This window comes from Bradyrhizobium sp. ORS 86 (assembly GCF_045571475.1).
GTDB lineage: Bacteria > Pseudomonadota > Alphaproteobacteria > Rhizobiales > Xanthobacteraceae > Bradyrhizobium.
Window position 1 is genome coordinate 7,330,477 of record NZ_CP120699.1, and the last position, 114,285, is coordinate 7,444,761.

The following is a 114,285-nucleotide window of genomic DNA, read 5'->3' on the forward strand; positions in this document are numbered from 1 at the left end:
GCTTGTTCTTGGAGGCGACCGGCGTCGTGCCGGTGTTGAGCAGCGCGAAGCAGCCGGTGCCGTAGGTCGATTTCATCATGCCCGGCTCGAAGCAGGCCTGGCCGATGGTCGCGGCCTGCTGGTCGCCGGCGATGCCGGAGATCGCGATCGGGCCGCCGAACAAATCCGGGATGCTCTCGCCGAAACGGGCAGAGGAATCCTTGACCTCCGGGAGCATCGAGCGCGGCACCCGCAACAGCTTGATGAGATCATCGTCCCATTCGCCGGTGTGGATGTTGAACAGCAGCGTGCGCGATGCGTTGGTGGCGTCGGTGGCGTGCACTTTGCCGCCGGTGAGCCGCCACAGCAGATAGCTGTCGACCGTGCCGAACAGCAATTCGCCGCGCTCGGCGCGCTCGCGCGCGCCCGGCACGTGATCGAGCATCCAGGCGACCTTGGTGCCGGAGAAATAGGGATCGATGATTAGCCCGGTCTTGGCGGAGATCGTGGGCTCATGGCCCTCAGCCTTCAGCGCGGCGCAGATGTCGGCGGTGCGTCGGTCCTGCCAGACGATGGCGCGATGCACAGCCTGCCCGGTGGCGCTGTCCCACACCACGGTGGTCTCGCGCTGGTTGGTGATGCCGATCGCGGCGATGTCCTTCGCCTTCAGGCCGGCCTTCTCCAGCGCCTCGCGGCACACCATGACGGTCGAGGCCCAGATGTCCTCCGGCTCGTGCTCGACCCAGCCCGAGGCAGGGAAATGCTGCGGGAATTCCTGCTGCGCGACCGCCGCGATGGAGATGTCGCCGCGGAACACCATGGCGCGCGACGAGGTGGTGCCCTGATCGATGGCCAGCACGAAAGACATGAGCGTTTCCTTTAAGGCATCCCGAAGGTGATTTATCGGGGCCAAAGGAGCGGATTACCGCGGCAACGTCAAGGTTGGGTGATCCTTTCCAATCATCGTGGCCGGGCTTGACCCGGCCATGCACGTCTTCCGTGCGTGGAGACCAAGACGTGGATGCCCGGCTCAAGGCCGGCATGACGAGCAAGTGGAAAGATCACATCGGCCGATACGCCCGCACGTCGGAGGGGACGTTGACGCCGAGCTTGATCTGGCCGACCGAGTGGATGATGTCGTCGCCGAGCAACTGCGCGAAGCAGGCGTAACCCCAGTCGTTCATGTGCAGGCCGTCGGAGATGACGAAGTCATTGATCGGGATCGCCTGCTGCTCGTGCCAATCGCGCATCACTTCGAAGCGCGGAAAGATGCCGACGTGGCGCAGCGCCGCGATGCGGCTGAGCAGTTTCACCATGCCGCGCGCGCTTTCGGGACGCTCGGTGACCCGCGGCGAATATTGCGGATCGACCAGCACCACATCGGCGCCCGCGGCCTGGATCCGCGCCACGCCATCCTCGACCTGCTTGCCAGTCTCCTTCGGATCGAGGTTGCGCAGTACCGCATTGGTGCCGACCTGCCAGATCACGAGATCGGGGTGCACGTCGATCACCTCGGTCTGCAACCGCTTCATCATCTCCGGCGCGTCCTCGCCGCCGATGCCGCGATTGAGCACGGTGATGTCGGCGGACGGATAGTGCCGGCGCAACTGCGCGGCGAGACGGTTGGGATAGGTGAATTCCGGCGCCGACGAGCCGTAGCCCTGGGTCGAAGACGATCCGAACGCGATGATGACGACGGGGCGGCCGTCGGCGAGCTTGGCTGCGACGTGCGGCAGCGAGCCGGTGGTGTTCGGCACGCCCTTGGGCTGCAGGCAGGGCACGCGGCGGAAGATGTCGCTGGCGGATTTCGCAGCCTGCTTGACCTTGTCGAGTGCCGAGGCGGCGGCGCTGCGCTGGTCGGTGGAGCTTGCCGGAGCGGCCGACGTCGCCGCAGTCTGCGCCGCATCAGGCTTCGCGTTGTCGGTCTTTGCGCCCGGCGACAGCGCGGCATGCTGGTCGGCCGGCGCGGTCTGCGCATGAAGCGGAGCGACCACAGCAGGCGCCAGCAGCAGGGGCGCGGCAACGGCGCACAAGCTCCGCCATGTCATCGGGCGAAAAGGGACGGTAAAACGCATTAACTCCAGATCCTTTAATTCTGCTGCGTCGAGCCCAGATGGGCGGCATCGATCACGAATTTCGACAGCGCGCGGCCGAGACAGAGGTGCACGCGCTTGGCCAGATCGACGCCGTGCGCGGTGCTGAACAGGTCAAAATACCCGGCATCGCTCCACTGCTTCATGATCGCGAACCGGTCGAACAGCGGGACATCGTGCTGCTGGGCCACCACGCGCATATTGTCCAGATATGGCGGCGCAGAGATCATCGTCTCCGTACGTGGGCTGTATTGCAGATTAACCAAAACCACGTCGACCCCGGCATTCCGCAACGCAACAACTCCGTCGTCGACCGCGCCGCGGAAATCATCGGGATCGACCGCTCGCATAGCATCCACGGTCCCGGTCTGCCAGATAACCAAAGTCGGCTTTTTTGCCTCAACAAGCTTAACGAGGGTTCCCCCGGTCTCCTCGGCGGTGTGTTTTGCCTGTAATTCTACGGAGAGGTTGATCGTCGCTGTCGGCAGTGCCTCCTTCAGCGCCGCCTGCAACTGGGCCGGGTAGGCGCTCGCCTCGTTGGCGGGGATGGTGGAGGAGCGGCTGCCGACGACCAGCACCTCCAAGGGACGGCCGTCCTTGATCGCGTCGGTGACCTTCGGCAGCGAACTCTCGCTCGCCAGCAGATAGGCCGGGACGTCACAAGGCGGTTGCGGCGGTTCGGCCGCGGCGGTGTCGCCGGCCCGCGCCGGCGACACCGCGAGGCACGCGGCAAGCAGCGTCAGACCCAGCATCGTCCGCGCGGACTTCATGCTCCCCCTCCCGCCAGATCGGCGTTGCCGCCGGCGCCCTTCGTTCGCGAGGCGCCTTTGTCGGCGGAGTGCTTGTACCACGAAATGATCCACGCCATGCCCCACATGATGAGAATGCCGCAGACGCTGATCAAGGCGTGCAGTGCGGCACCGCCCGACACCTCGGCGAGCACGAAATGACCGGCAAAGGCGAGGAAGACACCGAGGCAGAATATCTCAAGCGAATGCTGACCGCACAGGATCAAAGGTCGCAGCCAGGGCGATTTCAGCCCCGGCCAATCCTTGGGCAGGAAGCGCATAGTCAACGCGGCAAGTGCCAGGAAGTGCGCGAAACGCAGCACGTCCAGGTCGGTCTTGTTGATCGGATACATCCACTGCTCGATGATCTTCGGCATGACGTGACCGAGCTGCGGCACGTGCCAGGTCAGCGTCACGAAGAACGCCGCGACCAGATAGGCGATGCAGATCCACATCGTGATCGGCGACGCCAGGATGCGCGACATCCGTCGCGCGCCGCCGAGCGCGCACCAGGCGCCGAACACGAACAGCAATTGCCAAGCGAACGGGTTGAACGCCCAGACGCCGTTCGGATAGGCCGACAGGTAAAGGTCGAACTGCCAGGTCAGTGCATAGAGCAGCACCGACAGGCCGAGCGTGACATCGGGCTTCCACTTCATCAGCCACAGGATCAGCGGCAGGAACAGCATCAGCACGATGTAGAGCGGCAGCACGTCCATGTTGACGGGGCGGAAGCGCAGCAGCAGCGCCTGGACGATGGTGACATCGGGCTGCTTGAGGAAATCCATGATCCCCATCTCTTCGGTGTAGAGCGGGTTCTCGAACGAGGTCGCGACGTAGGAGATTTCAGCGAGAAAGATCGTGAACAGGAAGACGTGCGCGACATAGATCTGCCAGACCCGGCGCAGCACCCGCGCGGTCGCGATCGTGAAACCCGCCTCCTGCATCGCGCGTCCGTAGACGAACGCTGCGGTGTAGCCGGAGATGAAGATGAAAATCTCGGTGGCGTCGGAGAATCCGTAGTTGCGGATCGTGAGCCAGGTCAGAAGATTGGTCGGCAGATGATCGATGAAGATCAGCCAGAGCGCGAGCCCGCGGAACAAATCGAGCCGCAGCTCACGCTCGCCCGCCGCCGGCAGCGTGATCGCCGGCGCGACCGCCTTGGTCTTGGCCGCCGTGGCTTCCGCCGCGGGCGAACTCGCTATGGGATCGGCAATCGAGCTCATCAAGCACCATGTCGGCTGCGGGATACTCGCACGCCATGCTGAGAAGACAATATCGGTGCGCGACCTGCGGACAAAGCGCTGGCAGCGGCGGCATGCCGCCGCGCTCTAGGACGGAACTATGTTGAAACCGCGATGAACCGGTCCGGAATGGACCGGCCTTTCGCCGCCCCGGCACCGATTGGTTCCGGCGGCTCAATTCGGTATGATGGCGCTGTCTCAGCGATCCGGAACGCCGCGACCGACTTTCCGGACCACGCTCCAGCACCATCGGAATTTGCTGCATGTACCGCGCCGTAACCCGCCAGATCGAAGTCACCGTCGAGCCGAACTTCATGCCGGATCGCTCGTCGGTCGAACGGCGTGAATATTTCTGGTCCTACACGATCGTGATCATCAATTCCGGCCCGGAGACCGTCCAGTTGCGCACGCGGCACTGGATCATCACCGATGCCACCGGCCGCCGCCAGGAGGTGCGTGGCGAAGGTGTGGTCGGCGAGCAGCCGGTGCTCGCCCCCGGCGAACGCTTCGAATACACCTCGGGCGTACCGCTGCCGACTGCCTCCGGCTTCATGACCGGCAGCTACCTGATGGTCAGCGAGAGCGGCGAGCGCTTCGAGATCGACGTGCCGACCTTCTCGCTCGACAGCCCGAGCCCGGACGGCAAGCGCGTACTGAATTAGCCTAAGATGTCATGCCCCGCGCATGCGGGGCATCCAGTACGCCGCGGCCTTTTCATCGTTCACAAACGTCTCTGGAATACTGGGTCACCCGCTTTCGCGGGTGACGACGCGCTCGTTGTGGCGACGACCGTGCCCTACTCCACGCCCGCTTCGTCTGGCGTGAATTCGTAGACCGACGAGCAGAATTCGCAGGTCACGACCACCTTGCCGTCCTTGACCATGTCGGCGCGATCCTTCGGCGTGAAGCTCTTGAGCATCGCGGACACCGCGTCGCGCGAGCAGGAGCACTGCGCGCGCAGCGGTTGCGGAGTGAAGACGCGGACGCCCCGTTCGTGGAACAGGCGGTAGAGCAGCCGCTCGCCGGAGAGATCGGGATCGATCAGCTCGACATCCTCGACGGTCGAGATCAGCGACTGTCCTTCGACCCAGGCGTCATCCTCGGGCACGCTATGCGCGATCGTGCCCTCCGGCGCGTCGCCGGGATGCAGATCGGCCTGCTTGGCGCGTTCCGGCGCCTTCGGCAGGAATTGCAGCATGATGCCGCCGGCGCGCCAGTGCAGCTTGCCACCTTCGCCGCCGCGCATCTCCTCGCCGACCGCAAGACGGACCCGCGTCGGGATCTGCTCGGAGCGCAGGAAATACTCGTGGGCCGCATCTTCCAGGCTGCCGCCCTCCAGCGCGACCAGCCCCTGATAGCGACTCGTCTTCGAGCCCTGGTCGATGGTCATCGCCAGATGCCCCTTGCCGAGCAACTCACCGGAGCTGAGGCCCGGCGTGAGGCGGGCGGCGTCGTAGCGCGCATAAGCACGCAACTGGTCGGGCGCCCGGAAATCGACGATCAGGAGCGAGACCGGGCCGTCGGTGCGGGTCTGCAGGATGAAGCGGCCCTCGAACTTCACCGACGAGCCGAGCAGCGTGGTCAGCACGATCGCCTCGCCCAGCAGCTTGCCGACCGGCGGCGGATAATCGTGCTTGTGCAAGATCTCGTCGAGCGCCGGGCCGAGCCGGGTCAGCCGGCCGCGCAGGTCGAGCGCGTCGACCTCGAAGGCCAGCACTGCGTCGTCAACCGGAATGGCCGATGGCGCGCGGGTTGGCGCCTCGGCAGCGATTTTGGTGTCGGGGGATTGTGGAACCATGGCGCTCTATCTGGGGTCTCGGACCACAAAACGAAAGGGGTTCAGCATACCGAGGATCGACGTCGTCCCTGCGAAAGCAAGGGACCAACCACAGGATTTTCTCGCGGCACAAGGCGTCTCCCCTCGTGCCTCTTTCAGGGGTCGCGGCGTAAGAGTCCCGGCTCGCGCGGAGCCTGTCATCGGGCGCGCATTCGCGCGACCCGTTGGCTTGGCCGGGACGACAGTCTTGTGGTGGCCTTACGCGACCGCGTCAAAACACCAGGCCAGAATGCCCTTCTGCGCATGCAGGCGGTTTTCCGCCTCGTCGAACACGACGGACTGCGGACCGTCGATCACCTCGTCGGTGACCTCTTCGCCGCGATGCGCCGGCAGGCAGTGCATGAACAGCGCGTCGGGCTTGGCGAGCGACATCAGCTTGGCATTGACCTGATAGGGCCTGAGCACGTTGTGGCGGTGCTCGCCCTCCTTGTCGCCCATCGACACCCAGGTGTCGGTGACGACGCAGTCGGCGCCACGGACCGCGGCCTCCGGATCGCTGCCAAGCACGATCGGCGCGCCGGTCGCCTTGATCCAGTCGCGCATCGCCTTCTTCGGTGCGAGCTCCGGCGGCGTCGCCACGTTGAGATTGAACTTGAAGCGCTCGGCGGCGTGCGCCCAGGAGGCGAGCACGTTGTTGTCATCACCGGTCCAGGCCACCGTCTTGCCCTCGATCGAGCCGCGATTTTCCTCGAAGGTCATCAGGTCGGCCATCACCTGGCAGGGATGCGAGCGTCGCGTCAGCCCGTTGATCACGGGAACGGTGGCGTGCGCTGCGAGCTCCAGCAGCGCATCGTGGTTGAGGATGCGGATCATGATCGCATCGACATAGCGCGACAGCACGCGCGCGGTGTCGGCGATGGTCTCGCCGCGGCCGAGCTGCATCTCGGCGCCGGTCAGCATGATCGATTCACCGCCGAGCTGGCGCATGCCGACGTCGAACGAGACCCGCGTACGGGTCGATGGACGCTCGAAGATCATCGCCAGCGTCTTGCCTTCGAGCGGCTTCTTGCCCTTCTCATGGGCCTTCAGCTTCGCCTTCATGGCGGCACCGGCCGAGAGCATGTTGCGCAACTCGCCGAGCGGCAATTCGTTGATGTCGAGGAAGTGGCGGACCGGCTTGCTCATCATCCGGCCGCCTTCTTCGGCTGCGCCGCCGACAGCGCGGAGCAGGCGCGCTCGAGACTTCCGATGGCCTGGTCGATTTCGGCCTCGGTCACGATCAGGGGCGCGAGGAATCGCACGACATTGTCGCCGGCGCCGACGGTGAGCAGCTTCTGCTCGCGCAGCGCGGTGACGAGGTCGCCCGAGGGCACCACGGCCTTAACACCGATCAACAGGCCTTCGCCGCGCACGTCCGAAATCACGCCGGGATAGCGATCGACGACCGAAGCAAGCTTCTGCTTGAGCAGCAGCGACATCCTCTGCACGTGATCGAAAAAGCCGGGTTTGAGCATCACGTCGAGCACGGCATTGGCCGCCGCCACCGCCAGCGGATTGCCGCCGAAGGTCGAACCGTGCGAGCCCGGTGCCATGCCGGCCGCAGCCTTTGCGCTCGCCAACACCGCGCCGATCGGGAACCCGCCGCCGAGCGCCTTCGCGAGCGACATCACGTCGGGCGTCACGCCGACGCGCTTGTAGGCGAACAATTCGCCGGTGCGGCCCATGCCGGTCTGCACCTCGTCGAATGCAAGCAGCAGGCCGTGCTCGTCGCAGAGCTGGCGCAGCGCCTTGAAGAAGGCTTGCGGGGCCGAGCGCACGCCGCCCTCGCCCTGCACCGGCTCGATCAGGATGCCGGCGGTGTGCGGTCCGATCGCCTTCTTCACGGCCTCGATGTCGCCGTGCGGAACCTGGTCGAAGCCGTCCATCGGCGGACCGAAGCCCTCCAGATATTTGGCGGAACCGGTGGCGGCGAGCGTTCCGAGCGTGCGACCGTGGAACGCGCCTTCGAAGGTGACGATGCGGTAGCGCTCGGGATGTCCCTTGGAGAAGTGATAATGGCGAACCAGCTTGATCACGCCTTCCGTCGCTTCCGCGCCGGAATTGCAGAAGAATACGTAGTCGGCAAAGCTCTGCTCGCAGAGCCGCGCGGCGAGCGCCTCGCCGTCCGGGCTCTTGAACAGGTTCGACATGTGCCAGAGCTTGGTCGCCTGTTCCTGGAGCGCCCTGACCAGATGCGGATGCGCATGCCCGAGCGCGTTCACCGCGACGCCCGAGGTGAAATCGAGATAGCGGTCGCCGTTGGTTGCGATGAGCCAAGCGCCCTCACCGCGCTCGAAGCCGAGATCGACCCTGGCGAAGACGGGAAGCAGATGCGACGTGGCGCTGTTGGTCATGGCAATCACTGACGGGTTTGAGGCCGACAATTGCCGCGTGCCTTGACGCCAGCGCAGCAACGGCCAGCTTCGGAAAACAAAACGTGCCGCCTTTTCGGGCGGCACGTGGCGGGCATTGTATGCTGCGGGCAGTCTCTGTCAATCGCTACGAAGTGGCCTTCCTGCAGTGCGAAACGCGCGCAATCCGGAGCATTCCGGTGAGGTGGAAAAGCCTCATTGCAATGCATAAGTGTCGGAACATGTGGACGCGCTGCCGCGGACTCTTGCGCCAGAGTCACGCCATATTGTAGCGTTTGGACTGTCGGATACGACATCTCGTGCGGCAGTACTGGACCCTCTAAGTAGCTTTCGTTCTGCGTACACGTTCGGGCGCAAAACCGCGTCCGGCGAGGGCTAAGGGATTCTGACCGCAGGGATATTTGTCAGATTTGGCTCGCAGCGCCGCTCCGATGACTGGCCGGCGCAAGGCGAAGGGAAGAATGCGATGACGGTATTGACCTGGTCCGATGATCGCGTCGAGCAGCTCAAGAAGCTCTGGGAGGCGGGCCTGTCGGCCAGCCAGATTGCGGCGGAACTCGGCAATGTGACGCGAAACGCCGTGATCGGCAAAGTGCATCGGCTTGGCCTGTCCGGCCGTGCCAAGGCCCCTTCCACCGCTGCCCCGCGACAGCGCAAGGCCCGTCCCGCCCAACACATGATGCGGGTGGCGCGTCCGGTCTCGCGCGGCAACACCGCGCTCGCCCACGCCTTCGAGGTCGAGCTGGAGCCGGATCCGGTCGCCTACGACAATGTGGTGCCGATGAGCCAACGGCTGTCGCTGCTCGAGCTGAACGAGGCGACCTGCCACTGGCCAGTCGGCGACCCCTCGAGCCCCGAATTCTTCTTCTGCGGCGGCAAGGCGCTCACCGGCCTGCCCTATTGCGCGCACCACTCGCGCATCGCCTACCAGCCGGCTGCCGACCGGCGCAGGCCCGCCAACAAGCCGCCGACCCGGTGAGTAGCATAGGCCGTGGAAACAAAATCCCCGCGCAAGCGGGGATTTTTTTGTGAAGGGACCACCTCTACGTCACCAGCGTCGTCCTGCCGCAGGCCGGGCCCCATACGCTGCGGCTTGTGTTGTGAACGGGACTCGTCGTTCCAACTTCGCGCAACAATTTGCATTCGGGGTTATGGGTCGCGGCTTTTGCCGGGACGACGCTGTGGTTATTTGCTGCCGCGCCTTACGGCTGCGGCTCCGCCTTGGCGAAGCGGTCGTCGAGCGCATAGCCGGCACCGCGCACGGTGCGGATCGGATCCTGCTCGCGGCCGGGATTGAGCAGCTTGCGCAAGCGGCCGATGTGCACGTCGACAGTCCGCTCGTCGATATAGATGTCGCGGCCCCAGACGCTGTCGAGGAGTTGCTCGCGGCTGAACACGCGGCCGGGATGCTCGAGGAAGAACTCGAGCAGGCGATACTCGGTAGGCCCGAGATCGATCGGCCGGCCGGAGCGCGCGACGCGACGCTTCTCGCGGTCGAGCTCGATATCGCCGTAAGTCAGCACGGTCGCGAGCCGCTCAGGGCTCGCGCGGCGCAACAGGCCCCTCACGCGCGCCAGCAGCTCCGGCACCGAGAACGGCTTGACGATGTAATCGTCGGCGCCGGTGGCGAGGCCTCGCACCCGCTCGCTCTCCTCGCCGCGCGCCGTCAGCATGATGATCGGAAGCTGCTTGGTCTCGGGTCGCGCCCGCAGGCGGCGGCACAGCTCGATGCCGGAGAGGCCGGGCAGCATCCAGTCAAGCACCACGAGATCGGGAACACGCTCCTTCAGCCTTGTGTCGGCATCGTCGCCGCGCCCGACCGTCTCGACGTCGTAGCCTTCCGCGTCGAGGTTGTAGCGCAACAACGTCGTCAGCGCTTCCTCGTCTTCGACTACCAGAATGCGTGCGCTCATCGGTCTATGGTCTTTCTCTGTGTTGATCCGTTGCCCGAACGCGAACCAGCACCTTCAGCTAGCCGTTGCCCGGCACTGTGGTGGCAAAGGTGGTCATGTCACCCTTCGGGCGCTTGTCGGTGATCTGCTGGCCTTCGATCATGTAGAACACGGTTTCGGCGATGTTGGTGGCATGGTCGCCGATCCGCTCGATGTTCTTGGCACAGAACATCAGATGGATGCAGAACGAGATGTTGCGCGGATCCTCCATCATGTAGGTGAGCAACTCGCGGAACAGCGAGGTGCAGATCGCGTCGACCTCCTCGTCGCCCTTCCAGACCGCCATCGCGGCCGGCAAATCGTGTGCGGCGTAGGCGTCGAGCACCGACTTGACTTGCGACAGCACCAAGTCGGTCATGTGCTCCAGGCCGCGGATCAGCTTCAGCGGCTGGAAATCGCTCTCCAGCGCCGCGACCCGCTTGCCCATGTTCTTGGCAAGGTCGCCGATCCGTTCGAGGTCGGTCGCCACCCGCATTGCGCTGACGATCTCGCGCAGGTCGATCGCCATCGGCTGGCGGCGCGCAATCGTCAGCACCGCGCGCTCCTCGATGATGCGCTGCAGGCTGTCGATCTCGACGTCGGCGGCGACGACGCGCTTGCCGAGCGCGACGTCGCGGCGGATCAGCGCATCGACGGACTCGGTGATCATGCGCTCGACGAGGCCGCCCATCTCGGCGACCAGGCGGGTGAGTTCCTGCAGGTCGCTGTCGAATGCCTTGGCGGTATGTTCAGAAACCATCGCTTGTCTCCTCAGCCGAACCGGCCGGTGATGTAGTCCTGGGTGCGTCGATCACTCGGCGAGGTGAAGATCTTGTTGGTGTCGTCGAACTCGATCAGTTCGCCAAGATACATGAAGGCGGTCTTGTCGGAGACGCGCGCCGCCTGCTGCATGTTGTGGGTAACGATCGCGATCGTGTAGTCCTCGGACAGTTCCTGGATCAGCTCCTCGACCTTGGCGGTCGAGATCGGATCGAGCGCCGAGCACGGCTCGTCGAACAGGATCACCTCGGGTCGCACCGCGACGGTGCGCGCGATGCACAGGCGCTGCTGCTGGCCGCCGGACAGCGAGAGGCCCGAGGCGTTCAGCTTGTCCTTGACCTCGTTCCACAGCGCGCCGCCGCGCAGCGCCTTTTCGACCCGGTCGTCCATCTCGGACTTCGAGATCTTCTCATAGAGGCGGATGCCGAAGGCGATGTTCTCATAGATCGTCATCGGGAACGGCGTCGGTTTCTGGAACACCATGCCGACCCGCGCGCGCAACAGGTTGAGGTCGAGCTTGGGGTCGAGGATGTTGGTCTGGTCCAGCATCAACTGGCCGACGGCGCGCTGACCCGGATAGAGATCATACATCCGGTTGAAGATGCGCAGCAGGGTCGACTTGCCGCAGCCCGACGGGCCGATGAACGCCGTGACGCGGTTGGTACCGAGCGTCAGGTTGATGTTCTTCAGCGCGTGGTGCTCGCCGTAATAGAAGTTGAGGTTGCGCACCGTCACTTTCGGCGGCGCCTCTGGAAGCGGCACCTGGGGGACGTGGCTCGCGGCAGTCATCGAAACGGAAAGCTCGGTCATTTTGCGGCCCTTTCGGCACCTAGGATGCGCGCGCCGATATTGAGCGCGAGCACGGTGAAGGTGATGAGCAGTGCACCGCTCCAGGCCAACTCCTTCCAGTAGGCATAGGGGCTCTGCACGAAGTTGTTGATGGTCACCGGGAGATTGGCCATCGTGCTGGTCAGGTTCAGGCTGAAGAACTGGTTCGAGAGCGCGGTGAACAGCAGCGGCGCGGTTTCACCCGCGACGCGGGCGGTGGCCAGCAACACACCGGTGATCAGACCCGATCGGGCGGCACGATAGGCGATCCGCTTGATGACCAGCGAACGCGGCAGGCCGAGCGCGCTTGCCGCCTCGCGCAGCGGATTAGGCACCAGCAGCAGCATGTCCTCGGTGGTGCGCAGCACGACCGGGATCACGATCACCGCGAGGGCCAGGGAGCCGGCGATCGCCGAGAAGCCGCGCATCGGCACCACCACGGCGCCATAGATGAACAGGCCGATGATAATCGACGGCGCGCTGAGCAGGATATCGTTGATGAAGCGGATCACCGAGGTGAGTTTGTCATGTCTACCGTACTCGGCAAGATAGGTGCCGGCGAACAGGCCAAGCGGCGCGCCGATACCGACCCCGATCACGGTCATGATGATCGAACCGACGATGGCGTTGAGCAGACCGCCTTCGGTCGAGCCAGGCGGCGGGGTGTTCTGGGTGAAGAGCTGCACGCTCAGCCCTGCGACGCCGTTGTAGAGCAGCGTGAGCAGGATCAGCGCCAGCCAGGTGACGCCGAATAGCGCGGCGCTGACGCAGAGAGCGCGGACGACGATGTCGCTGCGGCGGCGGGATTTGTAGATCGGGTTCATGGCGTCACTTCCCCGCCTTCTTTTCCAGACGCAGCAGCATCAAGCGCGCCGCCGCGAGCACGAAAAAGGTCAGCACGAACAAGAGCAGGCCGAGCAGGATCAGGCCGGACTGGTGCAGGCCGTCGCTTTCGGCGAATTCGGAGGCGATCGCCGCCGAGATCGTGGTGCCCGGCGCGAAGATCGACGAGGAGATGCGAAACGAGTTGCCGATGATGAAGGTCACCGCCATGGTCTCGCCGAGCGCACGACCGAGCGCCAGCATGATGCCGCCGATCACGCCGACCCGGGTGTAGGGGATCACGACGCTGCGGACGACCTCCCAGGTGGTGCAGCCCATGCCGTAGGCGGCTTCCTTCAGCACCGACGGCACGGTCTTGAACACATCGACCGAGATCGCGGTGATGAACGGCAGCACCATGATCGCGAGGATCAGCGAGGCGTTGAACAGGCTGAGATAGGACGGCGGACCGGCGAAGATGCTGCCGAGCACCGGCACGCCCTCGAAGATCCGGATCATGAACGGCTGGAACGTGTTGGCGAGGAACGGGCCGAGCACGAAGAAGCCCCACATGCCGTAGATGATCGAGGGGATGCCGGCGAGCAACTCGACCGCGATGCCGATCGGCCGGCGCAGCCATTGCGGGCAGAGTTCGGTCAGGAACACGGCAATGCCGATGCCCACGGGAATGGCGATCAGCATGGCGATGGCCGACGTGATCAGGGTGCCGTAGACCGGACCAAGCGCGCCCAGCACCGGCGGATCGGCCGAGGGAGCCCAGCGCTGGGTCCACAGGAAGGCGAACCCGTATTCCTTCATCGCCGGCCAAGCACCAACGATCAACGACAGGATGATGCCGCCGAGGATCAACAGAACCGAAATCGCCGAAATCCGGGTGATCCAGTAAAAGGTGGCATCACCGAGCTTGAACGCGCTGAGGGCCTTGGCGCGATCGTAAGTTCCGGCAGCTTCCATCACATCGCTCTGAACAGCCATGTCTGCCACGCCAATCCCCTCTCTACTATGTAAAGGCTACGCAATCCGCTACGCCCCGAAGCGATCGTCGCCGACGTTCTTTGACCGACGCCGTTCCCGTTGCGCCTTCCGGAGCGCCGCTCCCGGACTCCAGGCTTGTCGCGATAATGACGGAGTCCGGATCCGGTTGCAGAAGCTGTGCCGCCCCGCGGGCGGCACAGCTTTGGTTCGAAACGTCGGAGTTAGCTCTTGATCTCGGAGGTCCAGGTCTTCTCGATCTGCTGGACGACATTGCCTGGCATCGGGATGTAGTCGAGCTCCTCGGCCATCTTGTCGCCGTTCTTGAACGCCCAGCGGAAGAACTTGAGCGCTTCCTGGGACGCCGCCTTATCGGTCGCTTCCTTGTGCATCAGGATGAAGGTCGCCGCCGTGATCGGCCAGGACTTGTCGCCGGGCTGGTCGGTCAGGATCACGTAGTAGCCCGGCGTATGCGACCAGTCGGCGTTGGAAGCGGCGGCCTGGAAGGCGTCGACCGTCGGCTGCACCGTCTTGCCGCCCTTGTTGACCAACCCAGTGTAGGTCAGCTTGTTCTGCTTGGCGTAGGCATACTCGACGTAACCGATCGAGTTCTTGGTCTGGCTGATGTTGCCGGACACGCCCTCGTTGCCCTTGGCGCCAACGCCGGTCGGCCATTCGACCGCGGTGCCCTCGCCGACCTTGCTCTTCCAGTCAGCGCTGACCTTCGAGAGATAGTTGGTGAAGTTGAAGGTGGTGCCCGAACCGTCCGAGCGGCGGACTACGGTGATCGCGGCCGAGGGCAAGTTGACCTTCGGATTGAGCTTCTTGATCGCCGGATCGTCCCACTTGGTGATCTTGCCGAGATAGATGTTGGCAAGCGTCTCGCCGTCGAACACCATCTCGCCGGGCTTGACGCCGTCGAGGTTCACGACCGGAACGATCGCACCCATGACCATCGGCCACTGGACGAGACCGTCCTTCTCAAGCTGCTCGACCTTGAGCGGCATGTCGCTGGCGCCGAAGGTGACGGTCTTCGCCTGGATCTGCTTGATGCCGCCGCCCGAGCCGATCGACTGATAGTTCAGACCGTTGCCGGTCTCCTTCTTATAAGCGTCGGCCCATTTCGAATAGATTGGGAACGGAAATGTCGCGCCCGCGCCGGTAATATCGGCAGCGAAGGCCGACGTCGACGCGGCGACCAAGCCGGCAGCGACGATTGTCTTGATGAAATTCATGCTGATCTCCCTTGCTGAGCGAAGCGCCGAATGCGCCCGATCGCGCTCACGCCGGTCCATCTAGGAGCGGTCGGTGCTGCTTTTACGAAGGTTGGATGACAGTTGGATGACAGTATTAAGCGCCTGAAAACGCTCAGCTTTGTACCGGTACCGGGGTCTTCGGACGCGGAAAACAGGCGGTAAAGGTCGCGCCGCTTTTCGGCACGCTTTCGATCAAAAGACGCCCGCGATGACGGTTAAGAATATGTTTCACCAGCGATAATCCGAGGCCGGTTCCGCCCTGGTTGCGGCTGTCGCCGACGTCTACCCGGTAGAATCGCTCGGTCAGCCGCGGCAGGTGCTCCGGCGCGATGCCCGGGCCGAAATCCCGCACCATGACGCGGATTTCGGGGTTCGCCTCTCCCGGCGCCGGCTGGCTCAGCGACACGATCACGCGGCCGCCGGAGGCACCGTATTTGAGCGCGTTCTCGATCAGGTTCTCGAACAGCCGCAGCAACTCCTCGCGATCGCCGGCAATCATGACCGGGGCCTCCGGCAGGTCGAGCTCGATCTCGACCTGGCGCTCCCGCGCCAGCGCCTCGAGCCCGTCGACCACCTGGCGGATGATCGGCATGATGTCGATCAGGGCTTCCGGCTGGACATGCGCCGAGAGCTCGACCCGCGACAGCGACAAGAGATCGTCGATCAGCCGCGCCATGCGGGTGGCCTGGATGTGCATGATGCCGAGAAAGCGCTCGCGGGCCCGGGCGTCGTCCCGCGCCGGCCCCTGCAACGTGTCGATGAAGCCGGACAGCGCGGCGAGCGGCGTGCGCAGCTCGTGGCTCGCATTGGCGACGAAGTCGGCGCGCATCTCCTCGACCCGGCGCAGCGGCGTCTGATCGTGGAAGGTCATCAGCATGCACTTGTCGGTGCCGCCGAACAGCGTCGGCACCGGAACCGGCGTGATGACCAATTCCATCCAGCGATCGACCGGCACGTGGTCGGTGTAGGTGGCGCGGCGCGGTTCGGTGGTGGCGATCGCCTCGCGCAGCGCGGTGATGATCTCGGGCGAGCGCAGGGCAAATTGCGCCAGCTCGTTCTTGCGCAGCGCCGGCGCGAGCTGGGCGGCGGCCGCGTTGAGGTGGATGACGCGGCCGGCGCGATCCAGCAGCACGGCCGGGTCCGGCATGCCGGCGACAACGGCACTGACGGCAGCGGTCTCGACCGGATTGACGCTGCGGGCATCCTCGCGCGACGTCGCCGCATCGTGCAGCCGCCACGGCACCAGGGCCGCGGCCGCGATGCAGATGAACACCGCGGCGGCGCGCACCGGCGACAGCTCGCCGAGCGCCACGACCACGCTCAGCGCAAGGGCGGCCGCCAGCAGGATGATCGCAGCATGACGCAACCGGTCCGGCCACGGCGAGAACATGGAGGAGGATGTATCATCGATTGCCATCGCGGCGGCTTTCTTCCCTTCGGTTCAGATCTCGCCCGGACGAGGTCAACCGACGTCGCGCGAGGAGCGATCTGGCCGCTTCAATCAGACGCCGGAGTCGCCGCGCTTACGGACGAAAACCGCCTCGTGGTGCGGCTCGACGCGCGGCCCCGAATCAGCCTGCGGAAGCTGTTTGAGTCGGGCGCCGACAATAACCTCGCGAAACGTCAGCAAGATTACAGATATGACGAACGGGACAATATAATAGAGAAGCCGGAACAGCAGCATCCCGCCTAGCAGGTCCTCGCGGTCCATCTGCCAGAGGCCGACCAGCATTGCGGCGTCGAAGACCCCGAGGCCGCCGGGGGAATGGCTGGCGAAACCGAGCAAGGTCGCCGACACGAAGATGACGGCGACCACGACGAATCCCAGGTTCGGCTCGTCCGGCACCAGCACGTACATGGCGAGCGCGCAGAAGCCGAGGTCAAGGATGCCGATCGCGACCTGCAGCAGCGTCAGCGGTCCGCCCGGCAAGGTCACCGTCCATGGCCCGCGGCCGACCACCCGCGGCTGAGTCCAGACCCAGACTACATAGGCGACGAGCGCGATGATGATCGCGAATGCGAGGGTGCGATTGAGCCAGGGCGGCAACTGATCGATGTTGGCGGCGGCCTCTGGATGATAGGCAATCCCGAGGCCGAGCACCGCGGCGTTGCCGAGCCAGAAGGTGAGGCCGGCGAGGAAGCAGATCTTGGCGACGTCGATCGCGTTCAAGCCCCAGGCCGAGTAGATGCGATAGCGCACCGCGCCGCCGGTGAAGACGCTGGCGCCGACATTGTGGCCGATCGAATAGGAGGTGAACGCCGCGAGCGCGTTGATGCGATACGGGACATGGGAGTGGCCGATCGCGCGCACCGCGAACAGGTCGTAGAAGGTCAACGTGAAGTAGCCTGCTGCGACGAACAGCGCCGCCAGCACGATCTGGCGCTGTTCGGTGCTCTTGATGGCCTCGACCACCTCGTGGGTGTCGATGCCGCGCAGCATATGATAGAGAACGTAGCAGGCGATGCCGATAACGGCGATGCTGATGACAACACCCAGCTTATGCAGGATCTGCTTCTGGCGCAGAAACGCCATCGCCCTGCGTATTGCTTCCAGCATCTAGACCTCGAATTGCGATCCCGCGACGGCGGCTCCCGGGCGAACCCCGCCGACGCTCCGCTGTTCCCCGAACCCTGTAGCGCGTTTTGAGCGCGAGTGGAATTCGTCAAACGACAATAAAACGCGTTTCTTCAAGATATTAGGGACGCCTCATGACGGCGCATCGACAAATTTGAGCGTTTCCCCCCGCACCGACAAGGCCTTGACGCACGGGTGCGTCAGATAGCCCGCCAAGTCGCCCGCGCGGCATCCCGGAAAACTACGGACAGCGGGCGCGACGCAGCGACGCGCCGTCTCAGGATTGCGGCCCGTCGTCGGACAGATAGCCCGCGGCAAGCGCTTTGGCCGGATTCTCGAAAATCGCCATCGCCGTCGTCATGCGACGAAAGCCGAAGGCCGCATAGAACGGCTCTCTGCCCGGAACGGAATAGAGAATAATCTTGCGGTGCCCCGCCGAAAGGTGGACCAGCCGTTGCACGATCTCCTTGCCGAGCCCGCGGCCCTGATGGGTTGGATGCACCGCGATGTCGCAGAGATAGGCGCAATCGCGGCCGTCGGCGAGCACGCGGCCGGCGCCGACCAGCCGGCCGTCATCGAAGGCGAAGGCGCGAAACATGCTGTTGCCGAACACGAGCCCCAGGTCGGCGGCGCTCTTGTCGCCGAGCGGCGCCACCCGGTAGAGCGCCGACAGCTCGTCCCAATCGACCGCGGACAGATCGTCGCTCCATGAGGGCAGAGAAGAAGCAGGTCCGCTCATCGTCATGCCCGCGCCGCCGCCACGGCGGTGACGATCTCCGCAGCATCTGGGAAATGCCCCTTGACGCGCTTGGCGACCACCTTGCCGTCAAGCTTGACCTCGAAGATGCCGCCCTTGCCGGGCACCAGCTCCGCATCGAGCCCAAGGCGCTCATGCAGCAGCGCCGCGGCCTCCCTGGCGCGCTTCTCGTAACCGCAGGGACGGCAATAGGTGATCGAGATGTCGGTCATGGCGTGCTCTCCCATCATTTCATGCTGCGGGGCGTTGTGCGTTGGCGGCTTCGATCCCGGCGATCCAGCCGGCGACCGAGCGGCCGATCGCTTCCGGATGATCTTCCTGCAGATAGTGGGCGCCGGCACCGAGTTGAATGACCGCGCAATGCTTGAGGGTTGCGGCGAAATCCGCAGCGAAGGCCGGTGACACCAGCGCGCCGGGAGATCCCGCGAACAGCAGTTTCGGATAGGTCGAGGCCGCAAGCGCGGCATGTGCTGCGGTGAGCGCCTGGTCGACATCGGCCGGCTCGCCTGCAATCGGCAGTTCGCGCGGCAGCATCAAGGTCGGCTTGCGGCTCTCGCGAGTCACAAACGGCGCGCGGTAGGCGGCCATCTCCTCCTCGCTGAGCTTGCGCAGGATCGAGCCCGGCAGCACGCGCTCGACGAAAACATTATGGTCGAGGATCAGCGCCTCACCCTCGCCCGGCGTGCGGAATTTGCGGAACAAGTCGCGGGCGGCGTCATGCTGGTGGAAGTCCGGCCAGCCGCGCATCGGGCGGATGAACTCCATAAAGGCGAGCCCGCGCACGAAATCGGGACGACGCGCCGCGAGGTGAAACGCCAGCGCGGTGCCCCAGTCCTGGGCAACGAGATAGGCCGAGCCGATGCCGAGATCGTCGATCAGCGCATCGAGATAGTCCGCGTGATCGAAGAAGCGGTAGGCGATGTCGGGCTTGCCGGACTGGCCGTAGCCGATCAGGTCGGGCGCGATGCAATGCCCGACCGGCGCGACCAGTGGCATGATGTTGCGCCAGATGTAGGACGACGTCGGATTGCCGTGCAGGAACAGCACGTGCGGCGCGTCGCCGCGTCCGGTTTCGCGATAGGCCATCGTGGATCCGCGGATGGGCCGGTGATGCAGGCTGGTATCGGTAGCGAAGGTCATGGCAGCTCCTTGAACACGGTTTGGAATGCGATCGTCTTGAAACGGGTGAGTGCGGCCGCGCTGCGTTCGACCTTCATGCGCAGCATCGCGCCCTGCCAGGATGCCAGCAGGAATTCGGCCAGCTCGTCGGGTTCGAAGTCGGACGCGATCTCGCCCTTGGCCTGCGCCTCCGCGATGCAGGCGGCGAACGGCTCACGCCATTCGCGGAAGATCGCGTCGAGCTGCTCGCGCAGCATCTCACTGGAGCCGGATGCCTCCAGGCTGAAATCGCCGATCAGGCAGCCGCGGGTGAAGCCGTCATGCGCAAGCTTGCCGGTGATGAGATCGAGATAGCGCCTGAGCCGTTCGCGCGCGGCCAGCGAGGTGTCCCCCAGCGCGTCCGCCACGAGGCCGCGCACATAGAGGAAGTAGCGGTCGAGCACTTCGGAGGCGAACAGCTCTTTGGAGCGGAAATGGTTGGTGAACGAGCCCTGCGGCGCGCCGGCGGCGGCGGTGACGTCGCGCACGCTGGTGCCGTGATAGCCGGTGCGGAACATGGCCTTCAGGCCGGCGTCGAGGATGGCATCGCGGAGAGAGGGTTTTGGCATGGCCCAACTAATACGTACGTACGTATTGATTGTCAAGCGACAAAATGACCGCGGCCCGCACGCCCTTGGCGGCGCCGCTCAGGCATGATGGATCAAGGGGTTGAGGTCAGCTTACGGGCTTGCTGCGCGAAACCACCCAGTCGCGCAGCCACGAGCCGACGGCGCAGCCGCAAAGATAGAGCGCGAACATGACCAGGAAGAGATCGAGCCAATAGCCGAAGCGGCCGGGCACGACGTGTGAGAAGGACGCGGCGACCAGCACGACGGCAAGCACGGACAGCCAGCCGATCCAGGCCTTCGAGACGCCCCGCGCTCGATGCACCACGGCGATCCAGCCCATGCCGAAGCCGAGCAGCAGTGCCGCCAGCAGCCAACCCCAGAAGAATGTTGCGACCGCTATCATCGCTACTTCACCACGAAATCGATGCGCCGGTTCTGCGCCTTGCCGTCTTCGGTGTCATTGCCCGCCACGGGCTGCGTGCTGCCGAAGCCGACTGCCGTGAAGCGGTTGGCCGGCAATCCGGCACGGACAAGATAATCCACCACTGCCTGCGCGCGCTTTTCCGACAGCGCCTGGTTGGCAGCTTCATCGCCGTCGCTGTCGGTATGCCCGGCGATCTCGATATTGGTCGTCGGGCAACGCATCGCAGTTTCGATCAGACGATCGAGCAGGCCTACGGAATCCGGCACGATATCGGCCTTGCCCGACTCGAAGCGGATCCGCCCCTTCACCAGGATGTCGGCGAACAATTGCTGGCACACCGAGGCATCGACCGGCGCCGATGGCGGCTTGACCGTGACCTCGGCCTTGTACTGCCAGCCTTGCGGAAACTCCTTGCCCAAGCCGCTGCGGATCTGGCCGGCGGCGGCGTCATAGAGCGCATCGCCCGACAGCTTCACCTCGCGATCGGACACCACCAGCGTTCCCGTCGACAGCCGCGACAACGCGCCGAGCGCAGGCACCACGGCCGCGGCAAAGCCGGACGGCGCGCCCATGCTGGCCTTCAGGTTGTCGACGACTTTCTCGCTGAAGAATTTGCGGCCGGCGGCGGCGACCAGCGCCGCATGCGTGGTGTTATCAGGGACGTAGCCGGTCAGCGTCAATGTCAGCGCGACCGGATCCTTGTAGGCCTGGAACACGTAAGGCGGAGCCTGGACGTCGTTGGTGGCGATCGAATAGCCCTCCGGAAGGTTCTTCAGCGCCGCCGCGATGGCCTCGCGCCCGCCCAATTCGCGCGCCATGCCTGCAAGACTGACCTTGGTGTCGGTCAGCGTGATCTTGCCGTCCTTTAGCTTGCCGATCTGGTCGAGCAGCAGCAGCGCTGCGGCGTCGAACCGCGACGGCGCGCCGCGCGCGAGCGCCATCTGATCCGCCACCTCGACGCCGCCGAGATGGGCTTTCGCGGCCTCCACCAGCTTGCCCTTGCTCGACGGCAGCGGCGCATTGCCGCCGAGCGTCACCCGGCCGACGTCGCGCTCGGCGGACCAGACATACGGCTTGGCTTCGGCAACAAGGCGGGTGTCGTCGTTCACCAGCCGCACACCCGGCACGGCTTCGACCGACGCCACCGCGCTGAGGCGGCCATCTTCGGAGAACGCATTGGCGGCAAAGGTCACGTCGCGGCCATCGACGCTGATGCGGCGCTTGTCGAGGACGGTATCCTTGAGTGCGGCATTAGCGCGCGCGGCAAGATCGGCTTCGACCGTCGCCGTGCTGGTCCACCCTGCAATACCCCAAAAGACGACCAGCGGAATCACCCCCGGCCACCATTTGCTACTCCACTTGAAAAGTCCGTGCATTCAGGGTCCTGCGGCTCGGGAATCAGAGAGAAAACAAACCCTTGGCTGACTGTCAAACCCCAAATCGCATCCCCGGCAGAGCCGCCTTGTTCCGATCAGGCTAACAGTTTCTTCAGTGGTCTTTCGCTAAGTTTGCGGCGGAATGCAAATCGGCCCGCCCGTGCCCTCATGAAGCAGCTTCGTAATACCGTGATCCGCGCCGGGCTGGAGGCACTGTGTTTTTCGGGCGCGCACGTCCTGCTGCGGCCGGTCTTCGCCGGCGTCGGCGCCATCTTCATGCTGCACCACGTCCGTCCGGGGCGCGATGACGCGTTCCAGCCGAATCGCCATCTCGAGGTTGAGCCGGACTTCCTGCGCGCAACGCTTGCGCACCTGCGCGCGCTCGACATCGACATCATCAGCCTCGACGAGGCTCATCGTCGACTGATCGAGCGGAATTTCACCCGGCGCTTCGCCTGCTTCACCTTCGACGATGGCTATCGCGACAACCGCGATTTCGCCTTGCCTGTGATGCGCGAGTTCGAGGCGCCGCTGACCGTCTACGTCACCAGCGATTTCGCCGACGGCTCCGGCCGGCTGTGGTGGATTGCGCTGGAGCGGGTGATATCGGCGGCATCAGCCATTGAGGTGCCAATCGGCGGCAGCACGACGCGGCTCGACACCTCCACGGTGCAAGCCAAGCGCGCCGCGTTCGATCGCATCCACGACTGGCTGCGCGCGCTGCCAGGCGAATGCGACGTGCAGCGCGAGATCTCCGCGCTCTGCATCCGTCACGGCATCGACGACACCGCCATCGCACGCGAGCTCTGCCTGTCCTGGGATGAGTTACGCCAATTTGCCGACGACCCGCTGGTCACGATCGGCGTGCACACCGTCAGCCATTGCAATCTCGCCAAGCAAAGCGAGACGATCGCATCGTTCGAGCTCACAACCAGCCGTGCGCGGATCGAGGACGCCTTGCAGCGGCCGGCGCTGCATCTCGCCTATCCCTACGGCGACAGGACGGCCGCCGGACAACGCGAATTCGCGCTCGCCAAGACGATCGGCTTCAGGACAGCGGTAACGACACGGCCCGGCATGCTGTTCGCCGAAAGCGCCGATCATCTGACCGCCTTGCAACGGGTCTCGCTGAACGGCAACTACCAGGAGGCGCGCCTGCTGCCGGTCCTGACCTCCGGCGCCGCCACCGCGATGTGGAACGGCTTCCGCCGCATCGACGCAGCATGATGCATGCATCGGATACCGCCTCGGATTTTCAGTTTTCTCCTTCCCCCTGAGAGGGGCAGGGCAATCGCATTTGGGAGAAAGCGCCCTGTGGCCATCCTTCGAGACGCCCGCCTTCGGCGGGCTCCTCAGGATGAGGTCTTGTTTTGCGGCACAATAGTAGACCCTCATGGTGAGGAGCGCCGCTTGCGGCGCGTCTCGAACCACGAGGCCGGGTTCGTGCGCAGCCGCCCAAGGCGGCATATGCGATCGCCCTACTGAAAGGGGGAAGGTCGGGATGGGGGTCGGTCACAGACGACGGTGTCTGGGGAGAGAGCAGATCCCCACCCGCTTTGCTCTGCGCGCAAAGCGGCCTCCCCTTTTGAGGAGCTGGCAAGCCATGCTCCCAGTCGCGTTTCCTCTTCCTTGACTCGATCGCCGGCTGCGCCCAGAACCTCCAATAATTCAACGGAGGAACGCATGTTCAAAGATCTGTTCTCACTGAAAGGCCGCGTCGCATTAGTGACCGGCGGATCGCGCGGCATCGGCAAGATGATCGCAGCCGGCTTCCTCGCGCAGGGCGCGGCCAGAGTCTACATCACCGCGCGCAAGGCCGGGCCCTGCGAAGCCACCGCCAAGGAGCTGTCGGCCGCCTATGACGGCGAATGCATCGCGCTGCCGATCGATATCTCGACGGTCGAGGGTTGCGAGAAGCTCGCCGGCGAGATCATCAAGCTGGAGCCGAGGCTCGACATCCTCGTCAACAATGCCGGCGCCGCGTGGGGCGCGGATTTCGACGAATTTCCCGAGAGCGGCTGGGACAAGGTGATGAACCTCAACGTCAAGTCGCTGTTCTTTCTGACCAAGGCACTGGCGAAGCCGTTGCGCGCCGCGGCCAGCGCAGCGCAGCCCGCCAAGGTGATCAACATCGCCTCGATCGACGGCATCTTCGTCAATCCGATGGAGACCTATTCATATGCAGCGAGCAAGGCAGCGGTCATCCACCTGACGCGGCGCATGGCGACCAGGCTGATCAAGGACCATGTCAACGTCACCGCGATCGCACCGGGCGCGTTCAAGTCGGACATGAACCGGGCCGCGCGCGACCACGCGGACGATGTCGCCAAGCGCGTGCCGGCGCAGCGGGTCGGCACCGACGAGGATATGGCGGGGGTTGCGATCTATCTCGCCTCGCGGGCCGGCGACTATGTCGTCGGAGCCACCATCGCGGTCGACGGCGGCGTGGTCTACGCCAATGCCGGCGCCGAGATCGCAGGGTAGCGCCCAGCGACCGGCCGCAATCTCACTGTCGTGCCCCGGCTTGACCGGGGCATCCAGTACGCCGCGGCCTTTCGATTCCTGCCGCACTCTCTCCGGAATACTGGATCACCCGCATTCGCGGGTGATGACAGGCCGCGACGATCACGCTCAAGGCTGGCCCGCGCTTTGCATCGCGAGGTCGCGCTTTTCATGCCGGCGAGCACGTCGTTGCGGCCGTCAGCGCACTGCGCTCGACAAAGAAAAGGGGCGAGCCAGGGACCTCTCGGCTCACCCCTCTCCTGCTCTCTCCGGGAGGAGAAAGACCGCTTGAGCGATCAGCTCTCGATCCTCACATATTCGAAATCGCCGGGCTTGTTGTCGATGCCGACCTTCGGCGGCGAGATCCATGAGGCGAACTGGCCGGGTTCGGTCACGGGCTTCATCAGCGAAGCGATGAACTCACCGTCCTCGTTCGACGGCAGCCACTCGCCCTTGCGCTTGGCCCAAGTCGCATCGTCGATCAAGAGGCCGTCGGGCGTTGCATGAACGTCCTTGAACTCGCCGATCTGGCGGTGGAAGGCGGTGTTCGGCACCGTGAGCTTGTAGTCATAGCCCGCGGTCGAGATCACCTTATTCCAGCGCAGCATGCCCTTGACGCAATCCTGCGTGTAGTCGTCGCGCAGGCGCATGTTGAGCGCGGTGAGCGCCGGCTCGTCGACCATCTTGATCTGGCCGTCGACCAGCTTCATGACCGGATAGGTCGAGGTCTTGAGCTGATGATCGTCGTCGATCGTGGTTTCCTTGTAGCGGCCCTTGATGCCGGCATTGAAGGCGTTGGCGGCGTTGGTCGACACCTCCGAACCGAACAGGTCGAGCGACAGCGAATAGTGCAGGTTCAGCTTCTTCTGGATCGTCGGCAGGTCGATCACGCCGAGCGCGCGGACCCTGGCGATGTCGGTCGGATCGGTGATGCCGGCTTCCCGCATCGCATCGCAGGTACGCTGCACGACGCGGGTGATGCCGGTCTCGCCGACGAACATGTGGTGGGCTTCCTCGGTCAGCATGAAGCGGCAGGTGCGCGACAGCGGATCGAAGCCCGACTGCGCCAGCGAGTGAAGCTGCATCTTGCCATCGCGGTCGGTGAAGTAGGTAAACATGAAGAACGACAGCCAGTCCGGCGTCGCCTCGTTGAACGCGCCGAGCATGCGCGGTGAATCCGCGTCACCGGAGCGGCGGCGCAACAAATCATCTGCTTCCTCGCGGCCATCTCTGCCGAAATACTTCTGCAGCAGGTAGACCATCGCCCAGAGATGGCGGCCTTCCTCGACATTGACCTGGAACAGATTGCGCATGTCGTAGAGCGACGGCGCGGTCTTGCCGAGGTGGCGCTGCTGCTCGACCGACGCCGGCTCGGTGTCGCCCTGGATCACGATCAGGCGGCGGAGCAGCGCGCGGTGCTCGCCGGGCACCTCCTGCCAGGCCGGCTTGCCGTAGTTCTCGCCGAACGGAATGACGCGATTTTCCTCCTGCGGAGCAAGCAGAATGCCCCAGCGATATTCCGGCATCCGCACGTAATCGAACTTGGCCCAGCCGCGCGGATCGACCGAATAGGCGGTGCGCAGATAGACCAGCGATTCCTGGAAGCCGTCCGGGCCCATGTCGCTCCACCAGTCCATGTAGCCGGGGTGCCAGCCCTCCAGCGCCTTGAGCACCTGGCGGTCCTCGGCGAGATTCACGTTGTTCGGAATCTTGGTCGAGTAATCGACGTTCATGATGTTCACGTTCATGGCCGTGCTCCTGGATATCGTTTCGACGTGTATCGCGTCTTGCTCAACCGTCATCCTGAGGAGCGGTGTCTTCGCCGCGTCTCGAAGGATGCTGGCTTGGTCATATTCATCCTTCGAGGCTCGCTAACGCTCGCACCTCAGGATGACGGCGAAAATTCCTAAACCCTCGTCATGTCGAACTGCGCCTTCTGGCCGGTGCCGTAGCGGCGCAGCGCGCCCTCCTCGCCGACCGCGTTGGGCCGCTGGAAGATCCAGTTCTGCCACGCCGTGAGGCGCGAGAAGATCTTCGATTCCATGGTCTCGGGCCCGACGAAGCGCAGATTGGCTTCCATGCCGGTGAGACCGTCGGGCGAGAACGAGGTGCGCTCCTCGAAGAACACGCGCACCTCATCGTCCCAATCGATGTCGTCGAGCGCGAAGGTGACGAGGCCGAGCTCCTCGGCCTGCTCCGCATCGAGCGCCTTGCCGATCGACGCCTGCGCGCGCTCCAAATCGGACGGATCGGCCTGGAAGCGGGATTGCAGCCGGGTCAGGCCGTGGCTCATCGGATACGGCCCGAAATTCATCGCAGTCAGCTCGATGGTCGGCGGGGCGCGGTTGTCGCCCTGCTTCTGGCCGATCAGCATGTAGGAGCGGTCGGCGGCGAACACGAGCTCGGCCAGCGTGCCGACGAAGCAGGAGCCGGGCTCGACCAGCGTCACCAGCGTGCGCGAGGTGACGTCGATGCGCTTGAGCACGCGCTTCCAGTAATGCCTGATCTCGTTGACCAGCCAGTGCGCCTTGTTGGCCTCGATGAAGCCGTCATAGGCGACGACGTTGGCGGCGTCGCCATGGCTCTTGAACACCAGCATCGCGATCCCGAGCTCGTTGAGGCGCAGATGCAGGATCGCATCGTCGAGCTCGCGTGCGACCTGCAACGGCCAGAACGAGGCGCCCTGCGCAATCATGCCGTCGATGTTTGCCGGCAGTGCCGCTTCCGGCGCCTTGATCGAGATCGTCGCGATGCGCGCCGCGCGATCGATATCGACGCTGACAAAGCCGTAGCGGATCGCGCTGTCGTCGATGGTCCGCTTCAGCGGCGTCAGCGCGATGCCCGGGCCCGCGCCGTTGCGCTTCGACTTGGCGGCGAATTCCTTGACGCGCTCGGCGAGCTTGCCTTCGAGCTTGGAGTTCGGCGCGATCTCGTCGACCAGCCGCCAGGCGACAGCGCGCTTGCCCTTGATGCCTTCCTCGATTGTGCAGAAGAAATCGGCATGGTCGCGGCGCACCTTGCGCTTGTCGACCACGCGGGTGAGCCCGCCGGTGCCCGGCAGCACTGCGAGCAGCGGCACCTCGGGCAGCGCCACCGCCGCCGCGCCGTCGTCGGCCATCATGATGTGGTCGGTCGCGAGCGCCAGCTCATAGCCGCCGCCGGCCGCGGTGCCGTTCACGACGGTGATGAAGCTCTGGCCCGAATTCTCGCTGGAATCCTCCAGGCCGTTGCGGGTCTCATTGGTGAACTTGCAGAAGTTGACTTTGTGGGCGTGGGTCGAGCCGGCCAGCATGCGGATGTTGGCGCCGGCGCAGAACACGCGGTTCTTGCCCGAGCGCATCACCACGACCTTCACCTCGGGGTGCTCGAAGCGTAGCCGCTGCACGGCATCAGCCAGTTCGATATCGACGCCGAGATCGTAGGAATTCAGCTTGAGCTGATAGCCCTCGAACAGGCCGGCGCTCTCGTCGACGTCCATGGTGAGCGTCGCAACGTCGCCCGCAACGTCCAGCTTCCAGTGCCGATAGCGCGACGGCTCGGTCTGGAAATCGATGTATTTCGCCCCGCCTGCGAGGACGCGATCGTCGCCAGCCATTGGGCCACCCTTCAACGTTGTTTGTTTGACCTTGTCGGTTCGACACATGCATAATAATGCATGTTTTCGAGTTGGTCTAGTTCAAAATGCAGAAACATGCATTTTGTTTCATGTTCGTAAAATCACCCGATCGGCCAAAGACCTGGACGATGAAGCAGCGTGCGCAGCCCTCAGGCCGCCAACGTCCGGTCGTCGCGCAGCGCCGCCCTCGCGAATTCCGTGACTGCCTCCAGCGTCACGGCGGACGCCTCGCGGTGCGGCGAGTGGCCGGCGCCGTCGATGACCGCGACGTCGACCGGGCAGTAGCACTCCTCGCGCGCGATCTCGACCTGGCGCATCGTGCCGTATTGATCGTTGACGCCCTGCACGATCAGCACCGGCACGCGGATATAGGCAAGATAATCGGAGATATCCCAGTCGCGGAAGTTCGGGTCGAGCCAGGCGCCGTTCCAACCATAGAACGCGTTGTCGACATCCTTGTGCCAGCGCGCGAGCTTCTCCTTCAGGTTGGTGGTCTCGTACGCCGCCTTGATCTCGGCGATCGATTTCACCGAAATGTCCTCGACGATGAAGTGCGGCGCGAGCAATGCGATCCCCTGCAGGCGATGATCCTGGCGCGAGCCGGCATAGATCGCCGCGATCGACGCGCCGTCGGAATGGCCGACCAGCAGGCCGCGACGGAAGCCGATCTGATCGAGCAGCTTCGGCAACACCTCCAGTGCCTCGACATGCATGTAGTCGACCGGGCGCGGCAGCTTGACTGGGCTCGAGGCGCCATAGCCCGCACGCGAATAGACCAACACGCCGGCACCGGTCGCGGCCTGCAGCTTCTCCGGGAAGTCGCCCCACAGGCCGACCGAGCCGAGCCCTTCATGCAGCATCACGATGGTCGGCGCTGCATCCGGTAACGGACCGATCATGCGGTATTCGAGATCGGCGCCATCTATGGTGAGGAAGCCGGAGGGATTCAGGTTCTGCATGATCGCGCTTTCCTCACTCGTCGTCCCGGCCTAGTGCGCAATTGCGCACGGGGGGCCGGGACCTATAACCACAGGATTCAATTGTTGCGCAAAAGCCGTCGAACAGCATCTCTCAAAGACAAAGGCCGCGGCGTATGGGTTCCGGCCTTCGCCGGGACGACGCGCGACGGCTACAGCGCGCCATCCCGCAACTTGAACCGCTGGATCTTGCCCGTTGCAGTCTTCGGAAGCGACTCCACGACATCGATCCAGCGCGGATATTTCCACGGCCCGATCTTCTGCTTGACGTGCTCCTTGAGCGCCTCATGCAGCCCCTCGGTCGAGCTGCCGGGGCGCAGCACCACGAACGCCTTCGGCTTCAACAGTCCCTCCGGATCGGCTTCCGGCACCACGGCCGCTTCGAGCACCGAGGGATGGGTGATCAGTGCGCTCTCGACCTCGAACGGAGACACCCAGATGCCGGAGACCTTGAACATGTCGTCGGCCCGGCCGCAGAAGGTGTAACGGCCTTCCGCGTCGCGGACATATTTGTCGCCGGTGCGGGTCCACGCGCCCTCGAAGGTTGAGCGGCTCTTGCTGCGCTGGTTCCAGTAGCTTTCGCCGGCGGAGGGCGCATCGACCAAGAGTTCGCCGACCTCGCCGTCGGCCACCTCGGCACCCAGCTCGTTGACCAGCCGCACCTTGTAGCCGGGCACCGGTCGGCCCGAGGTGCCGTATTTGATGTCGCCGGGCGCGTTCGACAGGAAGATGTGCAACAGCTCGGTCGAGCCGACGCCGTCGAGGATGTCGACACCGAAGCGCGACTTCCAGGCGTTGCCGACCGATTCCGGTAATGCCTCGCCCGCGGAGGTGCAGATGCGCAGGCGATCGCCCGCGGCTTGCGCCTTCGTCGCCTCGTCGTTCAGCATCGCGGCGAACAGGGTCGGCACGCCGAAGAAGATGCTGGGGTGATATTTGTTCATCAGCGCGAACATCACCGCCGGCGTCGGACGCTCCGAATTGAGCACCGTGCTGGCGCCTACCGACATCGGGAAGGTCAACGCATTGCCGAGGCCATAGGCAAAGAACAGCTTGGCCGCGGAGAGCCCGACATCATCCTCGCGAATGCCGAGCACCTGCCTGGCATAGGTCTCCGCGGTCGCAGCGAGGTTGGAATGCAGATGGCGAACGCCTTTCGGCATGCCGGTCGAGCCCGACGAATAGAGCCAGAACGCCGGTTCGTCGGCATGCGTCGCCGCGGTCGCAAACGCATTGCCCTCGCGCGCGAGCTCGTCGGAGAGCTTCTTGTGGCCGTGCGCATCCTGGCCCGAGACCACGACATGTTCGAGGTCAGGCATCCGAGCGATGACATCCTTCACGACCGGCAGCAGCGCTTCGGAGACGAACAGCACACGCGCACGGCAATCGCCGAGGATGTAGGCATATTGCTCTGACGTCAGCAGCGTGTTCAGCGGCACCGGCACCACGCCGGCGCGGATCGCGCCCAGAAACACGATCGGGAAATCGACCGTATCCAGCATGATCATCGCAACCCGCTCTTCGCGGCGCACGCCGAGCCGGCGCAGCATGTTGCCGAGCCGGCGCGTCTGTTGCTGCAACTCGCCATAGGTGAGCTTCGACACGGTGTCGTCGAAGACGACCTTGTTGCCGCGGCCTTCGTCGACATTGCGATCGAGCAGCCAGGTCACCGCGTTGTAAGTCATGCCCCGCTCCTCGGACCCAGACGCGCCACGCTTCCCTCTCCTGTGAATTTAAGAATTATAATTCATACAAAGCCACTACATCGGCTTGCTGTCAATGCTCATCGGCACTATGTTTCCGGAAACCCGCGCGCTCCATAGGGATCATGACCCAGGACAACGATCCGGAAACCGGCTTCCTCGAACAGCTCGGCCAGCGCGTGCGGACGATGCGCGCCCTGCGCGGCATGTCGCGCAAGGTGCTCGCCAAGGTCTCAGGCATTTCCGAACGCTACATCGCCCAGCTCGAGAGCGGCAAAGGCAATGTCTCGATCGTGCTGCTGCGCCGCGTCGCAGGCGCGATGGGCGCGCATCTCGAAGACCTGATCCCGTCGAGCGAGCCGGTGCCCGACTGGGCCGTGATCCGCGATCTCCTGCGGAAAGCTTCGGCGAACCAGATCGCGCAGGCCAAGGACATCCTCGCCGGCGGCAGCGCCTCGGCGCCGCGACGCGCCTCGTTCTCCGGCATTGCGCTGATCGGCCTGCGCGGTGCCGGCAAGACGACGCTGGGGAGGATGCTGGCCAAGAAGATCGGCTGGAGCTTCGTCGAGCTCAACAAGGAGATCGAGACGCAGAATGGCCTGTCGGTCGCCGAGATCATCGCGCTCTACGGTCAGGAAGGCTTTCGCCGCATGGAGCAGGCGGCGCTGACCCAGCTTCTGGCGCGCAAGGAACTGATGGTGCTGGCGACCGGCGGCGGCATCGTCTCCGAGCCGCTGACCTTCGACCTGATCCTGTCGTCGTTCTACACGATCTGGCTCAGGGCCGAGCCGGAGGAGCACATGGCCCGCGTCCGCCGCCAGGGCGATCTACGCCCGATGGCCGACGACCGCTCCGCGATGGCGGAATTGCGCAACATCCTGGTCAGCCGCGAGCCGCTTTACGCGCGCGCCTCCGCCGTGGTCGACACTGCCGGCCTTTCGGTCGACGCCGCCGCGGCGCGGCTGATCGACTCGGTGCGGCCGGTGCTGCAGAACGAGGCGCGCTCGTTCGGCCTGCGCAGCGTGGCGCTGTGAGCCTCCTTCACAGCAGCCGGCTCTTCACATCCTCCGCGCCGTCGCGCAGGAGCGGCAGGAAGCGATCGATCAACTCCTGCCTCGGCACGCGGTCGACATGGGCGCCCATGTTGATGGCAGCGACGATGGTGCCGTCGTAGCGGCGCACCGGCACCGAGATCGAGCGGAAGTGCGGCTCGGCCTCACGGTCGACCAGCGAATAGCCTTGCGCGCGATCGGCGATGATGGTGGCGAGCAGCCGCTTCGGATCGGTCACGGTCTGCGGCGTCACGGATTCGCGGCGCATCGCTTTCAGCCGTGTCGCGAGCTCGCCATCGGCGAGCCGGCCGAGCATCGCGCGCCCGACCGAGGTGCAGAACGCCGGCAGCCGGTAGCCGATGTCGAGGCCGGCGGAGAACACCCGCGTCGGGCTCGAGCGCGCCACGAACACAACGTCGTCGCCGTCGAGCAGCGCGAGCGAAGCGATCTCCTGCGCTGAAGTTGCGATCCGATCGAGCACCGGCTGCAATACCGTGACCACCTGGTTGGATTGGAGATAGGAGCCGGCCAGCGTCAGCACATGCGGCGTCAGCGTGAACAGCTTGCCGTCGGTCGCAACGAACCCGCCATGCGCAAGCGTGAACAGGATGCGCCGTGCGGTGGCGCGCGGCAGATCGGCGGCGCGTGCGAGATCGCTCAGCGTCGCCGGCCCGGTGACGGTGCCGAACACCTGCAACAGGCGCAGGCCGCGGTCGAGGCTTTCGACGAAGTCGGTCGCGCGCTCGTCCTGATCGGTCCGCTTCAGCTTGGGCATGGGTTTGCGGCTTTGAACGGTTCAAAAATTGGACTTGCTGCCCCAATCAGACATGGCATAATTCGCACATTCGTTCAATAGGCGAACAAATCCAAATTCAGGAGACGCCGCCATGATGAGCCAGGAGCAGAACGACCTGATCACCCGCACCGGCCGTAAGGACCCATGCGGCAAGCTGATGCGGATGTACTGGCAGCCGGCGGCGCTGGTGGACGAGTTGCAGGGGCCGCGCCCGGTGCGCCCCGTGCGGCTGCTCGGCGAGAACCTGGTGCTGTTTCGCGGCGAGGACGGTCGCTACGGGTTGATCGACCGTCACTGCGCGCATCGCGGCGCCGACCTCGCCTTCGGCCGGCTGGAGAATGGCGGCCTGCGTTGCGCCTTCCATGGCTGGCTGTTCGACACGAGCGGCCAGTGCATCGAGACCCCGGCCGAGCCAGCGGGCTCGCAGCTCTGCAAGGGCATCAGGCAGCGCTCCTATCCGGTGGTGGAAAAGAGCGGCATCCTCTGGGCCTTTCTCGGCGACGGCGCGCCGCCGGCGTTTCCGGAGCTCGACTGCTTCGTCGCACCCGACAGCCACACCTTCGCGTTCAAGGGCCACATGAACTGCAACTGGCTGCAGGCCCTCGAGGTCGGCATCGACCCGGCACACGCCTCCTATCTGCATCGCTTCTTCGAGGACGAGGATACGTCGGCCGCCTATGGCAAGCAGTTCCGCGGCGCCTCGGCCGGCTCTGACATGCCGATGACCAAGATCCTGCGCGAATATGATCGCCCGATTATCAATGTCGAGCACACCGAATACGGCCTGCGCCTGATCGCGCTGCGCGAGCTGGATGGCGAACGCACCCATGTGCGCGTCACCAACCAGCTTTTCCCGCACGGCTTCGTGATCCCGATGTCGACGGAGATGACGATCACGCAGTGGCACGTCCCCGTCGATGACGAGAACTGCTATTGGTACGCGATCTTCACCAGCTACACGAACCCGGTCGACAAGCAGAAGATGCGCGACCAGCGGCTCGAGCTCTACGAGCTGCCGGACTACAAGTCGCGCAAGAACAAGTCGAACGATTACGGCTTCGACCCGCACGAGCAGGCGACCGCGACCTATACCGGCATGGGCACCGACATCAACGTCCACGACCAGTGGGCGGTGGAATCGATGGGCCCGATCCAGGACCGCACCAACGAGCATCTCGGCCAGAGCGACAAGGCGATCGTGCAGTATCGCCGGCTGCTGCGGCAAGAGATCGAGAAGGTCGCGGGCGGCGAGAAGCCGATGCTGTTCCTCGACGACGCCACCGCGCGGAGCATCCAGGGCCCGGCGACGATGGACGGTATCGGCCCGACCCAAGGGTGGGAGCTCTACTGGATGGAGGTCGACGTCAAGCGCCGCCGCGGCGCGCCGTGGGCCGCCCCCGTGCCGCGCGAGATCGCCGGCAAGGTGCCTCATCTGACGGCGGCGGAGTGATGGCGAATTCAATAGTGTGTCACCGCTGCTTGTTTCACCTCGCCCCGCTTTCGGGGAGAGGCATAGGCCGCCTTCGGCGGCCGTTCTCAAGGACGCCGAAGCGAAGCTTCGGCTATGTCGCATCGCTAGATGCGATCCGGGTGAGGGGGTACTGGTCTATCGACGAATCGAAGCGGCGGAGGGAGCCCCTCACCCCAACCCTCTCCCCGCGAAGAGCGGGGCGAGGGAGAAGTGAAGGAGTGACGCAGTGAGCTTTGTCGAGAGCCACGGCCTGTGGTCGAACGAGCAGCAGGAGGCCGCACAGCGCCTTCGCCGCATCGTCGAGGAGAACAACCTCGAAGTCGTCAGGCTGTCGTTCCCCGACCAGCATGGCATCCTGCGCGGCAAGACGCTGATCGCAAGCGAAGCCGTGCGTTCGCTCGAGGGCGGCTGCTCCATCACCACGACGATGCTGGCCAAGGACACCTCACACAAGACGGTGTTTCCGGTGTTCACCGCCGGCGGCGGCTTCGGCATGAAGGAGATGGAGGGCGCGGCCGACGTGCTGATGGTCGCCGATCCCACCACGTTCCGCGTGCTGCCGTGGGCGCCCAACACCGGCTGGCTGCTCTGCGACCTCTATTTCAGCGACGGCCGCCCGGTGCCGTTCGCGACCCGCAATCTCTATCGCAAGGTGCTCGATCAGCTCGCCGGCCGCGGCTATGATTTCGTCGCCGGGCTCGAGGTCGAATTCCATCTCTTCAAGCTCGACGACGCCCATATGGCGCCGGAAGATGCCGGCCAGCCGGGACGGCCGCCTGATGTCAGCCTGCTGTCGCAGGGCTACCAATATCTCACCGAGCAGCGCTACGACCTGATGGAGCCGGCGCTCGAGATCATCCGCCGCGATGTCCTCGCGCTCGGCCTGCCCCTGCGCTCGGTTGAGGTCGAGTTCGGCCCGAGCCAGTGCGAGTTCACCTTCCAGCCGACGACGGGGCTTGCGCCGGCCGACACCATGGTGTTGTTCCGCTCCGCGGTGAAGCAGATCGCGCGCCGCCATGGCTATCACGCCACCTTCATGTGCCGGCCGAAATTGCCGAACGTGTTCGCCAGCGGCTGGCACCTGCACCAATCGCTGGTGTCGCGCACAAGCGGCGAGAATGCGTTCATGGCGAAGGAGACCGGCGAGCCCTTGAGCCCGCTCGGCCGCGCCTATCTCGCCGGCCTGATCGAGCATGCGCGGGCCTCGACCGTGTTCACGACGCCGACCATCAACGGCTACAAGCGCTACCGCTCCTACTCGCTGGCGCCCGATCGCGCGATCTGGGGCCGCGACAATCGCGGCGTGATGATCCGCGTGCTCGGCGGCGCCGATGATCCCGCGACACGGCTGGAGAACCGGATCGGCGAGCCGGCCGCCAACCCCTACCTCTACATGGCGAGCCAGATCCTCTCCGGTCTCGACGGCGTCGACCGCACGCTCGATCCCGGCCCGTCGGCGGATACGCCCTACGAGACCAAGGCCGCGCTGCTGCCGAAGTCGCTGCGCGAGGCCGTGTTTGCGCTCCACGACGATCCGTTCTTCCGCCAGGCGCTGGGGCCGGAGTTCGTGGACTACTACGTCCACATCAAGAACGCGGAGATCGAGCGGTTTCAGGCCGAGGTCTCCGATTGGGAACATCGCGAATATTTCGAGATGTTTTGAGGGCCCATTGTCGTCCCGGCGAAAGCCGGGACCCATAACCACAGTCGGTATTTGGTTTGCACAGCCGGCTCCCCGCGGAGCCAAACGAGAGGCCGCGGCGTATGGGTCCCGGCTTTCGCCGGGACGACGCTGAATATGGTGCGAGAACGGTGTTCTAAATTCCCAGGTACTTGTGCTGGAGATCCGGCTCGGCGATCAGCTCTTCGCTCGTCCCGCTCCACACCGTCTTGCCGCGCTCGATGATGTAGTGGCGGTCCGCGATGCGGGCGAGGTTCTCGACGTTCTTGTCGATCACCAGCACTGACTGGCCCTGCCCCTTCAGCATCGACAGGCAGCTCCAGATCTCGTCGCGGATCAAGGGGGCGAGGCCCTCGGTCGCTTCGTCGAGGATCAGGAGCTTCGGATTGGTCATCAGCGCGCGGCCGATCGCCAGCATCTGCTGCTCGCCGCCGGAGAGCGTGACACCCATATTGCTGCCGCGCTCGGCAAGCCGCGGAAACAGCGCGTGGATCTTGTCCAGCGTCCACGGATCACGGCTGCCCAGGCGATTGCCGGAGGCCGCCACGAGATTTTCGCGCACGGTCAGGTTCGGGAAGATCTGGCGCCCCTCCGGCACGAGCCCGATGCCGAGTTTGGCGATCCTGTAGGACGGCAGGCCCCGCACCTGTTCGCCGGCAAAACGGATGGCGCCGGAGCGCGCCGGCGTCAGGCCCATGATCGAGCGGATGGTGGTGGTCTTGCCCATGCCGTTGCGGCCCATCAGCGCAACCATCTCGCCGGCCTTGATCTGTAGCGACAGGCCGAACAGCACCTGGCTCAGGCCATAGCAGGTCTCGATCGCGTCGACGTCGAGCAGGGTCTCAGCCATTTTTGCCTCAGCCGATTTTGCTTCAGGCATGGCGCGTCACCGCGTGCTGCTCGCCGAGATAAGCGCGCTTGACCTCGTCGTGCCTGCGGATCGCATCGGGCACGTCGCAGGCAATGACGCGGCCGTAGACCAGCACCGTAATGCGGTCGGCGAGCGCGAACACCGCCTCCATGTCATGCTCGACCAGCACGATGGTCACCTCCTTGCGCAGCTCCTTGAGCAGCGCGACCATCCGCGCGGATTCGGTGACGCCGAGGCCGGCCATCGGCTCATCGAGCAGCAGGAGCTGCGGCCTGGTGGCGAGCGCGACCGCCAGTTCGAGCTCGCGCTGCTCGCCATGGCTTAGTTGTGACACCAGCACATTGGCGCGCTTGCCGAGGCCGACCCGCTCCAGCGCGGCGCGCGCAGCCTCGCGCAGGTGTGGCTCTTTCCGCGCATTGCCCCAGAAGCGGAAGGAGTGACCGTCATGGGCTTGGGCTGCGAGCGCGACGTTGTCGATCGCCGAAAAATCCTTCAGCAGCGAGGTGATCTGGAACGAGCGCGCCAGCCCGAGCCGGCTGCGCTTGTAGGACGGCAGCCGCGTGACGTCGCGGCCGCCGAACCGGATGGTGCCGGAGTTCGGCATCAACTGCCCGGTGAGCTGGCTGATCAGCGTGGTCTTGCCGGCGCCGTTGGGGCCGATGATTGCGTGCAATTCGCCCGGCACGACCTCCAGCGAGAGGTTGTCGGTCGCGGTGATGCCGCCGAAGCGGCGGACCAGATTGTCGACGCGGAGCAAGGGATCAGACACGGCCCATCCTCCCGAGCAGGCCCATGATGCCGCCGCGCGCGAACAGCACGATCAAAAGGAGCAGCGGCCCCATGATCAACGCCCAGTATTCGGTGAACTGCGACAGCAGCTCTTCCAGCACCAGATAGATGATGGCGCCGAGCACGGGACCGAACAGCGAGCCCATGCCGCCCAGGATCACCATCACCATGAGATCGCCGGAGCGGGTCCAGTACATCACCGCCGGGCTGACGAAGTCGGTGTTGTTGGCGAGCAGCGCGCCTGACAGCCCGCAAATGGTGCCGGCAATGACGAAGCAGACCAGGCGGTAGCGGTTGGCATGGAAGCCGATCGCCTGCATGCGCTGCTCGTTGGAGCGGACGCCCTGCACGACCAGGCCGAAGCGCGAATTGACGATGCGCCAGATCAGATAGAGGCCGCCGAACAGGCAGGCTAGGCAGAGATAGTAGAACTGCGTGCGATCCGAGAGGTTGATCAGGCCGGCAAAATCGCTGCGCTTGTAGATGGTGAGGCCGTCATCGCCGCCGTAGCGCGACAGGCCAGAGGCCACGTAATAGGCCATCTGCGCGAAGGCCAGCGTGATCATGATGAAGTAGACGCCGCGGGTGCGAAGCGAGAGCGCACCGATCACCAGCGCAAACAGCGCCGAGACCGCGAGCGCCACCGGCCACTGGATGAAGCCGGAGCCGATGCCCTCGGCGGCGAGGATGCCGACCGCATAGCCGCCGATGCCGAGATAGGCGGCGTGGCCGAAGCTCATCATGCCGCCATAGCCCATGATCAGGTTCAGGCTCGCGGCCGCCAGCGCGAAGATCACGATGCGGGTGAACAGCGTGAGGATGAAGATGTTGCCGCTCACCGCCGAATAGACCGGCAGCAGGACCAGGGCGGCGCAGAGCAGCGCCGCGACCAGATTGGAGAGGTTGAGCTTGGGCATCATCGCTTGGCCGCCGGAAACAGCCCCTCCGGCCGCACGACCAGCACGATCGCCATCAGGAGGTAGATCAGCATCGAGGACAGCGCCGGCGCCGCGGTCGAGGCCGCAGCGCCGCTCAGCACCTTGCGCAGGAGGTCAGGCAGGAAGGCGCGGCCGAGGGTATCGATCATGCCGACGAAGATCGCCGCCAGGAACGCGCCGCGGATCGAGCCGATGCCGCCGATCACGATGATGACGAAGGCGAGGATCAGGATGTTCTCGCCCATGCCGATCTGCACGGTGAGGATCGGCGCCTGCATCAAGCCGGCGAGGCCGGCGAGCGCCGCACCGAGCCCGAACACCAGCGTGAACAGCAGCTTGATGTTGATGCCGAGCGCACCGATCATCTCGCGGTTCGAGGCGCCGGCGCGGATCAGCATGCCGACGCGGGTGCGCATCACGACCAGATAGAGCAGCGCGGCGACCGCCAGCGCCACCGTGATGATCAAGAGGCGATAGGCCGGATAGTACACGCCGGGAATGATCTGCAGCGGCACGGTCAGCCAGGCCGGCAGCGGCAGCGCGAGACCTGCCGGGCCCCAGATCAGCCGCACGGCATCGTTGAAGAACAGGATCAGGCCGAAGGTCGCGAGCACCTGGTCGAGGTGGTCGCGGCCATAGAGATGTCTCAGCGCGACATATTCGAGCACGATGCCGAGCAGCAGCGTGGCGCCGAGCGCCAGCAGCGCGCCGAGCACGAAGCTGCCGGTCCATGCCACGAACGTCGCCGCGAAATAGGCGCCCATCATGTAGAGCGAGCCGTGCGCCAGATTGACGAAGTCCATGATGCCGAACACCAGCGTCAAGCCGGCCGCCAGCAGGAACAGCAGGAGGCCGAATTGCAGCCCGTTCAGGAGTTGTTCGACGACGAGATACATCGTGAGGCTACGTCACCTTCAAATGAAACAGCGGCAGCGCAAGCGCGCCGCCGCATTGCACGGTGCGGAGTCTCCCTCGCTCCGCTCTTGCGGGGCCGGGACGAGCAGGGCTCGCCCTGAGAGGGTTGGGGTGAGGGGCTGTCTCCACGAGTCGAATTCGCGGAAAGAACCCCTCACCCAATCGCTTCGCGATTGACCTCTCCCCGCAAGAGCGGGGCGAGGTGCAAGAAGCAAGCCGCGCGCCAAGATCACCCGAGGATCACTTCATCGGACACTTGTCGTGGAACTTGTCCTGGTCGTCCTTGACGATGGTCGCGACCGTTTTCAGCGAGAGCTGGCCGTCGGCGCCCTTGACCACGTCCTGCAGGTAGAAGTTCTGGATCGGGATGTGGTTGTTGCCGTATTTGAACGGGCCGCGCAGCGACTTGAAGTTGGCCTTCTCCATCTCCGCCTTCATCGCGTCCTTCTTGGTGAGGTCGCCCTTCACCGCGACGACGGCGCTGTTGATGAGCTGAGCGGCGTCATAGGCCTGGGCGCCGTAATAGGTCGGACGCAGGCCGGGATACTTCTTGTGATAATCCGCGACGAACGTCTTGTTCTGTTCGTTCGGCAGGTCATTGACCCATTCCTGCGCGCCGGGAATGCCGATCGCGTTGTCCTTTTGCAGCGGCAGCGACAATTCGTCGACGGTGAACGCTGTGTAGAGCGGGATCTGCTGCTTGATGCCGGCCTGGGCGTACTGGTTCAGGAACTGCACACCGGCCGCACCGGGATAGAACACGAAGATCGATTCCGCGCCCGAGTTGCGCGCCTTGGTGAGCTCGGCGGAGAAATCGAGCTGGCTCGGCCACACCGTATATTCCTCGCCGACCACCTTGCCCTTGAAGGTGCTCTTCACGCCTGCCAGCATGTCCTTGCCGGCGGCATAGTTCGGGCCGATCAGGAACACCGACTTGACGCCCTTCTGGTTCATGTAGAGGCCCATCGCCGCGGGCGTCTGGTCGTTTTGCCAGGAGGTTGAGAACACGTAAGGCGAGCACAATTCGCCGGCGAGCTGCGACGGACCGGCATTGGCCGAGATCAAGAAGGTCTTGCTATCGACCGCGGTCTTCAGCGAAGCCAGCAGCACGTTCGACCAGATGTAGCCGACGATGAAATCGACCTTGTCGGACTGCACCAGCTTCTCGGTCTTCTGCTTGCCGATATCGGGCTTCTGCTGGTCGTCCTCGTAGATCACCTCGACCGGCTTGCCGTCCATCTTGCGGCCCATGTGGTCGAGCGCGAGCTCGAAGGAATTACGCATGTCATTGCCGATCACGGCGGTCGGGCCGCTGAAGGTCGAGACAAATCCGATCTTGATGGTGTCGGCCGCGGTCGCCGGCTGCGCCAGCGCCATGGCCATGGCGCCTGCCAGCCAAAATGCCTTGTTCATAGTCACTCCCCTCCTCAACCAATATCCTGCCGGGCCCGTTGTCGGCCCGGGGCGGCGTCACGCTTTGCGCGTCGTTTTCGATGCCTTGTTTTGTGCGCGAAATCGCAAGTCTGCAGCAAGCATGAACCGACGGCCCTCATTTAGAACCTTCGGCGCATACCCCAGCACTTTGCACCATAATTCGTACAAACCAGCCGTGGCAAGAAATATAATGCCGGTTGCGAGGGCAACGATTGTCGCAGGTGGCCCTGCGCTCCGTGGCGCAGCACAGCAGAATTGACGCATTCGATAAAGCGAACGGAAACCACGCGCCGGCCAGACCGCGGCGCTTTCACGGTCCGGAAAGCAGTTCGAGGCGACGGTCGGGCGAAAGGGACGCGTCATATGCTGGGTTACCTGTTCGGCTTCAACGCCCGGATCAGCCGGGTGCCTTTTGTGCTCTGCATCTTCACGCTCGTCGCAGGCCTTGTGCTGCTGGCCTATGGGGTGACCGGCACGACGCCGGGAAGCGGCCGGACCGACGTGCTGCTGATACAGGCCGCGGGCAGCGGCCCGATGCAGATCGCCTTCTTTGCCGCGCTTGCGGTCAGCTTCATGCTGCAATCGATGCGGGTCCGCGATATCGGATGGGACCCGGTATGCGTGATGGTGGGGTGGGTCGTGCTCATCGTGATCGACAGGGTGATCGCGGGCAGACATCCGGAATGGGCGATCAATCCGCAGATCACCGGAACGTTGATTGGCGGGCTCATCAATGCCGCCCTCATGCTGGCGTTGTTGGTCTGGCCGAGCGGTCATTCCGACGCGACATCGCCACTGCCGCGCGACCAAAGCGGAACGGTGGGCGATGTCCGACGCAACAGCAGCACGCCAGCCGCAGCCACCAACCGCATCGCGCGCATCGCCAACGGCGAATTCGGCGGGCGAGCGAAGTAGGGTGTCCTCGCGCTTCGCTGCATCCTCACGCGTCGCCCCTGCACAAGCCGTCTGAACCGTCATCCTGAGGAACCGCGAAGCGGTGTCTCGAAGGATGCTCGGCCCCGCTGGTGGCCGTCGTGCTTCGAGGCTCGCTCCGCTCGCACCTCGGCATGACGGTGTTCGAGTAGAATGCGCACTCTCGATCGTCAGTGCGAGGAGCTCGCGACCAAGCATCCATCTCTCGGCTTGCTGTGCGATGGATTGCTTCGCGGAACCTGTCATCGGGCGCGCGTTCGCGCGACCCGTTGGCTCGCAACGACGATTTACAGCGCGGCGGGACTACCCCGCATCCACCGCCCACTCCGCGCCGTCGATGGCGTAGGGCGCATGGCGGAAATCCCTGATGACGGCGAGCTTGTCGGCGGACCAGTCGAGCAGCATGAAATATTTCGGCAGCGCGTTCGCTTCGTTCGGGTCGAACACCAGGATCGCGGGCCGCCCCTCGACCTGCCCCGGCGCCAGGTGCCAGTCGCCGACCTTCGCGTAATTGCCGAAATAACGCGACACCTCGGCCTTGCCGTTCAGCCTGGTGCGGTTGACGAGCTCGAGCCTGATGTCATCGGCGATCATGGCGCGGATGGCGTCGAAGTCGCGGGCGTTGAAGCGGCTGACATAGGCGTTGAGCCGGACCCGGTCCGTCTCCGACAGGCCGGGCCGCGGTGCATCGTCCGGCTCGTCGGCGAATGCGCGCAATTGGGTGCGGCCGCGATGCAGCGCCGCCTTCACCGCGGGCAGGCTGAAATCCATAATGTCGCAGACCTCGGCCAGCGAGCAGCCGAGCACGTCCATCAGGATCACGCTCGAGCGCTGCGCCACCGGCAGGCGCATGAAGGTGCGCAGGCTGGCCGCTGCGATCTCGCGGCGGGTGACGTCATCGAGCTCTCCGGTCATCATGTCCACCTCCTCCGGCGAGCGGAGCGCTTCCTGGCGGTTGCGCCGCCTGAGGAAATCGAGCGCGGTGTTGTGAGCGATCCGAAACAGCCAGGCCTCCACGTTCTGGATCGGGGCGGCGGAAGCGAAGGCTTCCACCGCCTTGATCAGCGTGTCCTGCAGCACATCCTCGCCGTCGATCACCGACCCGACCATGCGCGCGCAATAGCGATGCAGCTTCGGGCGCAACGCCGAAAGGTGCTGGTTGATATCGACGGCAGGCGATGCTGACATCATTCCACTCCGGACCCGGTCAGGACTGCTCCAGCATACGGTAATTGCCGACGATGCTGGCGCTGCGCACCAGCGGCGGCTCGGCGCAGCGGTCGCGGATACCATCCTGGAAGGCCTGGAACGCGGCAAGCTTCGGGATCGGGCTCGAGCCGTCCTCGGACGCGGCCTCGACAAAGTGCACGAAGGTGTCGTCCTCCAGCCGCAGTGTCAGATAGCGCACGCCGTCCGGCTGCGCCGCCTTCAACTCGGCAAATACCGCCTTCACCAGCTCGGCATTCTTGTCCGCCATCTCCGGCTTCGCCTTGTACCTGATCAGGGTCCGTCTCATCGGTCGCTCCTTTTGGGGGGTCATCATCCCCCAAGGACGTTTGCCGGTCGGCAAAGGATGCGGCCCGGGAAAAATAATTTCGCGCCGCATCCTTTGCCTCTTCCGCCTCGTCTTGGCGACGAAGCGCGCCGCAACAGGGCGGCGCCGCAATGGAGAGCAAACATGCAGACCCCGATCTCTCGCACCGGGCAGCTCTGGGTGCTCGGCGTCACCGCGCTGGCATCCTTCATGATGGCGCTCGACGCCATGGTCATCACGACGGCGTTCGCGACCATCCGTGCCGATTTCGGTAGTCGGGTGGAGACGCTGCAATGGACCGTCAACGCCTTCAATCTCACCTTCGCGGTGCTGCTCTTGACCGGCGCGGCGCTCGGCGACCGCTTCGGTCGGCGGCGGATGTTCGCAGCCGGGATCGCTTTGTTCGTCGTTGCATCGGCCGCCTGCGCGCTGGCCGGCAACGTGCAGGCGCTGATCGCCGCCCGGGCGCTGCAGGGCGCCGGCGCGGCACTCGTGATGCCGCTGGCGATGGCGATCCTGAGCGGCGCGTTCGGCCGGGATGAGCGTGCCCGCGCGCTCGGCATCTTCTCAAGCATCACGGGTTGCGCGCTGATCGTCGGGCCCGCCATCGGCGGCTTCATCACCACCCATCTCGGCTGGCGCTGGATCTTCTGGATCAACCTGCCGATCGGCCTGATCGCGGTCGCGCTGGTGCTGACGCGGCTGCGCGAAAGTTTTGGCCCGGCCGCGCCGCTCGACATCACCGGGCTGTCGCTGGTTGCCGCCGCGGCGCTGGCGCTGGTCTGGAGCCTGTTGCGCGGCAACGCCGTCGGCTGGGGAAGCACCGAGGTGATGGGCACGCTGGCCGCCGGAATCGTGTTCGCGGCGGGCTTCGTGCTGTGGGAATTGCGCACGGCAGCGCCGATGCTGCCGATGCGGCTGTTCGGGTCGCGCGCCTTTGCGTCTGGCATGGCGGCGAGCGTGCTGTTCTATGCCGCGATGTATGGCGTGCTGTTCCTGCTGCCGCAGTTCCTGCAGACCACGCTCGGCTTCGACGCCTTCAGCGCCGGGCTTCGCCTGCTGCCCTGGACTGCGACGCTGTTCGTCACGGCGCCGGTCGCCGGCGCCGTCGTCAACCGGTTCGGCGAGCGGCCGCTGGTGGTGACGGGCCTGCTGATGCAGGCGATCGGGCTCGGCTGGATCAGCGAGATCGTGAGCCCCACCGTCCCCTACTCCGCCCTGGTCGCCCCGCTGGTGCTGGCCGGCGTCGGCGTCTCGATGGCGATGCCGGCGGCGCAGAACGCGGTGCTGAGCGCGGTGGCAGTGACCGAGATGGGCAAGGCCTCCGGCGCCTTCAACATGGGCCGCTTCCTCGGCGGGATGTTCGGCATCGCCGCGTTGGTGGCGGAGTTCTCTGCCAACGGCGCCGCTGATTCTACCGTTCATTTCGCGAGCGGATTTGCCGCGGCGATGAGTCTTGCCGCAACGCTGTCGCTGGCCGGGGCGGCCGCGGGACTTGTTCTGCCGGCACGCCACCGCGCGCTGGCCGCGGCCGCACCGCAGGATGCGTGAGGCCATGACGATAGGGTTTCGCTATCGGGCGATCCGGCAATTCGTCTTGGAATGGAGCTGCGAATGAATACATAATCGCAGGTGACGAAGCCGTTCGAACCGGGGACAAAATCGGATGACAGACGCGCCGGCCAAACCTCATCGTGTGGTGATCGTCGGCGCCGGTTTCGGAGGGCTCGAGGCTGCGTTCGGGCTTGCCGGCGCGCCGGTCGAGATCACGCTGATCGACCGCCGCAACCACCACCTGTTCCAGCCGCTGCTGTACCAGGTCGCCACCGCGTCGCTCGCGACCAATGAGATCGCCTGGCCGATCCGTTATCTGTTGCGCGACCGTCACGAGGTGACGACGCTGTTTGCCAATGCGAACGGCGTCGATGTCGCAGGAAAACGCGTGCTGCTCGATGACGGCGAGAGCGTTCCCTACGACACGCTGATTCTCGCCACCGGCGCGCGCCACGCCTATTTCGGCCATGACGAATGGGAGCCGTTCGCGCCGGGACTGAAGACGCTGGAGGACGCCACCACGTTGCGGCGGCGCATCCTGGTTGCCTTCGAGCGCGCCGAGCGCGAGATCGATCCGGAGAGGCGCGCGGCGCTGCTCACCTTCGTCGTGATCGGCGCCGGCCCGACCGGCGTCGAGATGGCCGGCACCATCGCCGACCTCGCCAACGACACGCTGCCGCGCGATTTCCGCCACATCGACACCCGCAAGGCGCGCGTGGTGCTGATCGAGGCCGGCCCGCGCGTGCTGGCGGGCTTTCCCGAGGACTTGTCGGCCTATGCGCAGCGTTCGCTGGAGAGCCTCGGCGTCGAGGTGATACTGGGCCAAGCGGTGACGGAATGCTCGGCCGACGGCGTGGTCTATGGCGGCAAGACGCTGGCGGCACGCACCATCGTCTGGGCCGCCGGCGTGCGCGCCTCGCGTGCCGCCGAATGGCTGAACGCGCCAGCCGACCGCGCCTACCGCCTGCAGGTCGAGCCCGATCTGACGGTACCGGGCCATCCCGAGATCTTCGCGGTCGGCGACACCGTCACGATCAAGGACCCCGACGGCAATCCGGTGCCCGGCATCGCGCCGGCCGCCAAGCAGGAGGGCCGCTATGTGGCAGCCATGATCAAGGCGCGGCTCGCGGGCAGGACGTTGCCGCCGTTCCGCTACAAGCACGCCGGCAGCCTCGCGCAGATCGGAAAGCGGCTCGCGGTGATCGACTTCGGCTGGCTCAAGCTGCGCGGCGCGCTCGCATGGTGGATCTGGGGCATTGCCCACATCTACTTCCTGATCGGCCTGCGCAACCGCCTCAGCGTCGCGCTGAGCTGGCTCTGGATCCACGCCCGCAACCAGCGCGCCGCGCGGCTGATCACGCAAGGCAGCAGCAAGGTGGGGCAGTAGGCGTGCAGCGGCGATAGGCGCAATTCTCGTTCCGTCATTCTGAGACGCGCAACCCGCGCTCCTCAAGGGGACGGGGCAATCGGCTGCGCACTCGGTTCGCCTCTCCCCCTGTGGGAGAGGCCGGAACGCATGAAGCGAAGCGGAATGCGCTCCGGGTGAGGGGTTGCGGTCTCTCCTCGCGGTACGCCGCATGGAGAGATACCCCTCACCCCAGCCCTCTCCCACAATGGGAGAGGGGCACAGCGGAGCCAGTTGACACAGACTCGCCTCACCCCATCACGTGATGCGGCGAGCGGCCGAACGCGATTTTGAAGGCGCGGCTGAAATGCGAGACGTCGCTGAAGCCGAATGCGAGCGCAACGTCGGTGACGTGGGCGAAGCGCCGCTCGGCGAGCGCGCTGTAGGCGCCGGCGAGGCGCTGTTGCCAGAGCCAGCGGATCGGCGTCGTCCCCTCGCGCCCGAACAGGCGGTTGAGGGTGCGCGGCGCCAGGTTCTGCGCGGTGGCAATGCTGTCGAGATCGAGCCCGGGGTCGTCGAGATGGGCCAGCATGTAGGCCTTGACCCGCGCCAGCCGCTCGTCGCCATGCCGAAGCGAATCGTCAGTCAGTTCAGACTGCAGCGTTGTCGCGAAGATGTCGAGCGCGGCGGCGCCGAGCCGGATAGCCGCGGGCCCGGCGTCATCATCGAACCGCACGAACTGGCGGATGAACGAGCTCGCCAATGCACCGACCTTCGACTCGCGGCCGATCCGCCGCGCGGTCAGGCGGTGCGCGTCCGGCAGTCGCGACACCAGCAACGGCCGCGGGATCGACACCATGATCGCGTGTGCCTGCGGTGCGAATTCGAGCGTGAAGGGCTGCGACTGGTCGTGCAACATCAGATCGCCGCGATGCATCTGCGCGTCGCGCCCGTTCTGCGCAAAGCTGACCTCGCCATGCAGCGTCAGCCACAGCATGAAATAATCGCGCGAATCCTTTCTTGTGTCGCCCGAACTGCGCATCACCCTGATGCGATCGGCGGCCGCAGTCTTCGACCAGATGTCGTTGATGACCAGCGGGCCGAAATGGTGGATCGCGATCGAGGCCTGAAACGCGTCGTTCGCCAGGCGGCGGCACTCGGTCAGCGAGAACTCGCGGCAGGTGACGTGATGCCAGCGATCGAAGCTGTCACCCGGCCTGACCGCGACTGTGTGATGGTGGGCCTGCACTGGACCATGCTCCCGCTCAACCCGGCGCCGGATATTCTGCGTCGGTCGCCCGGTTCTGGCAAGCAGAGTCCAGCGACTGGCAAGCGCAGCCAAGAGCTGCGGCCGCAGCCGATGTAGAAGATGTCTCCCACCAGGAGAGGAGACACCCGATGGGCTACCAATGCGAAATCATCGATCCGGCCCGTACCGTGATGATCGTTGTCGACATGCAGAACGATTTCGTGGCCGACGGCGCCAAGCTGCGCTCGGCCCAGGCCGCCGCGATGGTGCCCCGGCTGGCGCAGACCCTGAAAGCCTGCCGCGACAAGGGCATCCGCGTCATCTACACCGCCCATGTCCATCGACGCGACGGCAGCGACATGGGACTCTATGACGACCTTTACGCGCCGATCGCCGACCGCTCGTCACTGGTCGACGGCAGCGACGGCGTCGAAATCTTCAAGGACCTGGCGCCTGCGCCAGGCGAGCACGTCATCAAGAAGCACCGCTACAGCGCGTTCTTCTCGACCGACCTCGACCTGATCCTGCGCGAATGGGGCATCACCACGGTCATCATCTCAGGCACCACGACCGAGAACTGCTGCCACGCCACCGCGCGCGACGCCATGTTCCACAATTACAAGGTGGTGTTCCTGTCGGACGTCACCGGCACGTTCGACTATCCCGACGTCGGCCAGGGCGCCATGTCGGCCGAAGAGGTGCATCGCGCTACGCTGACGATCCTGGCGTTCTCGACCGCGCATGTGATGATGGCCGCGGAGATGCTGGCGCGAGTGAAGCCGGCCGATGGAGCGGCGCAGGCGGCGTAGCGACGAGGGACGAATTCTCGCGGCGAACTCGGTTCGCCTCTCCCCTTGTGGGAGAGGCCGGAACGCATGAAGCGAAGCGCATGCGATCCGGGTGAGGGGTTGCGGTCTCTCCAGGCGGTACGCCATGTAGAGAGAAACCCCTCCCCCCAGCCCTCCCCCACAAGGTAGGGCAATCGCATTTGGGAAAAAAACTCCCTGTGGCCCATCCTTCGAGACGCCCGCCTTTGGCGGGCTTCTCAGGATGAGGTCTTGTTTTGCGGCACAATAGTAGACCCTCATGGTGAGGAGCGCCGCTTGCGGCGCGTCTCGAACCACGAGGCCGAGTACGTGCGCAGCCATCCAAGGCGGCATATGCGATAGCCCTGCCCCACAAGGGGGGAGGGAGCCCAGCGGTGCGCGTGGAAACAGCGTCTACTTCACCAGCGGACATCCACCATCGGCGAGCGGCCGGAACGCCTGATCCGCGGGAATCGTCGCGATCAGCTTGTAATAGTCGTACGGGTACTTCGACTCCTCCGGCTTCTTCACCTCGAACAGATACATCGGATGAATGACGCGGCCGTCCTGGCGGATGGTGACGTCGCCGAACAACTTGTCCTTGCCCATGATCGCCTTCATCTGCGGCACCACTACCTTGGCGTCGTCGCTGCCGGTGGCGGCGACGGCATTGAGATAGGCGAGCGTTGAGGCGTAGACGCCGGCCTGGTTGCCGCTCGGCATCTTGCCGTTCATGCCGGGACGGGCGGCAAAGCGCTTGGCAAAGTTGCGGGTGTCGTCGTTCATGTCCCAGTAGAAGGCTTCGAGCAGTTGCAGGCCCTGCGCGACTTTCAGGCCCATGCCGTGGACGTCGTTCACGAACAGCAGGAACGCGACCATGGTCTGGCCGCTTTGCTGGATGCCGAACTCGGCCGCCTGCTTCACCGCGTTGATGGTGTCGCCGCCGGCATTGGCGAGCCCGATCACCTTGGCCTTGGAATTCTGCGCCTGCAGCAGGAAGGAAGCGAAATCGGAGGTGCCGAGCGGATGCTTGCTGGAGCCGAGCACCTTGCCGCCGTGCTTCTCGATGTAGTTGGTGGCCTCGGCCTCGATGCCCTTGCCGAGCGCGTAGTCCACCGTGACGAAATACCAGTCTTTGCCGCCGCGCTGCATCATCGCGGCCGCAGTGGTGTTGCCGGTGGCCCAGGCATCGTTGACCCATTGGATGGTGTTCGGCGAGCAGGCCTTGCCGGTGAGGTCGGAGCTTGCGGTCGATGACGCCAGGAACGTCATCCTGCTGTCGCGCAGGATGGTGTTGATGGCGAGGCCGACCGCCGAGTTCGGCACGTCGACGATGGCGTCGACACCCTCGACATCGAGCCATTTGCGCGCGATCGCCGAGCCCACGTCGGCCTTGTTCTGGTGGTCGGCGTAGACGATCTCGACCTTGATGCCTTTGCCGCCGCCGGCAAAATCCTCCGCCGCCATGCGCGCGGCTTCCACCGAGCCCATGCCGTTGGTGTCCTGGAAGATGCCGGAAATGTCGTTGAGCACGCCGATCCGCACCACGTTGTCGGAAATTTCCGCCCGCGCGGTCCCTACGGCGCAGGCCAGTGCCAGCGCCAGACCCACCCCAAAGCCCCTCATTGTCCCCTCCGTTTCCTCGTTCCTCAGCCAGCCAGTCGCCGGCCTCAAGTCTTCGTCACGCTGGCGTGATCTCGACCGGCAGGCTGCCCAGCCCGCGCAGCGTGTTGTTGAAAAGGCGCCTCGGCTCGCCGACGATTTCGATCCTGGCAACGCGGCGCGCCAGCGCCGCCATCATCACCTCACCTTCAAGGCGGGCGACGAGTTGGCCGACGCACATGTGGATGCCCGAGCCGTAACCGACATGGCCCGACGTGCGACGCGTGATGTCGTAGGTGTCGGGCTGTTCCCAGCGGCGCGGATCGCGGTTGGCCGCGGCCAGGAACATCAGCACCTTCTCGCCTTCCGGGATCCTGGCGCCACTGAGCTCGACGTCGCGGGTCGTGGTGCGGAAGAAGGTCTGGACCGGACTTTCAAACCGCACCGCTTCCTCGAAGGCGTTGCGCGCCAACGTCGGATCGCCGCGCAACCTTTCGAACTGGTCGGGAAAGCGTGCCAGACAATAGACGGCGGCGCCGATGCCGTTGACGGTCGTGTCGAGACCAGCCGACAGCAGCGAACGCACCAGCAGCGGCGCTTCGGTCTCGGTAATCGCGCCGTCATCGACGTGGGCATGGATGCAGGCGCCGATGCCACCGGGCGCGAGGTTATCGCGCTGGCACTGCTCGGCAACATAGGCCTGATGTGGCGCCGAACGTTCGATGGCCTCCTCGCGGAGCCGGTTCGGCGGGCCGAAGGCGTTGAACACCAGGCTCGCATAGGGCAGCAGATGCTCGCGGCCCTCGGGCTTCAGGCCGAGCGCATCCGGGAAGATCGATAACGGATAGGCTTCCGCAAGGTCCTCGATCGCGTCGAAGCGACGCTTTTCCAGCAGCGCATCGACACGTGCCTCCGCGGCGGCGGTAAATCGACCGCGAAGCTGCTTCATCACGGTCGGCGACAGCACCGTGCTCAGCACCGCACGGGTGCGGGTATGGGCCGGCGGATCGGCCTCCAGGATCAGGCTCGGCGGCCGCCACGGCTTCTCCTTGGCGAAGTCGCTCAAGCCGACGCCGCGGCTGGAGCAGAAGGTCGCCGGATCGTTCAAGACGGCATGGACCTCGGCGTAGCGGGCCACGCCATAGACATTCCACTTGTCGAGATAGACCACGGGTGCGGCCTCACGCAGCCGCTCATGTGCCGGGAACGGGTCGGCGAAGAAGTCGAGCGCGAACGGGTCGACGTCGAGATGCGGAACGGACGTACTGGCTGTTGCAGTCATCAGGACCTCCCGAGGTTTGATCTTGTCAAGAAGGAGCGCATGTCTATTGCTCCCGGACGGTTTCGCAGCGATGATTCGAGAGATGAGCAGTCAGCCCCTTCCCCGAAAGCCCCGCCGGCCGAAACCGGCCGATCCCGCAGAAGCCGCCAACGGCCCGCTGCTCGACCTCAACCGCTATGTCCCGGCGTTCATCACCTTCATCGCCAACAAGCTGTCGAACAGCGCGACCGCCTATTACCAGAAGAATTTCGGCGTCAATGTCACCGAATGGCGGATCATATCGCAGCTTGCGATCGAGCCGGGCATTCCGGCATCGCGGATCTGCCACGTCATCGGCTTCGACAAGGGGCCGGTGAGCCGCAACCTCGCGGCGATGCAAAAGCGCGGGCTGGTGACCATCCGCACCGCGCCGGATGACGGCCGCACCCATTCGATCACCCTGACCGCCCGCGGCCGCGCCGTCCACGACAAGGTGATCGTCGCGGCGCTGGAGCGCGAGCGGCGGCTGCTGTCCTGCCTGAAGAAGGACGAGCGCGAGCTGCTGATCGACCTGCTGCGCCGGCTGCATGAGAATCTCGGCAACGTGACCGGGCAAAGCCCGAGCTGAGCGCGCGGCCGAGCCGTGCGCGGTCCGCCGCAGTACCGCGACACTCCGAAGGCTTGCGACAATGGTCCGTGCCGATCGCGCTGTGCTGCGCAATAATCTCCTCCCAAACGCATGGCCGTTGACCGGTCCTGCCCGATTGGCACCGAAGCTCGCACAGCTTAGTTGCTGAGGCAACTAAAAACCGCGCGCGTGCAGCGCGGCAAGAGGAAGTACACCCTGGAATCCAGCCGGAGCGGTCTACGGCGGTCGGGTTCACCTCGTCCGCTTGCGCGAGGGCGTCTTCGAGACAGCGAAAAGCGGGTAGCCCGGATGGAGCGCAGCGCAATCCGGGTCAGGACCATCCGCGGTGAAGCCCCGGATTTCGCTTCGCTGCATCCGGCCTACAGTCGCTCTGCACAGCGGGACTCGTGGGGGAGCGCCCCACCCCGGCCATCCCCCGAGAGAGGGCGCACTGCCAACGCGGCTGGAGCGGTGCCTAATCCTAATCGTCTCGGACGACGAACAAGCTCACCCCGCACAAGCAATCGGCTCGACCGCCGCATCGTCCTCCAGCACCGCCACCGCCGCGGCGCGGCGGGTCAGCACGGCGCGCTGGTTGATGTAGCCCTTGTCGGTGATCTCGCCGCCGTCGACGGAGGCGGGTTCAGTGAGCAGCAGCGCGCGGGTGGCATGGGCGGACGAATGGCCGCCCTGCGCCTTCAGTTTTGCGAGCCCCTGTGCGATCGCGCCGCGAACGCCGGCATGAGCAATCACATCCCTGATGTCGGCGCTCTCGGGCAGCCCGGCCAGCGCGCGGCAGGCGGCGATGTTCGGAAACACCAGGAAGCGGACCTCGTCGCGGCCATGACCCGTGACCACGATGTCCTGCGCGAGCGGCGCCAGCGCCGTAATGCCGGCGACGCGCAGCGTGCCGACAGAGACCCAGGTGCCGGAATTGAGCTTGAAATCCTCCGCGACGCGGCCGTCGAAGAACAGGCCGAGCTCGGGCCTGTCGGGATCGGCGAAGGTAACGGCATCGCCGATCAGGTAAAACCCCTCCTCGTCGAAGGCCTGTGCCGTGAGACCCGGCGCCTTCCAGTAGCCCGGTGTGACGTTCGGGCCGCGCACCCGAACCTCCAGCTTGTCGCCCGACGGCACCAGCTTGAGTTCGGTGCCGGGGATCGGCACGCCGATATTGCCAGAGCGTTTGGCGAGGAAATGACAATCGGTTGCGAGCGGCGAGGTCTCCGTCGAGCCCCAGGCCGAAACCATCGGCAGCGGGCAGCCAACAGTTTGGAGCGACAGCTCTTCCAGCGCATCCCAGAGGTTCTGCGGCAGCGCCGCGCCGGCATAGAAGGCGAACTTGGTGCCGGCGAAGAACCTGCGGCGCAGCTCCTCGTCGGTGCGCAATGCCGCGATCAGCATGTCGAAGCCGCGCGGCACGTTGAAATACACCGTCGGCACCACGCTGCGCAGATTGGCGAGCGAGGTCGAAAACAGGCCGGGCGCCGGCTTGCCGCCGTCGATATAGAGCGTGCCGCCGTTGCGCAGCACCAGGTTGAAATTGTGGTTGGCGCCGAAGGTGTGGCTCCAGGGCAGCCAGTCCAGGATGATCAGATCGTCGGCGGAGGATTCCAGGAACGTCCAGGTCTGCGCCTTCGCCTGCTGGCTCGAGGTCAGCATGCGCTGGGTGTTGATCACCGCCTTCGGCGTACCTGTCGAGCCCGAGGTGAACAGGAATTTTGCGATCGTATCCGGTGTCACCGCCGCAAACGCCGTTGCGACGTCAGGCGTTTCCGCCGTCGCCGCGATGCTGCGGAACGGCAATGCGTCGGCATCATCGGGGCTGCCGCTGACGATGGTCGCCCGATGCAGCGGCTTGATCGCGGCCAGTGCCGCCGCGAACGGCTTGGTGCTCGCGACATAGATCGCGCCGGGCTCGAGCAAGCCGACCATGCTCTTCAGCTTGTCGAAGTCCTTCGACATCAGCGAATAGGCCGGCGAGATCGCGGCCGAGGGCACGCCGACGTGCTGGGCGGCGAGCGCGAACAGCGCATGCTCGATGCTGTTGTCGGAGAGGATGACGAGCGGCCGTGCCGCGCTCAGCCCCTGCGCCAGGATCCAGGAGGCGGCGCGACGCACGATGCCGAGCGCATCGCGATAAGTGACGGTGGTCCAGGGCACCTCGGCATTGGCGCGCTCGCCCAGGAAGATGCGATCCGGCGCCTGCCGCGCCCACTGCTCCAGCCAATCGCCGACGCAGCGGGCGCTTTCCTTGAGCGGCGTAGTGGAGCGGATCAGAATGCTGCCGTCGGCACGGTGATCGGCCACGATCGCGGGCGTCGCGAACAGGCTGCCCGGATTGTCTCCGCTCGCCATCGTCATGATTCCTCCTCGCCCGCATTGCGCAGATCGCGGCAGCGAGGTGCCGCGCCTCCCGTCGGGCTCTTTGGTCACAATGTTGCGGGCACCGATTGTTGTCGTCAACAACAATCTTTCCCTGGTGACGCCGGGTGCGCTAGCATCCGGTCATGGCAAGGAAGCATCAGGCGTCACGCAAGACGATCAGAGCGGGAGCGGCAATTCGCCGCCCCGCGGCGCGCAGCGCGAATGGCGGCGTACGGAGCGACGCCCCGGAGCGGGAGATCGGCCTCGACGCGCTGGCCGGCCACGCCGGCTATGCAGTGCGGCGTTTCCAGCTCTGGATCTTCCAGGATTTCATCAAGACGCTCGCCGAAGCCGACATCCGCCCGACGCAATATTCGGTCATGACCGTGATCGGCGCCAATCCGGGGCTCAGCCAGATGGCGGTGGCGAAGCGGCTCGGGATCGAGCGCGCTCGCCTGGTGCATCTGCTCGACAGCCTGGAGCGGCGCAATCTGGTCAGCCGCAGCGCGTCCGCCACCGACCGCCGCTCGCACGCGCTGCATCTGACCGCATCAGGCAAGGCCGCGCTGGCACAATTCAAGCGGCTCGCCGCCGAGCATGAGCGACATGTCGCCGAGAAGATCGGTGAGAAGAACCGCGCGCGGCTGTTGCACATCCTCGCCAGCTTCACCTGACGAAGCTCGCGCCACTGAAGCGCGATGAATTTCGATCGAATCGGCTTAGCCTCGCGTTCGGTTCACCTCTCCCCAACGGGGAGAGGTCGATTTGCGAAAGCAAATCGGGTGAGGGGCCGCAGCGCTAACGAGAGACCGTGATCCCTCACCCGGCGCTGCGCGCCGACCTCTCCCAAGGGAGAGGTGAAGCGCCGCCGCCGCTCCAGCTCAACCTAATCTCATTACGCTTTAACCAGGCCAGATCAACTCCTGTAGCTGCACGAGGTCGCTGGCCCTGTCCGGCCAGCCTTCGATGCAGATGTGCCTGAGCGGATCGGATGCCCGGTGCAGCATCATCAGGGCCATCAGCCGCCGCTTCAGCGCGAATGTCACGTCCTGGCGCGCGATGCCGAAGCCATCAAACAAGCTGCGTACCCGGCGCGGATGGCCGGCCGCCATGAACGCGCTCGGACCGAGCAGATCGTACTCGCCCCATCCGGTCTGCACGTCGCCGAAATCGAACAGCCCGGCGAGGTGCCAGCCGTCGCCACCTTGCGCCAGCAGGAAATTCTCCGGAATGTACTCGCCGACCAAAATCACCGGCGGCGCATCCATCGGGATCAGCGCAGCCGCGTCGCGCAGGAGATCGTCGAGCCCGGCGAGGAATTTCTGCGGCAGTCCGAGCCGCTCGTGGCGGGCCCTGCACTGCGCGATCTGCTGGCGCATATATGCATCCCAGCGCGGCTCGATCGCCGACAGCGCGCCCGGCGGCACACGCTGCACCTCGGCAATCACGGCGCCGATCTCGGCGAGCACCCGCTCCTTTTGCGCGCCCGGTAGCGACGGCCACACCTCCGAGCCCACGACGCCGGCGAGGCGGGTGATGACAAGATAGGGCCAGTCGTCACGCTCGCCGACGGCTACGATCTCGGGTGTCGGAATCGCGAGCCTGCCGCGCAGCAACGTCAGTGCGGCGTGCTCGGAGACGAATTGCGGGCGCAGGAACGGCGGGAAGATCTTGAGGATCAGATCGCCACCGAGCCCGACGACGAGATTGGTGCCGGTCGAGAACACATGCAGGGCATCGCACGGCAATCCGTGGCCATCGGCAATCTCGCGCACAACCGGCAGCCAACGCGAGGTGTCGCTACGCCAGGCACGGTAGGTGTCGTGGTGGGTCAAGGGTGGAAGCAGCATTGGCGACATCATCACAGCTCGTCTGAAGTGGAGCGTAATCCGGGATCCAGCTACTGACTCTTCTCCTTCCCCCTGAAAGGGGGAAGGTCGGGATGGGGGTCGGCCACAAACGACGGTGTCTGGAGAGAGAGCAGATCCCCACCCGCTTTGCTCTGGCGAGCAAAGCGACCTCCCCTTTTCAAGGGGAGGTAAGACGTCCCCTCACTGGTCCGGATTGGCGCGCTCGAACTGGCGCAGCAGACGGTTGCCGCGCTCGACAGCGTTGTCCATCGCGGCCTGCGCGGTTCGCTTGCCGGCAAAGGCCTGCTCGAGCTCCTCCTCGATCACGTCACGGATCAGGACGAACGAGCCGAGCCGGATGCCCTTCGAATTGTCGGTCGGCTCCTTCAACGTGACTTGCTCGATTGAAATGGAGGTGCCGGGATTGCGGTCGTAGAAGCCTTGCGTGCGGGTCAGATCGAACGCGGCGCGGGTGATCGGCAGGTAGCCGGTGTTCTGATGCCAGGCGGCCTGCACCTCGGGCCGGGACAGATAGGCGAAGAACTTCGCCACCCCGGCATATTCGGCGGGCGGACGGTCGCGCAGCACCCACAGCGTGGCACCGCCGATGATCGAATTCTGCGGCGCGCCCTGCACATCGGGATAATACGGCATCATGCCGTAGCCGATCTCGAACTTCGAATTGGCCTTGATGTCGGCGCGCGTGCCCGACGAGCCGATGAAGATGCCGCATTCGCCCTTCTGGAAACGCGGCTCCGCCGCCTGCCCGCGGCCGCTATAGTCGAAGATCTTCGTCGTCTGCCACTCCGCGAGCTGCGCGATATGACGCACCACGATCGGATTGTTGAAGATCAGTTGCGCGTCGAGCCCGCCGAACCCATTGGCCCGGGTCGCGATCGGCAGGTTGTGGAAGGCGGAAAAGTTCTCGATATTGATCCAGGACGGCCACGACGTCGTGACGCCGCACATCATGCCTGCCGCGCGCAACCGCTTCGCCGCCGCGCCCACCTCGGGCCAGGTCTTCGGCGCCAGGTCCGGATCGAGCCCAGCCGAGCGGAACATGTCCTTGTTGTAGTAGAGGATCGGGGTCGAGGCATTGAACGGGAACGACAGCATGTTGCCGTCGACGTCGGCGTAATAGCCGGCGACGGCCGGCAGATAGGCCGACGGCGTGAACGCCTCCGACTGATCGCGCATCAGCTCGAACACCGGATAGATGGCGCCGCGCGCCGCCATCATGGTGGCGGTGGCGATCTCGTTGACCTGAACGATCGCCGGCTGGCTGCGCGAGCGGAATGCAAAGATCGCCGCGGTGACGGTCTCGGTATAATTGCCCTTGTAGGCCGGCACGATCCGGTAATCGGATTGCGAAGCGTTGAAGTCGGCGGCGAGCTTCTCGACCTGCTTGCCGAGCTCGCCCGACATCGCGTGCCACCACATGATCTCGGTCGAAGCTTGCGCAGGTGACACAAGCAAAAGGACCGCTGCGACGAGCTGCAGGACTTTCCTTGTGAACTTCACGACGATCCGTTCCCGGTGGCGATGTGCCGTCATAAGCCGCAACGTCGGCAGTTTCAATCGACACGGTCGGTTGCGGCGCGGAATTAACGATTTGACCAATGGGCGAACCGCCGACCTTCTGCTAAAAAAGTGTTGAACCTTTTCTTCCTGCCCTGGACACAGATCACAAGGGGAATTGTTGCCTGTGTACTGCCGCGCCTGCCTTTCGCGGACCACGACGCTCGTTGTCGCGCTGTCGTTGACGGCGGCTTCGGCGCACGCGCTTGCACGCGAATTCCAGAAACAGACCGAGGGCTCCGGCGTCAAAACCGTGACCGATTCCGACCGAAAGCCGCTCGGGGCTGCGATGGTCAGCGTCCAAGCCGATCCCGAGCGCGATCCTACGGCAGCCGCGCTGGTCGAACGCAAGGTGGAGTGACCGAAACTTGGCGGCGCCGCAACAGGACCGGAATGCAAGACCGCTGCCGGGCTTCGGACCGCAGGGCCGCTTTCGCATTGTCCAGTTACTGCGGTCGGTTCCGATCCGCTGGCGCATTCTCTCGATCGCGCTGCTCAATTCCGCTGTCGTGGTCGTGCTCGCCGTGCTGATCTGGAATGGCTCCAAGGTGCTCGGCTCGGCCTGGGAGGATGTCCGCCAGGTACGGAAGTCCGACCGGATCCTGGCCAATCTCGAGAGCGAGACCAGCCGCCTGCAGAACCTGATCCATCGCTACATCAACCAGCCAAGCCCGGACCTGTTCGCGGAGATCCTGTTGCTGCGTGAGGCCGTGCTCGGCACGCTGACGACGCGCGCCTCGACCGACCCGATGCTGTCGGGGTCGGTGGAGGAGCTTGAACGCGTCACCAGCCGCTTCCTCGACGGCTTCGGGGAGTTGCGCGCGGTGCAGGCGAAGATCTCCAAGACTTACAACGAGCAGGTGCTGGCGCCGACCAAGGACATGGCGGGGCTCTATTCGATCATCGAAGGCGCGACAGGCCATCGCGACGCGCTGATCTGGCCTTCGCTCGGCAAGTCGCGCGAGGCGTTTACCTCGCTGCTGGTCGCCGCCAACACCTACTATCTGTCGCTCGCCCCGGAATCCGCCGAAGAAGCCCGCCGCAACACCGACACGATCGAGAAGACGATCCCGATCATGACCGGTCTCGCCGAGAACGACCTGCAGCGCATGGCGCTGACGCGGCTCAAGGTCAAGACGGCAGAGCTGCGCGACGGCCTCGCCAAGCTGAGCGAGCAGCTCGCCAACCGCACCGATCTGCTGCGCAACACGGTCGATGCCAGCCAGGCCGACGCGATCGGCGCGATCGACGACCTCTCGACCAAGATGCGCCAGCGCGAGCAGAAGGCGCAGGAGACCTTCGACAGGACGCTCTCATCCATCTCGCGCCGGGTGCTGTCGATCGCGGTGATCTTTCTCGGCGTCATCATGTCTGCCGGCGTGATGATCGCGCTGTCGATCCGGCTGCCGCTGGCGCAGATCATGGCGGCGATGCGCGCCATCACCTCGGGCGATCTCGACCGGCCGGTGCAGGGCGCATCGGCCAGGGACGAGGTCGGCGCGATGGCCCGCGCCGTCGAGGTATTCCGCGAGAATGCGATCGCCAAGCGCAAGACCGAGGACGAGCTGCGCACCGCCAAGGAAAAGGCCGAGTCCGCGCTGCTCGAGCTCAACACCGCGCAGCAAAATCTGATCGATGCCGAGCGGCTTGCGGCGCTCGGCGGCCTCGTCGCCGGCGTCGCGCACGAGGTCAACAATCCGATCGGCATCAGCCTCACGGTTGCCTCGAGCTTCGCCCGTCGTGCCGAAATGTTCGAGGGCGAGCTTAAGACCGGGCCGCTGCGCCGCTCGAAGCTCGACGAATTCGTCCGCACCTCGCGAGACGCATCGCAACAACTCGTGGCCAATCTGCAGCGCGCCGGCGAGCTGATTCAATCCTTCAAGCAGGTCGCCGTCGACCGGTCGCATGCCGAGCGGCGCCAATTCAACTTGAGTGAATCGACCGACCAGATCGTCGCGAGCCTGCGCCCGGTGCTGAAGAAGGCCGCCGTCACGCTGGTGGTCGATGTGCCCGAGGGCATCTTGATCGACGGCTATCCCGGCGCCTATGGGCAAATCTTAACCAATCTTTTCCTCAACGCCGTCAATCATGCCTTCGCCGATGGCCGCTCCGGCACGATCACGATCTCGGCGCGGGCACGCGGTTCCGACGATATCGAGATCATCTTCGCCGACGACGGAGCCGGCATGACACCGGATGTGCAGCGGCAGGCGTTCGACCCGTTCTTCACGACGCGCCGCAACGACGGCGGCACGGGTCTCGGCCTGCACATCGTCTACAACCTGGTCACCCAGCAGCTCGGCGGACGCATGATGCTGGAGTCAAGGCTGGGACAAGGCACCACTTTTCGCATTATCATGCCGAGGATCGCCAGGGGCGAGCCCACCATCACTGACGCAGCAGCCGACGGAACCAGTCAATGGCCGAACAGGACGATGTCCTCCACCTGATCGACGATACCGAGAGTCCGCCGGAGGATTCGCCGGCCCGCAAATGGAAGATCGCCGTCATCGACGACGATCACGCGGTGCATGAGGGCACCCGTTTCGCACTGAGCGACTACAATCTGAACGGCGCGACGCTTGAAATCCTCTCGGCCTATTCCGCGGCCGAAGGTCGCACGCTGATGCGCGACAACCCCGACGTCGCCGCCGTGCTGCTCGACGTCATCATGGAGACCGACGTCGCCGGCCTCGAGCTCGTCGAATACATCCGCAACGAGATCAAGAACGAGACCGTCCGCATCATCTTGCGCACCGGCCAGCCCGGACAGGCACCGGAACGGCGCGTCATCGTGCAGTACGACATCAACGACTACAAGGCGAAGACCGAGCTCACCGCCGACAAGCTGTTCACCTCGCTGACCGCGGCGCTGCGCAGCTATCAGCAGCTCGAGCGCATGGTGCAGACGCGGCGCGGACTCGAGATCATCATCGACGCTGCCTCGACACTGTATGATTTCAAATCGATGCAGCGGCTGGCCGAAGGCGTGCTGACCCAGCTCGCCTCGCTGCTCAATGTCGACTGTGCCGGCATTCTGGTGCTGCGCGACAACGGCAATGCCGCGGCCGACGATTTCTCGGTGCTGGCCTGCTCTGGCTGCTACAGCCGCTTCATCGGCACCACCTCCTCGAAGGCGCTCGACCCCGACCTGCGCGAGATGGTGGAAGCCGCCTTCCAGCGCCGCAAGAATGAATTCGCCGACCACCGCAGCGTGCTCTATTCACGCACCGGCAGCGGCCGCGAGGTCGTGGTGCTGTTGCAGGCGGAGCGCCAGCTCTCCGACACCGACCGCGCGCTGGTCGAAATCTTCTCGAGCCGGCTGTCGATCGCATTCGACAACGTGATTCTCTATCAGCAGCTCCACGAGGCCAACACCCAGCTCGAAGACCGCGTCGCGCAGCGCACCCGCGCGCTGATGCAGGCCAACCGGCGGCTGTCGGCGCAGTGGCTGCGGCTGCAGCGTGCCAATGGCTTCAAGAACGAGATCCTCGGCACCGTAGCCCACGACCTGAAGAATCCGCTCGGCGTGATCCTCGGCCGCACCGAGATGCTGACCGAATTGATCGGCGCCGGCTCGCCCAAAGAAAACGTCACGGCCCAGGTCGAGCATATCAGGGACGCCACCAAGCGGCTGACCTCGATGGTCGACCATCTGATCTCGGATGCGATGGCGGACGCTTTCGACATCACCATCCGCCGCGAGCCAGTCGACGTCGCAGCCCTTGTCAACGAGGTGACCGAGGCGAACCTGCCCTCGGCGATCAACAAGCAGCAGAGCATCTCGGTCTCGGGGCCGCAGCAATTCGTCACCATGTGCGACGCCGACCGCATCCGCGAGGCGATCGACAACCTCGTCAGCAACGCCATCAAATATTCGCCGATCGGCGGCAAGATCACGGTCGCCGTCAGCCACGAGGCCGACAGCACCGTGATCCGCATCGCCGATCAGGGTCCCGGCCTCAGCCCTGAGGACCTCGGGCGGCTGTTCGGCCGGTTCCAGCGGCTCTCGGCCAAGCCGACCGCGGGCGAGAGTTCAACCGGCCTCGGGCTTTCGATCGTCAAGCGCATCATCGACATGCATGGCGGCCATGTGACCGCGCAGAGCCCGGGCCCCGGACAGGGGTCGACCTTTACGGTTACATTGCCCGCGACAGAGGCATCATGAGCCAGACACCGCATATCTTCATCGTCGACGACGAGGCGCCGGCCCGCGAAATGGTAGGCGATTATCTCAAGATGCACGGCTTTGGCGTGACGCTGTGCGATGGCGGCAAGAGCCTGCGCAAGGAGATCGAGACCGCCACGCCCGATCTCGTCGTGCTGGATCTCAACATGCCCGAGGAAGACGGGCTGTCGATCGTCCGCGATCTCAAGAGTCGCATCAACGTCCCCGTCATCATGCTGACGGCTACTGCCAGCCCGATCGACCGCGTGGTCGGGCTCGAGCTCGGCGCCGACGACTATGTCGCCAAGCCCTGCGAGTTGCGCGAGCTGATGGCGCGCATCCGTTCGGTGCTGCGCCGGAGCGGCCCGGCGAAGGCGGCGGCGCCGGAACCGGCGAGCGCGAAGGCGGAAAAGGAGCAACTGGTGCGGTTCGGCACCAAATGGCTCGATCTCGAGGCCCAGGCGCTGCGCGACGACGAGGGCAACGAGCACCCGCTGACCGCGTCCGAATTCGGCCTGCTGAAGGTGTTCGCGGCCAACCCCAAGCGCGTGCTGTCGCGCGAGCGGCTGTTGGAACTAGCCAATGCGCGCGATGCCGAGGCCTTCGACCGCGCCGTCGACCTCCGCATCATGCGGATCCGCCGCAAGATCGAGTTCGATCCGACCAAGCCCTCGGTGATCCGGACCATCCGGGGCGGCGGCTATCTGTTCTCGCCGACCGGCGACAAGGCGTAATCTATTCCGCAGCTACCCCGTCACCCTGAGGAGCGCGCTCTTGCGCGCGTCTCGAAGGGTCGACGGCCACCAGTGGGGCCGTTCATCCTTCGAGGCTCGCTCCGCTCGCACCTCAGGATGACGGATCCGCACGCGCGTATCGGTGTCAAATCCACCGATTTGGCTGTGCGGCACACCCAGAATCCACACAGCTAAGGCTGTCAATTTGCGCAAAAATCCCTAGATTTCGGCCATGCCGAAAACAGCCTCCAAAACTTCCGCCAAGCCCGCTTCCAAGACCGCCGCCGCCAAACCCGTCGCCGCCAAGGCCACGGCGAAGGGCGATCACGTCTTCCTGGTCGACGGCTCGTCCTACATCTTCCGCGCCTATCACGCTCTGCCGCCGCTGAACCGCAAATCCGACGGGTTGCAGGTCAACGCCGTGCTCGGCTTCTGCAACATGCTGTGGAAACTGCTGCGCGACATGCCCGAGGACAACCGGCCGACCCACCTGGCGATCGTGTTCGACAAGTCCGAGATCACCTTCCGCAACAAGCTCTATCCCGACTACAAGGCGCACCGGCCGCCGGCACCGGACGACCTGATCCCGCAATTCGCGCTGATCCGCGAGGCGGTGCGCGCCTTCGAGCTGCCCTGTCTCGAGCAGATCGGCTTCGAGGCCGACGATTTGATCGCGACCTATGCGCGGCAGGCTACCGAGCGCGGCGCGACCACGACGATCGTGTCATCCGACAAGGACCTGATGCAGCTCGTCACCGACAAGGTCGTGATGTACGACACCATGAAGGACCGCCGCATCGGCCGCGACGAGGTGATCGAGAAGTTCGGCGTGCCGCCGGAGAAGGTGGTCGAGGTGCAGGCGCTGGCCGGCGACTCCACCGACAACGTGCCCGGTGTTCCCGGCATCGGCGTCAAGACTGCGGCGCAGCTCATCATCGAATATGGCGACCTCGACCAGTTGCTGTTTCGCGCCACCGAGATCAAGCAGCCGAAGCGGCGCGAGGCGCTGCTCGAGAATGCCGAGAAGGCGCGGATCTCGCGCCAGCTCGTGCTGCTCGACGACAAGGTCGATCTCGAAGTGCCGCTCGACGATCTTGCGGTGCACGAGCCCGACGCGCGCAAGCTGATCGCCTTCCTCAAGGCGATGGAGTTCTCCACCCTCACCCGCCGCGTCGCCGAGTATTCGCAGATCGACCCGGCCGACGTCGAGGCCGATCCCGGCAATAAGAGCGGCGCCAGCGTGTTCTCGCCGCTGCCACCTTCGGATGTGAAGCCGGCGCCCGGATCGGGACAGGAAGCGGGCGGGGTCGCGACCGCGACGGCGAAACCGCGCGCCAAGCCGGCCGGGGCCCGGGACGACAAGGCTTCCAGCCTGAAGGGCACGCCGGCTGCGCTCGCAGAAACCCGCGGCGAGGCGATCCGCAAGATCAGTTTCGATCGCAAGGCCTACCAGACGATCGGCAGTCTCGATCAATTGCGGGCATTCCTCGCGCGCGTGCACGACACCGGTCACTTCGCGGTCGAAGCGATGTCGGAGTCGATCGACCCGATGCAGGCTGAGCTTTCCGGACTGGCGCTGGCGCTGGCGCCCAACGAGGCCTGCTATGTGCCGCTCGGCCACAAGCAGCCCGGCGGCGGCGCCGGCCTGTTCGACGCGGGGCTTGCGCCCGGCCAGCTCAAGACCGCCGAGGTGCTGGACGCGCTGAAGCCGCTGCTGGAATCGGCTGGCATCCAGAAGGTCGGATTCAACGTCAAGTTCGCCGCGGTGCTGCTGGCGCAGCACGGCATCACGCTGCGCAACTATGATGATGCGCAGTTGATGTCCTACGCCCTCGATGCGGGCCGTGGCTCGCATGCGCTGGAGTCGCTGGCCGAGCGCTGGTTCGGCCATGCCGTCGTCAACTACGGCGGGCTGGTCGGCAGCGGCAAGGGCAAGCTGACCTTCGATCAGATCGCGATCGACAAGGCGGCGGAGTATTCGGCCGAAAGCGCCGACGTGACCCTGCGCCTGTGGCGGGTGCTGAAGCCGCGCCTGATCGCCGAGCGGATGCTGACGGTTTACGAAACGCTGGAGCGGCCGCTGGTGGCGGTGCTGGCGCGGATGGAACGGCGTGGCATCTCGATCGACCGCCAGGTGCTGTCGCGGCTGTCGGGCGATTTCGCCCAGACCGCTGCACGCGTCGAGGCCGAGATCCAGGAGATCGCGGGCGAGCCGGTCAATGTCGGCAGCCCGAAGCAGATCGGCGACATCATCTTCGGCAAGATGGGATTGCCCGGTGGCAGCAAGACCAAGACCGGCGCCTGGTCGACCACCGCGCAGGTGCTCGATGAGCTCGCCGAACAGGGCCACGAATTCCCGAAGAAGATTCTGGAGTGGCGCCAGGTCTCGAAGCTGAAATCGACTTACACCGATGCGCTGCCGACCTATGTCAACCCGCAGACCCATCGCGTGCACACGACCTACGCGCTGGCCGCGACGACGACGGGCCGGCTGTCGTCGAACGAGCCGAACTTGCAGAACATCCCGGTTCGCACCGAGGACGGCCGCAAGATCCGCCGTGCCTTCATCGCCACCCCCGGCCACAAGCTGGTGTCGGCGGACTATTCGCAGATTGAATTGCGGCTGCTCGCCGAGATCGCCGACGTTCCGGTGCTGCGCCAGGCCTTCCGCGACGGCCTCGACATTCACGCGATGACCGCATCCGAAATGTTCGGCGTGCCGATCAAGGACATGCCGAGCGAGGTGCGCCGCCGTGCGAAGGCGATCAATTTCGGCATCATCTACGGCATCTCGGCGTTCGGGCTCGCCAATCAGCTCGGCATCGCCCGCGAGGAAGCCTCCGCCTACATCAAGAAATACTTCGAGCGCTTCCCGGGCATCCGCGCGTACATGGACGAGACCAAGGATTCCTGCCGCAGGAACGGCTATGTCACCACGTTGTTTGGCCGAAAAATGTACTATCCCGACATCAAGGCCTCCAACGCCTCGGTGCGCGCCTTCAACGAGCGCGCCGCGATCAACGCCCGCCTGCAAGGCACCGCGGCCGATATCATCCGCCGCGCCATGGTCCGGATCGAGGACGCGCTCACAGAAAAGAAGCTGTCGGCGCAGATGCTGCTCCAGGTGCATGACGAATTGATCTTCGAGGCGCCCGATGACGAGGTCGCGGCCACGCTGCCTGTGGTGCAGAAGGTGATGCAGGACGCGCCGTTCCCGGCGGTGATCCTGTCGCTGCCATTGCAGGTCGATGCGCGCGCGGCGACCAACTGGGACGAGGCGCATTAGTGCTTGCCTCGCCCCTCCCCGCTTGGGGCAGGGCTATCGCGTATGCCGCCTTGAGCGGCTGTGCACGTACTCGGCCTCGTGGTTCGAGACGCGCCGCAAGCGGCGCTCCTCACCATGAGGGTCTACTATTGTGCCGCAAAACAAGACCTCATCCTGAGGAGTCCGCCAAAGGCGGGCGTCTCGAAGGATGGCCGCAGGGCGCTTTTCTCCCAAACGCAATGCCCTACCGCTTGGGGAGAGGTCGATGGCATCGCAGATGCCATCCGGGTGAGGGCGCATCTCCGCTACATTGCTCCGAGAGCAATTCCGGAATGGCCGCGCGACTGACGGCACGCTAGAAGTGCGTGCATCCCTCGCGAGACCCGCCATGCCCCACACATCCGCTCTGCTCGGCTTTGCGCTGATCTGCCTTGGCATGGTGCTGACACCGGGGCCGAACATGATCTACCTGATCTCGCGCTCGATCACGCAAGGGCCCGCGGCTGGCATCGTCTCGCTCGGCGGCGTGGCGCTCGGCTTCGTGTTCTACATGCTGTGCGCGGCCTTCGGCATCACCGCGCTGTTGTTCGCGATCCCCTACGCCTATGACGCGCTGCGCCTCGCCGGCGCGGCCTATCTGCTGTGGCTGGCCTGGCAGGCCGTGAGGCCCGGCGGCCACTCGCCCTTCCAGGTCAAGACGCTGAAGATCGACGGCCCGCGCAAGCTGTTCGCGATGGGCTTCGTCACCAATCTGCTCAACCCGAAGATCGCGATGCTTTATCTCGCGTTGCTGCCGCAGTTCATCGATCCCGCCGGCGGCAGCGTGCTGACGCAGTCGCTTGCGCTCGGCACGATCCAGATCGCGATCAGCGTCAGCGTCAACGCGATGATCGCGCTTGCCGCGGGCTCGATCGCGCTGTTCCTCGGCACCCGCCCGACCTGGCTGTTGGTGCAGCGCTGGCTGATGGGCACGGTGCTGACGGGGCTTGCGGTGAAGATGGCGCTCGAGACGCGACGGGCCTAGCAAGTACCCTCTCCCCTTGTGGGAGAGGGTGGCGAAATCGAGCGGAGCGAGATGAAGCCGGGTGAGGGGTCTCTATCCGCGGATACAAACCCCTCATCCGGCTCGCATCTGTCGATGCGAGCCACCTTCTCCCACAAGGGGAGAAGGGAAGAACCTTCACCCCCTCAATCCAGCTTGGCTTCCATGCCCCGCTTCGTGGCGGGGCGGGCCATCAGTGCGTCGTACCAGCGCTTGACGTTGGGGAAGTCGGCGAGATCGACCTTGTGGCGGGGGTGGCGCCAGGCCCAGCCGAGGATCGCGAAATCGGCAACCGAGAGGTCGCCGGCGACGAATTCGCGGCCAGCCAACCGGCGATCCAGCACGCCATAGAGCCGGCGCGTCTCGGCCGTGTAGCGCTTCAGGCCGTAGGCGCGGTCCTGCTCGTTCTCCAGCGCGATGAAATGGTGCACCTGGCCCGGCATCGGGCCGAACCCGCCCATCTGCCACATCAGCCACTCATAGACCGGAATCCGCTCGGCGAGCGATTTCGGCAGGAACTTGCCGGTCTTCTCGCCGAGATAGAGCAGGATCGCGCCGGACTCGAAGATGCTGACGCGTTTTCCCCCCGGGCCGTCTGGATCGACGATCGCCGGGATCTTGTTGTTCGGGCTGATCTCGAGGAACGCGGGCGCCATCTGCTCGCCCTTGGTGATGTTGACCGGGATCACCTTGTAGGGCAGGCCCATTTCCTCCAGCGCTACCGAAATCTTGCGGCCGTTCGGCGTGTTCCAGGTGTGGAGTTCGATGGTCATTGTCGTTTCCTCGCAAGCGTTTGGCGTCTGCTTACGGGGAACCGGAAGGCCGCACAACCCGTGCTTTCCGCACATGTGTCAGCCGAAAATCGCCGCGCGGGCGCTGTTGACGATGTCATTTCAGCGCTGGAATGTGCCGGAAAGCGCCGATAGATTGCCGCCCGCCTCGAACCCTTAGGGAAAAAGCCTTGTCGAAATCAGCCTCCCGTGCCCGCCTCGCCGAGATCATCCGCAAGCGCTCGTTTGGCCGCGGCGAGATCACGCTGGCGTCGGGCCGCAAGAGCGATTTCTATTTCAACCTGAAGCCGACGATGCTCGACCCCGAGGGCGCGGCGCTGCTTGCCGAGCTCACCTATGAGGCACTGAAGGACGACAGGCTCGATTTCGTCGGCGGCCTCGAGATGGGCGCGGTGCCGCTCGCCGGCGCCATCGCGCAGCTCTCCTGGCTGAAGGGCCATCCGATCGCGGCCTTCTTCGTGCGCAAGAAACCGAAGGAGCACGGCGCGCGGCTCTCGGTGGAAGGGCTCGCCAAGGACGAGACGCTTCAAGGCAAGCGCATCGTGATTGTCGAGGACGTCACCACGACCGGCGGCTCGGCGCTGAAAGCGGTGGAGGCCGTGCGCGAGGCCGGCGGCGAGGTCGCGCTGGTCTTCACCATGGTCGATCGCGAAGAAGGCGCGACCGAAACCTTTGCGGAGGCTGGGCTACCGTTCCGCGCGCTGTTCACGGCGGGCGAGTTTCTCAAGGGCTGAACTCTCACAGCATGCTCTCGTGGCCGGGTTTCACCCAGGCATGACGAATGGAACCGGGCGCACGCTCGATCCTCCCTAGATTCACCATAATCAATCGCTCGTTTACCATCCGACACTAGGGTGAATCGTGCCGAGGCAACGATCGCCGCGGCGCTTTCGATCGGGTGGAGCGAGCGTTGCGTACAGGATTGAACGATCGGCGCATGCAGCGTCGCCTGATGCTTGTCGCCGCCGCGTTGGCCGGCGTCGCCATCAACATGCCTGTCCCAGCATCAGCCGAAGGCCTGCTCGACTTCTTCTTCGGCGGCGGGCAACGGCAGCCGCCGCGCCAAGCCGCGCCGCAACCCAATTTCTTCCCTGATCCGTTCGGCCTCAACCAGCAGGCGGAACGGCCGCCCTCCGCGCCGACGTCGGCACCGCGCGTCGCGGGATCGGGACCGGCCTTCTGCGTGCGCAGTTGCGATGGCAAATATTTCCCGCTGACCATGCGCGGCAACGCCACGCCGGTGCAGCTCTGCCAGTCATTCTGTCCGGCGAGCCCGACCAAGGTTTACTACGGCAGCAACATCGACAGCGCCGCATCGACCACCGGCGAGCGCTACGCCGACAGCGAGAACGCCTACGCCTATCGCAAGGCGCTGCGCGCCGACTGCACATGCAATGGCCGCGACCCGGCCGGCCTCGCGCCGGTCGACCTCACGCTCGACGTCTCGCTGCGTGCCGGCGATGTGGTCGCAACCAGCGACGGCCTTGTCGCCTACACCGGCATCCGCGTCGGCAACGACCAGGCGTTCGACTTCACCCCGGTCGCGTCCTATCCCGGGCTGACGGCCGCGGTGCGTGCGCGACTCGGTGAAATGAAGGTCGCGCCGGCTGGCGCCGACGCCGGCAGCGACGCGCCACCGCCGGAAACGAGCCGCGACGCCGCTCCCTCTGCCCCGCCCGCGGCGGCGCCAAAGACCCCGGCGCCGAAGCCCGCCAAGCGGGCGGAAGTGAACTGACGGCCTCAGCCGTCACTCCCTGATGATGCGCAGCAGGAGACCTCAGACGCGCAGTGCGCGCCGGGGAATCCTGGGGTTCTCAGGTGCAAGGTCGCACGGAATCACGTCACGACACATAGTCAGCGCGCCACGATCACACCGATCACATTGGGCGCGGCTAGATACTTGTCCTCGATCGCTGCACGCGCCGCGGCGCGGTTCTCCGGATTGAGGATGCCGCGCTTCTCGGCGAGGATCATCCAGCAATAGCCCCACCAGTCCGTCAGCATCCCCTGATCGTCGACGAGATCGTAGCCCTGCTCGGCGGCGAAGATGCGCGCATGGGCCTCGTCGAGCGAATCCAGCCAGGCGTGATCCTCGAGCGAGAACAGATCGTCGCTGAAATCATCCGTGGTGTAGCCCCAGATCGACATGCAGACCGCGTTGAACTCGCGGTCGAGCTGATCGTCATCGACCCATTGGCGCCGCGAGGCCTGATGCAGCCGCGACAGCGAGCGTGCGAAATCCGCGATGCGGGTCAGAGCGAACTGATCAAAGGCGATGGTGGACATGTAGTCCTCGCGAAGGCTGATAGGCCATAGATATTGTGCCGGCAGGGGTGCCGAATCACAATGATATATCAAAGACTTGCTAAAGTGTTCTTAATTTGTTCTGATTCACCAATTGCGTCGCCCCGGCGAAGGCCGGGGCCCATCACCACCGCTGCTGGAACATTTGCGCGATCGGCCCTGAGATGAACTCAGTAGCCTATTACGTTTATATTCTCGCCAGCCGCCGCCATGGGACACTTTACATTGGAATGAGCAACGATCTTCGAAATCGGCTCATGCTGCATCGCTCCGGACGCGGTTCGCAATTCGTCAAGAAGTACGGCGTCACGCGACTGGTCTACGTAGAGATCTACGCTTCACCACAGGAGGCAATCGCACGGGAGAAAGCGCTGAAGGAATGGCGCCGCGACTGGAAGATTCGTCTGATTGAGCAGGACAATCCAGAGTGGAGCGATCTATCCCATCTTCTCTGACAACTGTGGTTACGGGCCCCGGCCTTCGCCGGGGCGACGAGTTGTGAGGGACGCCATCCCCACGAAGGAGCTACAAAAGCAATACGGGCCGCTGAACATGTCAGCGGCCCGCCGTAGAAATTGCTTCGGAATGAAATGTGCCTGCCCCACGCGCGGCAATTCCTCTTGTAGAGAGCTCGTTAAGTCCAGGGAATCCGTATCACCACGGTGTTCCCGTTGCGCGCGGCGTGACATTCGGGGTGACGCTGAAGCTGCAGCTCAGGACGTCGGCAATGTGGCCGATTTTAGCTGTTGCGTAGGCCGCGCTCGTGGCAGTGATGCAAATCACGAGCAAGGTTGCGGCCACGATCTCTATCAATAGCCTCATCGCGCATCCTCCGTTAAGGTGTCGCAAGATCTCGGCCTTGGAAGCTGACTATAACAGCGGTGATGGCAGGTTCGAAGGGTTCCCAGGTCGGCCCGGTCCTTGCATAAAATCACGGCAGCGCACTGCACGGCAGGCTCGCAATGGTTTCGATTGCGGCGCAACGTGCGTATCATTGTGGCGAAGTGTGGCCTGGCTAGGTGGAACCGGTTTTCGAACTGGTCACGTTCAAATAGAGAGTTGAGATCATGACGCGTGCCATGCGTCGTGATCCGGAAGTCTGAAAGGCAGGGATTGGCGCGTTGCAGGAACAAACAAACTACCCGGCACTGAACCAGCCGGTCGACGAGCTGGCACTGGCCGAAATCAAGAGCGCGATTCTCGCCAAGCTGCGGCTTGCGATCGGCAAGGATGCGACCGTGGCGACCAGGCGCGACTGGTACAAGGCGGCGGCGCTGGCGCTGCGCGACCGTATCGTGCATCGCTGGCTGACCGCCGAAAAACAGAGTTACGACGCCGGTGCCAAGCGCGTCTATTATCTCTCGCTCGAGTTCCTGATCGGCCGCCTGTTCACCGACGCGCTGAACAATATGGGGCTGTTGCCGCTGTTCGAGGCCGCGCTCGGCGATCTCGGCGTCGACCTCTCGGACTTGCGCAAATGCGAACCGGATGCCGCGCTCGGCAATGGCGGCCTCGGCCGTCTCGCCGCGTGCTTCATGGAGAGCATGGCCACCCTCGCAATCCCGGCGATCGGCTACGGCATCCGCTACGATTTCGGCCTGTTCCGCCAGATCATCAATCAAGGCTGGCAGCAGGAATATCCCGACGAGTGGCTCGGCTTCGGCAACCCCTGGGAATTCCAACGGCCGGAGGTAGTCTACAACGTTCATTTCGGCGGCCATGTCGAGCATGTCGACGAGCAGGGCCGCGATCGCGCCGTATGGCACCCGGCGGAAACCGTTGAGGCGATGGCCTACGACACGCCGATCGTCGGCTGGCGCGGCGAGCGCGTCAACGCGCTGCGCCTGTGGTCGGCGCATGCGCCGGATCCGCTCGAGCTCGACGTCTTCAACACGGGCGACTACGTGTCCGCGAGCGCCGAGCAGGCGCGTGCGGAAGCGATCTGCAAATTCCTCTATCCGAACGACGAAAGCGCGGCAGGACGTGAGCTCAGGCTGCGCCAGGAATATTTCTTCGTCTCGGCCTCGCTGCAGGATCTCGTGAAGCGGCACCTCGCATCCGACGGCGGTTTGCGCAACCTCGCGCAGAAGGCCGCCGTGCAGCTCAACGACACCCATCCGAGCCTCGCGGTGGCGGAGTTGATGCGGATCCTGGTGGACTTGCACAATTTCCGCTGGGACGAGGCCTGGAAGATCACCGTCGCCACACTGTCCTACACCAACCACACACTGCTGCCGGAGGCGCTGGAGACCTGGCCGGTCGAGCTGTTCGAGCGGCTGTTGCCGCGGCATCTCGAGATCATCTACCGGATCAACCAGCAGCATCTCGCGCTCGCCGAGGAGCGCTGCCCCGGCGACATCGAATATCGCGCCTCGGTGTCGCTGATCGACGAGAAAAGCGGCCGCCGCGTGCGGATGGGCCAGCTCGCCTTCGTCGGCTCGCACCGCATCAACGGCGTCTCGGCGATGCATTCCGACCTGATGAAGGAGACCGTGTTCCACGATCTGCATCATCTCTATCCCCAACGCATCACCAACAAGACCAACGGCATCACCTTCCGCCGCTGGCTGATGCTCGCCAATCCGGGTCTGACCGCGCTGTTGCGCGAGACGTGCGGTGAGGCCGTGCTCGACGACTTCTCGCTGCTCGAACGGATCGAGGAGCACAGCAGTGACCTCGAGTTCCAGCGGCGTTTCCGCGACGTCAAGCACCACAACAAGCTGGCGCTGGCGCGGTTGATCGGCGAACGCAACAACGTCAAGGTCGATCCGTCAGCGCTGTTCGACGTGCAGATCAAGCGCATCCACGAATACAAGCGGCAACTGCTCAACATCTTGGAGACCATCGCGCTCTACCACGCGATGAAGGACGAGCCGCAGCGCGACTGGGTGCCGCGCGTGAAGATCTTCGCCGGCAAGGCGGCGGCGAGCTATCGCTACGCCAAGCTGATCATCAAGCTGATCAACGACGTCGCCGAGATCGTCAACAACGACGCCTCGCTCGGCGGCAAGCTGAAGATCGCCTTCCTCGCCGACTACAATGTCAGCCTCGCCGAGGTGATTATCCCGGCCGCCGATCTCTCCGAGCAAATCTCGACCGCCGGCATGGAGGCCTCCGGCACCGGCAACATGAAGCTCGCGCTGAACGGCGCGCTGACGATCGGCACGCTCGACGGCGCCAATATCGAAATCCGCGACTGGGTCGGGACGGAGAACATCGCGATCTTCGGCATGGAGGCCGGCGACGTCATGGTCCGCCGCAAGCAGGGACTGGACGCCAGCGACGTGATCCGCAAATCGCCACGGCTGGAACGCGCGATCCGCGCCATCGAGAGCGGCGCGTTTTCGCCAGGCGATCCCGCCCGCTTCGCCTCGATCGGTCACGCGCTGCGCTTTCTCGACCACTACATGGTCTCGGCCGATTTCGATTCCTACTACGATGCGCAACGCGGCATCGACGCGCGCTGGCAGGTAATCCCGGCCTGGACGCGCGCCTCGATCCTCAACGTTGCGCGCATGGCGTGGTTCTCCTCCGACCGCACCATCCGCGAATATGCCGAGGACATCTGGCACGTGCCGGTGCATCCGACCGCGCCGCCACTGCTCGGCACGCGACGCGAGGCCAAGGGGTAATCCCGGAGCGCGGAAATCGATTACGTCCGACGTCATTGAATTCGGCACCGTTGCCGGGGTACTGGTGTTGCGCGTCATTGCGAGGAGCGATAGCGACGAAGCAATCCATGTCTCCGCTTGTGGAAGCATGGATTACTTCGCGGAGCCTGTCATCGGGCGCGCATTCGCGCGACCCGTTGGCTCGCAATGACAGAGACGAACGTCTGCGATCAAGGACTCGTATGCTCACCAAGACCCCGCACCTTTTCGATGAAGCAACGGCCGTCACCGCCGGCGACAGCCGCTGGCAGGGACGCACCAGCCCGGATTACTGGGCGTTCGTCGGGCCGTTCGGCGGCTGCACCGCCGCGACGATCCTGCGGGCTTTGATGCAGCATCCTCAGCGCGCCGGCGATCCGCTGGCGCTCACCGTGAACTATTGCGCGCCGGTCGCCGAGGGCAGCTTCGATCTCGACGTCCGCCTGGTGAAGGCCAATCGTTCGAGCCAGCATTGGTCGGTCGAGATGACGCAGGGCGGCGGCGACGTCGCGACGCTGGCGACCGCCGTATTTGCCGAGCGCCGGCCCTCATGGTCGCACCAGCCGGCCAGCTTTCCCGGCGCCACGCCGTTCGAGCAGCTCCGGTCCTATCCCAAGCTCGCGATGACCTGGGCCAATCAGTACGACTTCCGCTTCGTCGAGGGCGAGCCGAAGCTCGGCAGCGCCGCACCGCAGCAGCCGTCGAGCGCCTATTCAAAACTCTGGATCGCCGACCGGTCACCGCGCAAGGTCGACGCGCTGTCGCTGATGTCGATGTCGGACGCCTTCTTCGGCCGCATCTTCCACGCGCGGCACGAACTGGTGCCGTTCGGCACGGTGTCGCTGACGACCTACTTCCACGCCGATACCGTCGACCTCGACGCGGAGGACACCACCCGCCTGCTCGCGGTGGCCGATGCAAAGACCTTCCACAAGAGCTACGGCGACCAGCATGGTGAATTATGGTCGCCGTCCGGCCGCCTGCTCGCCACCACGACGCAGATCGCCTACTTCAAGGCGTAGCAGCGTGTTCGCGCAAAGCCGACACCGGCTCGCGTGAACGCGGGCTTCAGCTCTGATTCGATCAGAGCCGAAGCCCACGGGAAGGCAAATATCCACATGATCCATCACGGCCGGATTGCCTATTTCATAGGTTGAAGGAACATTGGCGCGTCGCTTCTGTTTCACGCCTTTGGGAGCACTGCCGCATGTCCGAAGCCGACAATTCCAGACCCTCGCGCATCGCGCTGCTTGGCGTTCCCATCGAGATCGGCGCGGCGCAGGCCGGTCCGCTGATGGGGCCCGATGCGCTGCGCACGGCGGGTATCGCGCGCCTGCTCGAGCAACTGGGCTTTTCCGTTGACGACCACGGCAATCTTGCAATCCCGGCTGTCGTTGCCGACGGCCCGGTGCCGGCAAACACCAAATTCTACGACGAGGTGAAGACCTGGACCCGCGCGCTCTCCGAACGCGCCTACTGGCTGGCGCATTCCGGCGCGATTCCGATCTTCATGGGCGGCGATCACTCATTGTCGATGGGGTCGATCAATGGCGTCGCGCGCTACTGGCAGGAGAAGGGCCGGCCGCTGTTCGCGCTGTGGGTCGACGCGCATGCCGACTACAACACGCCGGCCACCACCATCACCGGCAACATGCACGGCATGTCGGCGGCCTTCCTGTGCGGCGAGGACGGGCTCGACAATCTGCTCGGCGGCCTGCCGCGCGCCTCGATTCCGCCCGACCAGCTCGACCTGATCGGCACGCGATCGGTCGATCCGCTGGAGCGCAAATTATTGCGAGAGCGCAACGTCTCGATCGCGGACATGCGCCAGATCGACGAGTTCGGCGTCGCCGTGCTGACCCGTCGCGTGATCGATCGCGTCAAGGCCAAGAACGGCGTGCTGCATGTCTCGTTCGACGTCGACTTCCTCGACCCTGCGGTGGCGCCCGGTGTCGGCACCACCGTGCCCGGCGGGGCGACCTATCGCGAGGCGCATCTGATCATGGAGCTGCTGCACGATTCCGGACTGGTGCGCTCGCTCGATATCGTCGAGCTCAATCCCTTCCTCGACGAGCGCGGCCGCACCGCACGCGTCGCGGTCGAATTGATCGGCAGCCTGTTCGGCCTGCAGATCACCGACCGCCCGACGCCGAGCAACGCAGTGTTGCCGGAGATGGGTGAGTAACAAACAGCGAAGCGGGCTCTGCACCGGTCCCGTCATCCTGAGGAGCGCGTAGCGCGTCTCGAAGGATGCACGGCCCAGCCAGTGCCCGTCGACCCTTCGAGACGCGCGCAAGTGCGCGCTCCTCAGGGTGACGGATCGAGAGGTGCGCTCGTTTGCAGGACGGTCATTGAAAAGGAAAAGGCGGCCTTGAAGGCCGCCTTTTCAGATCGTGCGATCGGTGCGCGGCTTACTCCGCCGCCAGCTTCACTTCCGGCGCAGCGGCGCGGACTTCGGCGTCGACCTGCGCTTCGAACTTGGTAAAGTTCTTCTGGAACATGCCGATCAGCGCACGCGCGGTCTTGTCGAACTCGGCCTTGTCGGCCCAGGTCTTGATCGGATCGAGGATATGCGGCTCGACGCCCGGCAGCGAGGTCGGCACCGCGAAGCCGAAATACCGATCGGTGCGGAAATCGGCATTGCGCAGCGAGCCGTTCAACGCGGCGGTCAGCAGTGCACGCGTCACCTTGATCGGCATGCGGCGGCCGACGCCGTACTTGCCGCCGGTCCAGCCGGTGTTGACCAGCCAGCAATCGACGTTGTGCTTGGCGATCAGGTCGCGCAGCATGTTGCCGTACACGGACGGATCACGCGGCAGGAACGGCGAGCCGAAGCAGGTGGAGAATTCCGGCTGCGGCTCGTTGCCGAGACCGCGCTCGGTGCCGGCGACCTTCGCGGTATAGCCGGACAGGAAGTGGTACATCGCCTGCGCCGGCGTCAGCTTGGCGATCGGCGGCATCACGCCGAAGGCGTCGGCGGCCAGCATCACCACGTTCTTCGGATGCGGCGCGCAGCCGGTGCGCGAGGCGTTCGGGATGAAATCGAGCGGATAGGCCGAGCGGGTGTTCTCGGTCTTGGAGCCGTCGTCGAAATCGGGCACGCGGTCGTTCGCGCCGAGCACGACATTCTCCAGCACCGCGCCGAAGCGCTTGCTTGCAGCGTAGATTTCCGGCTCGGCTTCGCCCGACAGCTTGATGCACTTGGCGTAGCAGCCGCCTTCGAAATTGAAGACGCCGTCCTCGCTCCAGCCGTGCTCGTCATCGCCGATCAGCGTGCGCTTGGGATCGGCGGAGAGCGTGGTTTTGCCGGTGCCGGACAGGCCGAAGAAGATCGCGGTGTCGCCATCGGGACCGACATTGGCCGAGCAGTGCATCGGCATCACGCCCTTCTCGGGCAGATAGTAGTTCAGCGTGGTGAAGACACTCTTCTTCATCTCGCCGGCGTATTGCGAGCCGCCGATCAGGACGATCTTGCGGGCGAAATCGATCGCGACGACGTTCTCCGAGCGTACGCCGTGGCGCTTCGGATCGGCGCGGAAGCTCGGCAGGTCGATGATGGTGAGTTCGGGAACGAAGCTCGCGAGCTCCGACGTTTCGGGGCGGATCAGCAGCGTGCGAATGAACAGCGAATGCCAGGCAAGCTCGGTGAAGACGCGCGTCTTGATGCGATGCTTCGGATCGGCGCCGCCATAGAGATCCTGCGCGAACAGCGTCATGCCTTCGGCGTGCTTGAGGAAGTCGGCATAGAGCGCCGCGAACTGCTCCGACGTGATCGACTGGTTGCCGGCCCACCACATGCTCTTGTCGGTGAGCCCGTCGCGAACCGTAAACTTGTCCTTCGGGCTCCGCCCGGTGAACACGCCGGTGTCCGCGCACAGTGCGCCATCGGCCGAGAGCACCGCTTCATTGTTGCGCAGCGCATGCTCATAGAGCTGGGGCGCGCCGTAATTCCAATGCACGCCCCTGAGATTCTTTAAGCCGAATTTGTCGGCGCCGAAGGCACCGTTATGCACGCCCGTCTCTTGCACGAAGAACCTCCTCGAACCCGCGTATCCTTGCTCGCGCGAATGTCGCCAAACGCGCCCCGCCGCGGTGACCGCCTGTTGAATATAGCCTTCCGGCTCCGGTCCGGCGACCTAATAGTGGGGATCGCCGGGCTTGCCAAGCTAGTCCACCGGGTTTTGGTTTATTCCAAGGCGGGCTCGTCATGTCGCGTATATGCCGCATCGCGGGACTGTTTCGCTTCGCTTTCGCTTTCGTGTCGATTTCACCGGAGTTGCGCGACGTTTGATCGCTGTTTTCCCTGAAATCACAGCATTGCAATGCACAAACGATGCCAGCGCGTGAGGCAGACGCGGTCCGATCAGCGCGAAAATGACCGAGAATGCCGGGTATGCATTTCGCAGCGACGATGCATCGTCGAGACGCTTCGTCAGGACCTGGCGCAACGTCACCACGTCGCGCATGTTGTCCACTCTCGTGTTGCACGGATAGCATCACCCGATCTGCACCGAGCTTCGGTCGCGCAACTTCAGCCACGGCTAACGAGCCATGGCCGAAGCTGAATCATGTCAATGCACAACTGCGGCACAGGTTCCGCAGATGACATCTGATCGTCAGCGGCGCGGCCGTGCCGCGCTGCTGATGATAACGCAATCAGCGACCACTCGGCTCAGTGCTCTACGTCGCGCGCAAATCTTCCCGACGTCATGATCTTTCTTGTGCCGCGTTTTCTTGCGCCGCGTTCGCGCTGTCGGCGACGACAATTCACCGGCGCAAAATGATCGCGCTGTCAGCGTCCCCGGGGCCGACGCCTGCATCGCCAAACGTCCCGCTCGGTCGCGCCGAACAGCAGCCATGCGACACCATGCCTCGTCGCAGCGGCTACGCTCGAGCCGATCGATGGTCCTTTTGATTACCCGCTATGCGATGATCCCTTGGCGCGGGCCTCGGCGGCGAGGCGGATCAGCATCTTGCGCAGTTCAGTGCCGGTCGTGACCCTTTCGGGGAAGTCGAGTCGCAACGTCTTGCGGTCTGCCTGCATGTCAATGCCGTCGGGATCGCAGCCGGTGCAGATCCAATCCGCGCTCTCCGCGCCGAGCAGGCGCGTGGCGTAGAGATTCATCGCCTCGCGGTGATCTTCATTCATATGCGCCGCCGCGCCCTCCTCTGCTTCCAACAGGGGCGCAGCGTCGCTGAGATCGGTGAGGAACTGCTCCGGCTTGAGGTCGATGATCCGGCCGAATCCGGCCACCAGATGGGCTCCGGTGGGCCGGACCCGAAAGAATGCAAAATCCTTAAAATCTACAAAGGCTTCCGCGGAGGGATGGACGCCGAGATAGCGGCGGCGCAGCAGCGGCACCGCAGCCTCAGTGGCCTCCTCCGCCCGCCCTGCTAGCATGATCCGTGCCCCTTCCAGCGGATCGCCTTCAGCGCGTTCGTCCAGCATGAGCGAGACCCTGCCGTCGGCCAGGATGTTCTTCGTATGCAGCGCTAGCCGCGAGATCAGCAGGATCGGCGAGCCGTCCGGATGGGAAGCCAGATTGACCAGCGAGCAGTAGGGATCGCCGCTGCCCGTCATGAGTGTGGCGAGTGCCCCCTGACGGCTGCGTCGAAGCAGCGAGCGGGCGAGCCGAGCGGAGTTGAAATCGGGGGTCGATTGCATGGGCCTATCGGGTCATTTTATTGCGGAACCGGCCGATTTCTGAGCGAAAAAGGGCCTTTCCTCACGATCTCAGGGTGCTATATGGGGTCCAACGCATGGGTCGCAGAAGCGTTTTTTGCGGAACTCGGTCACACTTCAGCCCAGCTTGCATTGCTCGTTGACCGCGTTCGAAGCCCTGTTGTACGGCGCGTCGCTGGAATGCCCGCCGCTTAAGCCACTCTCATTGTGAAAGCAGCACATGCCCACAATCGCCTTGGTCGACGACGACCGCAACATTCTCACTTCCGTCTCGATCGCGCTCGAAGCCGAAGGCTATCGCATCATGACCTATACGGACGGTGCGTCGGCGCTGGATGGTTTTCGCACGTCGCCGCCCGACCTGGCGATCCTCGACATCAAGATGCCCCGCATGGACGGCATGGAGACGCTGCGGCGGCTGCGGCAGAAGTCCGATTTGCCGGTGATTTTCCTCACCTCCAAGGATGAGGAGATCGACGAATTGTTCGGCCTGAAAATGGGCGCCGACGATTTCATCCGTAAGCCGTTCTCCCAGCGCCTGCTGGTCGAGCGCGTCAAGGCTGTGCTCCGCCGCGGCCAGCCCAAGGATCCGACCGCTCCGCCGAAGGAGCCCGACGCCCGTGCGCTCGACCGCGGCCTGCTGCGAATGGACCCCGAGCGCCACACCTGCACCTGGAAGAACGAGCCGGTCACGCTGACGGTGACCGAATTCCTGATCCTGCAGGCGCTTGCCACCCGTCCCGGCGTGGTGAAGAGCCGCAATGCGCTGATGGACGCCGCCTATGACGACCAGGTCTATGTCGACGACCGCACCATCGACAGCCACATCAAGCGGCTGCGCAAGAAGTTCAAGGTGGTGGACGACGAGTTCGAGATGATCGAGACGCTGTACGGCGTCGGCTATCGCTTCAAGGAAGCCTGATCTGCGCTTCCGGGATGCTTTGTTAACTGACAGGGCCCGCGCGGCTGGGGTAACGTCGCGCGGGCGATTACGTGCTTCGCGGGACGACATCCACACCAACCGGCAGCTTTGGCAGTGCTTGATCGAACGCAGCCCGAGCAGGGACTGAACACCGAGGACGCGCTACTGCTCCTCGAACACGATGCAATAGCTGACGACGTGGCGCAGGAAAAAGGCTGGCGGCGCCCGCTCGGCTGGCTGCGCCGTGCCGGTCAGTTTTTCTTCGCGCTGTCGTTCTCGAGCCTGACGCGCCGCATCGTCTCGCTCAACCTGGCCGGCCTCGTCGCGCTGGTCGCGAGCATCCTCTATCTCTCGCAGTTTCGCGCCGGCCTGATCGAGGCGCGCACGCAGAGCCTGATGGTCTATGCCGAGATCATCTCGGAGGCGATCGCCGCATCGGCGACCGTGGAAGGCAACACCGTCACCATTGATCCCGATCGGCTGCTCGATTTGAAGCCCGGCGAGAGCTTCGGTCAGCCCGACGAATCGGCGGACTTCCCGATCAATCCCGAGCGCGTGGCGCCGATTCTGCGCCGCCTGATCGCGCCGACCAAGACGCGCGCCCGCATCTTCGACCGCGACGGCGGGCTGATCCTCGACAGCCGCAACCTGTTCGCACGCGGCGACGTGCTGCGCATGGAGCTGCCGCCGCCGTCAGAGAAGCCGTCGCTGTACGAGAGAAGCAAGATCGCGATCAAGACCTGGTTCAACCGCGGCGACCTGCCGATCTATCGCGAGCTCGGGCCCGAAGGCGGCAAGGGCTATCCGGAAGTCGCAAAGTCGCTCGAGGGATTGAACAGCAGCATGGTGCGCGTCACCGAACGCGGTGCGGTGGTGGTGTCGGTCGCGGTCCCCGTGCAGCATTTCCGCGCCGTGCGCGGCGCGCTGATGCTGACCACGCAAGGCGACGACATCGACCAGATGGTGATGTCCGAACGCCTCGCCATCCTCAAGGTCGGCGGCGTCGCATCCGCGGTCATGATCATGCTGTCGCTGCTGCTGGCAAGCACGATCGCGGGTCCGGTGCGGCGGCTCGCCGATGGCGCCGAGCGTGTCCGCCACCGCATCCAGACCCGCGTCGAAATTCCGGACTTCACCGGGCGCCGCGACGAGATCGGCCATCTCTCCGGCGCGCTGCGCGACATGACCAACGCGCTCTACAGCCGCATCGAGGCGATCGAGATGTTCGCCGCCGATGTCGCCCACGAGCTCAAGAATCCGCTGACCTCGCTCCGATCAGCGGTGGAGACGCTGCCGCTGGCGCGCAACGACACCAGCCGCGCGCGGCTGCTCGCCGTGATCGAGCACGACGTCAAGCGGCTCGATCGCCTGATCTCCGACATCTCGGATGCCAGCCGGCTCGATGCCGAGCTGCAGCGCCAGGACATGGCACAGGTCGACCTGCGCCGGCTGCTGACGACGCTGACCGGCGTCGCCAACGAGACGCGGCTCGGCCACGATGTCGCCGTTGAGGCCCGCTTCGAGGGCCGCGGACCGACCGACACGCTCTCGGTGCCGGGTCATGATTCGCGGCTCGGCCAGGTGATCTCGAACCTGCTGTCGAACGCGCAGTCCTTCTCCAAGCCCGGCGACAAGGTGCGTATCGTCTGCCGCCGCGTCCGCAACGAGGTCGAGATCGTCGTCGACGACGACGGGCCGGGCATCGGCCAGGATGCGCTGGAGCGGATCTTCGAGCGTTTCTACACCGACCGCCCACACCAGGGCTTTGGCCAGAACTCCGGCCTTGGGCTCTCGATCTCCAAGCAGATCATCGAAGCGCATGGCGGGCGCATCTGGGCTGAAAATCGCCATGGCCCTGCCGGCGAGGACGGCAAGCCCACGATCGCCGGCGCACGCTTCGTGGTCAGGCTGCCGACACTATGAGCCGCAACGTCAGCGTGCACGCATCCGCCGTTCTCGTCGGCGAGCGTGCCGTGCTGATCCGGGGGCCGTCGGGCGCGGGCAAGTCCCGCCTGGCGTTCGATCTGATTCTCGCCGGCCGCTCCGGACAGCTTCCGACCGCCATTTTGGTGGGTGACGACCGTGTCCATCTCGACACAGCCGGCGAACAATTGTGGGTCCGGCCGGCACGGGAACTGGCCGGCCTGATCGAGATCCGAGGCCTCGGAATCCGCCGCTGCGACTTTGTCGGGCAGGCCAGGGTCGGGCTCGTCGTCGACTTGGCGGCCGAGGACGCGGAGCGGCTGCCGCCGCCGGAAGCTCTCAAGATCGACCTAAATGGTGTTTTGCTACCGAGAATTCCGGTCGCTGCCGGCTTCCAACCCCTGCCGCTGGTTGTCGCCGCGCTAACGACAACTGAAAGTTCATGTCCCGGTAATCTTGCGGCCGATTGTGGAAAGGGAATTGGTAACCATATCACATCCACTATCGCGTCCGATTTGGTCGGCGCAGCCTCCCCTCTCTATCGCCAGGAACAGGGAGACTAGCCAAGATGCCCTCTTGCGCAGGGCCTCTGGATGGTCAAAGTGGCGCGTTCGTGCGGTGCACCAAAGAGCGCCCACGAGGAGTTTCCGATGATTGGTCTAGTGCTGGTGACCCATGGGCGCCTTGCCGACGAGTTCAGAGCGGCGCTCGAACACGTGATGGGTCCACAGAAACAAATTGAAGCAATTACGATCGGAGCGGAGGACGACTCCGATCTCTGTCGAAGCGACATCATCGAAGCGGTCAATCGCGTCGATAGCGGCGACGGCGTTGCGATCCTCACCGACATGTTCGGCGGCACGCCGTCGAACCTTGCGATCTCCTGCATGAGCCGCCCGAAGGTGGAAGTGCTCGCGGGTATCAATCTTCCCATGCTGGTCAAGCTTGCCAAGGTTCGCGAGGAGCGCTCGTTGCCCGATGCGATCGCGATGGCCCAGGAAGCCGGCCGCAAATACGTCACCATCGCCAGCCGCGTTCTCGCAGGCAAATGAACGACGAAACCTCGGGCGCGAACGAAGTCGGCCCGAGCGTGCCAGCGGGCGCCATTTCCCGTGAGCTCCTGATCGTCAACAAGCGCGGCCTGCATGCCCGGGCCTCAGCCAAATTCGTCCAGACGGTCGAGCGCTTCAACGCCGAGGTCTGGGTCACGCGCGGTAGCGAGACCGTCGGCGGCACCTCGATCATGGGCCTGATGATGCTCGCGGCCGGGCCCGGCACCACGGTGATCGTCTCCGCGAAGGGCCCCGAAGCGCAGGCAGCGCTCGACGCCATCGCCGAACTCGTCGCCGGCAAGTTCAACGAAGAAGGCGCGTAAGGCGCACCGGCGCGGCTACTTCGCCGGCGGCACCAGATAGACCTTCCACACCGTCGACGGGCCCGGATGGCCGCCATAGAAGCGCTGCGTGGTCATCACCAGCGGCTCGGCATCCTTGGCATGCTCCGCCATCCACGCTTCGCACGGCTTCAGGAAGACCGGATCGGTGGTGTCGCAGATGCCGATGAAGCCGTAACGCCTGGCGTCCTCGAGCGGGGCCAATCCGGACGACACTTCGCCGGGCGTGATCGCGGCCGGATGATCGGGACTGTAGAACGTCATCGGCTCGCTGATGTCGGAGCGAGCGGCGACGACGGCCCAGCGCGAATGGAATTTGGCCTGCCAGGTCTGGGTCAGCTCACGCGCGAGCTCCGAGCGGGCGGCATAGGTCGAGGCTGTGTTGTGGCTGGACGCCATCTCCTGCGTCGCGATGCTCGGCGCGGCGAATAGCATGGCGACCGTAATTACGAACCAGATCGCGGTGATGGTGAACAGCGCCATGCGCGGAATCCGCACCCGCGGGATCGCGACCAGCGCGAGCGGCACCAGGAAGAACAGCGGAATGCCCCAGTCGGTCTTCATGTAGACGGTGAACGCGAGTGCGCCGAGCGGCGGCCCGATCGCGACGATGATCTGGATGATCCAGACGTTGAGCGCCTGTGCGCGATTGAGCTCCGGATTGGAGCGGTTCGACCAAAGGAGCCGCGCGGGCCGCCACGACAGCGAGCTCAATGACAGCGCCAGCAGGCCCAGCAGCACCGGCGCGGCGAGCAGCCCGAGATTGTGCCCGATATAGCCGATCACGAGCTCGACGTTGAGCGCGCGGCTCGACAGCGCGTAGACGTCGCCGGCGTAGGTGAGCGGCAGGAAATCCACCTCCTCCAGCCACACCAGATGCGGGATCATCAGCACGGCCATCGTGCCGATCGCAACCCACGGCGCCGGCGAGCGCAGGAAGGCCAGCCGCTGTGGATGGATCAGCGCGGCAAGGCCGATCGCGCCGATCATGGTCAGCACCCAGTACTTGGTCATCAACGCCAGCGCGCCGGCGAAGCCGAGCAACAGGCCGGATCTCACGCTCCGCTGCTCGAACGCGTTCAGATAGGCCAGCACGAGCAACGGCAACGGCACGAGCTGCGCCAGGTCGGCGTTGTACTTGAAGCCCTTGAAATTGAAGATCGGGTACAGCGCGAGCATCACCACGCTGAAAAACGCGCGGCGGCGATCGACGACGCGCAGCGCGATCAGCCAGCAGACCACCATGGCGAAGCTCACTGTCGCCATCGCAAGCGCATAGGTCGACCAGTTGGCGACCGGGAAGAACTTGAACCAGACGCCGGCCATCCAACCTGACAGCGGCGGATGCTTGCCATAGCCGAGCAGGAAGCGCTGGCCCCAGCCATAGGCTTCGGCAACGTCCATGTGGACGTCCTGCGCCGCCTTGAGCTTGATGAGGATCGCCGTCCACAGCACCGCATGAACGAGCGCGAAGCTGATCACGAGCCACAGGCCGGTCTGGGGATCCGTCGCCCGCGAGACCAGCCACGCGGCCACTCGACGGATCGTCAGCCGGCGGTTCGCGCGCCGCGCGGCGGGAAGATAGGAGGCAGTCGACATGGTCAGCGCCTACGGCATGATCCGGACAAGTGCGAAGCGGTGTTCCGAAAAGATCATGCCCAACAGGAAGCCACAGCGCGATGATGTCTCATTCGGATTTCACCGCCCTTTAGCGCGTTTTTGCCGCCAGTGAAATCAGCTTGGCGTGAGCTGCGCCTCGAGCGTCCGGCGCCTCGACAGATCCAGGGTTGGGCGGCCTCGGACCTGGCAGAACAGGCCGGGGAAACAATGACGGTGCCACCCGTGATTCGCGGTCACACCGCTGCAAAATACCGCAATATGGTTGCCGCTTGGGGGGTGCGGATGCTATCCCGCGCCCCATGACAACCGCCCCGATTTCCAACATCCGCAACTTCTCCATCGTCGCCCATATCGACCATGGCAAATCGACCCTGGCCGACCGCCTGATCCAGATGACGGGCGGACTGTCGGATCGCGAAATGGCGGGCAAGGAACAGGTGCTCGATTCCATGGACATCGAGCGCGAGCGCGGCATCACGATCAAGGCGCAGACCGTCCGGCTGAACTACCACGCCAAGGACGGCAAGGATTACGTCTTCAACCTGATGGACACGCCTGGCCATGTCGACTTCGCCTACGAGGTGTCGCGGTCGCTGGCGGCCTGCGAGGGTTCCCTGCTGGTGGTCGACGCCAGCCAGGGCGTCGAGGCGCAGACGCTCGCCAACGTCTACCAGGCGCTCGACAACAACCACGAGATCGTGCCGGTCCTCAACAAGGTCGACCTGCCCGCCGCCGAACCGGAGAAGGTGAAGCAGCAGATCGAGGACGTGATCGGCATCGATGCATCCGATGCCGTGATGATCTCGGCCAAGACCGGGCTCGGCGTGCCCGACGTGCTGGAGGCGATCGTCACCCGCCTGCCGCCGCCGAAGGGCGACCGCGACGCGACGCTGAAGGCGCTGCTGGTCGATAGCTGGTACGACGTCTATCTCGGCGTGGTCGTGCTGATCCGCGTGGTCGATGGCGTGATGAAGAAGGGCCAGCGCATCCGCATGATGGGCACCGGCGCCGCCTACGACATCGAACGTGTCGGCTTCTTCACCCCGAAGATGGAGCAGGTCGAGGAGCTCGGCCCCGGCGAGATCGGCTTCATCACCGCGGCGATCAAGGAAGTCGCCGACACCCGCGTCGGCGACACCATCACCGACGACCGGAAGCCGATCAGCGAGATGCTGCCGGGCTTCAAGCCGGCGATCCCGGTGGTGTTCTGCGGCCTGTTTCCGGTCGATGCCAACGACTTCGAGACGCTGCGCGCGGCGATGGGCAAGCTGCGGCTGAACGACGCGAGCTTCTCCTACGAGATGGAAACGTCCGCCGCGCTCGGCTTCGGCTTCCGCTGCGGCTTCCTCGGCCTGTTGCATCTGGAGATCATCCAGGAGCGGCTGTCGCGCGAGTTCGACCTCAACCTGATCGCGACCGCGCCGAGCGTCATCTACAAGATGAAGCTCACCGACGGCAGCGAGCTTGAGATCCATAACCCGGTCGACATGCCCGACGTGGTCAAGATCGCCGAGATCGACGAGCCGTGGATCGAGGCCACCATCCTCACCCCCGACGAATATCTCGGCAGCGTGCTGAAGCTGTGCCAGGACCGCCGCGGCTCGCAGAAGGAGCTGACCTATGTCGGCACCCGCGCGATGGTGAAATACGACCTGCCGCTCAACGAGGTGGTGTTCGATTTCTACGACCGCCTGAAGTCGGTCTCCAAGGGCTACGCCTCGTTCGACTATCATTTGACCGACTACAAGCCGGCCGACCTCGTGAAGATGCAGATCCTGGTCAACGCCGAGCCGGTCGATGCGCTGTCGATGTTGGTGCATCGCACCCGTGCCGAAGGCCGCGGCCGCGCCATGGTCGAGAAGATGAAGGAGCTGATCCCGCCGCACATGTTCCAGATTCCGATCCAGGCGGCGATCGGCGGCAAGGTGATCGCGCGCGAAACCGTGCGCGCGCTGCGCAAGGACGTCACCGCGAAGTGCTACGGCGGCGACATCACGCGCAAGCGCAAGCTTCTGGAGAAGCAGAAGGAAGGCAAGAAGAAGATGCGGCAGTTCGGCAAGGTCGACATCCCGCAGGAAGCCTTCATCGCCGCGCTCAAGGTGGATAGCTGAGACATCGTCACGGCGCCGATCCGGCCTTAACCCAAAATCTCGAAAACAACCCCATGCAAAGTAGCCGGAAGTGGATATCAGGCGTGCTACCGGACGCGCGCATGATGTCCATCGTTGTCTCAGCAACAAAACGCACCATGATTTGAATCGCCATCGCGTGGCGGTCCGATTAAGCTTCGATCATGTTGCGCATCCTGTCCCTCCTTGTCGTCATCCTCGCATTGCTGCAACCGGACCTGAGCTCGGCCGCGTCGTCGAAGAAGCGGCATGGCAGCACGCGCTGGCATGGCTACGGCTTCCTGCCCGGCTACCGGCAGCCGCCCAATCCGACCATTCCGGTGCTTGGTCCGCGCGGCGCCGCCCGCGGCTACCCGGACTATGCGCCGCAGTACTGGTATGGCGGTGATTGGCACTATTTCGGCCGGCCCGGCTTCTATCGCGGCCGCTACAATGGCGGCAGCTTCGGCCCGTGCTGGACCTGGACGCCGATCGGCCGCGCCTGGAATTGCGGATAGAGCATGATGGGATCATGTTGACCAACAGCTCGGGGGCACCTCTCCCCGGCGGGATATGGCTATCGCATTTGGGGAGAAAAGCGCCCTGCGGCCATCCTTCGAGACGCCCGCCTGTGGCGGGCTCCTCAGGATGAGGTCTTGTTTTGCGGCACAATAGTAGACCCTCATGGTGAGGAGCGCCGCCTGCGGCGCGTCTCGAACCACGAGGCCGAGTACGCACGCAGCCTCCCAAGGCGGCATATGCGATTCAGACCCAGCGCCGCACCCGGGCGACATAGTCATCATAGGCCGCGCCGAACTGGCGGCGCATCTTGGCTTCCTCGAAGGGAATGTGCACCCAATTGGCGGTCGCGAACACCGCGACCGGCGCAATCAACATCGGCCAGGCCCCGACCCATATCGCGATACCCAGCGCGAGCAGCACGAGGCCGGAATACATCGGATTGCGGGTGAAGGCGTAGGGACCGCTGGTGACCAGCGCGCGATTGGTCGGCGATGTCGGTTCGATCTCGGTGCCCTCGCGCCGGAACAGGAGGAACGCCCACACCGGCGCGATGAACGCGATCACCACCAGCGCGATCCCGAGCAGCGGAATCGGCAGGCCGGGAAGCGCCGGCCAGCCGAGCCACCAGCTCAGCGCCGCGCCAACAACGAGATAGATCAACGTCCAGATCGGCGGAGGGAGCTTGAGCATGGCCGAACCTCACTGGGATGGAACGCACAACCGGCATCTGAGCTGCGGCTACCACAAAAACATGTTCGCCCTGCGTCCGTTGCGACGGTCCACTCCACCGATCCGGACACATCTCGTACCGCCCCGACCGTCGCGCGACTTCGATGGCTGCTCTGCGATGATGCCACCCCGCCTTGCCCTCTTCCACCGGATAAGCCACCATCGTGCCCCCGCCCACCAAGAATGTGAAAAGGGGCAGAGGACACGCATGAGCAGGCCGCAGGGTTTCGACCTCGTCGAACGGGCGCGCGCGCTGGCGCCGCTGATCACAAGTGAAGCCGACGAGATCGAGCGGACGCGGCGGCTGACACCGGCGGTCACGTCGGCGCTGGTGGAGAACGGGCTCTATCGCGCGCTGCTGCCGAAGCGCTTCGGCGGCGCCGAGGCGGCATTGGACGCCTTCATGCAGATGCAGGAGGAGATCGCCAAGGTCGACGCCTCCACCGCCTGGTGCCTCGGCCAATGCAGCGTCTGCGCTATGACCGCGGCCTATCTCGAGCCCGACGCCGCCAACGCGATCTTCAACACCGCACCCGGCATCCTGGCCTGGGGCGCGATCGCCCATGAGGTTCGCGCCGAGCCGGGCGGCTACCGCGCCAATGCGCGCTGGGATTTTGCTTCGGGCTCACGGCAGGCGAGTTGGCTCGGCGCCCATGTCCGCGTCGTCGAGGCCGACGGCTCACAGCGCAAGAAGCCTGACGGCTCGGCGGAAATCCGCACCATCCTGTTTCCGGTGTCGTCGGCAACCATGCACGATGTCTGGGACGTGATCGGACTGAAGGGCACCGGCACCGATTCCTACTCGGTCGAGAATCTCTTCATCCCCGAACAATTCGCCGCGCTGCGCGACGATCCGACCGCGCTCCGCGAGGCAGGCCCGCTGTACAAGCTCTCCACCAATATGGTGTTCAGCATGGGCTTTGCCGCCACATCTCTGGGCGTCGCGCGCACCACGCTGGACGCGGCGACCGAGCTTGCGCGCGGCAAGACACCACAAGGGCTGAAGGCGATGCGCGACAACAACGCCGTGCAGGGCCTGATCGGCCGCACCGAGGCGAGCCTGCGCGCTGCCCGCGCCTATCTCTATGCGACCGCAAACGACGTCTGGCAGGATCTCGCCCGCGGCGATCCCTTGACCGAGGCGCATCGCGTCGCGATCCGCATCGCCTCGACCTGGACCATCCATCAATCGGCGGCGGTGGTCGACACCGCCTATCACATGGCCGGCGCCACCGCGGTGTTCGCAAAAAATCCGTTCGAGCGGCGCTTCCGCGACATGCACGCGATCGCCCAGCAGATCCAGGCGCGCGACACCCAGTATGAAGACGCCGGCAAGGCGATCCTGTCGGGCAATCTGGCTGCGCCGCCGACCGCACGCTAAGGCGTGATGAAGTCGGATGAACCAGGCGCGTACTCGTAGATCCGCCATGTCGGCTCTGCCCAAGAAACCGGACAGGCCAAGACTAGACAGGCGCTTCATCGCTCGAAGCTTGCCGCGCTCGGGAACCAAATGGAAACCAACTCCTTGGGCAGGCTCTTCAAAAGAGCGACGCGCTTGCTACAACTTCGTTAGTGAGTGGGTCTGAAGCCGCGAGCAGTGTGCATCGTCATGACAGTGGACGAACTATCTGAACGCATACACATCGCGTTTCCGGTCAAGCCAGTGCCCAAAAGGTTTTGGATCGGTGATAGTCAACCGCTCGTCGGTGACATTCCAGAAGAACTTGCCAAGCGGATCGCGCATCGTCCTTGGGTTGACGTAACGATGCTAGATTGGACAATGACGAGTGCTCAGGCGAGCACTGCTAGAGCGTATATCGATCCGAATGCCTTTCGATACTATTTGCCATCCCTTTTGGTCGGCGGTTTGAGTGATTTCGGATATATCGATTGGCCTCTCGAATGTCTTTTGCCAGCGGGCAGGAAACGCCGAACGACCGGAAACTGGTGGCAGGACTTTTGGACTGGTTTCACTGAGCAGCAGATGGATGCCGTCCAGGCCTATTTGATCGGCGTTCGATCGATGCTTCGAGAGTCAGTGCATCTCAGCGAATTGCACTTTATCGATGAGGCTCACCTGATCTGGGGTCGCCGATGACAACGCTGCGCATCTACGATTATCGCGATGGAGCTCTGGCGCTTGATCTTCGCGACCTGATCGATTTGCTTGCTCCTCGCTCACTCGAAGCTAGTTGGACGGTTTCGCCCGTCAGGATGAATCATCTGGAGCTTGGCCGTTCCTTTGATGAATTCATGATCACGGGACCAGGTCAGCCGGGACAGGACCAGTTGGAGCTACTCGCGGCCAGTGGTTCATCAGTCAGCGGTGCAACGCTTTCGGAGGCTGCTCAGGAAACATGGCAGGTCATTTGGGGGCAATTCGTCGCGACCCTCCCGGAACAGCGCGACGCATGGGTCGTCATACGCGCGATAGACAGCACTTTCTACGAGGTCACATCGTCGGACGAAGCGGTACTCAGTGCCATTCGATCGACTTATAAGGACGTGAGAGTTGCATCGCGCCCTGCGACTTCCTCTCCGATTGAGCGCATCTGAAGTGGAAGGAAGCAGGTCCTCGATGTCGGCTGTGGATCATTCTCCACCGATTTCGACGCGGCTTTCCGATGTCCGCTCATTCTCGGGAAGCGGACATCGGACTGCTGGCGCTTCTGGGTACGCGCCCTAACGACCGCGAGGACGCTGCGCTCCCTCGCCCCGTACTTACGGGGAGAGGGTTGGGGTGAGGGCCGTCTCCGCATATGCGGCCATAGCTGCATTTGCGGAGACTCCCCCTCACCGGAACGCATCTCACGATGCATTCCGACCTCTTCCCGCACGCGGGGCGCGGTGAAGCGGAGTCACGGCTCGTTCTAGGGCGCGTACATCCACCATGTCGCCTCTATCCCCTAAAACCGGACATCGCCGGGTGACCACGGCATGCCCGTTTTGGGCCCAGAAGCGGAAGTCACGTTTGGCTGGAGAACAGGCAAGCTTCTGTTAACGCAATGGCCATGATTGTGCACATTGCGCTGGACAAACGCTTAAGTTGCTTCCCATGAAGCGCTTCCTGCTTGTCACCCTGATAGTGCTCGTCGCTGCCTTCGCGACCTATAAATTCTTCTATCCGACCTACACTTATCGCTACCGCTTAACCGTCAATATTGAGACGGACGGCAAACTCCACTCGGGTTCAAGTGTAGTCGAGGTGGTCTGGTATGCGCACGTTCTGCCAGAGCTGGTATCATTTTCACCCGAATTGCGCGGGCAGGCGGCGCTAGTTGATCTTGGAGAGCATGGCGTAGTGGTTGCGACGTTAACAGCCGATGATTGGGGTTGGCATAATAGCAATGCGGGTTGGGGCGCACTCTGGCTTGTTCCTCGCGCATTTGGCGTCAGGGACTCAAATGAAGGGCTGTCCAAACTTGTAAATCTCCACGGCAAACGCGAACTCGCCCTCGATAATCTCCCACGTTTGTTGTGGCTCTCAAATCCGCGAGACCCAACAACAGCTAAGACGATAAGTATAGACGATATACCGTCCGACTTCGGCTCCTCGGCCAAATTTGCGGGAGCATCCGTTGAGATCACAAGCGATCCGCTCGTGGCCAACATCCGCGAAGCGCTGCCGTGGATTACATCGCTGGAGGGCAAGCCCGCAGGCAATGATCGGATCTACCCGAATAATCTTAGCATCGGCCGTTACATGTTTATTGGAAACGCCTCGTGAGATCGGACGTCCGCAACGGGTCATTCTCGACCGATTTCAACGTGGCTTCGCGATATCCGCTTATTCTCCGGAAGCGGACATCGGACCGCTGGCGCTCATGAGTACGCGCCTTAACGACCGCGAAGATGCTGCGCTCCCTCTCCCCGTGCTTACCGGGGCTATCGCATATGCCGCCTTCGCCTTCGGCGGCTGCGCACATATTCGGCCTCGTGGTTCGAGACGCGCCGCAAGCGGCGCTCCTCACCATGAGGGTCTACTATGGTGCCGCAAAACAAGACGTCATCCTGAGGAGCCCGCCAAAGGCGGGCGTCTCGAAGGATGGCCACGGGCGCTTTTTCCCCCAAATGCAATTGCCCTACCCCTGCGAGGGACGGCTGGGTAGGCTATCGCGCGAATCCCATCGCGGAGAGAGCCCCCACCCGCCGCGCTCCGCGCGTCGGCCTAAGAGCGAGCTTCGCTCGTCTCGACCCCGCAAGCGGGAGAGGCGAAGCGAGTCCGCGGTCCGACTTGTGCAACCAAACCTCATCTCGGTTTAGCCGAATGGTACGAAAGTAGGCACCGGCGGCCATGGTCGGGTTAGGAATACCGGCGGCGCAACATCCGGTTGTTAAGATTTTTCTGAGACCTTGCGGCCGGCGCTAATGCCTGGAGTTTCGCTGGTCCCATGTTCGCCCTTCAATCGATTGCCGCCCGCCTGATCCTGGCGATTTCACTGACCGTTGCGGTCGCCTGCGCGATCCTCGGCGGCTTCTCCATCAGCCAGCAGCGCGCGCTGACGCGGCTGGCGCTCGATCAGCAGCTCAAGCTGCAATATGACAGTGTGATTGCGGCGATCGACTATGAGGGCCGTGCCGCGCTGGCGGTCTCGGCGGTGATCGCCGCCCTGCCGCCGGTCGAGGATGCCATCGCCAAAGGCGACCGCGAGGGCCTCGGAAAGCTGCTCGGCGCCCCCTGGGCGGCGATGAAGGCGCAAGGCATTCCGCTGATCTCGTTCTGGCAGGCTCCGGCGACCGGCTTCTACCGCGTCCACGCGCCGAGGGTATTCGGCGATGATGCCTCCACCCGGCGCACGACGGTGGTGGAATCGATCAAGACCGGCAAGCCGATCGTCGGCGTCGAGCCCGGTCGCGAAGCGCTTTCGATCTTCGGCATGACCCCGATCATGCGCGACGGCAAGACGCTGGCTAATGTCGACGTCGGCGCCGCCTTCGGCAAGGAATTCGTCGACCGCGCCAAGAAGCGCTTCGGCATCGACCTCGCCGTGCATTCGTTCGACGGCCAGAGCTTCAGGCGGCTGTCCTCGACCTTCGGCGACACCGTGGTCGCGACCCAGGACGAGCTCAGAAGCGTGATGCACGGTGAGCCGCTGCTGCGTGACGCGACGCTGAACGGCCATGCGGTCGAGCTCTATCTCGGGCAGATCAGGAACTATGCCGGCCAGCCGGTTGCCGTGCTCGAGATCATCAAGGACACCACGGATTACGAAGCCGCCGCAGCGAGCGCGCAGCGCAATCTGATCCTCGGCACGGTGGCGATCCTGGCCGCGGCCGTGCTGCTCGCGTTCCTGCTCGGCCGCGGCCTGTCCCGGCCGCTGACCGCGATCACCGCGGTGATGAATCGCCTCTCGAGCGGTGACACCAGCGTCACGATTCCCGGCAGCGATCGGCGCGATGAGCTCGGCACCATGGCGAAGGCGGTCGACGTGTTTCGCCGCAGCATGATCGAAACCAGCTCATTGCGCGAGGCGCAGGAGGCCGACAAGGCGAAGGCGGAGCTCGAGAAGCGGGCCTTGCAGCGGCAGATGGCCGACCGCTTCGAATCCGACGTCAAGGGCATGGTTGCCGCGGTCGCGCGATCGTCGAGCGACATGCAGCGCGTCGCCAACGAGATCACGACGAGCGTCAACGGCGCCTCCGAGCGGACCTCAGCCGCGGCCGCAGCCTCCGAAGAGGCGTCGGCCAGCGTCAACGCGGTCGCCGCGGCGACCGAGGAGCTGGCGTCCTCGATCACCGAGATCGGCCGTCAGGTCACCCATTCCAGCCACGTTGCCGACAATGCCGTGGTCAAGGCCAAGGAGACCACCGAGATGGTGGCCGGCCTCGCCGCATCCGCCGAGAAGATCGGCGATGTGCTGCGCCTGATCAGCGCGATCGCCAGCCAGACCAATCTGCTGGCGCTCAATGCCACCATCGAGGCAGCCCGTGCCGGCGAAGCCGGCCGCGGCTTCGCCGTGGTCGCCGCCGAGGTGAAGGAGCTCGCGAGCCAGACCGCGAAGGCCACCGAGGAGATCGCGGGGCAGGTCGGTGCGATCCAGCAGGCGACCGGCAACTGCGTCAGCGCCATCGGCGACATCAGCGCGACCATCAGCGAGATCTCGGGCATCGCCACCGCGATTGCGGCGGCGGTCGAGCAGCAGGACTCGGCGACACGCGAGATCGCCCGCAGCGTGCAGCAGGCGTCCGCGGGCACCGGCGAAGTCTCCGCCAATGTCGCCGGCGCGAGCGAGGCCGCCGGTCAGTCCCGGGCCCTCACCGGCAACGTGCTCGACACGTCGAGCCAGCTCGGCGAGCACGCCTCCGCGCTGTCGCACAGCGTCGACACGTTCCTCGCGGGACTGCGCAACGCGGCCTGACCGGCGACACAGCGTCTTGGAAGCATGACGGGCTTGGATTTGAGTGCAACCCCGAAGGGACTGCGCTCCCTCTCCCGCTTGCGGGGGAGGGTTGGGGTGGGGGCTCTCTCCCCGAGTCGACTCGTGGAAAGAGCCCCCACCCGCCGCGCGCTCCGCGCGCGTCGGCCTCCCCCGCAAGCGGGAGAGGCGAAGGAGCCGCAGACAACCTCCGCAGACTCATATGCGATTGCGGAGGGAGGGCCGGGGTGGGGGCTTTCGCCACGAGTCACATCGGTTCTGTGGTAGACAGATGCGCTGCGTCCTCCCCGCGGAGACCACCATGCGCAAGCCGGCAGCACCGACCAGCAAGGTCGCACGACGACCGCGCGCGAAAGCAGCGGATGCGCTGTTCGACGCATACCCTGCCCCGGTCAAAGCCAAATTGCTGGCGCTCCGGCGCCTGATCCTCGACACGGCGAAGGCCACCAGAGGCGTCGGCGCGCTGGAAGAGACATTGAAATGGGGCCAGCCGAGCTACCTGACGACGGAGACGGGAAGCGGCAGCACGGTTCGCATCGACCAGGTCAAGGCGGCCGCGGACCAGGTCGCGGTCTACTTCCATTGTCAGACCAATCTGGTCGAGACGTTCCGCGAACTCTATCCCGAACTCAGCTACAGCGGCAACCGCGCGATCCTGCTCGACGTCGCCGACAAGCTCCCGGAGGCGGCGCTGCGCCACTGCGTCGCTCTGGCGCTGACCTATCATCTGAGGAAGGCAACCGCCGGAGCGTGATCCGGTAGGGTGGGCAAAGGCGCATCGCGCCGTGCCCACCGTCTCCTGCACAGAAGACCACATTGGTGGGCACGCTTCGCTTTGCCCACCCTACGGTTCTCCTGAACAAGAAGGCGTCATAGAGCACGCGGGGCGAGGTAAAGCGGAGCCCGACGCGCGATTCAAAGTAACAACATCTCGCCCCAGGCTTCCCTACGCCACCAGCGCGGTCCCCGCCTCAGCCCCGCGCTGCGCCTGCAGCAGGCTGACGACCTCGGCGTTCGGCCGGGCGCGGCTGAACAGGAAGCCTTGTCCCTCGTGGCAACCTTCGGCGCGCAAACAGCTCAGCTCGGCTTCGGTCTCGACGCCCTCCGCGGTGATAGTGACGCCGAGCCCGATGCCGAGGCTGACGATCGAGCGCACGATCGCCTGCGCGTCGCGGTTGGCGCCGAGGTCACGTACGAACGACTGATCGATCTTGATCTTGTCGAACGGGAAGCTGCGCAGATAGCTCAGGCTGGAATAACCGGTGCCGAAATCGTCCATCGACATGCGCACCCCGAGCGCGCGCAGCGCGTGCAGCGTGGCCAGCACCTGGCTGCTCTTCTCGAGCAGCAGCGTCTCGGTGATCTCGAGCTCGAGCCGCCGCGCTGGCAGGCCGGATCGCTTCAATGCGTCGGTGACGAGCGACAGCAGGTTGCCGGTGCGGAATTGCAGCGGCGAGAGATTGACCGCGACGCGGACATCGTCATCCGGCCACTGCGCCGCATCCATGCAGGCGCGATGCAGCATCAGCCCGCCCAGCGGGTTGATCAGGCCGGTCTCCTCCGCCACCGGGATGAACTCGCCGGGCGAGATCATGCCGCGCTCCGGATGCGGCCAGCGCACCAGCGCCTCGAAGCCGGTGATGCGCCCGCTCGCGAGATCGACCAGCGGCTGGTAGTACGGCCGCAGGCCCTCGTTCTGGATCGCCTCGCGCAGGTCGATCTCGATCTTGCGCCGGCTCTGGGCGCGCGCATCCATCTCCGCCTCGAAGAAGGAGAAGGTGCCGCGGAAGTCGCGCTTGGCGCGCGACAGCGCCATGTCGGCGCTCTTCAACAGCTTTTCGGAATCCTCGCCGTCGCCGGGCGACATCGCGATGCCGATGCTGGCGCCGATCACCACCGAATGCCCGTCGAGCAGATATGGCTCGCCGATCGCATCCAGGATGCGCTTGGCCAGCAAGACCGCGTCCTCGGGCCGGACCACGCCGCTCTGCACGATGGTGAACTCGTCGGAATTGAGCCGGGCCAGCGCATCCTCCTCGCGCAAGGTCGAGCGCAGCCGCTTGGCGACGCCGCGCAGCAGCTTGTCGCCGACGCCATGCCCGAGCGTGTCGTTGACCGCCTTGAAGTTGTCGAGCCCGAGCATCAGCACCGCGACTTTGTCCGAGCTGCGGCGGGTGTGCTGCAGCATCTCGTCCATCTGCTGGCGCAACAGAGTGCGGTTCGGCAGGCCGGTCAGGCTGTCATGCTGCGCCATGAAGGCGAGCCGCGCCTCGGCGCGCTTGCGCTCGGTCATGTCCATCAGCGCGAGCAGCATGGCCGGCTGGCCGCCGTGCATCAGTTGGCGCGAGTAGATCGCAAGATCGATCAGCGTGCCGTCGGCACGAACGTGCTTCCAGGTCCGCGCCGCCTGTTCATCGGTGCTGCGCCCGGCGGCCCAGGGCAGCTCGGGATCGAACGCCTGCAAGCTTCGGATCGTGAGCTTCTCGAACTCGGCGCGGGCATAGCCGTAGTGGGCGACCGCCGCATCGTTGACGCTGAGAATCCGCTCGCCATCGAGCGCGCATAGGATCATCGGCACCGGGTTGCCATCGAACAGCAGGCGGAACGACGCCTCGCGCTGCTTCAGCTCGGTGATGTCGACGCGCAGCCCGACAATGCCGCCATCGGAGGTCAGCCGTTCCTCGATCAGGACGACGCGGCCGTCGGCGAGCACCTGCTCGTGCCGTTCGCCCGGCTGGTACATCTTCTTCAGCCGCTCGGCGATCCATTGCTCCTCGCGGCCCTCGGCCTCCGGATAATCGCCGCGCTCGACGCCGATGCGGATGGTGTCTTCCAGCCGCACGCCATGCTCGAACAGATCCGAGCTGCGCTTGTAGATCTCCGCGTATTTCTTGTTCCAGAGAATGTAGCGGCCCTCGGCATCGAGGAACACGATGCCCTGCGGCAGGATGTCGATCGCCTCGCGCAGCCGCTCGTTGGACCTGCGTGCTTCCGCGATCGCCGCCTCGGCCTGCGCACGTTGGCGCACCAGCTCGCCGATTGCGCTGGCGGCACGGTGCGAACCGCCCGACAGGTTCGGTGCAGGTTTGACCCGATGGCCGCCGTGAAGCCGCCTTGCACCTTGCTTCGGTTTCTTGATTTTCTTTGGCCGCATTATCGGCATCGCACGCCCCACGCGCATTCCAGCTTGGCGGCATTTCTGCGATAAGCATCTGAAAAATTGGTATCTATTGACGAGGAACGACGCAGGATGTGCGCCCGCGGCCTGCCCGCTTTGAAGGCGAATACTCGCATTGCGCGAGCGCACAACGCCATGCAATCGACGCCGCCGCTCATTCGCGAGGTGGAAGCGCCGGGGCATGGTGAGGAACGCGTAAACGAACGTGCGATTGCACAATGGACGCGCTGAAACTTGCTGAAGCGCACGAATATGTGTCAACGCGCGATAGCGTTATCGTCGAGTTAAGGCGCGACGCGTCACTTCCGATGCGCATCCCAGCGCAGTCATCATTCAGGCTGTGGGCGATCAATCAATTGCGATGAAAGCGCCGTCCGCTCACGGCAAATCCATGCTAGCTTCGCGTGCACAGAGTGATCCGAATGACACCCCGCCTGTTTCTGATCCCGCTTCTGCTCTCCATCCTCGTCGCCACCAGTTCCGCCTGGTCGCAGGACAAGGGCACCATTGACCCCAAGCCGTTGCCGCCGCTCGCCAACCCCAACGATCCGAAACTCGCGGCGAAGGAATTGTTCGCGCGCAAGGTGCTGCCGGCCGCGATGCCGACGCAGGCGATCGGCTCCTACGCGAAGGGCTGTCTCGCCGGTGCGGTGAAGATGCCGCTGAACGGCGATACCTGGCAGGTGATGCGGCTGTCGCGCAACCGCTACTGGGGCCACCCGGCCATGATCGCGCTGCTGAAGCGGCTTGCGGCGAAGGCGCACAAGGACGCGGGCTGGCCCGGCATTCTGGTCGGCGACATCGGTCAGCCGCGCGGCGGTCCCGCGCTGTCCGGCCACGCCAGCCACCAGATCGGGCTCGATGCCGACATCTGGCTGACGCCGATGCCCGACCACACCTTGTCGCGCGAAGAACGCGAAGAGACGTCGGCAGTGATGATGGTGCGCGACGACCGGCTCGACGTTGATCCGCGCGTCTTCACACCCGGCCATGTGCTCGTCCTTCGCGATGCGGCGCAGGAGCCTGCCGTGCAGCGGATCTTCGTCAATGCCGCGATCAAGAAAGCACTGTGCCGCGAAGCCAAGGGCGACCGGAGCTGGCTGTCGAAGATCAGGCCGTGGTGGGGCCACGACTACCACTTCCACATCCGGATGCGATGCCCGCCCGGAAGCCGCGAATGCAAGGGACAGCCGTCGCAATCCGGCGACGAAGGCTGCAAGCCCTCCGATCTCGCCTTTTGGTTCAAGGACTCGGTGCTGCATCCGAAGCCGCCGCCGAAGCCACCGAAGCCGCGCCCGCCGATGACGCTGGCGCAACTACCGGCGGACTGCAAAGCCGTGCTGAAAGCGCCCGACGCCAAGCAATAACATCTTTGTCAGGCGCTATTCCGGCGCGTCAGAAATGCGCTATCATGACCACGTCGTCGCGCCGTAAGCGCGTGCGAGCCGCGGGTCAGGGCCGTTGATCCAGCTCACCTCCACTTTGTCAATGCGGAGGTCGTCACTCCTGTGACGACCAACGTTGAAGGATTCCATCATGCGCATCAGTGCACGCAACCAGATCAAGGGCACCGTCCTCGAGGTGAAAAAGGGCGCGACCACCTCTCATGTCCGGATCGACATCGGCGGGAACGTGATGACGTCCTCCATCACCAACGAGGCCGTCGACGAACTCGGCATCAAAGTGGGCGGCCAAGCGATCGTTGTGATCAAGGCCTCCGACGTCATGATCGCAGTGGACTAGAAATGCGCAGCTCGCTCCTCGCGGTCGCGTTATTGCTCGCTTCAACCCCCGCCTTCACCGCGGAGGAACCAAGCGGCTGTGACAAGTTCAAATGGCCGATCGACCAGGCGCGCGCCGCGCTCACCGCGTCCGATCGCGCCAGGCTGGCGTCAGGCAGCGAACAGCCGGCGTTACCGTCGACGGGCATCACGCTCGCGCTGGTCGCACCCGCCGATGCAAAGCTTCCGGCGCCGCCGGAGCGGGCGCCGAAGGACGGCACCTTTGCCGGCTTCACCAGCTTCAAGACCGCACCGAAGGCCGGGCTCTACACCATCAGCCTCTCGGCCGGCGCCTGGGTCGACGTGGTGCAGGACGGCCATTCGCTCAAGCCCAAGGCCTTCAGCGGTGCGACCGATTGCGACGGTATCCGCAAGACCATGAAGTATGAGCTCGCCGCCAGTCCCTTCGTGCTGCAAGTCAGCGGCGCCAGGGAGAGTTCGATTTCGATCGCGATCCAGCCGAGCCAATAGGACGATCGTGGGACAAAGCGGCTTTACCGTAAGCCTCAGCCTGCTATGTTTGCAGTGCGATCTCCCTGACGACCGTAAGTCCTCCGGAGAGCAGCGGAACAGCGCTTCCGCCGATCGTGACCCAGAATCCACCAACGCCTGATTTGCGCGCGCTCGTTCGCGCGCGTGGTCGCACGGAGCGCTTCCTATGTTACGCATTGCCGGACTGTTCACCGCCTTCGTCATCCTGCTCGGCGCGATGCACTCGCCCGCGTCAGCCGACGACAAGACGCTCACCGTCTTTGCCGCGGCCTCGATGAAGAACGCGCTCGACGACATCGACGCGGCCTATACCGCAAAGACCGGCGTCAAGATCAACGCCAGCTATGCCGCCAGCTCGGCGCTTGCCAGGCAGATCGAGCAGGGCGCGCCGGCCGATGTGTTCGTCTCCGCCGATACCGACTGGATGGACTATGCGATCAAGCAGAAGACCATCAACGAGCCGACCCGCGTCAACCTGCTCGGCAACTCGATCGTGCTGATCGCGCCGAAGGATTCCAAGATCGACAATGTCAACATCGCCCCGGGCTTCGACCTCGCCAAGCTCGCCGGCGACGGCAAGATCGCGACCGGCGATGTCAAGGCGGTGCCGGTCGGCAAATACGCCAAGGCGGCGCTGGAGAAGCTCGGCGCCTGGCAGGCGGCGGAGCCGAAATTTGCAATGGCCGAGAGCGTGCGCGCCGCGTTGACGCTGGTGGCGCGCGGTGAAGCCGTGCTCGGCATCGTCTATTCGACCGACGCCAAGGTCGAGCCGGGCGTCAAGATCGTCGGCACCTTCCCGGCCGACACTCATCCCGCCATCATCTATCCGGTGGCAGCGACGACGAATGCGAAGGCGGAGACTTCGGACTATCTCGCCTTCCTGCGCTCGTCCGCGGCGAAGGCGATCCTCGGGAAGTACGGCTTCAAGTTCCTGATCAACCCGACGACGTAAGCGTGTTCGAGATCTCGCCGACCGAATGGACGGCGATCCTGCTTTCGCTCAGGGTCGCCGTCATCGCAACGCTGGTGGCGACCCCGTTCGGAATCGCGCTCGCCTGGCTGCTGGCGCGGCGCGATTTCTGGGGCAAATCCATCCTCGATGCGCTCGTGCACCTGCCACTGGTGCTGCCGCCGGTCGTCACCGGCTATCTGCTGCTGCTGACCTTCGGCCGGCGCGGCGTGGCCGGTGCCTGGCTCGCCGATCATCTCGGCATCGTGTTCGCTTTCCGCTGGACCGGCGCGGCGCTCGCCTGCGGCGTGATGGCGTTTCCACTGCTGGTGCGGCCGATCCGGCTCTCGATCGAGGCGATCGACCGGCGCCTCGAGCAGGCGGCCGAGACGCTCGGCGCCGCGCCCTGGCGGGTGTTTGCGACCGTGACGCTGCCGCTCGCGCTGCCGGGCGTGCTCGCCGGCATGGTGCTCGGCTTCGCCAAGGCGATCGGCGAGTTCGGCGCGACGATCACCTTCGTCTCCAACATCCCCGGCGAGACCCAGACCATTTCGTCGGCGATCTACTCGCTGATCCAGACGCCGGAAGGCGATAGCGCCGCCGGGCGGCTCGTGATTATCTCGATCGTGATCGCGATGGGCGCGCTGGTCGCCGCGGAGTGGTTCGCGCGCCGCGCGACCGCCCGCCTGCACGGACAATAGCGATGCTGCGCGTCGACATCACCAAGCAGCTCGGCGAGTTCACGCTTGCGGCATCCTTCGCCAGCGAGGGCCGCGTCACCGGGCTGTTCGGCGCCTCCGGCTCCGGCAAGACCTCCCTGATCAATACCATTGCGGGGCTGTTGCGCCCCGACCGCGGCACCATCGCGATCGACGGCGAGACCGTCGACGACACCGCGGCGAGCATCCACGTCCCGACCTGGCGCCGCCGCATCGGCTACGTCTTCCAGGATGCCCGGCTGTTTCCGCACCTCGATGTCCGGCAAAATCTCGATTACGGCCGCCGCATGAACCGCCTCGCCGACGATCCCGCGCAGCGCAAGCGCGTGATCGAGCTGCTCGATATCGGCGCGCTGCTCGACCGCCGCCCCGGAAAGCTCTCCGGCGGCGAGCGCCAGCGCGTCGCGCTCGGCCGGGCGCTGCTGTCGAAGCCGCGGCTGCTGCTGCTCGACGAGCCCCTGGGTGCGCTCGACGAGGGCCGCAAGCTGGAGATCCTGCCCTATCTGGTGCGGCTGCGGGACGAGGCCGGTATCCCCATGGTCTATGTCAGCCACGACGCCGCCGAACTGCGCCAGCTTGCCACCCAGATCGTAATGCTGCGCCGCGGGCAGGTGACCGCGTTCGGCGGTGTCAAGGTGCTGACAGCGACGTCATAGCTGGCCGTTTACCCGAAAGCCGGCGTAAGATGGCCCGCCTTGTCCGTTGGACGCCCCTTGGCGTCGGATCGGACGCATGAGGGAAAACGCGTCGTGCGATTGACTGGCTGGATCTTGCTGCTGATTGGCGCGGTGCTGTGCGCGACGGTCGCGTGGGCGGCCGTCGGCTTTCTGCTGATGGGCCTCGGCCTGATCTCGCTACAGGTCGCCGAGCGCGGCCGGCACCGGACCAATGTGGCGGTGGCCGCGCCCGCCGCAGGGTTCAATGCGCCGGCTGTCGGCGCTGGCCTGCAGCCGCCGACCCTGGAGCCCGTCATCCGGCACGACGGTCAGCCGCCACCGCAGCCCCGCCGGATGGCATGGCCGGCCAGGACCGGCGATACCCCCTACGACCGGGAGGCGTGGGACCGGCTGGTCGCGAGCGATCCCGATATTGCCCGGCTCGCCAAGGTGCTTGCCGATTACGGTCCGCACTATGTCGACGAGCTTGCGACCAACTATCTCGTCGCACCGGAGAAGAACCGGCTCGGCGGCATCGTGGACGGTATCATCGCAAGGGCGAGCGGCGGCGAGCCGATCCCTCCACCTGCGCCGACCCGAGCATCGCAGCCGGCATCGCCGGCCAACCCGACCGAGGCGCTCGAAGCGTCCCTGATCACGGCCGTCACCGAGGCCTCCGCCAAGCGCGCCGATCCGCCAAGGCCGCCGGCAGCGCCGCCGCGGCGTCCGGACGCGACGCGCGAGCCGGACGGCACACCCGCCGCTGCGTCGCCACCTGTCCCGCCCCAGCACGCCGCGCCGGCCAGCGAGGCCGACGCGACGCTGCTCGCGGCGCTCGCCGAGATTTCCGGCGTAAATCTTACCGATGCGACCAAGCGCGATGCCGCCTCGACGGAGCCGCCGCCCCCGCCGCTCGACGATGAGCTGGCGAAGATGCTCAGGACCCTCGCGCCGGGCTCGAATGTCCTGCGCAAGACCTGACCGGTCTCCCGTCCTTGAAGCTCAGACCCCCGCGACCGAAGCCCAGATGTCCGCAAGCTTGCGCCGGACGATACGCATCCGCGTCTCCGGCACAGGCTCCTCCTCTTCTTCGGGAAGGCGAAGGCCGACGACATTGACGCGGCCGCCGCTGATATTGCGGGCCACCAGCACGATCGTATCGAGCGCGAGCTCGGCGCCTTCCTTCGGCGTGCGGTCGAGATTGACATCGAAGTAGTCCGCCAACGTCAATCTGGCCTGGATCTCGTCGACCTTGACGCCATAGATCTCGGCGAGCTCGCCCAGCGTATGCTCGCCCGACACCATGAAATCGCCGAGCAGATGCGGGTCGGGCGCAGCCGACGGCGGCATGTCGACGAAGAAGCGGTCGAGCGCCTCGGCGCGCTCCGGCGGCGCCAGCAGATAGAGATAGTCGCCGGGCTCGACCGGATCGGCCTCGGTCGGCGTCAGGATCCGCTCGTCGCGGATCACCAGCGTCGGCTTCGACCAGGACGGGATCAGGCCGCGCCGGAAATACAGGCTCTTCGGCCGGACCGGATAGCCGACCAGTTGCTGCTCGAGCTGGCCGGGCAAATCCAGCTCGACGCGCCGCGGGCCGCGCTCGGTGCGCGGCAGCGCGACATGCAGCCGCCGCGCCGCCGGCGCCAGGGTCCAGCCCTGCAGCAGCAGCGAGATGATGACGACGACGAAGGCGACGTCGAAATAGAGATAGGCCTTCGACAGGCCGACCAGCATCGGGATCGAGGCCAGGAAGATCGCCACCGCGCCGCGCAGGCCGGTCCAGGCGATGAACACCTTCTCCCGCCAGTTGAACTTGAACGGCGCGAGGCAGATCAGCACCGCCAGCGGCCGCGCCACCAGCATCAGCGCGAACGCCACCGCCACAGCCCCGCCGACGCTCGAAAGCAGGCGGTGCGGCGACACCAGGAGGCCGAGCAGCACGAACATCACGATCTGCGCCAGCCAGGTCGCGGCGTCGAGAAACGTCACCACGGAATTATGCGCGCGGGTCGGCCGGTTGCCGATAATGATGCCGGCGAGATAGACGGCGAGAAATCCCGAGGCATGCACCATCTGCGAGCCGCCGAAGATCACCAGCGCCGCGGTGGTGACGAACGGCGCGTGCAGGCCCTGCGGCAGCGCCACATAGTTCAGCGCCAGCACCACCAGCCGGCCGCCGATCACCCCGATCACGGCGCCGAGTACCGCCTCCTGGATGAACTCCATCGCGATATGCGACGCCGAGCTCTGGCCGATCGAGATGAACTCGACCAGCATCAAAGTGAGGAAGATCGCGAACGGATCGTTGGTGCCGGATTCGGCCTCCAGCGTCGCACCGACGCGGGGGCGCAGGCGCAGGCCCTGCGTGTGCACCAACAGGAACACCGCCGCAGCGTCGGTCGAGGCGACGACGGCGCCGACCAGCAGCGACTCGGTCCAGTTGAGATCGAGCACATAGTGGGCGACCGGCGCCGTGATCAGCGCGGTCAGCAGCACGCCCGTGGTCGCCAGCATCATCGAGGGCGCCAGCACCGTGCGGATGCTGGCAAATCGCGTCTTCAAGCCGCCGTCGAACAGGATCAGCGCCAGCGCCACCGAGCCGACCAGGTAGGTGGTGCGGACGTCGTCGAACTGGAGGTGGCCGGGCCCGGAGTCGCCGGCCAGCATGCCGACCAGCAAGAACACCAGCAGCAGGGGGGCGCCGAACCGCAATGCCAGCAGGCTCGACAGGATGCCGGCCATCACCAGAACGGCACCAAGCAGGATTGCTATGCTGACCGAGTCGAGGGAAGCCATGCGCCTTCGGTGGGATCAAATACTTGCAATTGCATCCTTATCGTCGCCACACTTGGACGCCAACCCATTTCTGTCATCAGCGGCAATGTGCCCGGTTTTACAGCCTCAGATCGCCTCGACACTGTGTTGTATCGATGGTCGCTTGCCCGCCTTTGTGGGATTCTACCGGCCATTCGAATCACATTTGCCTGACCCGCGCTTGAGTTGAGATCTTGCCGATGGACATGAGCCTCAAGGACGTCCTGGAAGCCATCCAAATGGCGGCGCGCTCGGTCGGCGCCGAGATCGCCTCGCCCTGGTTCTATCTTCAATTCGGCATCATCCTCGCGGCCGCCGGGATTTCCTACGCCGCCGATACCGCCATTCATGCCCGGGGCGACATGTCGTCGCTGGCGACGCGCTGGCCGCTGCCGCTCCGGCACTTCGCCCGCGTGATGGTGGCCAGCGCCTCGACCGCGGTGTTCGCGGTGCTGATGATCACCTCGCGGATCGTGATGTGGCACGCGACCTGGCCGAGCCGCAGCTATTTGATCGCGGTCTCGGCCAAGCTGGCGCTGGCCTGGCTGGTCATCCGCCTGGTGACGTCGGTGATCGACAACGCCTTCATCGTCAAGCTGGTCTCGATCGCGGCCTGGGTGGTCGCAGCGCTCAGCATCATCGGCGAGCTCGACTGGGCCGCCGACACGCTGGATTCGGTCGCGGTCGTGGTCGGCGGCCTCAGGCTGACCCCACTGCTGCTGATCAAGGCCGGCGCGCTCCTGATCGTGGCGCTGTGGCTGACCAACATCGCCAGCAATTACGCCGAGAGCCGCATCAACCGCTCCACTGACCTGACGCCCTCGATCCAGGTGCTGCTGGTCAAGATCATCCGCATCGGGCTGATGGTAATGGCGATCGCGATTGCGCTCGACGCGGTCGGCATCAACCTCTCGGCGCTTGCGGTGTTCACTGGTGCGGCGGGCGTCGGCATCGGCCTCGGCCTGCAGAAGATCGTTGCCAACTTCATCAGCGGGCTGATCCTGCTGGTCGACAAATCGGTGAAGCCGGGCGACCTCGTCACGATCGGCGACAGCTCGGGCAAGATCAGCGCGATGAAGACGCGCTACATCTCGGTCGCCGCCGGCGACGGCCGCGAATTCCTGATCCCGAACGAGGATCTGGTGACGCAGAAGGTCACCAACTGGACCTATACCGACAAGAACACCCTGGTGAAGATCGCCTTCGCCGCCAATTACGATGCCGATCCGAGGCTGGTCTGCCAGCTCGCGATCGACACCGCCGCAGCCCATGAGCGCGCCATCAAGGGCAGGCCGCCGAGCTGCATTCTGACCGAATTCGCCGAGTTCGGCATGAAGTTCTCGCTGACCTTCTGGATCGCCGATCCCGACGGCATGGACAGGGTGAAGAGCGACGTGATGCTGGCGCTGTGGGATGCCTTCAAGGGTCACGGCATCCGCGTGCCCTATCCGGTGCGGGAACTCCGCGTCCGCGGCGGCGCCCTCCCGGTCGAAAGCGTGGTCGAGGTGTCCAGCTAAAGCGGGATGGGGTTAGGTTGAACCCACTCGCGGGCAGCTTCGGCGGACCTCTGCCGTCGGGGAGAGGTGACCTCCGACGCTGCTTCGGATCAGCGGGCCCGGATCTTGCCCGGAAATCAGGCGTTTGGGCATCGTCCCCATGCCCAACCTTGGCTTGCACCGGCTGCCCCGATCATTACATTGTCCTTTGAGATCAGCCCCTTCCTCCAGACTTGACCCGCTCATGAGCTATATCGACGCCACCGACACCTCCCTGCGCAAGACCGGCCAAATCAAGCTGCACGGGCAAAGCGGCTTTGCCGGCATGCGCAAGGCGGGCGCATTGGTGTCGAAGTGCCTCGACGCGCTCACCGACATCGTCAAGCCCGGCGTGCCGACCTCCGTCATCGACGAGTTCGTCCGCAAGTTCGCCTTCGATCACGGCGCCTATCCGGCGACGCTGATGTATCGCGGCTATCGCTACTCGACCTGCACATCGATCAATCACGTGGTCTGCCACGGCATGCCCGGCGACCGCCCGCTGAAGGAGGGTGACATCGTCAACATCGACGTCACCTTCATCGTCGACGGCTGGTATGGCGATTCGAGCCGGATGTATGCGATCGGCGGCATCGCGCGAAAGGCCGAGCGGCTGATCGAGGTGACCTATGAAGCGATGATGCGCGGCATTGCCGCGGTCAAGCCCGGCGCCACCACCGGCGACATCGGCCATGCCATCCAGAGCTATGTCGAGCCGCAAGGCATGAGCGTGGTGCGTGATTTCTGCGGCCATGGCCTCGGCCGCCTGTTCCACGACGAGCCGAATATCATTCATATCGGCCGCCCCGGTGAAGGCGTCACGCTGCGACCCGGCATGTTCTTCACCATCGAGCCGATGATCAATCTCGGCAAGCCGCATGTGAAGATCCTGTCCGACGGCTGGACTGCGGTGACCCGCGACCGCTCGCTGTCGGCCCAGTTCGAGCATTCGGTCGGCGTCACCGCCGACGGCGTCGAGATCTTCACGCTGTCCGAGCGCCACGGCGAGAAGCCCTGGGTCGCGGTGTGACGGCATAATCGGCGGCGGCAGCGATCATGCATCGCTCCGCGTCCGCGCGCTGATCTCCTCGGGCGTATAATTCTCTCCGATCGACATCGCGCAGATGCGCGAGATGTGGGTGTAGGGCAGGCCGGTCTCCTTCGCCCAGGCGTTGAACTGCACCTGCACCCTGGCGAGATCGCGCTTCGACTTGACCTCCTCGGCGATGCCGAGCCCGGCGTCGCGCAGGCAGGCAACCACGTCGCGCGAGGTGACGAAGCCGTCCCAGCCGAGAAAGCGCAGCAGCATCTGCCCGGTATTGCCGCCGAGCCGGCTACCGCGCTTGGCCAGCAAGTCCAATAGCCCGACCTCGTCCGCTGACGGCCAGGCCGCGAGAAACTTGCCGAAGCTGCCGTGCTGGCGCGCGATCTCCTGCACGAAGCGGCTGTTGTCGCGCACCGACATGATCTTGGCGCCGTTGCGCACGATCCTGGCGTCGCTGGTGAGCTCTTCCCAGAATTCGTCGGGCTTGAAGGCGAGCTTGGCCGGCTGAAAGCCGAGGAAAGCCTCCTCGAACCCCGGCCATTTGGCCTCGATCACGCTCCAGGCAAAGCCCGCGCAGAACACGCGCTTGGTCATTTCAGCGAGCACGCGGTCGTCGCCGAGCCTGGCCAGCGCCTTCGCTGTCGCCACCTGTGGCAGCACCTTCTCCAGCGCCTTCGCACCGCCCTTGCGCTTCTCGGCGCGCGCCCGGATCACCTTGAATGACGTCACGGCCACACCTCTCCCGATATTTCCAGGATGACGAACGGTAGGTCAACGGTTCGGCCGAGGCAAACCGGGAATTAGCATCGGCTCTTGCAAAACCCGGCGGGCACGGCATGGTTGTGACCGATGCCCGCCAAGCCCGCCGACAGCCCGACCGAATCCGACGAGACGCCGCACTATCACGGCCATCGCGAGCGGCTGCGCGAGCGCTTCTACGCGGCGGGGCCGGCGGCACTGAGCGACTACGAGCTGTTGGAGATGGCGCTGTTCGCCGCGATCCCGCGCCGCGACACCAAGCCGCTCGCCAAGGCGCTGTTGAAGACGTTCGGCTCATTCGCCGAGGTCGTGCATGCGCCGGTGGCGCGGCTGCGCGAGATCGACGGCGTCAAGGACGCCTCGATCAACCAGCTCAAGCTGATCGCCGCCGCCGCTGATAGAATCGCCAAGGGCGAGATCAGGCGCAGTGTCGCGCTGTCGTCGTGGAACGACGTCATAGACTACTGCCGCTCCGGCATGGCCTTTGCCGACAAGGAGCAGTTTCGCCTGCTCTTCCTCGACAAGCGCAACCAACTGATCGCCGACGAGGTGCAGCAGACCGGCACCGTCGACCACACGCCGGTCTATCCGCGCGAGGTGATCAAGCGCGCGCTCGAACTGTCGGCGACCGCGCTGATCCTGGTGCACAATCATCCGAGCGGCGACCCGACACCGTCGCAGGCCGACATCCAGATGACGAAGGCGATCGTCGAAATTGCGAGACCGCTCGGGATCGCGGTGCACGACCACATCATCGTCGGCAAGAACGGACATGCGAGCCTGAAGGGAATGCGGCTGATCTAAACGCCGAACGCGACCCAACTGCCGCACTTATGTCGTGAGCAGCAGACGAACGCGCGTCATCGCTGCCTCGCGGCAGATCGCGATTTCTCCCTTGTGCGCCCGAGCGACCTCGGCCGCAATGGCAAGGCCGAGACCGGAGCCGGTGGACTCCGGTCCCTTCGCGAAGGGCCGCATGACGTCGTCTGGCGGAACGGCAAATCCGTCACCATTGTCGGCGACTTCGATCCATGCCCTGCCGTCATCGGCACCGACTGACACGACGAGCCTGCTGCGAGCGCCATGTTTCAGCGCGTTGTCGATGAGATTACCCAGCGCTTCACGCAGGCTGACCGCGTCGCCATTCACGACTGGCGCCAGCTCCGCCGGTACAAAAGCGATGTCGACCTCGCGCGGCAGCGACAACGGAACCGCCGCGGCCAGCACGCCCCTTGCCAGCCCGTTGAGGTCGATAGGCGTCATGGCGACAGCGTCAGCCCGGTGAATGACCATGGCGTGATCGAGAAGCTGGCCGGTGAGCCGGCCCAACTCGGACGTCCGCTCCCGAATGCGCGCCACCGTGACGGCCTTTTGCCGCGACGGCGGCGTCGCCGACAGGATTTCGACCTGGGCGTCGAGCGCCGCCAGAGGGGTGCGGATCTGGTGCGCGGCATCGGCAATGAAGCGCTGCATCAGCGAGATGCGATCCGAGAGCCGCCGCATGAAATCATCGATGGCATGCACGAGGTTGCGGATTTCGACCGGCGGCTCGGTCTGAAGCGGCCGCAGATCATCCGGGCGGCGTTCAACGATCTCGCGCTCGATGCGCGTGAGCGGCTTCAGGGCGAAGGTGACGGCATAGCCCGTTGCCAGCAGCGAGAGCGCACTCATCACCGCGATGACGCCGAGCGCCTTCAACGTAAGGTCACGCGTCAGGGCACGCCGGGCTTCGGTGGTTTGGGCCAGCACGATGGTCACCCAGCCGCCCACCGCAGGATCTTCGATCTGCTTGGCGACAGTAGCGATGCGAACGGGCTGCTCCTGATAAAGTCCGTCCTCGATCACCACTCCATTGCGAATCTGTTCGGGCTTCGCTTCGGAGGCGAGGTCTTCGTAGCCGGCCACGACGACACCGCGGGGGTCGACAACCTTGTAGAAGACGAGATCGTAGGCCGCGAGCGCCGCGATGGTGGATACGGGCGGCTCGAGCGTCACAACGCCGCCCTGCACATAGACGTTCTCGGCGATCTGGATCGCCCCGCCGCTCAGCATGCGGTCATAGGCTTGCTGCGCGGCAATGGTGGCCGAACGCCAGCCGGCAAAGCCGAGGATCACCGCGCCGAGCGCCAGCACCGCCGACAAGACGGCGATGATGCGGATGCGCAGCGAGTGGCGCAGATCAAAGTGCCGCAAGTTGATAGCCCAGGCCGCGCAGGGTGCGAATCTCGATCGGCGCATCGCCGAGCTTGCGTCGCAGCCGCGCCACGAATTGCTCGACAGCGTTGGGGCTCGCCTCCTGATCGAAATTGAAGAGCTGCTCGACGAGCTCTTCCTTGGGAACGATGCGCTCGGGCCGCGCCGCCAGGATTTCGAGCACCGTCAGCTCCCGCCTGGTCAGATTGAGCGGCCTGTCGGCGACGGTCGCGACGCGGCCGGCGCGGTCGATGACCAGCGGCCCGACCCGCAGCAGGTTGTCGGGTTGGCCTGCGCTGCGACGCAGCAGGGCACGGGCGCGCGCTTCGAGCTCGCCATAGTCGAAGGGCTTGACCAGATAGTCGTCGGCGCCGAGATCGAGTGCGCCGATCCGTTCGTCGACGGCGGAACGGGCGGTCAGCACCAGCACCGGCGTCGCGAGCTTGCGGCTGCGCATGCCCTTCAGGATCGCAATTCCGTCCCGACCCGGCAGCGTCAGGTCGAGGATCACGAGGTCGTAGGGCTGCACTTCAAGCAGCTCGGCGGCGGTCAGGCCGTCGCGCTCCCAGTCCACGGCGTGGCCGATCTTCTCGAGGCGCATGACCACGGCCTCGGCGATATCGACGGTGTCTTCGACAACGAGTACCCGCAAACGGGAGCCTCCGGCGTCCTGAGTCAGTTTCGCGTCAGTGAGCCACGCTATCTCATCCCCCAAGCGCCCATAAGTGCGCAGGGACACAACACGAGGCACAACACAAGGGAGGGCCACATGCTCGCGCCATCTGATGCCGCATTCGCGTCGCCGCTGCTTTCCGTAGCGGGTGTGACGCTCCAGTACAAGACGCCTGACGCCGTGGTGACCGCGACGCGCCGGGTCTCCTTCGAGGTCTATCCGTCCGACCGCTTCGTGCTGCTCGGCCCGTCCGGCTGCGGCAAGTCGACCCTGCTGAAGGCGATCGGCGGCTATCTCACTCCCGTCGAGGGGCAGATCAGCCTGAAAGGGCGCAAGGTGTCGGGGCCAGGTCCCGACCGAATGATGGTATTCCAGGAATTCGATCAGCTCCTGCCCTGGAAGACGGTGCGCGAGAACGTGGTGTTCGCCCTGACCGCCTCCGGCCGCGCCGGCCAAGGAGAGGCGGAGGAACGGGCGCGCGCCTATATCGACAAGGTCGGCCTGACCAAGTTCATCGACAGCTATCCGCACACCCTCTCTGGTGGCATGAAGCAGCGCGTCGCCATCGCCCGCGGCATGGCAATGGAACCCGACGTGCTGCTGATGGACGAGCCGTTCGCCGCGCTCGACGCGTTGACGCGGCGCAAGATGCAGGACGAATTGCTGCGGCTGTGGGACGACACGCACTTCACCGTGCTCTTTGTCACCCATTCGATCGAGGAGGCGATCCGCGTCGGCACGCGCATCCTGCTGCTCTCGCCGCATCCGGGCGAGGTCAAGGCCGAGCTCAACAGCGTGCCGCCGGAAGAGATGGGCACCGGCAAGCAAGCCGCGCTCGAGACCCGCATCAACGACATGCTCTTCGCGAGCCATTGAGCCGAGGCGACCGACATGACCGATCTCGTCAGCTTCCGTCCGGAAATCATCCGCGACGTCCAGTCGGGCGACGCCCCCGTGGTCGCCAAGACGCTCAGCCCGGCCGAGCGGATCTATCGTCTCGGCTTCGTGCGCAAGACGGCGATCCTCACCGTCCTCGCCGTGGCCTGGGAAATCTATGGCCGCTGGCTCGGCAACCCGCTGCTGTTCCCGACCTTTGGCCAAACCGTCGAAGCTTTCGTCAGCAACGTCGCGAGCGGCGTCATCCCGCAGCGCATGCTGGTCTCGCTGCAGACGCTGGTCATCGGCTATGGCATCGGCATCGGCCTGGCGGCGCTGCTCACGACGCTGGCGATCGGCTCGCGGATCGGCGCCGACCTGCTGGAGACGCTGACCTCGATGTTCAATCCGCTGCCGGCGATTGCGCTGTTGCCGCTGGCGCTGATCTGGTTTGGGCTCGGCACCGGCAGCATCATCTTCGTGCTGGTGCATTCGGTGCTCTGGGCGATCGCACTCAACACCCACGCCGGCTTCCGCTCGGTCTCGAACACGCTGCGGATGGTCGGGCAGAACTACGGTCTGCGCGGCCTGAAGCTGGTGCGCCTCATCCTGATCCCGGCAGCCTTCCCGGCGATCCTGACCGGCCTCAAGGTCGGCTGGGCCTTCGCCTGGCGCACGTTGATCGCCGCCGAGCTCGTCTTCGGTGTCTCGTCAGGCTCGGGTGGGCTCGGCTGGTTCATCTACGAGAACCGCAACCAGCTCGAGACCGCGAACGTGTTCGCCGGCCTCTTCACCGTGATCCTGATTGGCCTCTTCGTTGAGAACGTCATCTTCGCCAACATCGAGCGCAGGACGATCCGTCGCTGGGGCATGCAGCACTGACGACAACTGTAACCAGGCCGAATGGCCGCCATTCCAAGAAGGAGGAAATACATGACATTGAAGACCATCGTCCGCTCGCTCGCGGCTGCCGCGGTGCTCGCGGCAGCGCTCGGCGCCCCGGCCCGCGCCGAGGTCAGCGAAGTGCGCATCTCCAAGGGCTTCGGCATCCTCTATCTGCCGTTGATCGTGATGCAGGACCAGCAGTTCCTGGAGAAGCGCGCTAAGGCCGCCGGGCTCGGCGACATCAAGGTGACCTGGCTGATGCTTGACGGCGGCAACGTCATCAACGACGCGATGATGGCCGGCACGCTCGATTTCGCCGGCACCGGCGCGCCGGGCTTCGTCACGCTCTGGGCCAAGGCCAAGGGCATCCCCGGCGTCGAGGTCGTCGGCGTCTCGGGCATGAGCTCGACTTCGCTGTGGCTGATGGCGAACAAGCCGGAGCTGAAGTCGCTCAAGGACTTCACCCCGACCGACAAGATCGCGCTGCCCGGCATCAAGACCTCGCTCGCCGCCGTCGTGCTCCAGATGATCGCCGCCAAGGAATTCGGCGATGCCAATTACGCCAAGATGGATCCGATGACGATCAGCTTGCCGCATCCGGAGGCGCTGGCGGCCCTCGTCGGCGGCAAGACCGAGGTCAAGGCCCATTTCACCTCGCCCCCGTTCCAGTATCTGGAAGCCAAGAGCCAGGGCATCCACCGTGTGCTCAACTCGGTCGACTATCTCGGCAATCTTACGCTCGACGTCACCTTTGCACCGAAGAAGTTTGTCGACGCCAACCCCAAGATGACCCAGGCTTTCATCGAGGCGATGGACGATGCCACTGCGCTGATCGCCAAGGACAAGAAGCTCGCCGCCGAGATCTACGCCAAGAACTCGAAGGTCAAGGTTGACCCCGCCGAGGTGCAGCAGATGATCGAGGACAAGGACGCGCGCTTCACCGCGACACCGGAAGGCGTGATGCAATTCGCCGAGTTCATGCACAAGGCGGGCTCGATCAAGGTCAAGCCGGCGAAGTGGAGCGACATGTTCGTGCCGCAACTCGCCGGTCGCCCCGGAAGCTGAACTACCGCGGAAGAGGATGCCTCCGCGTCTCTCTCCATGCGTCGTCTCTGGCGACGACCAAGATCCCCATCCACTCCCGTCGTCCCGGCCTAATGCGCAACGCGCACGGGGCCGGGACCCATCACCACCGGATTTGATGATGAACGGGATCGTGGCCCCACCGTCGCGCAACAATGAACATTCGGGGTAATGGGTCCCGGCCCCCGTGCGCGTTGCGCACT

General features: G+C 64.9%; 102 protein-coding genes (1 of these 102 only partly in view). 51 read left to right on the forward strand and 51 right to left on the reverse strand.

What is annotated here, in order from left to right:
• The 4 genes from glpK to P6U25_RS33930 all read right to left on the reverse strand — a co-directional run.
• Nucleotides 1-847: the 5' portion of a glycerol kinase GlpK gene (gene glpK / locus P6U25_RS33915; protein ID WP_407149073.1), read on the reverse strand. Its footprint begins 656 nt before the window's first position; only the first 847 of its 1,503 coding nucleotides appear in the window; it begins with the start codon at nucleotides 845-847; its stop codon lies beyond the left edge, outside the window.
• A gap of 193 nt (nucleotides 848-1,040) precedes the next feature.
• Nucleotides 1,041-2,054: an SGNH/GDSL hydrolase family protein gene (locus P6U25_RS33920; RefSeq protein ID WP_407149074.1), complete on the reverse strand. Its 1,014-nt coding sequence runs from the start codon at nucleotides 2,052-2,054 to the stop codon at nucleotides 1,041-1,043.
• 14 nt (nucleotides 2,055-2,068) lie between these two features.
• Complete coding sequence (locus P6U25_RS33925; protein ID WP_407149075.1) at nucleotides 2,069-2,842, reverse strand: SGNH/GDSL hydrolase family protein; 774 nt, start codon at nucleotides 2,840-2,842, stop codon at nucleotides 2,069-2,071.
• Nucleotides 2,839-4,086: an OpgC domain-containing protein gene (locus P6U25_RS33930; RefSeq protein ID WP_407149076.1), complete on the reverse strand. Its 1,248-nt coding sequence runs from the start codon at nucleotides 4,084-4,086 to the stop codon at nucleotides 2,839-2,841. The genes P6U25_RS33925 and P6U25_RS33930 overlap by 4 nt, the downstream gene beginning before the upstream one ends.
• 281 nt (nucleotides 4,087-4,367) lie before the next feature.
• Between P6U25_RS33930 and apaG the strand changes: the two genes are divergently transcribed.
• A complete protein-coding gene (gene apaG, locus P6U25_RS33935; RefSeq protein ID WP_407149077.1) occupies nucleotides 4,368-4,766 on the forward strand; it encodes a Co2+/Mg2+ efflux protein ApaG in 399 nt (132 codons plus the stop codon).
• 134 nt (nucleotides 4,767-4,900) lie between these two features.
• Here the strand turns inward: apaG and P6U25_RS33940 are convergent, their stop codons facing one another.
• The 3 genes from P6U25_RS33940 to P6U25_RS33950 form a co-directional block, all read right to left on the reverse strand.
• Nucleotides 4,901-5,902 (reverse strand): Hsp33 family molecular chaperone, encoded by a 1,002-nt coding sequence (locus tag P6U25_RS33940; protein WP_407149078.1) that lies wholly within the window; start codon nucleotides 5,900-5,902, stop codon nucleotides 4,901-4,903.
• A gap of 237 nt (nucleotides 5,903-6,139) precedes the next feature.
• Complete coding sequence (argF, locus tag P6U25_RS33945) at nucleotides 6,140-7,066, reverse strand: ornithine carbamoyltransferase (RefSeq protein WP_407149079.1); 927 nt, start codon at nucleotides 7,064-7,066, stop codon at nucleotides 6,140-6,142.
• On the reverse strand, nucleotides 7,066-8,274 hold the full coding sequence (locus P6U25_RS33950) for an aspartate aminotransferase family protein (RefSeq protein ID WP_407149080.1): 1,209 nt from the start codon (nucleotides 8,272-8,274) through the stop codon (nucleotides 7,066-7,068). Before P6U25_RS33950 ends, argF begins: the two co-directional genes overlap by 1 nt.
• 484 nt (nucleotides 8,275-8,758) lie before the next feature.
• On the opposite strand from P6U25_RS33950, the gene P6U25_RS33955 reads away from it, so the two are divergent.
• Nucleotides 8,759-9,271, forward strand: a complete 513-nt coding sequence (locus P6U25_RS33955; protein ID WP_407149081.1) for a GcrA family cell cycle regulator — start codon at nucleotides 8,759-8,761, stop codon at nucleotides 9,269-9,271.
• Nucleotides 9,272-9,494: 223 nt separating this feature from the next.
• Here P6U25_RS33955 and phoB read toward each other — a convergent pair whose 3' ends face one another.
• From phoB to P6U25_RS34025, 14 genes are all read right to left on the reverse strand, one after another.
• On the reverse strand, nucleotides 9,495-10,205 hold the full coding sequence (phoB, locus tag P6U25_RS33960; protein WP_407149082.1) for a phosphate regulon transcriptional regulator PhoB: 711 nt from the start codon (nucleotides 10,203-10,205) through the stop codon (nucleotides 9,495-9,497).
• A gap of 58 nt (nucleotides 10,206-10,263) precedes the next feature.
• A complete protein-coding gene (gene phoU / locus P6U25_RS33965; RefSeq protein ID WP_407149083.1) occupies nucleotides 10,264-10,983 on the reverse strand; it encodes a phosphate signaling complex protein PhoU in 720 nt (239 codons plus the stop codon).
• An 11-nt stretch (nucleotides 10,984-10,994) separates the two neighbouring features.
• Nucleotides 10,995-11,813, reverse strand: a complete 819-nt coding sequence (pstB, locus tag P6U25_RS33970) for a phosphate ABC transporter ATP-binding protein PstB (RefSeq protein WP_407149084.1) — start codon at nucleotides 11,811-11,813, stop codon at nucleotides 10,995-10,997.
• Entirely contained in the window at nucleotides 11,810-12,655 is an 846-nt protein-coding gene (pstA, locus tag P6U25_RS33975; protein ID WP_407149085.1) for a phosphate ABC transporter permease PstA, read from the reverse strand. The genes pstB and pstA overlap by 4 nt, the downstream gene beginning before the upstream one ends.
• A 4-nt stretch (nucleotides 12,656-12,659) precedes the next feature.
• Nucleotides 12,660-13,649, reverse strand: a complete 990-nt coding sequence (gene pstC / locus P6U25_RS33980; RefSeq protein ID WP_407149086.1) for a phosphate ABC transporter permease subunit PstC — start codon at nucleotides 13,647-13,649, stop codon at nucleotides 12,660-12,662.
• 221 nt (nucleotides 13,650-13,870) lie between these two features.
• On the reverse strand, nucleotides 13,871-14,881 hold the full coding sequence (gene pstS, locus P6U25_RS33985) for a phosphate ABC transporter substrate-binding protein PstS (RefSeq protein ID WP_407149087.1): 1,011 nt from the start codon (nucleotides 14,879-14,881) through the stop codon (nucleotides 13,871-13,873).
• Nucleotides 14,882-15,014: 133 nt separating this feature from the next.
• The gene (locus P6U25_RS33990) at nucleotides 15,015-16,319 is read right to left on the reverse strand and encodes an ATP-binding protein (protein ID WP_407149088.1); all 1,305 of its coding nucleotides are present in this window, start codon (nucleotides 16,317-16,319) and stop codon (nucleotides 15,015-15,017) included.
• Nucleotides 16,320-16,403: 84 nt separating this feature from the next.
• Nucleotides 16,404-17,459, reverse strand: a complete 1,056-nt coding sequence (locus P6U25_RS33995; protein ID WP_407149089.1) for a lysylphosphatidylglycerol synthase domain-containing protein — start codon at nucleotides 17,457-17,459, stop codon at nucleotides 16,404-16,406.
• A 295-nt stretch (nucleotides 17,460-17,754) separates the two neighbouring features.
• Nucleotides 17,755-18,216: a GNAT family N-acetyltransferase gene (locus tag P6U25_RS34000; RefSeq protein WP_407149090.1), complete on the reverse strand. Its 462-nt coding sequence runs from the start codon at nucleotides 18,214-18,216 to the stop codon at nucleotides 17,755-17,757.
• Between the two features lie 2 nt (nucleotides 18,217-18,218).
• Entirely contained in the window at nucleotides 18,219-18,446 is a 228-nt protein-coding gene (locus P6U25_RS34005; RefSeq protein WP_407149091.1) for a SelT/SelW/SelH family protein, read from the reverse strand.
• A gap of 19 nt (nucleotides 18,447-18,465) precedes the next feature.
• On the reverse strand, nucleotides 18,466-19,374 hold the full coding sequence (locus P6U25_RS34010) for a haloalkane dehalogenase (RefSeq protein WP_407149092.1): 909 nt from the start codon (nucleotides 19,372-19,374) through the stop codon (nucleotides 18,466-18,468).
• Complete coding sequence (locus tag P6U25_RS34015; protein ID WP_407149094.1) at nucleotides 19,371-19,961, reverse strand: TetR family transcriptional regulator C-terminal domain-containing protein; 591 nt, start codon at nucleotides 19,959-19,961, stop codon at nucleotides 19,371-19,373. Before P6U25_RS34015 ends, P6U25_RS34010 begins: the two co-directional genes overlap by 4 nt.
• A gap of 106 nt (nucleotides 19,962-20,067) precedes the next feature.
• Nucleotides 20,068-20,364, reverse strand: a complete 297-nt coding sequence (locus P6U25_RS34020; RefSeq protein WP_407149095.1) for a hypothetical protein — start codon at nucleotides 20,362-20,364, stop codon at nucleotides 20,068-20,070.
• Between the two features lie 2 nt (nucleotides 20,365-20,366).
• The gene (locus P6U25_RS34025) at nucleotides 20,367-21,761 is read right to left on the reverse strand and encodes an OmpA family protein (protein WP_407149096.1); all 1,395 of its coding nucleotides are present in this window, start codon (nucleotides 21,759-21,761) and stop codon (nucleotides 20,367-20,369) included.
• 168 nt (nucleotides 21,762-21,929) lie between these two features.
• Between P6U25_RS34025 and P6U25_RS34030 the strand changes: the two genes are divergently transcribed.
• Both P6U25_RS34030 and P6U25_RS34035 read left to right on the forward strand, forming a co-directional pair.
• Nucleotides 21,930-22,988, forward strand: coding sequence for a polysaccharide deacetylase family protein (locus P6U25_RS34030; protein ID WP_407149098.1), 1,059 nt, complete (start codon nucleotides 21,930-21,932; stop codon nucleotides 22,986-22,988).
• 456 nt (nucleotides 22,989-23,444) lie between these two features.
• Nucleotides 23,445-24,245: an SDR family NAD(P)-dependent oxidoreductase gene (locus P6U25_RS34035; RefSeq protein ID WP_407149099.1), complete on the forward strand. Its 801-nt coding sequence runs from the start codon at nucleotides 23,445-23,447 to the stop codon at nucleotides 24,243-24,245.
• 314 nt (nucleotides 24,246-24,559) lie between these two features.
• Here P6U25_RS34035 and boxB read toward each other — a convergent pair whose 3' ends face one another.
• The 4 genes from boxB to P6U25_RS34055 all read right to left on the reverse strand — a co-directional run bounded on the left by boxB (nucleotide 24,560) and on the right by P6U25_RS34055 (nucleotide 30,541).
• Nucleotides 24,560-26,011 (reverse strand): benzoyl-CoA 2,3-epoxidase subunit BoxB, encoded by a 1,452-nt coding sequence (gene boxB, locus P6U25_RS34040; RefSeq protein ID WP_407149100.1) that lies wholly within the window; start codon nucleotides 26,009-26,011, stop codon nucleotides 24,560-24,562.
• Nucleotides 26,012-26,169: 158 nt separating this feature from the next.
• Complete coding sequence (boxC, locus tag P6U25_RS34045) at nucleotides 26,170-27,858, reverse strand: 2,3-epoxybenzoyl-CoA dihydrolase (RefSeq protein ID WP_407149101.1); 1,689 nt, start codon at nucleotides 27,856-27,858, stop codon at nucleotides 26,170-26,172.
• Between the two features lie 170 nt (nucleotides 27,859-28,028).
• On the reverse strand, nucleotides 28,029-28,838 hold the full coding sequence (locus P6U25_RS34050) for an alpha/beta fold hydrolase (RefSeq protein ID WP_407149102.1): 810 nt from the start codon (nucleotides 28,836-28,838) through the stop codon (nucleotides 28,029-28,031).
• A gap of 170 nt (nucleotides 28,839-29,008) precedes the next feature.
• Nucleotides 29,009-30,541, reverse strand: coding sequence for a benzoate-CoA ligase family protein (locus P6U25_RS34055; protein WP_407149103.1), 1,533 nt, complete (start codon nucleotides 30,539-30,541; stop codon nucleotides 29,009-29,011).
• Between the two features lie 143 nt (nucleotides 30,542-30,684).
• Here P6U25_RS34055 and P6U25_RS34060 point away from each other — a divergent pair, with 143 nt between their 5' ends.
• Entirely contained in the window at nucleotides 30,685-31,593 is a 909-nt protein-coding gene (locus P6U25_RS34060) for a helix-turn-helix transcriptional regulator (RefSeq protein WP_407149104.1), read from the forward strand.
• 7 nt (nucleotides 31,594-31,600) lie between these two features.
• Here P6U25_RS34060 and P6U25_RS34065 read toward each other — a convergent pair whose 3' ends face one another.
• Nucleotides 31,601-32,386, reverse strand: a complete 786-nt coding sequence (locus tag P6U25_RS34065) for an IclR family transcriptional regulator C-terminal domain-containing protein (RefSeq protein ID WP_407149105.1) — start codon at nucleotides 32,384-32,386, stop codon at nucleotides 31,601-31,603.
• Nucleotides 32,387-32,498: 112 nt separating this feature from the next.
• Here P6U25_RS34065 and P6U25_RS34070 point away from each other — a divergent pair, with 112 nt between their 5' ends.
• Together P6U25_RS34070 and P6U25_RS34075 are read left to right on the forward strand one after the other, a co-directional pair.
• Nucleotides 32,499-33,857 (forward strand): Rieske 2Fe-2S domain-containing protein, encoded by a 1,359-nt coding sequence (locus P6U25_RS34070; RefSeq protein ID WP_407149106.1) that lies wholly within the window; start codon nucleotides 32,499-32,501, stop codon nucleotides 33,855-33,857.
• A 247-nt stretch (nucleotides 33,858-34,104) separates the two neighbouring features.
• On the forward strand, nucleotides 34,105-35,541 hold the full coding sequence (locus P6U25_RS34075) for a glutamine synthetase family protein (protein ID WP_407149107.1): 1,437 nt from the start codon (nucleotides 34,105-34,107) through the stop codon (nucleotides 35,539-35,541).
• A gap of 154 nt (nucleotides 35,542-35,695) precedes the next feature.
• Here P6U25_RS34075 and P6U25_RS34080 read toward each other — a convergent pair whose 3' ends face one another.
• The 5 genes from P6U25_RS34080 to P6U25_RS34100 form a co-directional block, all read right to left on the reverse strand.
• Complete coding sequence (locus P6U25_RS34080) at nucleotides 35,696-36,409, reverse strand: ABC transporter ATP-binding protein (protein WP_407149108.1); 714 nt, start codon at nucleotides 36,407-36,409, stop codon at nucleotides 35,696-35,698.
• Nucleotides 36,410-36,431: 22 nt separating this feature from the next.
• Nucleotides 36,432-37,199, reverse strand: a complete 768-nt coding sequence (locus P6U25_RS34085; protein WP_407149109.1) for an ABC transporter ATP-binding protein — start codon at nucleotides 37,197-37,199, stop codon at nucleotides 36,432-36,434.
• Nucleotides 37,192-38,139 carry a branched-chain amino acid ABC transporter permease gene (locus P6U25_RS34090; protein WP_407149111.1) on the reverse strand — a complete coding sequence of 316 codons (948 nt, stop codon included), beginning with the start codon at nucleotides 38,137-38,139 and terminating at the stop codon, nucleotides 37,192-37,194. Before P6U25_RS34090 ends, P6U25_RS34085 begins: the two co-directional genes overlap by 8 nt.
• Entirely contained in the window at nucleotides 38,136-39,053 is a 918-nt protein-coding gene (locus tag P6U25_RS34095) for a branched-chain amino acid ABC transporter permease (protein ID WP_407149112.1), read from the reverse strand. The genes P6U25_RS34090 and P6U25_RS34095 overlap by 4 nt, the downstream gene beginning before the upstream one ends.
• Before the next feature lie 259 nt (nucleotides 39,054-39,312).
• A complete protein-coding gene (locus tag P6U25_RS34100) occupies nucleotides 39,313-40,485 on the reverse strand; it encodes an ABC transporter substrate-binding protein (RefSeq protein ID WP_407149113.1) in 1,173 nt (390 codons plus the stop codon).
• A gap of 384 nt (nucleotides 40,486-40,869) precedes the next feature.
• On the opposite strand from P6U25_RS34100, the gene P6U25_RS34105 reads away from it, so the two are divergent.
• Complete coding sequence (locus P6U25_RS34105; protein WP_407149114.1) at nucleotides 40,870-41,421, forward strand: DUF805 domain-containing protein; 552 nt, start codon at nucleotides 40,870-40,872, stop codon at nucleotides 41,419-41,421.
• 321 nt (nucleotides 41,422-41,742) lie between these two features.
• Here the strand turns inward: P6U25_RS34105 and P6U25_RS34110 are convergent, their stop codons facing one another.
• On the reverse strand, nucleotides 41,743-42,627 hold the full coding sequence (locus tag P6U25_RS34110; protein WP_407149115.1) for a sigma-70 family RNA polymerase sigma factor: 885 nt from the start codon (nucleotides 42,625-42,627) through the stop codon (nucleotides 41,743-41,745).
• 19 nt (nucleotides 42,628-42,646) lie between these two features.
• Nucleotides 42,647-42,955 (reverse strand): hypothetical protein, encoded by a 309-nt coding sequence (locus tag P6U25_RS34115; RefSeq protein WP_407149117.1) that lies wholly within the window; start codon nucleotides 42,953-42,955, stop codon nucleotides 42,647-42,649.
• Nucleotides 42,956-43,117: 162 nt separating this feature from the next.
• On the opposite strand from P6U25_RS34115, the gene P6U25_RS34120 reads away from it, so the two are divergent.
• Nucleotides 43,118-44,524: a DHA2 family efflux MFS transporter permease subunit gene (locus P6U25_RS34120; RefSeq protein WP_407149118.1), complete on the forward strand. Its 1,407-nt coding sequence runs from the start codon at nucleotides 43,118-43,120 to the stop codon at nucleotides 44,522-44,524.
• Between the two features lie 115 nt (nucleotides 44,525-44,639).
• Entirely contained in the window at nucleotides 44,640-45,914 is a 1,275-nt protein-coding gene (locus P6U25_RS34125) for an NAD(P)/FAD-dependent oxidoreductase (protein ID WP_407149119.1), read from the forward strand.
• Between the two features lie 268 nt (nucleotides 45,915-46,182).
• On the opposite strand, the gene P6U25_RS34130 is transcribed toward P6U25_RS34125, so the two are convergent.
• Entirely contained in the window at nucleotides 46,183-47,121 is a 939-nt protein-coding gene (locus P6U25_RS34130; protein WP_407149120.1) for a helix-turn-helix domain-containing protein, read from the reverse strand.
• A 149-nt stretch (nucleotides 47,122-47,270) separates the two neighbouring features.
• On the opposite strand from P6U25_RS34130, the gene P6U25_RS34135 reads away from it, so the two are divergent.
• A complete protein-coding gene (locus tag P6U25_RS34135) occupies nucleotides 47,271-47,930 on the forward strand; it encodes a cysteine hydrolase family protein (protein WP_407149121.1) in 660 nt (219 codons plus the stop codon).
• A 411-nt stretch (nucleotides 47,931-48,341) separates the two neighbouring features.
• Here the strand turns inward: P6U25_RS34135 and P6U25_RS34140 are convergent, their stop codons facing one another.
• Together P6U25_RS34140 and P6U25_RS34145 are read right to left on the reverse strand one after the other, a co-directional pair.
• Nucleotides 48,342-49,553, reverse strand: coding sequence for an ABC transporter substrate-binding protein (locus P6U25_RS34140; protein WP_407149122.1), 1,212 nt, complete (start codon nucleotides 49,551-49,553; stop codon nucleotides 48,342-48,344).
• Between the two features lie 55 nt (nucleotides 49,554-49,608).
• Nucleotides 49,609-50,811 (reverse strand): cytochrome P450, encoded by a 1,203-nt coding sequence (locus P6U25_RS34145; RefSeq protein ID WP_407149123.1) that lies wholly within the window; start codon nucleotides 50,809-50,811, stop codon nucleotides 49,609-49,611.
• Nucleotides 50,812-50,893: 82 nt separating this feature from the next.
• Here P6U25_RS34145 and P6U25_RS34150 point away from each other — a divergent pair, with 82 nt between their 5' ends.
• Nucleotides 50,894-51,418: a MarR family winged helix-turn-helix transcriptional regulator gene (locus tag P6U25_RS34150; RefSeq protein ID WP_407149124.1), complete on the forward strand. Its 525-nt coding sequence runs from the start codon at nucleotides 50,894-50,896 to the stop codon at nucleotides 51,416-51,418.
• A 507-nt stretch (nucleotides 51,419-51,925) separates the two neighbouring features.
• Here the strand turns inward: P6U25_RS34150 and P6U25_RS34155 are convergent.
• The gene (locus P6U25_RS34155; RefSeq protein WP_407149125.1) at nucleotides 51,926-53,782 is read right to left on the reverse strand and encodes a feruloyl-CoA synthase; all 1,857 of its coding nucleotides are present in this window, start codon (nucleotides 53,780-53,782) and stop codon (nucleotides 51,926-51,928) included.
• A gap of 146 nt (nucleotides 53,783-53,928) precedes the next feature.
• On the opposite strand from P6U25_RS34155, the gene P6U25_RS34160 reads away from it, so the two are divergent.
• Nucleotides 53,929-54,459, forward strand: coding sequence for a MarR family winged helix-turn-helix transcriptional regulator (locus tag P6U25_RS34160; protein WP_407149126.1), 531 nt, complete (start codon nucleotides 53,929-53,931; stop codon nucleotides 54,457-54,459).
• A gap of 228 nt (nucleotides 54,460-54,687) precedes the next feature.
• On the opposite strand, the gene P6U25_RS34165 is transcribed toward P6U25_RS34160, so the two are convergent.
• Both P6U25_RS34165 and ugpB read right to left on the reverse strand, forming a co-directional pair.
• On the reverse strand, nucleotides 54,688-55,635 hold the full coding sequence (locus tag P6U25_RS34165) for a phosphotransferase (protein WP_407149127.1): 948 nt from the start codon (nucleotides 55,633-55,635) through the stop codon (nucleotides 54,688-54,690).
• Nucleotides 55,636-55,836: 201 nt separating this feature from the next.
• Entirely contained in the window at nucleotides 55,837-57,156 is a 1,320-nt protein-coding gene (ugpB, locus tag P6U25_RS34170) for a sn-glycerol-3-phosphate ABC transporter substrate-binding protein UgpB (RefSeq protein WP_407149128.1), read from the reverse strand.
• Nucleotides 57,157-57,334: 178 nt separating this feature from the next.
• Here ugpB and P6U25_RS34175 point away from each other — a divergent pair, with 178 nt between their 5' ends.
• The 6 genes from P6U25_RS34175 (at nucleotide 57,335) to P6U25_RS34200 (ending at nucleotide 66,404) form a co-directional block, all read left to right on the forward strand.
• Complete coding sequence (locus P6U25_RS34175) at nucleotides 57,335-57,574, forward strand: hypothetical protein (RefSeq protein ID WP_407149129.1); 240 nt, start codon at nucleotides 57,335-57,337, stop codon at nucleotides 57,572-57,574.
• Nucleotides 57,575-57,617: 43 nt separating this feature from the next.
• Nucleotides 57,618-59,663: an ATP-binding protein gene (locus tag P6U25_RS34180; RefSeq protein ID WP_407152693.1), complete on the forward strand. Its 2,046-nt coding sequence runs from the start codon at nucleotides 57,618-57,620 to the stop codon at nucleotides 59,661-59,663.
• On the forward strand, nucleotides 59,633-61,381 hold the full coding sequence (locus P6U25_RS34185) for a DUF3369 domain-containing protein (protein ID WP_407149131.1): 1,749 nt from the start codon (nucleotides 59,633-59,635) through the stop codon (nucleotides 61,379-61,381). The genes P6U25_RS34180 and P6U25_RS34185 overlap by 31 nt, the downstream gene beginning before the upstream one ends.
• Nucleotides 61,378-62,115 carry a response regulator gene (locus P6U25_RS34190; RefSeq protein WP_407149132.1) on the forward strand — a complete coding sequence of 246 codons (738 nt, stop codon included), beginning with the start codon at nucleotides 61,378-61,380 and terminating at the stop codon, nucleotides 62,113-62,115. Before P6U25_RS34185 ends, P6U25_RS34190 begins: the two co-directional genes overlap by 4 nt.
• Nucleotides 62,116-62,347: 232 nt before the next feature.
• Nucleotides 62,348-65,401, forward strand: coding sequence for a DNA polymerase I (gene polA / locus P6U25_RS34195; RefSeq protein WP_407149133.1), 3,054 nt, complete (start codon nucleotides 62,348-62,350; stop codon nucleotides 65,399-65,401).
• Between the two features lie 367 nt (nucleotides 65,402-65,768).
• Nucleotides 65,769-66,404, forward strand: coding sequence for a LysE family translocator (locus P6U25_RS34200; RefSeq protein WP_407149135.1), 636 nt, complete (start codon nucleotides 65,769-65,771; stop codon nucleotides 66,402-66,404).
• A gap of 164 nt (nucleotides 66,405-66,568) precedes the next feature.
• Here P6U25_RS34200 and P6U25_RS34205 read toward each other — a convergent pair whose 3' ends face one another.
• Nucleotides 66,569-67,195, reverse strand: coding sequence for a glutathione S-transferase family protein (locus tag P6U25_RS34205; protein WP_407149137.1), 627 nt, complete (start codon nucleotides 67,193-67,195; stop codon nucleotides 66,569-66,571).
• Between the two features lie 188 nt (nucleotides 67,196-67,383).
• On the opposite strand from P6U25_RS34205, the gene pyrE reads away from it, so the two are divergent.
• Both pyrE and P6U25_RS34215 read left to right on the forward strand, forming a co-directional pair.
• The gene (gene pyrE, locus P6U25_RS34210; protein ID WP_407149138.1) at nucleotides 67,384-67,947 is read left to right on the forward strand and encodes an orotate phosphoribosyltransferase; all 564 of its coding nucleotides are present in this window, start codon (nucleotides 67,384-67,386) and stop codon (nucleotides 67,945-67,947) included.
• A 203-nt stretch (nucleotides 67,948-68,150) separates the two neighbouring features.
• Complete coding sequence (locus P6U25_RS34215) at nucleotides 68,151-68,948, forward strand: DUF2865 domain-containing protein (protein WP_407149139.1); 798 nt, start codon at nucleotides 68,151-68,153, stop codon at nucleotides 68,946-68,948.
• 119 nt (nucleotides 68,949-69,067) lie between these two features.
• Here the strand turns inward: P6U25_RS34215 and P6U25_RS34220 are convergent, their stop codons facing one another.
• Nucleotides 69,068-69,499, reverse strand: coding sequence for a hypothetical protein (locus P6U25_RS34220; RefSeq protein ID WP_407149140.1), 432 nt, complete (start codon nucleotides 69,497-69,499; stop codon nucleotides 69,068-69,070).
• 182 nt (nucleotides 69,500-69,681) lie between these two features.
• Here P6U25_RS34220 and P6U25_RS34225 point away from each other — a divergent pair, with 182 nt between their 5' ends.
• The 4 genes from P6U25_RS34225 (at nucleotide 69,682) to rocF (ending at nucleotide 75,352) form a co-directional block, all read left to right on the forward strand.
• Nucleotides 69,682-69,972, forward strand: a complete 291-nt coding sequence (locus tag P6U25_RS34225; RefSeq protein WP_407149141.1) for a GIY-YIG nuclease family protein — start codon at nucleotides 69,682-69,684, stop codon at nucleotides 69,970-69,972.
• Between the two features lie 657 nt (nucleotides 69,973-70,629).
• Nucleotides 70,630-73,149, forward strand: a complete 2,520-nt coding sequence (locus P6U25_RS34230; RefSeq protein ID WP_407152694.1) for a glycogen/starch/alpha-glucan phosphorylase — start codon at nucleotides 70,630-70,632, stop codon at nucleotides 73,147-73,149.
• A 221-nt stretch (nucleotides 73,150-73,370) separates the two neighbouring features.
• A complete protein-coding gene (locus P6U25_RS34235) occupies nucleotides 73,371-74,189 on the forward strand; it encodes an acyl-CoA thioesterase (protein ID WP_407149142.1) in 819 nt (272 codons plus the stop codon).
• A gap of 185 nt (nucleotides 74,190-74,374) precedes the next feature.
• Entirely contained in the window at nucleotides 74,375-75,352 is a 978-nt protein-coding gene (rocF, locus tag P6U25_RS34240; RefSeq protein WP_407149143.1) for an arginase, read from the forward strand.
• 226 nt (nucleotides 75,353-75,578) lie between these two features.
• Here rocF and P6U25_RS34245 read toward each other — a convergent pair whose 3' ends face one another.
• From P6U25_RS34245 to P6U25_RS34255, 3 genes are all read right to left on the reverse strand, one after another.
• On the reverse strand, nucleotides 75,579-77,195 hold the full coding sequence (locus P6U25_RS34245; RefSeq protein WP_407149144.1) for a phosphoenolpyruvate carboxykinase: 1,617 nt from the start codon (nucleotides 77,193-77,195) through the stop codon (nucleotides 75,579-75,581).
• 177 nt (nucleotides 77,196-77,372) lie between these two features.
• A complete protein-coding gene (locus P6U25_RS34250) occupies nucleotides 77,373-77,633 on the reverse strand; it encodes a hypothetical protein (protein WP_407149145.1) in 261 nt (86 codons plus the stop codon).
• 449 nt (nucleotides 77,634-78,082) lie between these two features.
• Nucleotides 78,083-78,832 carry a HugZ family protein gene (locus P6U25_RS34255; protein ID WP_407149146.1) on the reverse strand — a complete coding sequence of 250 codons (750 nt, stop codon included), beginning with the start codon at nucleotides 78,830-78,832 and terminating at the stop codon, nucleotides 78,083-78,085.
• A gap of 238 nt (nucleotides 78,833-79,070) precedes the next feature.
• On the opposite strand from P6U25_RS34255, the gene P6U25_RS34260 reads away from it, so the two are divergent.
• From P6U25_RS34260 to P6U25_RS34280, 5 genes are all read left to right on the forward strand, one after another.
• Nucleotides 79,071-79,772, forward strand: a complete 702-nt coding sequence (locus P6U25_RS34260; RefSeq protein ID WP_139479670.1) for a response regulator transcription factor — start codon at nucleotides 79,071-79,073, stop codon at nucleotides 79,770-79,772.
• 114 nt (nucleotides 79,773-79,886) lie between these two features.
• Nucleotides 79,887-81,695 (forward strand): stimulus-sensing domain-containing protein, encoded by a 1,809-nt coding sequence (locus P6U25_RS34265; RefSeq protein WP_407149147.1) that lies wholly within the window; start codon nucleotides 79,887-79,889, stop codon nucleotides 81,693-81,695.
• On the forward strand, nucleotides 81,692-82,258 hold the full coding sequence (locus tag P6U25_RS34270) for an HPr kinase/phosphorylase (RefSeq protein WP_407149148.1): 567 nt from the start codon (nucleotides 81,692-81,694) through the stop codon (nucleotides 82,256-82,258). Before P6U25_RS34265 ends, P6U25_RS34270 begins: the two co-directional genes overlap by 4 nt.
• Nucleotides 82,259-82,345: 87 nt before the next feature.
• The gene (locus P6U25_RS34275; RefSeq protein ID WP_021076632.1) at nucleotides 82,346-82,747 is read left to right on the forward strand and encodes a PTS sugar transporter subunit IIA; all 402 of its coding nucleotides are present in this window, start codon (nucleotides 82,346-82,348) and stop codon (nucleotides 82,745-82,747) included.
• Entirely contained in the window at nucleotides 82,744-83,070 is a 327-nt protein-coding gene (locus P6U25_RS34280) for an HPr family phosphocarrier protein (protein WP_407149149.1), read from the forward strand. The genes P6U25_RS34275 and P6U25_RS34280 overlap by 4 nt, the downstream gene beginning before the upstream one ends.
• A 15-nt stretch (nucleotides 83,071-83,085) precedes the next feature.
• Here P6U25_RS34280 and P6U25_RS34285 read toward each other — a convergent pair whose 3' ends face one another.
• The gene (locus P6U25_RS34285) at nucleotides 83,086-84,687 is read right to left on the reverse strand and encodes a glycosyltransferase family 39 protein (RefSeq protein ID WP_407149150.1); all 1,602 of its coding nucleotides are present in this window, start codon (nucleotides 84,685-84,687) and stop codon (nucleotides 83,086-83,088) included.
• 320 nt (nucleotides 84,688-85,007) lie between these two features.
• Here P6U25_RS34285 and lepA point away from each other — a divergent pair, with 320 nt between their 5' ends.
• Both lepA and P6U25_RS34295 read left to right on the forward strand, forming a co-directional pair.
• Nucleotides 85,008-86,819: a translation elongation factor 4 gene (gene lepA, locus P6U25_RS34290; protein ID WP_407149151.1), complete on the forward strand. Its 1,812-nt coding sequence runs from the start codon at nucleotides 85,008-85,010 to the stop codon at nucleotides 86,817-86,819.
• Between the two features lie 182 nt (nucleotides 86,820-87,001).
• Entirely contained in the window at nucleotides 87,002-87,334 is a 333-nt protein-coding gene (locus tag P6U25_RS34295) for a hypothetical protein (RefSeq protein ID WP_280974338.1), read from the forward strand.
• Nucleotides 87,335-87,581: 247 nt separating this feature from the next.
• Here the strand turns inward: P6U25_RS34295 and P6U25_RS34300 are convergent, their stop codons facing one another.
• Nucleotides 87,582-88,028: a methyltransferase family protein gene (locus P6U25_RS34300; protein WP_407149152.1), complete on the reverse strand. Its 447-nt coding sequence runs from the start codon at nucleotides 88,026-88,028 to the stop codon at nucleotides 87,582-87,584.
• Nucleotides 88,029-88,275: 247 nt separating this feature from the next.
• Here P6U25_RS34300 and P6U25_RS34305 point away from each other — a divergent pair, with 247 nt between their 5' ends.
• The 6 genes from P6U25_RS34305 to P6U25_RS34330 all read left to right on the forward strand — a co-directional run bounded on the left by P6U25_RS34305 (nucleotide 88,276) and on the right by P6U25_RS34330 (nucleotide 95,198).
• Nucleotides 88,276-89,448: an acyl-CoA dehydrogenase family protein gene (locus P6U25_RS34305; RefSeq protein WP_407149153.1), complete on the forward strand. Its 1,173-nt coding sequence runs from the start codon at nucleotides 88,276-88,278 to the stop codon at nucleotides 89,446-89,448.
• Between the two features lie 228 nt (nucleotides 89,449-89,676).
• Entirely contained in the window at nucleotides 89,677-90,165 is a 489-nt protein-coding gene (locus P6U25_RS34310) for a DUF6714 family protein (RefSeq protein WP_407149154.1), read from the forward strand.
• A complete protein-coding gene (locus P6U25_RS34315) occupies nucleotides 90,162-90,623 on the forward strand; it encodes a hypothetical protein (protein WP_407149155.1) in 462 nt (153 codons plus the stop codon). Before P6U25_RS34310 ends, P6U25_RS34315 begins: the two co-directional genes overlap by 4 nt.
• A gap of 499 nt (nucleotides 90,624-91,122) precedes the next feature.
• Nucleotides 91,123-91,794 (forward strand): hypothetical protein, encoded by a 672-nt coding sequence (locus tag P6U25_RS34320; protein WP_407149156.1) that lies wholly within the window; start codon nucleotides 91,123-91,125, stop codon nucleotides 91,792-91,794.
• 664 nt (nucleotides 91,795-92,458) lie between these two features.
• Entirely contained in the window at nucleotides 92,459-94,426 is a 1,968-nt protein-coding gene (locus P6U25_RS34325) for a methyl-accepting chemotaxis protein (protein WP_407149157.1), read from the forward strand.
• A gap of 319 nt (nucleotides 94,427-94,745) precedes the next feature.
• Complete coding sequence (locus P6U25_RS34330) at nucleotides 94,746-95,198, forward strand: DUF1801 domain-containing protein (RefSeq protein WP_407149159.1); 453 nt, start codon at nucleotides 94,746-94,748, stop codon at nucleotides 95,196-95,198.
• A 192-nt stretch (nucleotides 95,199-95,390) separates the two neighbouring features.
• On the opposite strand, the gene P6U25_RS34335 is transcribed toward P6U25_RS34330, so the two are convergent.
• Nucleotides 95,391-97,607: a putative bifunctional diguanylate cyclase/phosphodiesterase gene (locus P6U25_RS34335; protein ID WP_407149160.1), complete on the reverse strand. Its 2,217-nt coding sequence runs from the start codon at nucleotides 97,605-97,607 to the stop codon at nucleotides 95,391-95,393.
• Between the two features lie 437 nt (nucleotides 97,608-98,044).
• On the opposite strand from P6U25_RS34335, the gene mepA reads away from it, so the two are divergent.
• The 7 genes from mepA to P6U25_RS34370 all read left to right on the forward strand — a co-directional run bounded on the left by mepA (nucleotide 98,045) and on the right by P6U25_RS34370 (nucleotide 103,200).
• Nucleotides 98,045-98,989, forward strand: a complete 945-nt coding sequence (gene mepA, locus P6U25_RS34340; protein WP_407149161.1) for a penicillin-insensitive murein endopeptidase — start codon at nucleotides 98,045-98,047, stop codon at nucleotides 98,987-98,989.
• Between the two features lie 169 nt (nucleotides 98,990-99,158).
• Nucleotides 99,159-99,365: a molybdopterin-binding protein gene (locus tag P6U25_RS34345; RefSeq protein WP_407149162.1), complete on the forward strand. Its 207-nt coding sequence runs from the start codon at nucleotides 99,159-99,161 to the stop codon at nucleotides 99,363-99,365.
• Between the two features lie 2 nt (nucleotides 99,366-99,367).
• Nucleotides 99,368-99,874 carry a hypothetical protein gene (locus P6U25_RS34350; RefSeq protein ID WP_407149163.1) on the forward strand — a complete coding sequence of 169 codons (507 nt, stop codon included), beginning with the start codon at nucleotides 99,368-99,370 and terminating at the stop codon, nucleotides 99,872-99,874.
• 187 nt (nucleotides 99,875-100,061) lie between these two features.
• The gene (gene modA, locus P6U25_RS34355) at nucleotides 100,062-100,847 is read left to right on the forward strand and encodes a molybdate ABC transporter substrate-binding protein (protein ID WP_407149164.1); all 786 of its coding nucleotides are present in this window, start codon (nucleotides 100,062-100,064) and stop codon (nucleotides 100,845-100,847) included.
• A gap of 2 nt (nucleotides 100,848-100,849) precedes the next feature.
• Complete coding sequence (gene modB / locus P6U25_RS34360; RefSeq protein WP_407149165.1) at nucleotides 100,850-101,545, forward strand: molybdate ABC transporter permease subunit; 696 nt, start codon at nucleotides 100,850-100,852, stop codon at nucleotides 101,543-101,545.
• A gap of 2 nt (nucleotides 101,546-101,547) precedes the next feature.
• Entirely contained in the window at nucleotides 101,548-102,219 is a 672-nt protein-coding gene (modC, locus tag P6U25_RS34365; protein ID WP_407149166.1) for a molybdenum ABC transporter ATP-binding protein, read from the forward strand.
• A 93-nt stretch (nucleotides 102,220-102,312) separates the two neighbouring features.
• Nucleotides 102,313-103,200, forward strand: a complete 888-nt coding sequence (locus P6U25_RS34370; protein ID WP_407149167.1) for a hypothetical protein — start codon at nucleotides 102,313-102,315, stop codon at nucleotides 103,198-103,200.
• A 21-nt stretch (nucleotides 103,201-103,221) separates the two neighbouring features.
• Here P6U25_RS34370 and P6U25_RS34375 read toward each other — a convergent pair whose 3' ends face one another.
• Nucleotides 103,222-105,015 (reverse strand): potassium/proton antiporter, encoded by a 1,794-nt coding sequence (locus P6U25_RS34375; RefSeq protein WP_407149168.1) that lies wholly within the window; start codon nucleotides 105,013-105,015, stop codon nucleotides 103,222-103,224.
• Between the two features lie 218 nt (nucleotides 105,016-105,233).
• Between P6U25_RS34375 and P6U25_RS34380 the strand changes: the two genes are divergently transcribed.
• Together P6U25_RS34380 and map are read left to right on the forward strand one after the other, a co-directional pair.
• Nucleotides 105,234-106,550, forward strand: coding sequence for a mechanosensitive ion channel family protein (locus P6U25_RS34380; protein WP_407149169.1), 1,317 nt, complete (start codon nucleotides 105,234-105,236; stop codon nucleotides 106,548-106,550).
• 223 nt (nucleotides 106,551-106,773) lie between these two features.
• On the forward strand, nucleotides 106,774-107,598 hold the full coding sequence (gene map, locus P6U25_RS34385; protein WP_407149170.1) for a type I methionyl aminopeptidase: 825 nt from the start codon (nucleotides 106,774-106,776) through the stop codon (nucleotides 107,596-107,598).
• Nucleotides 107,599-107,622: 24 nt separating this feature from the next.
• On the opposite strand, the gene P6U25_RS34390 is transcribed toward map, so the two are convergent.
• Nucleotides 107,623-108,342 carry a DNA-3-methyladenine glycosylase I gene (locus P6U25_RS34390; protein ID WP_407149171.1) on the reverse strand — a complete coding sequence of 240 codons (720 nt, stop codon included), beginning with the start codon at nucleotides 108,340-108,342 and terminating at the stop codon, nucleotides 107,623-107,625.
• Between the two features lie 120 nt (nucleotides 108,343-108,462).
• Here P6U25_RS34390 and radC point away from each other — a divergent pair, with 120 nt between their 5' ends.
• Nucleotides 108,463-109,176 carry a DNA repair protein RadC gene (gene radC, locus P6U25_RS34395; protein ID WP_407149172.1) on the forward strand — a complete coding sequence of 238 codons (714 nt, stop codon included), beginning with the start codon at nucleotides 108,463-108,465 and terminating at the stop codon, nucleotides 109,174-109,176.
• 27 nt (nucleotides 109,177-109,203) lie between these two features.
• Here the strand turns inward: radC and P6U25_RS34400 are convergent, their stop codons facing one another.
• Both P6U25_RS34400 and P6U25_RS34405 read right to left on the reverse strand, forming a co-directional pair.
• A complete protein-coding gene (locus P6U25_RS34400) occupies nucleotides 109,204-110,565 on the reverse strand; it encodes a sensor histidine kinase (RefSeq protein ID WP_407149173.1) in 1,362 nt (453 codons plus the stop codon).
• Nucleotides 110,552-111,217, reverse strand: a complete 666-nt coding sequence (locus tag P6U25_RS34405) for a response regulator (RefSeq protein WP_407152695.1) — start codon at nucleotides 111,215-111,217, stop codon at nucleotides 110,552-110,554. The genes P6U25_RS34400 and P6U25_RS34405 overlap by 14 nt, the downstream gene beginning before the upstream one ends.
• Before the next feature lie 117 nt (nucleotides 111,218-111,334).
• Between P6U25_RS34405 and P6U25_RS34410 the strand changes: the two genes are divergently transcribed.
• Genes P6U25_RS34410 through P6U25_RS34420 form a run of 3 tightly spaced genes read left to right on the forward strand, consistent with a single transcriptional unit; the run spans nucleotide 111,335 to nucleotide 114,064 of the window.
• The gene (locus P6U25_RS34410; protein WP_407149174.1) at nucleotides 111,335-112,114 is read left to right on the forward strand and encodes an ABC transporter ATP-binding protein; all 780 of its coding nucleotides are present in this window, start codon (nucleotides 111,335-111,337) and stop codon (nucleotides 112,112-112,114) included.
• Nucleotides 112,115-112,129: 15 nt separating this feature from the next.
• Nucleotides 112,130-112,996: an ABC transporter permease gene (locus tag P6U25_RS34415; RefSeq protein WP_407149175.1), complete on the forward strand. Its 867-nt coding sequence runs from the start codon at nucleotides 112,130-112,132 to the stop codon at nucleotides 112,994-112,996.
• A 51-nt stretch (nucleotides 112,997-113,047) separates the two neighbouring features.
• A complete protein-coding gene (locus P6U25_RS34420; protein ID WP_407149176.1) occupies nucleotides 113,048-114,064 on the forward strand; it encodes an ABC transporter substrate-binding protein in 1,017 nt (338 codons plus the stop codon).
• Nucleotides 114,065-114,285: the final 221 nt, after the last annotated feature.

Bases quoted from the DNA above. Each gene is read 5' to 3' on its own strand.
- P6U25_RS34275 (WP_021076632.1), top strand. From the start codon at position 82,346: ATGATTGGTCTAGTGCTGGTGACCCATGGGCGCCTTGCCGACGAGTTC.
- P6U25_RS33955 (WP_407149081.1), top strand. From the start codon at position 8,759: ATGACGGTATTGACCTGGTCCGATGATCGCGTCGAGCAGCTCAAGAAG.
- P6U25_RS34055 (WP_407149103.1), bottom strand. From the start codon at position 30,541: ATGACTTACAACGCGGTGACCTGGCTGCTCGATCGCAATGTCGACGAA.
- P6U25_RS34250 (WP_407149145.1), bottom strand. From the start codon at position 77,633: ATGCGCGACGTGGTGACGTTGCGCCAGGTCCTGACGAAGCGTCTCGAC.
- P6U25_RS34410 (WP_407149174.1), top strand. From the start codon at position 111,335: ATGCTCGCGCCATCTGATGCCGCATTCGCGTCGCCGCTGCTTTCCGTA.
- P6U25_RS34010 (WP_407149092.1), bottom strand. From the start codon at position 19,374: ATGACCTTCGCTACCGATACCAGCCTGCATCACCGGCCCATCCGCGGA.
- P6U25_RS34295 (WP_280974338.1), top strand. From the start codon at position 87,002: ATGTTGCGCATCCTGTCCCTCCTTGTCGTCATCCTCGCATTGCTGCAA.
- P6U25_RS34165 (WP_407149127.1), bottom strand. From the start codon at position 55,635: ATGCTGCTTCCACCCTTGACCCACCACGACACCTACCGTGCCTGGCGT.
- P6U25_RS34200 (WP_407149135.1), top strand. From the start codon at position 65,769: ATGCCCCACACATCCGCTCTGCTCGGCTTTGCGCTGATCTGCCTTGGC.
- pstC (WP_407149086.1), bottom strand. From the start codon at position 13,649: ATGGCTGTTCAGAGCGATGTGATGGAAGCTGCCGGAACTTACGATCGC.
- P6U25_RS33990 (WP_407149088.1), bottom strand. From the start codon at position 16,319: ATGGCAATCGATGATACATCCTCCTCCATGTTCTCGCCGTGGCCGGAC.
- P6U25_RS34005 (WP_407149091.1), bottom strand. From the start codon at position 18,446: ATGACCGACATCTCGATCACCTATTGCCGTCCCTGCGGTTACGAGAAG.
- P6U25_RS34110 (WP_407149115.1), bottom strand. From the start codon at position 42,627: ATGTCAGCATCGCCTGCCGTCGATATCAACCAGCACCTTTCGGCGTTG.
- rocF (WP_407149143.1), top strand. From the start codon at position 74,375: ATGTCCGAAGCCGACAATTCCAGACCCTCGCGCATCGCGCTGCTTGGC.
- P6U25_RS34105 (WP_407149114.1), top strand. From the start codon at position 40,870: ATGCTGGGTTACCTGTTCGGCTTCAACGCCCGGATCAGCCGGGTGCCT.
- boxB (WP_407149100.1), bottom strand. From the start codon at position 26,011: ATGAACGTGAACATCATGAACGTCGATTACTCGACCAAGATTCCGAAC.
- P6U25_RS34150 (WP_407149124.1), top strand. From the start codon at position 50,894: ATGAGCAGTCAGCCCCTTCCCCGAAAGCCCCGCCGGCCGAAACCGGCC.
- P6U25_RS34345 (WP_407149162.1), top strand. From the start codon at position 99,159: ATGCGCATCAGTGCACGCAACCAGATCAAGGGCACCGTCCTCGAGGTG.
- P6U25_RS34235 (WP_407149142.1), top strand. From the start codon at position 73,371: ATGCTCACCAAGACCCCGCACCTTTTCGATGAAGCAACGGCCGTCACC.
- radC (WP_407149172.1), top strand. From the start codon at position 108,463: ATGCCCGCCAAGCCCGCCGACAGCCCGACCGAATCCGACGAGACGCCG.
- pstA (WP_407149085.1), bottom strand. From the start codon at position 12,655: ATGAACCCGATCTACAAATCCCGCCGCCGCAGCGACATCGTCGTCCGC.
- mepA (WP_407149161.1), top strand. From the start codon at position 98,045: ATGACACCCCGCCTGTTTCTGATCCCGCTTCTGCTCTCCATCCTCGTC.
- P6U25_RS33995 (WP_407149089.1), bottom strand. From the start codon at position 17,459: ATGCTGGAAGCAATACGCAGGGCGATGGCGTTTCTGCGCCAGAAGCAG.
- P6U25_RS34155 (WP_407149125.1), bottom strand. From the start codon at position 53,782: ATGACGATGGCGAGCGGAGACAATCCGGGCAGCCTGTTCGCGACGCCC.
- P6U25_RS34255 (WP_407149146.1), bottom strand. From the start codon at position 78,832: ATGCAATCGACCCCCGATTTCAACTCCGCTCGGCTCGCCCGCTCGCTG.
- P6U25_RS34135 (WP_407149121.1), top strand. From the start codon at position 47,271: ATGGGCTACCAATGCGAAATCATCGATCCGGCCCGTACCGTGATGATC.
- P6U25_RS34310 (WP_407149154.1), top strand. From the start codon at position 89,677: ATGACAGTGGACGAACTATCTGAACGCATACACATCGCGTTTCCGGTC.
- P6U25_RS34375 (WP_407149168.1), bottom strand. From the start codon at position 105,015: ATGGCTTCCCTCGACTCGGTCAGCATAGCAATCCTGCTTGGTGCCGTT.
- P6U25_RS34100 (WP_407149113.1), bottom strand. From the start codon at position 40,485: ATGAACAAGGCATTTTGGCTGGCAGGCGCCATGGCCATGGCGCTGGCG.
- boxC (WP_407149101.1), bottom strand. From the start codon at position 27,858: ATGGCTGGCGACGATCGCGTCCTCGCAGGCGGGGCGAAATACATCGAT.
- P6U25_RS34190 (WP_407149132.1), top strand. From the start codon at position 61,378: ATGAGCCAGACACCGCATATCTTCATCGTCGACGACGAGGCGCCGGCC.
- pstS (WP_407149087.1), bottom strand. From the start codon at position 14,881: ATGAATTTCATCAAGACAATCGTCGCTGCCGGCTTGGTCGCCGCGTCG.
- P6U25_RS34140 (WP_407149122.1), bottom strand. From the start codon at position 49,553: ATGAGGGGCTTTGGGGTGGGTCTGGCGCTGGCACTGGCCTGCGCCGTA.
- P6U25_RS34025 (WP_407149096.1), bottom strand. From the start codon at position 21,761: ATGCACGGACTTTTCAAGTGGAGTAGCAAATGGTGGCCGGGGGTGATT.
- P6U25_RS34070 (WP_407149106.1), top strand. From the start codon at position 32,499: ATGATGAGCCAGGAGCAGAACGACCTGATCACCCGCACCGGCCGTAAG.
- P6U25_RS34300 (WP_407149152.1), bottom strand. From the start codon at position 88,028: ATGCTCAAGCTCCCTCCGCCGATCTGGACGTTGATCTATCTCGTTGTT.
- modA (WP_407149164.1), top strand. From the start codon at position 100,062: ATGTTACGCATTGCCGGACTGTTCACCGCCTTCGTCATCCTGCTCGGC.
- P6U25_RS34080 (WP_407149108.1), bottom strand. From the start codon at position 36,409: ATGGCTGAGACCCTGCTCGACGTCGACGCGATCGAGACCTGCTATGGC.
- P6U25_RS34030 (WP_407149098.1), top strand. From the start codon at position 21,930: ATGAAGCAGCTTCGTAATACCGTGATCCGCGCCGGGCTGGAGGCACTG.
- P6U25_RS34280 (WP_407149149.1), top strand. From the start codon at position 82,744: ATGAACGACGAAACCTCGGGCGCGAACGAAGTCGGCCCGAGCGTGCCA.
- P6U25_RS34060 (WP_407149104.1), top strand. From the start codon at position 30,685: ATGACCCAGGACAACGATCCGGAAACCGGCTTCCTCGAACAGCTCGGC.
- P6U25_RS33950 (WP_407149080.1), bottom strand. From the start codon at position 8,274: ATGACCAACAGCGCCACGTCGCATCTGCTTCCCGTCTTCGCCAGGGTC.
- map (WP_407149170.1), top strand. From the start codon at position 106,774: ATGAGCTATATCGACGCCACCGACACCTCCCTGCGCAAGACCGGCCAA.
- P6U25_RS34420 (WP_407149176.1), top strand. From the start codon at position 113,048: ATGACATTGAAGACCATCGTCCGCTCGCTCGCGGCTGCCGCGGTGCTC.
- P6U25_RS34350 (WP_407149163.1), top strand. From the start codon at position 99,368: ATGCGCAGCTCGCTCCTCGCGGTCGCGTTATTGCTCGCTTCAACCCCC.
- P6U25_RS34020 (WP_407149095.1), bottom strand. From the start codon at position 20,364: ATGATAGCGGTCGCAACATTCTTCTGGGGTTGGCTGCTGGCGGCACTG.
- P6U25_RS34035 (WP_407149099.1), top strand. From the start codon at position 23,445: ATGTTCAAAGATCTGTTCTCACTGAAAGGCCGCGTCGCATTAGTGACC.
- P6U25_RS34095 (WP_407149112.1), bottom strand. From the start codon at position 39,053: ATGTATCTCGTCGTCGAACAACTCCTGAACGGGCTGCAATTCGGCCTC.
- modC (WP_407149166.1), top strand. From the start codon at position 101,548: ATGCTGCGCGTCGACATCACCAAGCAGCTCGGCGAGTTCACGCTTGCG.
- P6U25_RS34220 (WP_407149140.1), bottom strand. From the start codon at position 69,499: ATGTCCACCATCGCCTTTGATCAGTTCGCTCTGACCCGCATCGCGGAT.
- P6U25_RS34320 (WP_407149156.1), top strand. From the start codon at position 91,123: ATGAAGCGCTTCCTGCTTGTCACCCTGATAGTGCTCGTCGCTGCCTTC.
- P6U25_RS34120 (WP_407149118.1), top strand. From the start codon at position 43,118: ATGCAGACCCCGATCTCTCGCACCGGGCAGCTCTGGGTGCTCGGCGTC.
- P6U25_RS34065 (WP_407149105.1), bottom strand. From the start codon at position 32,386: ATGCCCAAGCTGAAGCGGACCGATCAGGACGAGCGCGCGACCGACTTC.
- P6U25_RS34325 (WP_407149157.1), top strand. From the start codon at position 92,459: ATGTTCGCCCTTCAATCGATTGCCGCCCGCCTGATCCTGGCGATTTCA.
- P6U25_RS34215 (WP_407149139.1), top strand. From the start codon at position 68,151: ATGCAGCGTCGCCTGATGCTTGTCGCCGCCGCGTTGGCCGGCGTCGCC.
- P6U25_RS33920 (WP_407149074.1), bottom strand. From the start codon at position 2,054: ATGCGTTTTACCGTCCCTTTTCGCCCGATGACATGGCGGAGCTTGTGC.
- P6U25_RS33930 (WP_407149076.1), bottom strand. From the start codon at position 4,086: ATGAGCTCGATTGCCGATCCCATAGCGAGTTCGCCCGCGGCGGAAGCC.
- P6U25_RS34185 (WP_407149131.1), top strand. From the start codon at position 59,633: ATGGCCGAACAGGACGATGTCCTCCACCTGATCGACGATACCGAGAGT.
- P6U25_RS34330 (WP_407149159.1), top strand. From the start codon at position 94,746: ATGCGCAAGCCGGCAGCACCGACCAGCAAGGTCGCACGACGACCGCGC.
- P6U25_RS34270 (WP_407149148.1), top strand. From the start codon at position 81,692: ATGAGCCGCAACGTCAGCGTGCACGCATCCGCCGTTCTCGTCGGCGAG.
- P6U25_RS34115 (WP_407149117.1), bottom strand. From the start codon at position 42,955: ATGAGACGGACCCTGATCAGGTACAAGGCGAAGCCGGAGATGGCGGAC.
- P6U25_RS34205 (WP_407149137.1), bottom strand. From the start codon at position 67,195: ATGACCATCGAACTCCACACCTGGAACACGCCGAACGGCCGCAAGATT.
- argF (WP_407149079.1), bottom strand. From the start codon at position 7,066: ATGAGCAAGCCGGTCCGCCACTTCCTCGACATCAACGAATTGCCGCTC.
- P6U25_RS34335 (WP_407149160.1), bottom strand. From the start codon at position 97,607: ATGCCGATAATGCGGCCAAAGAAAATCAAGAAACCGAAGCAAGGTGCA.
- phoU (WP_407149083.1), bottom strand. From the start codon at position 10,983: ATGGTTTCTGAACATACCGCCAAGGCATTCGACAGCGACCTGCAGGAA.
- P6U25_RS34285 (WP_407149150.1), bottom strand. From the start codon at position 84,687: ATGTCGACTGCCTCCTATCTTCCCGCCGCGCGGCGCGCGAACCGCCGG.
- P6U25_RS34225 (WP_407149141.1), top strand. From the start codon at position 69,682: ATGAACTCAGTAGCCTATTACGTTTATATTCTCGCCAGCCGCCGCCAT.
- P6U25_RS34305 (WP_407149153.1), top strand. From the start codon at position 88,276: ATGAGCAGGCCGCAGGGTTTCGACCTCGTCGAACGGGCGCGCGCGCTG.
- P6U25_RS34160 (WP_407149126.1), top strand. From the start codon at position 53,929: ATGGCAAGGAAGCATCAGGCGTCACGCAAGACGATCAGAGCGGGAGCG.
- P6U25_RS34380 (WP_407149169.1), top strand. From the start codon at position 105,234: ATGGACATGAGCCTCAAGGACGTCCTGGAAGCCATCCAAATGGCGGCG.
- P6U25_RS34260 (WP_139479670.1), top strand. From the start codon at position 79,071: ATGCCCACAATCGCCTTGGTCGACGACGACCGCAACATTCTCACTTCC.
- P6U25_RS34145 (WP_407149123.1), bottom strand. From the start codon at position 50,811: ATGACTGCAACAGCCAGTACGTCCGTTCCGCATCTCGACGTCGACCCG.
- P6U25_RS34000 (WP_407149090.1), bottom strand. From the start codon at position 18,216: ATGAGCGGACCTGCTTCTTCTCTGCCCTCATGGAGCGACGATCTGTCC.
- pstB (WP_407149084.1), bottom strand. From the start codon at position 11,813: ATGACCGAGCTTTCCGTTTCGATGACTGCCGCGAGCCACGTCCCCCAG.
- P6U25_RS33940 (WP_407149078.1), bottom strand. From the start codon at position 5,902: ATGGTTCCACAATCCCCCGACACCAAAATCGCTGCCGAGGCGCCAACC.
- P6U25_RS34315 (WP_407149155.1), top strand. From the start codon at position 90,162: ATGACAACGCTGCGCATCTACGATTATCGCGATGGAGCTCTGGCGCTT.
- phoB (WP_407149082.1), bottom strand. From the start codon at position 10,205: ATGAGCGCACGCATTCTGGTAGTCGAAGACGAGGAAGCGCTGACGACG.
- P6U25_RS34015 (WP_407149094.1), bottom strand. From the start codon at position 19,961: ATGCCAAAACCCTCTCTCCGCGATGCCATCCTCGACGCCGGCCTGAAG.
- P6U25_RS34415 (WP_407149175.1), top strand. From the start codon at position 112,130: ATGACCGATCTCGTCAGCTTCCGTCCGGAAATCATCCGCGACGTCCAG.
- lepA (WP_407149151.1), top strand. From the start codon at position 85,008: ATGACAACCGCCCCGATTTCCAACATCCGCAACTTCTCCATCGTCGCC.
- P6U25_RS34090 (WP_407149111.1), bottom strand. From the start codon at position 38,139: ATGATGCCCAAGCTCAACCTCTCCAATCTGGTCGCGGCGCTGCTCTGC.
- polA (WP_407149133.1), top strand. From the start codon at position 62,348: ATGCCGAAAACAGCCTCCAAAACTTCCGCCAAGCCCGCTTCCAAGACC.
- P6U25_RS34050 (WP_407149102.1), bottom strand. From the start codon at position 28,838: ATGCAGAACCTGAATCCCTCCGGCTTCCTCACCATAGATGGCGCCGAT.
- apaG (WP_407149077.1), top strand. From the start codon at position 4,368: ATGTACCGCGCCGTAACCCGCCAGATCGAAGTCACCGTCGAGCCGAAC.
- P6U25_RS34125 (WP_407149119.1), top strand. From the start codon at position 44,640: ATGACAGACGCGCCGGCCAAACCTCATCGTGTGGTGATCGTCGGCGCC.
- P6U25_RS33925 (WP_407149075.1), bottom strand. From the start codon at position 2,842: ATGAAGTCCGCGCGGACGATGCTGGGTCTGACGCTGCTTGCCGCGTGC.